The 112,174-nt window shown below is 67.9% G+C and carries 109 protein-coding genes, 1 tRNA gene and 3 pseudogenes (2 of these 113 running past the window's edge); 50 read left to right on the top strand and 63 right to left on the bottom strand.

Annotated features, from left to right (window positions below):
• From EU805_RS05370 to EU805_RS05345, 7 genes and pseudogenes are all read right to left on the bottom strand, one after another.
• Window positions 1-683, bottom strand: the 5' portion of a protein-coding gene (locus EU805_RS05370) for a branched-chain amino acid ABC transporter permease (protein ID WP_129762931.1). The gene continues 328 nt to the left of window position 1, outside the view; 683 of the gene's 1,011 nt are visible here — the first part of the coding sequence; the start codon lies at window positions 681-683; its stop codon lies off the left edge, out of view.
• Window positions 684-1,040, bottom strand: coding sequence for a hypothetical protein (locus tag EU805_RS05365; protein WP_129762930.1), 357 nt, complete (start codon window positions 1,038-1,040; stop codon window positions 684-686).
• 8 nt (window positions 1,041-1,048) lie between these two features.
• Window positions 1,049-1,870: an ABC transporter ATP-binding protein gene (locus tag EU805_RS05360; protein WP_129762929.1), complete on the bottom strand. Its 822-nt coding sequence runs from the start codon at window positions 1,868-1,870 to the stop codon at window positions 1,049-1,051.
• Between the two features lie 139 nt (window positions 1,871-2,009).
• Window positions 2,010-2,126: a hypothetical protein gene (locus tag EU805_RS17925; protein ID WP_370318183.1), complete on the bottom strand. Its 117-nt coding sequence runs from the start codon at window positions 2,124-2,126 to the stop codon at window positions 2,010-2,012.
• A gap of 153 nt (window positions 2,127-2,279) precedes the next feature.
• Window positions 2,280-2,747: pseudogene (locus tag EU805_RS17920) on the bottom strand (ABC transporter ATP-binding protein); the annotation flags it as partial.
• 99 nt (window positions 2,748-2,846) lie between these two features.
• The gene (locus EU805_RS05350) at window positions 2,847-4,043 is read right to left on the bottom strand and encodes an ABC transporter substrate-binding protein (RefSeq protein ID WP_129762927.1); all 1,197 of its coding nucleotides are present in this window, start codon (window positions 4,041-4,043) and stop codon (window positions 2,847-2,849) included.
• 107 nt (window positions 4,044-4,150) lie between these two features.
• Window positions 4,151-5,164: a GlxA family transcriptional regulator gene (locus EU805_RS05345; protein WP_129762926.1), complete on the bottom strand. Its 1,014-nt coding sequence runs from the start codon at window positions 5,162-5,164 to the stop codon at window positions 4,151-4,153.
• A gap of 160 nt (window positions 5,165-5,324) precedes the next feature.
• On the opposite strand from EU805_RS05345, the gene EU805_RS05340 reads away from it, so the two are divergent.
• A complete protein-coding gene (locus EU805_RS05340) occupies window positions 5,325-6,695 on the top strand; it encodes a class II 3-deoxy-7-phosphoheptulonate synthase (protein ID WP_129762925.1) in 1,371 nt (456 codons plus the stop codon).
• Window positions 6,696-6,767: 72 nt separating this feature from the next.
• Here EU805_RS05340 and EU805_RS05335 read toward each other — a convergent pair whose 3' ends face one another.
• Window positions 6,768-7,403: a PAS domain-containing protein gene (locus EU805_RS05335; protein ID WP_129762924.1), complete on the bottom strand. Its 636-nt coding sequence runs from the start codon at window positions 7,401-7,403 to the stop codon at window positions 6,768-6,770.
• Window positions 7,404-7,563: 160 nt separating this feature from the next.
• Here EU805_RS05335 and EU805_RS05330 point away from each other — a divergent pair, with 160 nt between their 5' ends.
• From EU805_RS05330 to EU805_RS05275, 12 genes are all read left to right on the top strand, one after another.
• On the top strand, window positions 7,564-8,442 hold the full coding sequence (locus EU805_RS05330; protein ID WP_129762923.1) for a YicC family protein: 879 nt from the start codon (window positions 7,564-7,566) through the stop codon (window positions 8,440-8,442).
• A gap of 5 nt (window positions 8,443-8,447) precedes the next feature.
• Window positions 8,448-9,089, top strand: a complete 642-nt coding sequence (gene gmk / locus EU805_RS05325) for a guanylate kinase (protein WP_129763373.1) — start codon at window positions 8,448-8,450, stop codon at window positions 9,087-9,089.
• On the top strand, window positions 9,086-9,610 hold the full coding sequence (locus tag EU805_RS05320) for a gamma carbonic anhydrase family protein (protein ID WP_129762922.1): 525 nt from the start codon (window positions 9,086-9,088) through the stop codon (window positions 9,608-9,610). The genes gmk and EU805_RS05320 overlap by 4 nt, the downstream gene beginning before the upstream one ends.
• Window positions 9,607-10,791: a PLP-dependent aspartate aminotransferase family protein gene (locus tag EU805_RS05315; RefSeq protein WP_129762921.1), complete on the top strand. Its 1,185-nt coding sequence runs from the start codon at window positions 9,607-9,609 to the stop codon at window positions 10,789-10,791. Before EU805_RS05320 ends, EU805_RS05315 begins: the two co-directional genes overlap by 4 nt.
• On the top strand, window positions 10,788-11,810 hold the full coding sequence (locus EU805_RS05310; protein ID WP_129762920.1) for an ATP-binding protein: 1,023 nt from the start codon (window positions 10,788-10,790) through the stop codon (window positions 11,808-11,810). Before EU805_RS05315 ends, EU805_RS05310 begins: the two co-directional genes overlap by 4 nt.
• 125 nt (window positions 11,811-11,935) lie before the next feature.
• Entirely contained in the window at window positions 11,936-12,964 is a 1,029-nt protein-coding gene (locus EU805_RS05305) for a substrate-binding domain-containing protein (protein WP_129762919.1), read from the top strand.
• Window positions 12,965-13,094: 130 nt separating this feature from the next.
• The gene (pstC, locus tag EU805_RS05300) at window positions 13,095-14,576 is read left to right on the top strand and encodes a phosphate ABC transporter permease subunit PstC (RefSeq protein WP_129762918.1); all 1,482 of its coding nucleotides are present in this window, start codon (window positions 13,095-13,097) and stop codon (window positions 14,574-14,576) included.
• Entirely contained in the window at window positions 14,573-15,922 is a 1,350-nt protein-coding gene (gene pstA / locus EU805_RS17630) for a phosphate ABC transporter permease PstA (protein ID WP_129762917.1), read from the top strand. The genes pstC and pstA overlap by 4 nt, the downstream gene beginning before the upstream one ends.
• A gap of 50 nt (window positions 15,923-15,972) precedes the next feature.
• A complete protein-coding gene (gene pstB / locus EU805_RS05290; protein ID WP_242494088.1) occupies window positions 15,973-16,734 on the top strand; it encodes a phosphate ABC transporter ATP-binding protein PstB in 762 nt (253 codons plus the stop codon).
• 11 nt (window positions 16,735-16,745) lie between these two features.
• The gene (phoU, locus tag EU805_RS05285) at window positions 16,746-17,459 is read left to right on the top strand and encodes a phosphate signaling complex protein PhoU (RefSeq protein ID WP_129762915.1); all 714 of its coding nucleotides are present in this window, start codon (window positions 16,746-16,748) and stop codon (window positions 17,457-17,459) included.
• Window positions 17,460-17,463: 4 nt separating this feature from the next.
• The gene (gene phoB, locus EU805_RS05280) at window positions 17,464-18,150 is read left to right on the top strand and encodes a phosphate regulon transcriptional regulator PhoB (protein WP_129762914.1); all 687 of its coding nucleotides are present in this window, start codon (window positions 17,464-17,466) and stop codon (window positions 18,148-18,150) included.
• A gap of 39 nt (window positions 18,151-18,189) precedes the next feature.
• Window positions 18,190-19,362: a M24 family metallopeptidase gene (locus tag EU805_RS05275; RefSeq protein ID WP_129762913.1), complete on the top strand. Its 1,173-nt coding sequence runs from the start codon at window positions 18,190-18,192 to the stop codon at window positions 19,360-19,362.
• On the opposite strand, the gene gndA is transcribed toward EU805_RS05275, so the two are convergent.
• From gndA to EU805_RS05235, 8 genes are read right to left on the bottom strand one after another with little or no spacing between them, the layout of a single operon-like run.
• Entirely contained in the window at window positions 19,359-20,759 is a 1,401-nt protein-coding gene (gndA, locus tag EU805_RS05270) for an NADP-dependent phosphogluconate dehydrogenase (RefSeq protein WP_129762912.1), read from the bottom strand. The two genes, EU805_RS05275 and gndA, sit on opposite strands and share 4 nt — an antisense overlap.
• A gap of 52 nt (window positions 20,760-20,811) precedes the next feature.
• Window positions 20,812-21,849 (bottom strand): 3-carboxy-cis,cis-muconate cycloisomerase, encoded by a 1,038-nt coding sequence (locus EU805_RS05265; protein ID WP_129762911.1) that lies wholly within the window; start codon window positions 21,847-21,849, stop codon window positions 20,812-20,814.
• Window positions 21,846-22,673 carry a 3-keto-5-aminohexanoate cleavage protein gene (locus EU805_RS05260; protein WP_129762910.1) on the bottom strand — a complete coding sequence of 276 codons (828 nt, stop codon included), beginning with the start codon at window positions 22,671-22,673 and terminating at the stop codon, window positions 21,846-21,848. The genes EU805_RS05265 and EU805_RS05260 overlap by 4 nt, the downstream gene beginning before the upstream one ends.
• Window positions 22,674-22,676: 3 nt before the next feature.
• Window positions 22,677-23,273: a protocatechuate 3,4-dioxygenase subunit alpha gene (gene pcaG / locus EU805_RS05255; protein WP_129762909.1), complete on the bottom strand. Its 597-nt coding sequence runs from the start codon at window positions 23,271-23,273 to the stop codon at window positions 22,677-22,679.
• A 1-nt stretch (window position 23,274) separates the two neighbouring features.
• Window positions 23,275-23,994 (bottom strand): protocatechuate 3,4-dioxygenase subunit beta, encoded by a 720-nt coding sequence (pcaH, locus tag EU805_RS05250; protein ID WP_129762908.1) that lies wholly within the window; start codon window positions 23,992-23,994, stop codon window positions 23,275-23,277.
• Window positions 23,991-24,368: a 4-carboxymuconolactone decarboxylase gene (gene pcaC / locus EU805_RS05245; protein WP_129762907.1), complete on the bottom strand. Its 378-nt coding sequence runs from the start codon at window positions 24,366-24,368 to the stop codon at window positions 23,991-23,993. The genes pcaH and pcaC overlap by 4 nt, the downstream gene beginning before the upstream one ends.
• Before the next feature lie 21 nt (window positions 24,369-24,389).
• Window positions 24,390-25,571: a 4-hydroxybenzoate 3-monooxygenase gene (gene pobA, locus EU805_RS05240; RefSeq protein ID WP_129762906.1), complete on the bottom strand. Its 1,182-nt coding sequence runs from the start codon at window positions 25,569-25,571 to the stop codon at window positions 24,390-24,392.
• 44 nt (window positions 25,572-25,615) lie between these two features.
• Window positions 25,616-26,407, bottom strand: a complete 792-nt coding sequence (locus tag EU805_RS05235) for a crotonase/enoyl-CoA hydratase family protein (protein WP_129762905.1) — start codon at window positions 26,405-26,407, stop codon at window positions 25,616-25,618.
• 209 nt (window positions 26,408-26,616) lie between these two features.
• Here EU805_RS05235 and EU805_RS05230 point away from each other — a divergent pair, with 209 nt between their 5' ends.
• Both EU805_RS05230 and EU805_RS05225 read left to right on the top strand, forming a co-directional pair.
• Window positions 26,617-27,279, top strand: a complete 663-nt coding sequence (locus EU805_RS05230; RefSeq protein WP_129762904.1) for a TrkA family potassium uptake protein — start codon at window positions 26,617-26,619, stop codon at window positions 27,277-27,279.
• Between the two features lie 7 nt (window positions 27,280-27,286).
• A complete protein-coding gene (locus tag EU805_RS05225) occupies window positions 27,287-28,645 on the top strand; it encodes a TrkH family potassium uptake protein (protein ID WP_370318167.1) in 1,359 nt (452 codons plus the stop codon).
• A gap of 141 nt (window positions 28,646-28,786) precedes the next feature.
• On the opposite strand, the gene tsf is transcribed toward EU805_RS05225, so the two are convergent.
• From tsf to EU805_RS05210, 3 genes are all read right to left on the bottom strand, one after another.
• The gene (gene tsf, locus EU805_RS05220) at window positions 28,787-29,659 is read right to left on the bottom strand and encodes a translation elongation factor Ts (protein ID WP_129762903.1); all 873 of its coding nucleotides are present in this window, start codon (window positions 29,657-29,659) and stop codon (window positions 28,787-28,789) included.
• A 113-nt stretch (window positions 29,660-29,772) separates the two neighbouring features.
• Window positions 29,773-30,567: a 30S ribosomal protein S2 gene (rpsB, locus tag EU805_RS05215; protein ID WP_129762902.1), complete on the bottom strand. Its 795-nt coding sequence runs from the start codon at window positions 30,565-30,567 to the stop codon at window positions 29,773-29,775.
• Window positions 30,568-30,807: 240 nt separating this feature from the next.
• Window positions 30,808-32,139: a HupE/UreJ family protein gene (locus EU805_RS05210; protein ID WP_129762901.1), complete on the bottom strand. Its 1,332-nt coding sequence runs from the start codon at window positions 32,137-32,139 to the stop codon at window positions 30,808-30,810.
• Here EU805_RS05210 and EU805_RS05205 point away from each other — a divergent pair.
• The 5 genes from EU805_RS05205 (at window position 32,138) to EU805_RS05185 (ending at window position 36,238) form a co-directional block, all read left to right on the top strand.
• Window positions 32,138-32,941, top strand: coding sequence for a DUF4198 domain-containing protein (locus EU805_RS05205; protein ID WP_129762900.1), 804 nt, complete (start codon window positions 32,138-32,140; stop codon window positions 32,939-32,941). The genes EU805_RS05210 and EU805_RS05205 overlap by 2 nt on opposite strands.
• Window positions 32,942-32,985: 44 nt before the next feature.
• Window positions 32,986-33,894, top strand: coding sequence for a PfkB family carbohydrate kinase (locus EU805_RS05200; RefSeq protein WP_129762899.1), 909 nt, complete (start codon window positions 32,986-32,988; stop codon window positions 33,892-33,894).
• A complete protein-coding gene (locus tag EU805_RS05195; RefSeq protein ID WP_129762898.1) occupies window positions 33,891-34,799 on the top strand; it encodes a pseudouridine-5'-phosphate glycosidase in 909 nt (302 codons plus the stop codon). The genes EU805_RS05200 and EU805_RS05195 overlap by 4 nt, the downstream gene beginning before the upstream one ends.
• Window positions 34,800-34,934: 135 nt before the next feature.
• The gene (locus tag EU805_RS05190) at window positions 34,935-35,639 is read left to right on the top strand and encodes a DUF502 domain-containing protein (RefSeq protein WP_129762897.1); all 705 of its coding nucleotides are present in this window, start codon (window positions 34,935-34,937) and stop codon (window positions 35,637-35,639) included.
• Window positions 35,636-36,238, top strand: coding sequence for a LysE/ArgO family amino acid transporter (locus EU805_RS05185; RefSeq protein WP_129762896.1), 603 nt, complete (start codon window positions 35,636-35,638; stop codon window positions 36,236-36,238). The genes EU805_RS05190 and EU805_RS05185 overlap by 4 nt, the downstream gene beginning before the upstream one ends.
• On the opposite strand, the gene EU805_RS05180 is transcribed toward EU805_RS05185, so the two are convergent.
• Window positions 36,231-37,262, bottom strand: coding sequence for a patatin-like phospholipase family protein (locus tag EU805_RS05180; RefSeq protein WP_129762895.1), 1,032 nt, complete (start codon window positions 37,260-37,262; stop codon window positions 36,231-36,233). The genes EU805_RS05185 and EU805_RS05180 overlap by 8 nt on opposite strands.
• Window positions 37,259-38,038, bottom strand: coding sequence for a 3-hydroxybutyrate dehydrogenase (locus tag EU805_RS05175; protein WP_129762894.1), 780 nt, complete (start codon window positions 38,036-38,038; stop codon window positions 37,259-37,261). Before EU805_RS05175 ends, EU805_RS05180 begins: the two co-directional genes overlap by 4 nt.
• Before the next feature lie 387 nt (window positions 38,039-38,425).
• Between EU805_RS05175 and EU805_RS05170 the strand changes: the two genes are divergently transcribed.
• The 5 genes from EU805_RS05170 (at window position 38,426) to EU805_RS05155 (ending at window position 42,598) form a co-directional block, all read left to right on the top strand.
• Window positions 38,426-40,228, top strand: coding sequence for an extracellular solute-binding protein (locus tag EU805_RS05170; protein WP_242494063.1), 1,803 nt, complete (start codon window positions 38,426-38,428; stop codon window positions 40,226-40,228).
• The gene (locus EU805_RS17820) at window positions 40,225-40,350 is read left to right on the top strand and encodes a hypothetical protein (protein WP_255465861.1); all 126 of its coding nucleotides are present in this window, start codon (window positions 40,225-40,227) and stop codon (window positions 40,348-40,350) included. Before EU805_RS05170 ends, EU805_RS17820 begins: the two co-directional genes overlap by 4 nt.
• Window positions 40,351-40,743: 393 nt before the next feature.
• Window positions 40,744-41,088 carry a hypothetical protein gene (locus EU805_RS05165; RefSeq protein ID WP_129762893.1) on the top strand — a complete coding sequence of 115 codons (345 nt, stop codon included), beginning with the start codon at window positions 40,744-40,746 and terminating at the stop codon, window positions 41,086-41,088.
• Window positions 41,089-41,496: 408 nt separating this feature from the next.
• Window positions 41,497-42,141 (top strand): DsbA family oxidoreductase, encoded by a 645-nt coding sequence (locus EU805_RS05160; RefSeq protein ID WP_129762892.1) that lies wholly within the window; start codon window positions 41,497-41,499, stop codon window positions 42,139-42,141.
• 61 nt (window positions 42,142-42,202) lie between these two features.
• A complete protein-coding gene (locus tag EU805_RS05155) occupies window positions 42,203-42,598 on the top strand; it encodes a plastocyanin/azurin family copper-binding protein (RefSeq protein ID WP_129762891.1) in 396 nt (131 codons plus the stop codon).
• A 152-nt stretch (window positions 42,599-42,750) separates the two neighbouring features.
• Here the strand turns inward: EU805_RS05155 and mfd are convergent, their stop codons facing one another.
• Window positions 42,751-46,185, bottom strand: coding sequence for a transcription-repair coupling factor (gene mfd, locus EU805_RS05150; protein ID WP_129762890.1), 3,435 nt, complete (start codon window positions 46,183-46,185; stop codon window positions 42,751-42,753).
• 37 nt (window positions 46,186-46,222) lie between these two features.
• Entirely contained in the window at window positions 46,223-46,747 is a 525-nt protein-coding gene (locus tag EU805_RS05145) for a component of SufBCD complex (protein ID WP_129762889.1), read from the bottom strand.
• Between the two features lie 123 nt (window positions 46,748-46,870).
• On the opposite strand from EU805_RS05145, the gene hemB reads away from it, so the two are divergent.
• Window positions 46,871-47,893, top strand: a complete 1,023-nt coding sequence (gene hemB, locus EU805_RS05140) for a porphobilinogen synthase (protein WP_129762888.1) — start codon at window positions 46,871-46,873, stop codon at window positions 47,891-47,893.
• Window positions 47,894-47,982: 89 nt separating this feature from the next.
• Complete coding sequence (locus EU805_RS05135; RefSeq protein ID WP_129762887.1) at window positions 47,983-48,537, top strand: YSC84-related protein; 555 nt, start codon at window positions 47,983-47,985, stop codon at window positions 48,535-48,537.
• A gap of 61 nt (window positions 48,538-48,598) precedes the next feature.
• On the opposite strand, the gene EU805_RS05130 is transcribed toward EU805_RS05135, so the two are convergent.
• From EU805_RS05130 to EU805_RS05115, 4 genes are all read right to left on the bottom strand, one after another.
• Window positions 48,599-50,068, bottom strand: coding sequence for a carboxypeptidase M32 (locus EU805_RS05130; RefSeq protein WP_129762886.1), 1,470 nt, complete (start codon window positions 50,066-50,068; stop codon window positions 48,599-48,601).
• Window positions 50,065-51,210: a heme A synthase gene (gene ctaA, locus EU805_RS05125; protein WP_129762885.1), complete on the bottom strand. Its 1,146-nt coding sequence runs from the start codon at window positions 51,208-51,210 to the stop codon at window positions 50,065-50,067. The genes EU805_RS05130 and ctaA overlap by 4 nt, the downstream gene beginning before the upstream one ends.
• 73 nt (window positions 51,211-51,283) lie before the next feature.
• On the bottom strand, window positions 51,284-51,991 hold the full coding sequence (locus EU805_RS05120; RefSeq protein ID WP_129762884.1) for an SGNH/GDSL hydrolase family protein: 708 nt from the start codon (window positions 51,989-51,991) through the stop codon (window positions 51,284-51,286).
• Between the two features lie 76 nt (window positions 51,992-52,067).
• Entirely contained in the window at window positions 52,068-52,793 is a 726-nt protein-coding gene (locus tag EU805_RS05115) for an RNA methyltransferase (RefSeq protein WP_129762883.1), read from the bottom strand.
• Window positions 52,794-52,949: 156 nt separating this feature from the next.
• On the opposite strand from EU805_RS05115, the gene EU805_RS05110 reads away from it, so the two are divergent.
• Window positions 52,950-53,594 (top strand): thiamine phosphate synthase, encoded by a 645-nt coding sequence (locus tag EU805_RS05110; protein ID WP_129762882.1) that lies wholly within the window; start codon window positions 52,950-52,952, stop codon window positions 53,592-53,594.
• Here the strand turns inward: EU805_RS05110 and EU805_RS05105 are convergent.
• From EU805_RS05105 to EU805_RS05095, 3 genes are all read right to left on the bottom strand, one after another.
• Window positions 53,568-54,392 (bottom strand): 1-acyl-sn-glycerol-3-phosphate acyltransferase, encoded by an 825-nt coding sequence (locus tag EU805_RS05105; RefSeq protein ID WP_242494062.1) that lies wholly within the window; start codon window positions 54,390-54,392, stop codon window positions 53,568-53,570. The two genes, EU805_RS05110 and EU805_RS05105, sit on opposite strands and share 27 nt — an antisense overlap.
• Window positions 54,389-55,135 carry a GNAT family N-acetyltransferase gene (locus tag EU805_RS05100; RefSeq protein ID WP_129762880.1) on the bottom strand — a complete coding sequence of 249 codons (747 nt, stop codon included), beginning with the start codon at window positions 55,133-55,135 and terminating at the stop codon, window positions 54,389-54,391. The genes EU805_RS05105 and EU805_RS05100 overlap by 4 nt, the downstream gene beginning before the upstream one ends.
• A 111-nt stretch (window positions 55,136-55,246) precedes the next feature.
• On the bottom strand, window positions 55,247-55,408 hold the full coding sequence (locus EU805_RS05095) for a DUF3553 domain-containing protein (RefSeq protein WP_129762879.1): 162 nt from the start codon (window positions 55,406-55,408) through the stop codon (window positions 55,247-55,249).
• A gap of 51 nt (window positions 55,409-55,459) precedes the next feature.
• Between EU805_RS05095 and EU805_RS05090 the strand changes: the two genes are divergently transcribed.
• Window positions 55,460-56,062, top strand: coding sequence for a histidine phosphotransferase family protein (locus EU805_RS05090; protein WP_129762878.1), 603 nt, complete (start codon window positions 55,460-55,462; stop codon window positions 56,060-56,062).
• 69 nt (window positions 56,063-56,131) lie between these two features.
• Here the strand turns inward: EU805_RS05090 and EU805_RS05085 are convergent, their stop codons facing one another.
• From EU805_RS05085 to EU805_RS05040, 9 genes and pseudogenes are all read right to left on the bottom strand, one after another.
• Window positions 56,132-57,388, bottom strand: a complete 1,257-nt coding sequence (locus EU805_RS05085; protein ID WP_129762877.1) for a glutamate-5-semialdehyde dehydrogenase — start codon at window positions 57,386-57,388, stop codon at window positions 56,132-56,134.
• Entirely contained in the window at window positions 57,385-58,509 is a 1,125-nt protein-coding gene (gene proB / locus EU805_RS05080) for a glutamate 5-kinase (protein WP_129762876.1), read from the bottom strand. Before proB ends, EU805_RS05085 begins: the two co-directional genes overlap by 4 nt.
• Entirely contained in the window at window positions 58,497-59,549 is a 1,053-nt protein-coding gene (obgE, locus tag EU805_RS05075; RefSeq protein WP_129762875.1) for a GTPase ObgE, read from the bottom strand. The genes proB and obgE overlap by 13 nt, the downstream gene beginning before the upstream one ends.
• Window positions 59,546-60,082, bottom strand: coding sequence for a GNAT family N-acetyltransferase (locus EU805_RS05070; protein WP_129762874.1), 537 nt, complete (start codon window positions 60,080-60,082; stop codon window positions 59,546-59,548). Before EU805_RS05070 ends, obgE begins: the two co-directional genes overlap by 4 nt.
• Window positions 60,075-60,593: pseudogene (locus EU805_RS17625) on the bottom strand (GNAT family N-acetyltransferase). Before EU805_RS17625 ends, EU805_RS05070 begins: the two are co-directional and overlap by 8 nt.
• Window positions 60,563-61,120, bottom strand: a complete 558-nt coding sequence (locus EU805_RS05055; protein WP_129762871.1) for a GNAT family N-acetyltransferase — start codon at window positions 61,118-61,120, stop codon at window positions 60,563-60,565. The pseudogene EU805_RS17625 and the gene EU805_RS05055 overlap by 31 nt, the downstream one beginning before the upstream one ends.
• Before the next feature lie 105 nt (window positions 61,121-61,225).
• Entirely contained in the window at window positions 61,226-61,495 is a 270-nt protein-coding gene (gene rpmA / locus EU805_RS05050) for a 50S ribosomal protein L27 (RefSeq protein ID WP_129762870.1), read from the bottom strand.
• Window positions 61,496-61,507: 12 nt separating this feature from the next.
• Entirely contained in the window at window positions 61,508-62,227 is a 720-nt protein-coding gene (locus EU805_RS05045; protein WP_129762869.1) for a 50S ribosomal protein L21, read from the bottom strand.
• A gap of 186 nt (window positions 62,228-62,413) precedes the next feature.
• Entirely contained in the window at window positions 62,414-63,220 is an 807-nt protein-coding gene (locus EU805_RS05040; RefSeq protein WP_129762868.1) for a DUF2059 domain-containing protein, read from the bottom strand.
• A gap of 129 nt (window positions 63,221-63,349) precedes the next feature.
• Between EU805_RS05040 and EU805_RS05035 the strand changes: the two genes are divergently transcribed.
• Both EU805_RS05035 and EU805_RS05030 read left to right on the top strand, forming a co-directional pair.
• A tRNA-Ser gene (locus tag EU805_RS05035) sits at window positions 63,350-63,439 on the top strand.
• Between the two features lie 98 nt (window positions 63,440-63,537).
• Window positions 63,538-64,974 carry an aldehyde dehydrogenase family protein gene (locus EU805_RS05030; RefSeq protein WP_129762867.1) on the top strand — a complete coding sequence of 479 codons (1,437 nt, stop codon included), beginning with the start codon at window positions 63,538-63,540 and terminating at the stop codon, window positions 64,972-64,974.
• A 250-nt stretch (window positions 64,975-65,224) separates the two neighbouring features.
• On the opposite strand, the gene EU805_RS05025 is transcribed toward EU805_RS05030, so the two are convergent.
• The 4 genes from EU805_RS05025 to EU805_RS05010 form a co-directional block, all read right to left on the bottom strand.
• Window positions 65,225-65,578, bottom strand: coding sequence for an MliC family protein (locus EU805_RS05025; protein WP_207208079.1), 354 nt, complete (start codon window positions 65,576-65,578; stop codon window positions 65,225-65,227).
• A 77-nt stretch (window positions 65,579-65,655) separates the two neighbouring features.
• A complete protein-coding gene (locus EU805_RS05020; protein ID WP_370318166.1) occupies window positions 65,656-66,030 on the bottom strand; it encodes an NADH-quinone oxidoreductase subunit A in 375 nt (124 codons plus the stop codon).
• Window positions 66,031-66,075: 45 nt separating this feature from the next.
• Window positions 66,076-66,735 carry a glutathione S-transferase family protein gene (locus EU805_RS05015; RefSeq protein ID WP_129762865.1) on the bottom strand — a complete coding sequence of 220 codons (660 nt, stop codon included), beginning with the start codon at window positions 66,733-66,735 and terminating at the stop codon, window positions 66,076-66,078.
• 47 nt (window positions 66,736-66,782) lie between these two features.
• Window positions 66,783-67,082, bottom strand: coding sequence for a hypothetical protein (locus EU805_RS05010; RefSeq protein ID WP_129762864.1), 300 nt, complete (start codon window positions 67,080-67,082; stop codon window positions 66,783-66,785).
• Window positions 67,083-67,165: 83 nt separating this feature from the next.
• Here EU805_RS05010 and EU805_RS05005 point away from each other — a divergent pair.
• A pseudogene (locus EU805_RS05005) lies at window positions 67,166-67,640 on the top strand (CreA family protein).
• Between the two features lie 137 nt (window positions 67,641-67,777).
• Here the strand turns inward: EU805_RS05005 and EU805_RS05000 are convergent.
• The 3 genes from EU805_RS05000 to EU805_RS04990 are packed head-to-tail and all read right to left on the bottom strand — an operon-like array spanning window position 67,778 to window position 70,171.
• Window positions 67,778-68,296, bottom strand: a complete 519-nt coding sequence (locus EU805_RS05000; RefSeq protein ID WP_129762863.1) for a hypothetical protein — start codon at window positions 68,294-68,296, stop codon at window positions 67,778-67,780.
• The gene (locus EU805_RS04995; RefSeq protein WP_129762862.1) at window positions 68,293-69,468 is read right to left on the bottom strand and encodes a DegT/DnrJ/EryC1/StrS aminotransferase family protein; all 1,176 of its coding nucleotides are present in this window, start codon (window positions 69,466-69,468) and stop codon (window positions 68,293-68,295) included. The genes EU805_RS05000 and EU805_RS04995 overlap by 4 nt, the downstream gene beginning before the upstream one ends.
• A 31-nt stretch (window positions 69,469-69,499) precedes the next feature.
• Complete coding sequence (locus tag EU805_RS04990; RefSeq protein ID WP_129762861.1) at window positions 69,500-70,171, bottom strand: HAD-IA family hydrolase; 672 nt, start codon at window positions 70,169-70,171, stop codon at window positions 69,500-69,502.
• Window positions 70,172-70,285: 114 nt separating this feature from the next.
• On the opposite strand from EU805_RS04990, the gene glmU reads away from it, so the two are divergent.
• Both glmU and glmS read left to right on the top strand, forming a co-directional pair.
• Window positions 70,286-71,632, top strand: coding sequence for a bifunctional UDP-N-acetylglucosamine diphosphorylase/glucosamine-1-phosphate N-acetyltransferase GlmU (gene glmU / locus EU805_RS04985; protein ID WP_129762860.1), 1,347 nt, complete (start codon window positions 70,286-70,288; stop codon window positions 71,630-71,632).
• A 1-nt stretch (window position 71,633) separates the two neighbouring features.
• Complete coding sequence (glmS, locus tag EU805_RS04980) at window positions 71,634-73,457, top strand: glutamine--fructose-6-phosphate transaminase (isomerizing) (RefSeq protein ID WP_129762859.1); 1,824 nt, start codon at window positions 71,634-71,636, stop codon at window positions 73,455-73,457.
• Window positions 73,458-73,771: 314 nt separating this feature from the next.
• On the opposite strand, the gene EU805_RS04975 is transcribed toward glmS, so the two are convergent.
• Entirely contained in the window at window positions 73,772-74,254 is a 483-nt protein-coding gene (locus EU805_RS04975; protein WP_165351892.1) for a D-galactarate dehydratase, read from the bottom strand.
• Window positions 74,255-74,340: 86 nt separating this feature from the next.
• On the opposite strand from EU805_RS04975, the gene moaA reads away from it, so the two are divergent.
• From moaA to EU805_RS04960, 3 genes are read left to right on the top strand one after another with little or no spacing between them, the layout of a single operon-like run.
• Window positions 74,341-75,345, top strand: a complete 1,005-nt coding sequence (moaA, locus tag EU805_RS04970) for a GTP 3',8-cyclase MoaA (protein ID WP_129762858.1) — start codon at window positions 74,341-74,343, stop codon at window positions 75,343-75,345.
• A 1-nt stretch (window position 75,346) separates the two neighbouring features.
• A complete protein-coding gene (locus EU805_RS04965; protein ID WP_165351891.1) occupies window positions 75,347-76,615 on the top strand; it encodes a 3-deoxy-D-manno-octulosonic acid transferase in 1,269 nt (422 codons plus the stop codon).
• A complete protein-coding gene (locus EU805_RS04960) occupies window positions 76,612-77,670 on the top strand; it encodes a glycosyltransferase family 4 protein (protein WP_129762856.1) in 1,059 nt (352 codons plus the stop codon). Before EU805_RS04965 ends, EU805_RS04960 begins: the two co-directional genes overlap by 4 nt.
• 120 nt (window positions 77,671-77,790) lie before the next feature.
• Here the strand turns inward: EU805_RS04960 and EU805_RS04955 are convergent, their stop codons facing one another.
• From EU805_RS04955 to EU805_RS04940, 4 genes are all read right to left on the bottom strand, one after another.
• The gene (locus EU805_RS04955) at window positions 77,791-78,957 is read right to left on the bottom strand and encodes a M20 aminoacylase family protein (protein ID WP_129762855.1); all 1,167 of its coding nucleotides are present in this window, start codon (window positions 78,955-78,957) and stop codon (window positions 77,791-77,793) included.
• A 51-nt stretch (window positions 78,958-79,008) separates the two neighbouring features.
• A complete protein-coding gene (locus EU805_RS04950; RefSeq protein WP_129762854.1) occupies window positions 79,009-80,349 on the bottom strand; it encodes an FAD-binding oxidoreductase in 1,341 nt (446 codons plus the stop codon).
• 88 nt (window positions 80,350-80,437) lie between these two features.
• Window positions 80,438-81,604: an acetylornithine deacetylase gene (gene argE / locus EU805_RS04945; protein WP_129762853.1), complete on the bottom strand. Its 1,167-nt coding sequence runs from the start codon at window positions 81,602-81,604 to the stop codon at window positions 80,438-80,440.
• A 51-nt stretch (window positions 81,605-81,655) separates the two neighbouring features.
• The gene (locus EU805_RS04940; protein WP_129762852.1) at window positions 81,656-82,471 is read right to left on the bottom strand and encodes a glycosyl transferase; all 816 of its coding nucleotides are present in this window, start codon (window positions 82,469-82,471) and stop codon (window positions 81,656-81,658) included.
• A 192-nt stretch (window positions 82,472-82,663) separates the two neighbouring features.
• On the opposite strand from EU805_RS04940, the gene EU805_RS04935 reads away from it, so the two are divergent.
• From EU805_RS04935 to EU805_RS04910, 6 genes are all read left to right on the top strand, one after another.
• Window positions 82,664-83,662 carry an ABC transporter ATP-binding protein gene (locus EU805_RS04935; protein ID WP_129762851.1) on the top strand — a complete coding sequence of 333 codons (999 nt, stop codon included), beginning with the start codon at window positions 82,664-82,666 and terminating at the stop codon, window positions 83,660-83,662.
• Complete coding sequence (locus EU805_RS04930; RefSeq protein ID WP_129762850.1) at window positions 83,652-84,695, top strand: ABC transporter ATP-binding protein; 1,044 nt, start codon at window positions 83,652-83,654, stop codon at window positions 84,693-84,695. The genes EU805_RS04935 and EU805_RS04930 overlap by 11 nt, the downstream gene beginning before the upstream one ends.
• A complete protein-coding gene (locus EU805_RS04925; protein ID WP_129762849.1) occupies window positions 84,692-86,416 on the top strand; it encodes a peptide ABC transporter substrate-binding protein in 1,725 nt (574 codons plus the stop codon). Before EU805_RS04930 ends, EU805_RS04925 begins: the two co-directional genes overlap by 4 nt.
• A gap of 214 nt (window positions 86,417-86,630) precedes the next feature.
• Window positions 86,631-87,638, top strand: coding sequence for an ABC transporter permease (locus EU805_RS04920; RefSeq protein ID WP_129762848.1), 1,008 nt, complete (start codon window positions 86,631-86,633; stop codon window positions 87,636-87,638).
• The gene (locus EU805_RS04915) at window positions 87,631-88,599 is read left to right on the top strand and encodes an ABC transporter permease (RefSeq protein WP_129762847.1); all 969 of its coding nucleotides are present in this window, start codon (window positions 87,631-87,633) and stop codon (window positions 88,597-88,599) included. Before EU805_RS04920 ends, EU805_RS04915 begins: the two co-directional genes overlap by 8 nt.
• A 35-nt stretch (window positions 88,600-88,634) precedes the next feature.
• Entirely contained in the window at window positions 88,635-89,978 is a 1,344-nt protein-coding gene (locus EU805_RS04910) for an MATE family efflux transporter (protein WP_242494061.1), read from the top strand.
• An 11-nt stretch (window positions 89,979-89,989) separates the two neighbouring features.
• Here the strand turns inward: EU805_RS04910 and EU805_RS04905 are convergent, their stop codons facing one another.
• Both EU805_RS04905 and EU805_RS04900 read right to left on the bottom strand, forming a co-directional pair.
• Window positions 89,990-91,270 carry a DUF3422 family protein gene (locus EU805_RS04905; protein WP_129762846.1) on the bottom strand — a complete coding sequence of 427 codons (1,281 nt, stop codon included), beginning with the start codon at window positions 91,268-91,270 and terminating at the stop codon, window positions 89,990-89,992.
• A gap of 148 nt (window positions 91,271-91,418) precedes the next feature.
• Window positions 91,419-92,591: a type III PLP-dependent enzyme gene (locus EU805_RS04900; RefSeq protein WP_129762845.1), complete on the bottom strand. Its 1,173-nt coding sequence runs from the start codon at window positions 92,589-92,591 to the stop codon at window positions 91,419-91,421.
• Window positions 92,592-92,806: 215 nt separating this feature from the next.
• Here EU805_RS04900 and EU805_RS04895 point away from each other — a divergent pair, with 215 nt between their 5' ends.
• Window positions 92,807-93,349: a pseudouridine synthase gene (locus EU805_RS04895; protein WP_129762844.1), complete on the top strand. Its 543-nt coding sequence runs from the start codon at window positions 92,807-92,809 to the stop codon at window positions 93,347-93,349.
• A 14-nt stretch (window positions 93,350-93,363) separates the two neighbouring features.
• Here the strand turns inward: EU805_RS04895 and EU805_RS04890 are convergent, their stop codons facing one another.
• The 3 genes from EU805_RS04890 to EU805_RS04880 all read right to left on the bottom strand — a co-directional run bounded on the left by EU805_RS04890 (window position 93,364) and on the right by EU805_RS04880 (window position 97,241).
• Complete coding sequence (locus tag EU805_RS04890; RefSeq protein WP_129762843.1) at window positions 93,364-94,008, bottom strand: hypothetical protein; 645 nt, start codon at window positions 94,006-94,008, stop codon at window positions 93,364-93,366.
• A 211-nt stretch (window positions 94,009-94,219) separates the two neighbouring features.
• A complete protein-coding gene (locus EU805_RS04885; protein WP_129762842.1) occupies window positions 94,220-95,653 on the bottom strand; it encodes an NAD(P)(+) transhydrogenase (Re/Si-specific) subunit beta in 1,434 nt (477 codons plus the stop codon).
• Between the two features lie 13 nt (window positions 95,654-95,666).
• Window positions 95,667-97,241 carry a Re/Si-specific NAD(P)(+) transhydrogenase subunit alpha gene (locus EU805_RS04880; RefSeq protein ID WP_129762841.1) on the bottom strand — a complete coding sequence of 525 codons (1,575 nt, stop codon included), beginning with the start codon at window positions 97,239-97,241 and terminating at the stop codon, window positions 95,667-95,669.
• Window positions 97,242-97,413: 172 nt separating this feature from the next.
• On the opposite strand from EU805_RS04880, the gene EU805_RS04875 reads away from it, so the two are divergent.
• Both EU805_RS04875 and kynU read left to right on the top strand, forming a co-directional pair.
• Complete coding sequence (locus tag EU805_RS04875; protein ID WP_129762840.1) at window positions 97,414-98,175, top strand: SDR family NAD(P)-dependent oxidoreductase; 762 nt, start codon at window positions 97,414-97,416, stop codon at window positions 98,173-98,175.
• 52 nt (window positions 98,176-98,227) lie between these two features.
• Window positions 98,228-99,418 carry a kynureninase gene (gene kynU / locus EU805_RS04870; RefSeq protein WP_129762839.1) on the top strand — a complete coding sequence of 397 codons (1,191 nt, stop codon included), beginning with the start codon at window positions 98,228-98,230 and terminating at the stop codon, window positions 99,416-99,418.
• 111 nt (window positions 99,419-99,529) lie between these two features.
• Here the strand turns inward: kynU and EU805_RS04865 are convergent, their stop codons facing one another.
• The 6 genes from EU805_RS04865 to EU805_RS04840 form a co-directional block, all read right to left on the bottom strand.
• The gene (locus EU805_RS04865) at window positions 99,530-99,991 is read right to left on the bottom strand and encodes a hypothetical protein (protein ID WP_129762838.1); all 462 of its coding nucleotides are present in this window, start codon (window positions 99,989-99,991) and stop codon (window positions 99,530-99,532) included.
• A gap of 75 nt (window positions 99,992-100,066) precedes the next feature.
• A complete protein-coding gene (locus EU805_RS04860) occupies window positions 100,067-101,236 on the bottom strand; it encodes an HlyD family efflux transporter periplasmic adaptor subunit (protein ID WP_129762837.1) in 1,170 nt (389 codons plus the stop codon).
• Complete coding sequence (locus EU805_RS04855; protein ID WP_129762836.1) at window positions 101,236-103,452, bottom strand: ATP-binding cassette domain-containing protein; 2,217 nt, start codon at window positions 103,450-103,452, stop codon at window positions 101,236-101,238. The genes EU805_RS04860 and EU805_RS04855 overlap by 1 nt, the downstream gene beginning before the upstream one ends.
• Window positions 103,449-104,720 carry a TolC family protein gene (locus EU805_RS04850; RefSeq protein ID WP_165351890.1) on the bottom strand — a complete coding sequence of 424 codons (1,272 nt, stop codon included), beginning with the start codon at window positions 104,718-104,720 and terminating at the stop codon, window positions 103,449-103,451. Before EU805_RS04850 ends, EU805_RS04855 begins: the two co-directional genes overlap by 4 nt.
• A 175-nt stretch (window positions 104,721-104,895) precedes the next feature.
• Window positions 104,896-107,580: an Ig-like domain-containing protein gene (locus EU805_RS04845; RefSeq protein WP_129762834.1), complete on the bottom strand. Its 2,685-nt coding sequence runs from the start codon at window positions 107,578-107,580 to the stop codon at window positions 104,896-104,898.
• A gap of 166 nt (window positions 107,581-107,746) precedes the next feature.
• Entirely contained in the window at window positions 107,747-108,616 is an 870-nt protein-coding gene (locus EU805_RS04840; protein ID WP_242494060.1) for a YihY/virulence factor BrkB family protein, read from the bottom strand.
• Window positions 108,617-108,764: 148 nt separating this feature from the next.
• On the opposite strand from EU805_RS04840, the gene EU805_RS04835 reads away from it, so the two are divergent.
• A complete protein-coding gene (locus EU805_RS04835; RefSeq protein WP_129762833.1) occupies window positions 108,765-109,403 on the top strand; it encodes a sugar transporter in 639 nt (212 codons plus the stop codon).
• Window positions 109,404-109,517: 114 nt separating this feature from the next.
• Here EU805_RS04835 and EU805_RS04830 read toward each other — a convergent pair whose 3' ends face one another.
• Window positions 109,518-110,204 carry a fumarylacetoacetate hydrolase family protein gene (locus tag EU805_RS04830; protein WP_129762832.1) on the bottom strand — a complete coding sequence of 229 codons (687 nt, stop codon included), beginning with the start codon at window positions 110,202-110,204 and terminating at the stop codon, window positions 109,518-109,520.
• 39 nt (window positions 110,205-110,243) lie between these two features.
• Between EU805_RS04830 and EU805_RS04825 the strand changes: the two genes are divergently transcribed.
• The 3 genes in view from EU805_RS04825 to EU805_RS04815 are tightly spaced (at most 50 nt apart) and all read left to right on the top strand, a layout consistent with a single transcriptional unit that may run on beyond the window.
• Window positions 110,244-110,930: a paraquat-inducible protein A gene (locus EU805_RS04825; RefSeq protein WP_242494059.1), complete on the top strand. Its 687-nt coding sequence runs from the start codon at window positions 110,244-110,246 to the stop codon at window positions 110,928-110,930.
• 50 nt (window positions 110,931-110,980) lie between these two features.
• Window positions 110,981-111,604, top strand: coding sequence for a paraquat-inducible protein A (locus EU805_RS04820; RefSeq protein WP_129763365.1), 624 nt, complete (start codon window positions 110,981-110,983; stop codon window positions 111,602-111,604).
• Window positions 111,597-112,174 carry the 5' portion of a PqiB family protein gene (locus EU805_RS04815; RefSeq protein ID WP_165351889.1) on the top strand. It continues 2,212 nt past the right edge of the window, so only the first 578 of its 2,790 coding nucleotides appear in the window; the start codon lies at window positions 111,597-111,599; the stop codon falls past the right edge of the window. Before EU805_RS04820 ends, EU805_RS04815 begins: the two co-directional genes overlap by 8 nt.

Below are 112,174 nucleotides of genomic sequence, written 5' to 3'. Positions count from 1 at the left end.
GTGGCGAGGCCCGCCACGATCAGCCAGGTCACGCGCACCACCCGGTCGGGGTCGATGCCCGACAGCAGCGCCAGATCCTCGTTGTCGGAAAAGGCGCGCATCGACTTGCCCGTGCGCGTGCGGTTGAGGAACCAGAACAGCACAACCATCACGATCACCGCGGTCACCAGCGTGATCGCCTGCGTGGTGCGAATGGCCAGGCCCTCGTCCAGACCGGTCGCATCGCGGAACTGGCGTACGGTGACCAGGAACCGCGCGCCGTCGGCGAACTGGATGTCCCGCACGCCGATGAAGACCCGCGTCAGCCCGTTGAGGACGAACATCACCCCCAGCGAGACGATTACGAGGATCACCGGCTTGGCCTTCTGTTCACGGTAGAACTTGTAGATCAGCCAGTCGGTGCCCAGCAGCAAGAGCCCTGTCACGACGATCCCAATGGGCAGCGCCAGCAGCGCGGTGGGCAGGGGGCCCAGCGTGATCCCAAGCGCCACCAACCCGGCGGTCACCTTGATCGCGACCGCCGTTCCGAACGCCATCGTGTCGCCATGCGCGAAGTTCGAGAATCGCAGGATCGCGTAGACCAGCGTGATCCCCAGCGCGCCCAGCGCCAGTTGCGCGCCGTAGGCGGTCGCGGGAATGACGACGAAATTGGTGAAGAACACCAGTCCGTTCAGGAAATCCATTCAGTCTACCTCGCAAGGGCCGGTCAGTGCCGCCCTGGTGGTCATGTCCGTCAGACGGCCCGAACCGTCCTGCAGCAGGAACATCCGTCCCGCGCCATGAAATCCAAGCGTGGTGCCCATCACGATGGGCTCGGCCTCGAAGTCCTCGTCCCCCAGCCGCACGCGCGAGACCTTGCGGCGCGGCGGATCGCCCGCATAGCCGTCCACGAACTGCGCGCGGTCCACTGCAAACCCAAGCGCCACTCCGCCCAGGTCGCAGCGCACCTCTTCGGCCAACAGCGGCTGACCGAGAAACAGGGCGCAGAGGATCCCCTTCTTCTGGCCAAAAATATCCCCCCCGGAGGGCCGCTTTCCCACCAGGCACGTCATCCGCCCAAAAAGCTCCGGCGGACCTCGGCATCGGCCAGCAATTCCTTGCCGGTCCCGGTATGCGCATTGGCCCCCTGGACAAGCACGTAGGCCTTGTCCGCGATTTCGAGCGCTTGCCGCGCGTTCTGCTCGACCATCAGGATCGGGATGCCGGTGCGGGCGACCTCGATGATCCGGTCGAAAAGCTCGTCCATCACGATGGGAGAGACGCCCGCCGTCGGCTCGTCCAGCATGAGCACCTTGGGCTGGGTCATCAACGCGCGGCCCACGGCGACCTGCTGGCGCTGCCCGCCAGAAAGCTCTCCCGCCGCCTGGTTGCGTTTGTCCTTGAGGATCGGGAACAGGTCGTAGACCTGGGCCATCGTGTTCCGGAAATCGTCGCGCCGGATGAAGGCGCCCATTTCGAGGTTCTCCTCCACCGTCATCGTGGTGAAGATGTTCTGCGTCTGGGGCACGAAGCCCATGCCGCGCACCACGCGGTCCTGCGGGGTGAGGGCGGTGATATCCTCGCCATCCAGCAGCACGCGGCCCTGCCGCACGTCGAGCATGCCGAACATCGCCTTCATCGCGGTCGATTTTCCGGCCCCGTTGGGACCTACGATGACGGCGATCTCGCCAGGGTCCACGGCGATGGTGCAGTCGTGCAGGATGTCGGGCCCCTTGCCGTAGCCGCCGGTCATCGCCTCGCCGACCAGGAAGGCGCTCGCCTCCGCGGGCGAGGCATGCCCTCCCTTGGCCACGGGACGCGCCGAACCGCCGCCGGGCCGCGTGATCGAGCGGTCCTTGTTGCCGCGGTCGTCCTGGTAGGCATCGCTCATCGCAGGAGGCTCCCGTCCCGGGCCGGTTTCGGGACCGCGCTACCCGACGCATGAGAATGGCGGGATGGCCGCGACAGGGCCGGTGTCTTGCATGGGACGAAGAGGCCCCGGGTCAGGCCCGGGGCGGTGTGTGCACGGGTCATGCGGGGATCTGGTCCTTGTTCTTCAGGCCGGTGCCCAGGTAGGCCTCGATCACCTGCTCGTTGGCCTTGATCTCGTCCAGCGTGCCTGTGGCGAGGACCTTGCCCTCGGCCATGCAGATGACCGGATCGCACAGGCGTCCGATGAAATCCATGTCGTGCTCGATCACGACGAAGGTGTAGCCGCGCTCGGCGTTCAGGCGCTGGATCGCATCGCCGATGGTGTTCAAAAGCGTGCGGTTCACGCCCGCGCCGACCTCGTCGAGGAAGACGATACGCGCGTCGACCATCATCGTGCGCCCCAGCTCGAGCAGCTTCTTCTGCCCGCCGGAGACCTGGCCCGCCTTGTGATCGGCCAGATGCGTGATGGTCAGGAACTCCAGCACCTCGTCGGCCTTGGCCCGCAGCGCACGTTCCTCGTCCGCGATGCGCTTGCGGCCGAACCAGGTGTTCCACAGGCTCTCGCCCGCCTGGTTGCCGGGGACCATCATCAGGTTCTCGCGGCAGGTCATCGAAGAGAATTCATGCGCGATCTGGAAAGTGCGCAGCAGGCCCTTGTGGAACAGATCGTGTGGCGGCAGGCCGGTGATGTCGTCGCCGCCCATGCGCACGGTGCCGCCCGAAGGTTGAAGAACGCCCGCAATCACGTTGAAAAGGGTCGTCTTTCCGGCCCCGTTGGGGCCAATCAGCCCGGTGATCGAGCCTTCGCGGATGGTCAGCGATGCGCCATCGACGGCGTGAAAGCCGCCGAACGACTTTCGCAGGTTTTGCACTTCGATCATGGGGAAATATCCGATGGGGTGGCCCGGCGTGCAGGACGCCGGGCCAATACGTGCTTAGCGGAAGTTGACCGTGACGATCTCGCCGTCCTGGATCTCGATCTCGCGGAAGTTGCCGGCGGATTCACCTTCGCCGATCAGCTCCACTGCGGTCGCGCCGACGTAGTCGATCTCCTCGCCGTTGGCGAGCAGCTCTAGAGCCTTGTCCAGTTCACCGGGGAAGATCTCCTCGCCCGGCGCGTTGGCCACGTCCATGACGGACCCCATGAAATCGGCCGATTGACTGGACCCCGCCGCCTGCATGGCCAGCATGATCAGGGCCGCGGCGTCGTAGCTTTCCGGCGCGAAGGTGCCGGTGCCGTTGAAGCCCGCTTCCTCGGCCTGGGTCTGGAACATCTCGGCGCCTTCGCTGTCGGTGCCGGGGAACTGGCCGAAGGACCCGGTCAGGCCGTCGCCGATGTCATCGACCAGCTGCTGGCCGACCATGCCGTCGGGCAGCACGAAGGTGTCGAAGGCCCCGGTGTCGAGCGCGTTCTGGATGATCCCCTTGCCGCCCTGGTCGGTGTAGCCCGCGACGACCAGCACCTCACCGCCGGCTGCGGCCAGCGCGGCCACCTCGGAGGAATAGTCACCCTTGCCGTCCTCGTGCGCGGCCGAGATCGTCACCGATCCGCCGGCCTCCTCGAAGGCGCTCTGGAACGAATCCGCCAGGCCCTTGCCGTAGTCGTTGTTGGTATAGGTCAGGGCAACGGATTCGATGCCGCGGTCCATCAGGATCTCGGTCATGACGACACCCTGGCGGGCATCCGACGGTGCGGTGCGGAAGAACAGGCCATCGTCTTCCGCCGTGGACAGGCCCGGCGAGGTGGCGGAGGGCGAGACCATCACGACGCCGTTCGGGCGCGCGACGTTCTGCAGGATGGCACCGGTTACGCCGGAGCAGTCGGCGCCCATGATCGCGTTCACGTTCTCGCCGGTGATCAGGCCTTCGGCGGCGGAGGTGGCGGCACCGGCGTCGATGCAGGTGGAATCGGCGCGCACCGAGGTGACGTTCGCCCCGTCGAGCAGCATGCCCGAGGCGTTCACTTCCTCGATCGCCATCTCGGCCCCGGCGGCCATGTCGGGCGTGATCGATTCCAGCGGGCCGGTGAAACCCAGCACGATCCCGATCTTCACGTCGCCGGACTGTTCCTGGGCCATGACCTGGCCCGTCATCAGTGCCGTGGCGGCGGTTGCAAGCATCAGCTTGTTCATTCGTAGTCTCCCTGTGTGTTTTGTTCTGGCCGGCAGACTAGCAATGCTGCGCGGATTGTGAAGCCGTTATTCCCGGGCCGGTTGTCCGCGATGCGACGGACCCTGCGTCATTCCTCCTGCGGCAGGTCCGCCCGCGAGGCATGGGCCCCGCGTTCGCGGTAGGGGGTCGTCTCGTAATGCGCGCGGTAGCACTTGGAGAAATGCGATGGCGAGGCGAAACCGCAGGCCAGTGCCACGTTGATGACCGTCATGTCGGTCTGCATCAGCAGGTTGCGCGCCTTAGACAGGCGCAACTCCATGTAGTAACGCTTGGGACTGCGCGAGAGATACCGCCTGAACAGCCGTTCGAGCTGGCGGGTCGACATGCCGACCTCCTTTGCCAGCAGGGAGGGGCTGATGGGGTCCTCGATGTTGGCTTCCATCATCTGGATGACACGGCTCAGCTTGGGGTGGCGGACGCCGATCCGCGCCGGGATCGACAACCTCTGGGTGTCCTGGTCGGTCCGGATCGCGGAATAGATCAAGGTGTCGGCGACGGCGTTGGCAAGCTCTTCGCCATGGTCGTCGGCCACGATCTTGAGCATCAGGTCGATGGAGGCGGTGCCGCCCGCCGTGGTGATCCGGTTGCCGTCCACGATGAAGACGGACCGCGTCAGTTGCACATCCTCGAACGCTTCGCTGAAGCTGTCCTGGTTCTCCCAATGGATCGTGGCACGCTTGTTCTGCAAAAGGCCCGCGGTCGCCATGGTATAGGCCGCCGTGCACAGCCCCGCCACGGTCGAGCCGCGCCGCGCTTCGCGTCGCAGCCAGTTCAGCACGCGCTTGGTCGATGCCGCCTTGATGCCCACGCCGCCGCAGATGAGGATCGTGTCGTCGCGGTCCAGCTCGATCAGGTCGTCGTCGACCTTGAAGACGCAACCGTTCGAACAGGTCGCCGTCTCGCCCCCCTCGGCCAGGATGGTCCAGCTGTAAAGCTCGCGCCCCGCGGTGCGGTTGGCGATGCGCAACGCCTCGATGGCCGATGCGAAGCAAAGCATGGTGAACTGGTCTAGCAAAACGAAGACGAACCGGCGGGGCCGGTGAGCGAGATCCTCCCGCCGATGTCTTGTAACTGGTGTCATCGCCCCTCCAGCCGCCGATGACACTTACTAGAACGCGATTTTCGCCGTCTTCACAAGGGCCGACGGGGCCCGGGGGAATTTGTCGTTGGACGCGCGCGGCCCGCGGGGTATAAGCCGCCTCCGACGCAAGTGACCGTTCACGCGGACGAGGGGACAATTGATGAGCACCTGGACCAAATCCGACTGGCGCGCCAAGCCGCGCGTGCAGATGCCAGATTACACCGACGCGGCCGCGCTGAACGCGGTCGAGGCGAAACTGGCCAGCTATCCGCCGCTCGTCTTTGCCGGCGAGGCGCGGCGCCTGCGCAGCCACCTCGCAAAGGTCAGCCGTGGGGAGGCCTTCCTTCTGCAGGGCGGCGATTGCGCCGAGAGCTTCGCCGAGTTCAGCGCTGATACGATCCGCGACACCTTCAAGGTGATGCTGCAGATGGCCATGGTCCTGACCTACGGCGCCAAGGTGCCCGTGGTGAAGGTGGGACGCATGGCGGGCCAGATGGCCAAGCCGCGCTCTGCCCCCACCGAGACCGTGAACGGCACCGAACTGCCCAGCTACCGCGGCGACATCATCAACGGCTTCGACTTCACGCCCGAGGATCGCACGCCCGATCCCGCGCGAATGGAACAGGCCTACCTGCAGGCCGCCGCCTCGCTGAACCTGCTGCGCGCCTTCTCCACCGGCGGCTACGCGGACGTGCACAAGGTGCACCAGTGGACGCTGGGCTTCACCGAGGCGCCAGAGGCCGAAAAGTACCGCGACATCGCCAACCGGATCAGCGACACGCTCGATTTCATGCAAGCCGCGGGTCTTACGACCGAACGCAACCACGAGCTTCAGACGGTGGAGTTCTACACCAGCCACGAGGCGCTGCTGCTGGAGTATGAAGAGGCGCTGACCCGCGTCGACAGCCTGACCGGCCAGACGCTCGCGGGCTCGGGTCACATGATCTGGATCGGCGACCGGACCCGCCAGCCCGACGGCGCGCACGTCGAATACTGCAAGGGCGTCGTGAATCCCATCGGGCTCAAGTGCGGACCGTCGATGACCTCCGGTCATCTCAAGGCGCTGATGAACACGCTCAACCCGAACAACGAGGCCGGTCGCCTGACGCTGATCGCGCGCTTCGGCGCAGGATCGGTGGGCGAGCATCTGCCACGGCTTGTGAAGGCCGTTCAGGAAGAGGGTGCCAACGTCGTCTGGACCTGCGATCCGATGCACGGCAACACGATCAAGTCGTCGACCGGCTACAAGACGCGGCCCTTCGATTCGGTTCTGCGCGAGGTGAAGGAGTTCTTCCAGATCCACAACGCCGAGGGCACGATCCCCGGCGGCGTCCATTTCGAGATGACCGGCAAGGACGTCACCGAATGCACCGGCGGCGTGCGCGCGGTCACCGACGAGGACCTCTCGGACCGGTACCACACCGCCTGCGATCCGCGCCTGAACGCCAGCCAATCGCTGGAACTGGCCTTCCTCGTGGCCGAAGAGCTGCGCGATCGCCGCTCCCACATGGCCGACGCCCAGGCGGTCTGAGATGCGCGACCGATCTGTCGAAGAGGGCGTCCCCGGCAGGGGGCGCCCTTTTTCATGCGCGGCCGCCGGGTCTTAGCCGTTGTTCACCACCAGCCGCAGGGCAGGGCGGGGGGGAACCGGCGCGCCGCGGCCGTTTCGGCGGCGCTCCACCAGCCCGTGCTTGAGAGGCTCGTGCCGGATCGTCCGGTCGGTCGCGAGGTCGAACCGCACGGCGGACCCGCCCGCCAGCGGCTCCGACGGCACGATGGCGCCCATGATCTTGCTGATCTCGCCATCCGCATCGCGCAGCGGCAGGGCCAGAAGGGCGGCGGAAATCGACCGGCGGGCCAGGCCGCGATGCACCACAAGCGGCAGTTCCATGATCGCCGGGGTGTCGAGCACCGTGTCCATCAGCCCCAGGATCGTCTCGCGGCCCGGATCGGCGAAGAGCGTGCCGAAGGACGCCCCGCGCGGGTCATGGCGCAGCGCGTCGTGCAGCTTCTGCCCCGCGACACGCACGCGCAGGATGCCCGCCGCGTTGCGTCCCAGCACGAAGCAATGCGGCAGCGCCTCTTGCAATTCGGCGGAGCCTGTCTTCGCCGGGTCCTGGTCGAGCCCCGTGACCGCCCGCCAGTCCCGCTCGACCTCCGACAGAAGAAGGCGCGCCCGGTCGCTCAGGCGTGGCGTCCGGCGGTGGCTTGCGGGGGTGACGGGGTAGGGGGTGAACATAGCGAACCTCGTGGCGACGCGGTAAAGGTGTTACCAAATTCCTAACAGATCCCGGGCCCGTCTTCCTCAATTTAAGTGTTAAAGCGTTAACGGCGGCGGTGGCTCTTGTTCCCGCCGCCCCATCGCAGCAGAATGGCGCGGTGCGCAAACGAGGACTTTCATGCTGAATTCGATGACCGCGATCGCCAGCCGCCGGGGGCAGGGGGCGGGCACCGCCTGGACCTGGCATATCCGGTCCCACAATGCGCGCGGTCTGGACCTGCGCCTGTCGCTGCCCACGGGGTTCGAGCGGTTGGAGACGACCTTGCGCCGGGCGCTTGGCAAGGCGCTGACACGCGGAACGGTGCAGGTCACGCTGACGGTGGAGACGGCGAAGGGCGACGCGGGCCCGCCCGATCCGGACCGTCTGGATGCTGTCCTGCAGGCGATGGACGCGGTGCAGGACCGCGCGGTGTCGTTGGGGGTGACGCTGGGCCAGCCGACCGCGGCGGACGTCCTCGACCGTGTCGCGGAGGGACCCTGCGGACGCGCCGATGCGGACCTGATCGCCGCGATGACGACCGACCTCGGCCCGCTGCTGTCGGACCTCACCTCCATGCGCGCGGACGAGGGCCGGGCCCTGCAGCAGGCGATCGCCACCCACGTGGAAACCGCGCAGGATCTGCTGCGCCAGATGCGCGAGAACGCGCCCGCCCGGACCAAGGCCGCCCGCGCCGGCCTGCGGGAGGGCTACGCCCGCCTGATGTCCGAGGTGACGGAAGCCGACGACGCCCGGATCATGCAGGAACTGGCCGTCCTGGCCCTGCGCCGCGACGTCACCGAGGAGATCGACCGCCTGGCCGCACATCTCGCGGCCATCTGGGATGCGATGGACCTCGACGCGCCCTCGGGTCGGCGGTTGGAATTCCTGGCCGAAGAGGCGATGCGCGAGGCCAACACCCTGTGTGCCAAGGCCGCCGACCCCGATCTGAGCGCGCTCGGCATCGAACTCAAGCTCAGCCTCGACCGGCTGCGCGAACAGGCGCGGAACGTGGAATGACCGACATGACGCGCCGCGGGCTTCTGATCATCGTCTCCTCCCCCTCGGGGGCCGGCAAATCCACCCTGACGCGGCGGCTGATGGCCTGGGACGACACGCTGACCTTCTCGGTCTCGGCCACCACGCGTCCCCCCCGCGCGGGCGAGGTCGACGGCCAGCACTACCATTTCGTCACCGAATCCGAATTTCGCCGCCTCGTCGATACCCGCGGCATGCTGGAGCACGCGCGCGTCTTCGGGAACTACTACGGCAGCCCCAAGGCCCCGGTCGAGGCCGCCATCGACCAGGGCCGCGACGTGCTCTTCGACATCGACTGGCAGGGCGCGCAGCAGGTCGCGAACTCGGATTTGAAGGATTCGGTGCTGTCGATCTTCATCCTGCCACCCTCGATCACGGAGTTGCATCGCAGGCTGGTCAGCCGCGGGCAGGACGGGCCCGAGATCATCGCCAAGCGGATGCAGAAAAGCTGGGACGAGATCAGCCACTGGGACGGCTACGACTACGTGCTGGTCAACGATGATCTCGACGCGACGGAAGCCCGGCTGAAGACCATCATCGAGGCCGAGCGCCTGCGCCGCGCCCAGCAACCGGGCCTTCTGGACATCGTCCGCCGCCTGCAATCGGAATTCGAGGAGCGCGCGCCATGACCCTTTATGCCCTGGGCGACCACCGTCCTGAAATTGCCGAGGATGCCTGGATCGCGCCGGGCTGCCACCTGATCGGGCGCGTCACGTTGCACGCCCGCGCCAACGTCTGGTTCGGCACCACCATGCGCGGCGACAACGAGCCCATCGTGATCGGCGAGGGGTCCAACGTGCAGGAAAACTGCGTACTTCACACCGACATGGGCTTTCCGCTGACCGTCGGCGAGGGCTGCACCATAGGTCACAAGGCAATGCTTCACGGGTGTGCCATCGGCGACAATTCCCTGATCGGCATGGGTGCCACCGTCCTGAACGGCGCTCGGATCGGTCGGAACTGCCTGATCGGGGCAGGCGCGCTGATTACGGAGGGCAAGGAGATTCCGGACGGCAGCCTCGTGATGGGCGCGCCCGGGAAGGTGGTCCGCCAACTTGACGCAGGCGCGATCGAGGCCTTGCGCGCCTCGGCCCTTCACTACGTCGACAACGCCGCGCGGTTCGCGCAGGAATTGAAAGTGATCGAATGACCTCCTCCATCGTCCGCCGCACCGCCTGGCCCACGTCCGTCTCCGCCCCGGTCGTGACACCGCTGCAACCGTCCGTTGTCTATAGCTCACCCGATCCGGACGCGCTGGATGCGCAATACGCCGATGCCACGGGCTACACCTACGCGCGCGAAGGGCATCCCAACGCGCAGGTGCTGGCGCAGAAGATCGACCTTCTGGAACAGGTGGACCCCGGTTCGGGCGGCGGCATCGTCACCGGATCGGGCATGTCGGCCATCGGCGCGGTGTTCCTGGGCCTGCTGAAGGCGGGCGATCACGTGCTGGGCGGCGACCAGCTTTACGGCCGGTCGCTGCGCCTGATGAGCCAGGACCTGCCACGCATGGGGATCGAGACCTCGCTGGCCGATCCCACCGACGCCGCGGCGATGGAGGCTGCACTGCGCCCCAACACCCGGATGATCCTGGTCGAGGTCGTCTCGAACCCCACGATCCGCGTAGCGGACATGGAAGGCATCACGGCTCTGGCGAAGGCGCGCGGCATCCTACTGGTCGTCGACAACACCTTTACCACGCCGGCGGCCTACAACCCGCTGGTCGCGGGGGCGGATATCGTCGTGCATTCGGTCACCAAGCTGCTCGCGGGGCATTCCGACGCGACGCTGGGCTACGTGGCCACGCAGGATCCCGACCTGCGTCGTGCGATCAACGATGCCAACGTCACCTGGGGGCTGACGCCGAGCCCCTTCGACTGCTGGCTGGCCGAACGCGGTCTGCATTCCTTCCACCTGCGCTACCGCGCCGCACAGGAGGGGGCGACGAAACTGGCCGACGCGCTGGCGCAGATGCCCGGCGTCGCGCGCGTCCTCTACCCGACGCGCCCCGATCATCCCGATCACAACCGCGCCGTTTCGCTTCTGGGCGGGCAGGGCGGTCACATGCTGTCCTTCATGCTCCACGGAGGACGCGCGCAGGCCAACGCACTGACACGGGCCGCGCCGAATATCGCCTTCGCGCCCACCTTGGGCGACATCGGCACCACGCTGTCGCATCCGCCCAGTTCCTCGCACCGGGGCCTCACGCCGGAGGCCCGCGCCGCGCTGGGAATCACCGAAGGGTTTTTCCGCGCCTCCGTCGGGGTGGAGGATCCGGCGCTTCTGATCGAGGAGCTGGGCACGGCGATCCGGGTCGCCTCCAGCGCATGACGCAAGAGGTTCCGATCGACGCCCTGCCGGTTCCGGTGGCCGTCATCGGGCCGGACCAGACCGTCACCGCCATGAGCCCGGCGATGCAGGCGATCCTGTCGCCCAAGCTGGTGGGGCGGCACTACATCACCGTGCTGCGTCAGCCCGTCCTGCTGGACGCGATCGAGGCGACCCGCGCCGACCGCCAACCGCGCAACGCGACCTACCTGGGCCGCGACGGCGGGCGCGACGTGACCTGGGAGGTCGCGATTCGCGCTTCGGACAGGCGCCTTCTGCTGGTCTTCGAGGACCAGACCGCAGCGCAGGCCGTGGGTCAGCTGCGCCGGGATTTCGTGGCCAACGTCAGCCACGAATTGCGGACGCCGCTCACCGCCTTGCAGGGATTCATCGAGACGCTGGGCGGGGCCGCGCGCGACGATGCCGCCGCACGTGACCGCTTCCTCGGCATCATGGCGCGCGAGACGACGCGGATGACGCAACTCGTCGACGACCTTCTCTCGCTCAGCCGGGTCGAGGACAGCGAACGCCAGCGTCCGCGCGATCCGGTCGCACTCGGCGCGCTGGTGGCCGGCACGTTGGAGGACCTCGGCCCGGTGATCGCGGATACCGGCCTTGGCGTCACCTTCGCGGACGACAGCGGCGGCGCGCAGGTGCCCGGGGACGCAAACCAGCTGCGGCAGGTGGTGGTCAACCTGGTGCAGAACGCCTTGAAATACGGGGCAGGGGGCGGATCGGTCGATCTGGTGCTCGAAGCCCCCGCGCCGATCCGCAAGTTGCGGGGACAGGGTCTTGCGCTGCAGGTGCGCGATCACGGACAGGGAATCGCCGCGCATCACCTGCCACGTCTGACCGAGCGATTCTACCGCATCGACACCCACCGCGACCGGTCGCTGGGCGGAACCGGACTGGGCCTCGCCATCGTCAAACACATTCTTAATCGTCACCGGGGCAGATTGCTCATCGAAAGCACGCTGGGCGAAGGCACTGTCTTCACGGTCCTCCTCCCGCTCGAGACCTGAGGCCCGGGCGCGCGCTGTCATATTACTTTTACATTCCTGTCACAAAAGCTTTGAGCAGGCGGACTACTCCCCGCCGGGAAGGCAGTGCAGCCGTGCTGCCCCACACGACAGACAGGAGATCTTCAATGTCGTTCCCCAAGCTGGCCACCTCGGCCGTCGCGATCCTCGCCGCTTCCGCTGCCACGGCGCAAAGCCGTGACAACGTTCAGGTCGCCGGGTCCTCGACCGTGCTGCCCTACGCCTCGATCGTCGCCGAAGCCTTCGGCGAGAACTTCGACTATCCCACGCCGGTCGTCGAATCGGGCGGCTCCTCCGCCGGTCTGGCACGCTTCTGCGAAGGCGTGGGTGAGAACACCATCGACATCGCCAACGCCTCCCGCGCGATCCGCGAAGGTGAAGTCGAAGAATGCGCCGCCAACGGCGTCTCCGACATCATCGAAGTGCGCATCGGCTACGACGGCATCGTCTTCGCCAGCCAGATCGACGGCCCCGAGTTCACCAGCTTCGAGCCGTCCGACTGGTTCAACGCGCTGGCCCCGCAGGTGATGGTCGACGGCGAACTGGTCGACAACCCGCACACCAACTGGTCCGACTTCAACGAAGAGCTGCCCGACGCGGAAATCCTGGCCTTCATCCCCGGCACCCGTCACGGCACCCGTGAAGTCTTCGAAGAGAAGGTCCTGGCGGCCGGCTGCGAAGAGACCGGCGCCATGCAGGCGATGATGGACAACGGCATGTCCGAGGACGACGCCGAGGACGCCTGCCTCGCGGTCCGCTCCGACGGTCTGTCCGTGGACATCGACGGCGACTACTCCGAGACGCTGGCCCGCATCAGCTCGAACACCAACGGCGTGGGTGTCTTCGGTCTCGCCTTCTACGAGAACAACACCGACAGCCTGAAAGTGGCGACGATGTCCGGTGTGGAGCCCACCACCGACACGATCTCGACCGGCGAATACCCGGTGTCGCGTCCGCTCTACTTCTACATCAAGGCAGCGCACCTGGGCGTGATCCCCGGCCTGAAGGACTACGCGCAGTTCTTCGTCTCCGACGAGATCGCCGGCCCCTCCGGTCCGCTGGCGAACTACGGCCTCGTCTCCGACCCCGAGCTGGCCGAGACCCAGGCCAAGATCGAGAACGAAGAGACCATGTAATCGCTCTTCGGGCGGTCCCACGCGCGGGGCCGCCCACCGAAGGGGGCGCGATAAGCGGCCCCTTCTTGTCTTTCGGATGCGCAGCGGGTTCGATAGCCGCACCGCAGACCACGCCCCACGGGATCCTTGCATGACCACCACGACACTTCTGGCCCTGATCCTGATCCTCGCCGCCGCGGGATGGATCCTGGGACGCCGCCGCGCCTTGGCAATGGTCGAAGGGGACCAGCGCCAGCTCCACTCTTTGCCGAACTACTACGGCTGGCAGGTCGCGATCTTCGTGATGGTGCCGGCCTTCGCTCTGCTCGCGCTTTGGCTGGCGATCCAACCTTTCGCGGTGAACATGGGCATCTCGGACATGATCCCCGAAGAGCGCGTGGCCCAAGCCGGATCCCGCGCCCTGGTCATGGCGGACGTCCGGCGCCTGGCAGGCGGTCTCGACACCGCGCAGGCCGCAGGGGTGCTCACCGCCGAGGAAGCGCGCGGGCTGAGCGTCGAGGCCAACGACATCCGCGACCGCCTGGCGCAAGCCGGCGTCGCACTGGGGTCCGCCGTCGACGCCGTCACGCTGCGCGCGGCGCAACGCTATCGCCAACTGGCAGGCTGGGGTGATCTGGCCCGCAACATCGCCGTCATCGTGGTTGCGGTGGCAGGCTTCGCTCTGGCCTTCCGGGCCATCGCGCCCGCGTTCCGCGCCCGCAACACGGTCGAACGCGCGGTGCGCTACCTTCTGATCTTCGCCGCCTTCATCGCCGTGCTGACCACCGTGGGCATCTTCCTGTCGCTGATCTTCAACACGGTGAAATTCCTCGGCCTCTACCCGGCGGAGGACTTCTTCCTGGGGCTGAACTGGAACCCCAGCTTCTCGGGCCGGGGCGGCGGATCTGAATTGGGGATCCTGCCGCTGCTCTGGGGGACGCTCTATATCTCCTTCGTGGCGCTCGTCGTCGCGGTGCCGATCGGCCTGATGGCCGCGATCTATCTGGCCGAATACGCCAGCAAGAAGGTGCGCACCTACGCCAAACCCGCGCTGGAGATCCTCGCCGGCATCCCCACGATCGTCTACGGGCTTTTCGCGCTGGTGACCGTGGGACCGCTTCTGGTCGATGTCTTCGGCAGAGGCGGTCTGCTGGGCGTTAACTGGATGCAGGGCGGAACCGCCGTGATGACCGCCGGCCTCGTGATGGGGATCATGCTCATCCCCTTCGTCTCCTCGCTGTCGGACGACATCATCAACTCGGTCCCGCAATCCATGCGCGACGGATCGCTTGGCATCGGTGCCACCCATTCCGAGACGGTCCGCCAGGTGGTGATGCCCGCGGCCCTTCCGGGTATCGTCGGCGCCGTTCTGCTGGCCGCCTCCCGCGCCATCGGCGAGACGATGATCGTGGTCCTGGGCGCCGGCGCCGCCGCACGCCTGTCGCTGAACCCCTTCGACGCCATGACCACCGTGACCGCCAAGATCGTCAGCCAGCTGACCGGGGACAGTGACTTCTCCTCGCCGGAGGCGCTGGTCGCCTTCGCCCTGGGCATCACGCTCTTCGTCATCACGCTGGGCCTGAACGTCTTCGCCCTCTACATCGTGCGCCGCTACCGGGAGCAATACGAATGACCGACGCAACCCAAGGCGCGCCCTTTCCCGCATCGCGCCCCACCAGATCCATCCTGTCGGAGGACGCCAGGACCCGGAAACGCAACGCCGCGGAGCGCCGTTTCAAGATGTACGGCATGGCCGCCCTGGGCGTCGGCATCGTGTTCCTGGTGCTCTTGCTCACGACGATCGTGCGCAACGGCATCCCGGCCTTCACGCAGACCTTCATCGTCCTTGAGGTTCCGCTGCCCGAGGCGACGCTCGACCCCAACGGCGAGCGGTTGGAGGCGGATCTGAAGAAGGTCTCGACCTTCGGCTACAACCCCCTGATCGAACAGGCACTGATCGAGGCCACCGCCGACATCCCGACCGAGATCGAGGATGGGGATCTGGACAAGATCCTCTCGGCCTCTGCCGGTGCGATTCTGCGCAATACGGTCATCGCGGATCCTTCGGTGATCGGCACGTTGCAGGAATTCGAACTGCTCGCTTCCTCGCGCGTCGATGGCTACCTGAAGGGCCGGGTCGAACGGGCGGACCTCGCACGGGACAACAACCTCGACGCCGCCCACCTCGACCTGATCGACGTCATGGTCGAACGCGGCGACGTGGAGCGGCGCTTCAACTGGCAGTTCGTGCTGGGCTCCGACGCCTCGGAAAGCCGGCCGGAGCAAGCGGGCATCGGCGTGTCGATGATCGGCTCGTTCTTCATGATGCTCGTGGTGCTGGGCCTGTCGCTGCCGATCGGCGTCGCGGCGTCCATCTACCTCGAGGAGTTCGCGCCGCAGAACCGTCTGACCGACATCATCGAGGTCAACATCTCGAACCTTGCCGCGGTGCCCTCCATCGTCTTCGGTATCCTCGGCCTCGCGGCCTTCATCCAGTTCGCGCATCTGCCGCAGTCCGCGCCGCTCGTGGGGGGGCTGACGCTCACTCTGATGACGTTGCCGACCATCGTGATCTCGACCCGGGCGGCACTGAAATCCGTGCCGCCGTCGATCCGCGACGCCGCATTGGGGGTCGGGGCCTCCAAGATGCAGTCGGTGTTCCACCACGTGCTGCCGCTCGCCATGCCGGGCATCCTGACGGGCACGATCATCGGCCTGGCACAGGCCCTGGGCGAGACGGCCCCCTTGCTTCTGATCGGCATGGTGGGCTTCATCGCCTCGAACTATCCCGACGGGGTGGCCGAAGGCTTCCTGTCGCCGAACTCGGCCATGCCCGCACAGATCTACGAATGGGCCAAGCGCGCCGATCCGGCCTATTACGAACGCGCCTGGGGGGGCATCATCGTGCTGTTGCTGTTCCTGCTGACCATGAACCTGATCGCGGTGCTGCTGCGCCGCCGTTTCGAACGCCGCTGGTAGGGGAGCACACCGTGGACGATTTCTTCCAAGCCGAAAGGGCCTTGAGCACCATGCAGGACACCAAGATCAGCGCGCGCAATGTCGATGTCCGCTACGGCGACACCCACGCCATCAAGGACGTCAGCGTCGAGATCGCGGACAAGACCGTAACCGCCTTCATCGGCCCCTCGGGCTGCGGGAAGTCGACCTTCCTGCGCTGCATCAACCGGATGAACGATACGATCTCGATCGCGAAGGTCACCGGCCACATCGACATCGACGGAGAGGACATCTACGATTCCCGCGTCGACCCGGTGCAGTTGCGCGCCAAGGTCGGCATGGTCTTCCAGAAGCCCAACCCGTTCCCGAAATCGATCTACGACAACGTGGCCTACGGTCCCAAGATTCACGGCCTGGCCAAGAACAAGGCCGAACTCGACGACATCGTCGAAAAGGCGCTGCGCCGCGGGGCGATCTGGGACGAGGTCAAGGATCGCCTGCAAGCGCCCGGCACCGGGCTTTCCGGCGGTCAGCAGCAGCGCCTGTGCATCGCCCGCGCGGTGGCCACCGAACCCGAAGTGCTGCTGATGGACGAGCCTTGTTCGGCACTCGATCCCATCGCCACGGCGCAGGTCGAGGAACTGATCGACGAGCTGCGGCAGAACTATTCGGTCGTCATCGTGACGCACTCGATGCAGCAGGCCGCGCGGGTCAGCCAGAAGACCGCGTTCTTCCACCTCGGGCACATGGTCGAATTCGACGAGACCGACAAGATTTTCACCAATCCCCAGGATTCGCGCACGGAAAGCTACATTTCCGGCCGGATCGGCTGAAGGAGACACCCATGGTCCACGAACAGCACATCTCCTCGGCCTACGACCGCGACCTGGAGGCGATCACCACGCTCATCGTCAAGATGGGCGGGCTGGTGGAGCAGGCGATCCTGCAGACCGCAGAGGCGCTCGTCACCCGCGACACCGAACTGGCCGAGCGCGTGCGCAAGAACGACAAGGCGATCGACGCGCTGGAAATCCAGATCAACGAGGAAGCCGCGCGCACCATCGCCTTGCGCGCGCCTGTCTCCAAGGATCTGCGCGTGATCCTGACCGTGCTGCGGCTGACCGCCTCGCTCGAACGGATCGGGGATTATGCCAAGAACATCGCCAAGCGCACCTCCGCCCTGGTGGAGATGCCGGTCGTCGACGGATCCGACCAGGCGCTGCGCCGCATGGCGCGCGAGGTGCAGGGCATGCTGAACGACACGCTGGACGCCTACATCCGCGGCGACGCCGACCTGGCGGAGGACGTGCGCCAGCACGACCAGGACGTCGACCAGATGTACAATGCACTGTTCCGCGAATTCCTGACCTTCATGATGGAGGATCCGCGCCAGATCACGGCCTGCATGCACCTGCATTTCATGGCCAAGAACATCGAGCGGATGGGCGATCTCACGACCAACATGGCCGAGCAGATCATCTACCTGGTCACCGGCGAGATGCCCGACGAGGATCGCCCGAAATCCGACCGCACCTCCTACACGACGCAACCGGAGTGAGACGATGCCGACCCATCCCCACGTTTTGGTGGTCGAGGACGAACTCGCAATCCGCGAGGTCCTGAGCTACAACCTGGAGGCCGAGGGCTGCCGCGTCAGCACCGCCCCCGACGGCGAGGAAGCCTTGCTCGTCGTGGCGGAAGACCGGCCGGACGTGGTGGTGCTGGACTGGATGATCCCGCGGCTCACCGGGATCGAGGTGTGCCGACGGCTCAAGCAGGACCCCGCGACGCGCGACATCGCGATCATCATGCTTTCGGCCCGCAGCGAGGAGGTGGACCGCGTCCGCGGGCTGGAGACGGGGGCCGACGACTACGTCGTCAAACCCTACTCCATGACCGAGATGATGGCCCGTGTCCGATCGCAGCTGCGGCGGGTGCGCCCGACGACCGTGGGGCAGGTGCTGGCCTACGACGACATCCTGCTGGATGCCGAAACCCACCGCGTGACCCGCGACGGCGACATGCTGAAGCTGGGTCCGACGGAGTTCCGGCTGCTCTCGACCTTCATGGAGAAACCCGGCCGCGTCTGGTCGCGCGACCAGTTGCTCGATCGGGTGTGGGGGCGTGACATCTACGTCGACACCCGGACCGTCGACGTGCACGTGGGCCGGCTCCGCAAGATCCTGACCGCGCACGGCGGCGCCGATCCCCTGCGCACCGTGCGCGGCGCCGGATACGCGCTGGGATAGCCCTTGCGCGGGGATCGCATGCCGTGCTGATCTTACGGCATGCCGAACCCCCATCCCGCCTTCACCGCAGAGGATTACGCCCACCGCCTCCTGCGCGTGCGCGGCGCGATGGAGGCGGCGGGACTCGACGTCCTGCTGATCACCGATCCGTCGAACATGGGATGGCTCACCGGTTACGACGGCTGGTCCTTCTACGTCCACCAGGGTGTGATCGTGGGTCCGGACGGACCGCCGCGCTGGTGGGGCCGGGGCATGGATGCCGCGGGTGCCGTGCGCACCGTCTACATGCCCGACGATTGCATTCACGGCTACGACGACCGGCTCGTCCAGAATCCACAGGCGCACCCGATGGGGGATCTCGCGTTTTTGCTCGATGCGCTCGGTTGGACCGGCCGTCTCGGCGTCGAGATGGAGAATTACTATTTCAGCGCCGCCGCTTACCGGGAACTTCTAAAGCATCGCCCGAAGTTGGAGGATGCGACGGGTCTCGTGAACTGGTGCCGCGCGATCAAGTCCCAGACCGAGCTCGAGTTCATGCGCCGCGCCGGGGCCATCGTGACGCGGATGCATGCCCATATCGCCGAGACGGCGGAGGCGGGGATGCGCAAGAACGACCTGATCGCCCAGATCATGCGCGTGGGCATCGAAGGCGCGGACGGACATTGGGGCGACTACCCCGCGATCGTGCCGATGGCACCTTCAGGCCTCGACGCGACGGCGCCGCACCTCACCTGGGACGACCGGCCTCTGGAGGGAGGTGTCGCGACATTCTTCGAGATCGCAGGCGCCTACAGGCGCTACCAATGCCCGCAATCCCGCACCCTTTTTTTGGGAGAGGTCCCATCCACCTATCGCCGCGCGGAGGAGGCGGTGCAGGCCGCCACCGACGCCGTGATGGCAACGGCCGCGCCCGGGGCCACCTGCGCCGACGTGGCACGGACCTTCAACGGCACCCTTGCGCGCTACGGATTTCAAAAGGACAGCCGCTGCGGCTACTCCATCGGCATGTCCTACCCGCCGGACTGGGGCGAGCGCACCATGTCCCTGCGCCGCTCCGACACCACGGAGTTGCAGCCTGGCATGGTCTTCCACTTCATGCCGGCACTCTGGCTCGACGACGGCGGGATAGAGATCACGGAGCCGATCGTCATCACCCCAAGCGGGGCGGAGCGGATCACGAACACCCCGCAAGGTCTCGTGGTCAAACCCTAATCGGCCCAAGGCCCGTGGAAATCCGTCCCGTCGCGGTCCATTCGCTCGAATCCGTGGCGCCCGAAGTAGTCGCGTTGCCCTTGGATCATGTCCGCCGTACCGCGCGCCGTGCGCATCGCGTCGAAATAAGCCAGGCCGGACGACAGCGCCGGCACCGCAAGCCCGTGCAGCGCGGCTTGTGCCACCACCTGGCGCAGCGCCATGTGGTTGTCGGCCAGAAGTGTCGAGAAATGATCAGACATCATCAGGTTCTGATCCGGTGCCTCGGTCAGGGCGGTGGCCATGTCGTCGAGCATGACCGAGCGAATGATGCAGCCCGCCCGCCAGACGCGGGCGACCTCCGGCAAGGGCAGGGCCCAGCCGAAATCGTCGGAGGCCCGCGCGATCATGTGGAACCCCTGCGCGTAGCACAGCACTTTGCCCGCGATGAGCGCGCTTTCCAACTGATCAAGGTCGAGCGCACCGTCCAGCGCCTTGGGCGCCGCGCCGAAGCGCTTCTCTCCCTCCACCCGCAGATCCTTGCGGGCCGAGACGTTGCGCGCGCCTACCGCCGCCTCGATCGCCGGGACGGGCGCGGCCAGATGTTGCGCTTCGACCGCGGTCCAGCGCCCCGTGCCTTTCTGGCCCGCGGCATCCATGATCACCGACAGGAGCGGCTTGCCGGTCCCGGTGTCGGTGGCGGCCGCGACCTTCGCGGAGATCTCGATCAGGTAGGACGACAACGCGCCGTCGTTCCAGCGCGCGAAGACCTCCGAGATCTCGGGGTAGCTCATCGCCATGCCGTCGCGCATCAGCCCATAGACCTCGGCGATCATCTGCATGTCGGCGTATTCGATGCCGTTGTGCACCGCCTTGACGAAATGGCCGGCCCCTTCCGCGCCCATCCATGTGGCGCAGGGGGTGCCCTCGTGCTCGGCCGCGATCTTCGTGAGGATCGGGGCGACGCGGTCCCAGGCCTCCTTCGGTCCGCCGCCCATGATCGACGGGCCATGTCGGGCCCCGTCTTCTCCGCCCGAGACGCCGATGCCGAGGAACGGCTTGTCGCCCGCCTCCTTCGCGCGGCGATTGGTGTCGTGGAAGTTGGCGTTGCCCGCGTCGATGATCATGTCGTCGTCGTCCAGAAGCGGGCGCAGGGCCGCGATCTGCTTGTCCACGACGGCCCCCGCGGGCACCATCAGGATGATCGCGCGCGGTGTCTTCAGAGCGGCCACGAAGCTTTCCAGGTCCTCCGTCGGCGTGATCCGGACGGCCAGCGATCCGGCCTGTGCCGCAAAGTCGCGGGTCACCTGCGTCGTGCGGTTGAAGACCGCGATGTCGAACCCGTTGTCCGCGATGTTGAGCGCCAGTGCCGCCCCCATCGTGCCGAGGCCCAGCAGGCCGATGTCGCAGTTGCTCATGGGAATCTCCGTCGTCGGGGTCATGTGTGAGGGGAAGGCGCCCGCGCGCCGGTTACCCGATCCGCTCGATCCGGGCACACAGGTCGGTGGCGGCCGACAGGCTGCGCAACGTGGCTTGCGCAAGGCCCGGCAGGACCATCCATTCCAGCATCCAGGCGGCACCGGAGCGTTCCTGTTCGTGCACCAGGGCTTGATGCATCAGGGCGCTTTGCCCGGCCGCGTAGCGCGCCAGCGTGACCAGCAGTTCCGCGGTGACGGGGTTTTGCTTGTGCGGCATGGCGGAGGATCCGCCGCCGCCGGTCAGGGCGATCTCGTCCACGCCCTGCTGCGCCATAAGGGCGATGTCCTGGCCCATTTTCCCCAGGCTGCCCGCGATCCCCGCGCAAAGGGCCGCCCAGGCAGCCAGACTGTCGCGGCTGGTGTGCCAGCAGGGCGCGTCGGTCAGCTCTAGCCTGCGCGCCATCTCGGCCGCGATGCGGTCGCCGGCATCGCCGAAGGCGGCACGGTCGCCCACGGCGCCGCCAAGCTGAAGCGCCTCGACCTGTGGCCGCAGGGCGGACAACCTCGCGGCGTGTCGGGGCAGGGGGGCGGACCAGCTGTCCAGCCGTTGCCCCACGGTGGTCGGCACCGCCGCCTGCATCCGCGTGCGCGCCATCAGGGACTCGTTGCCGAAAGTGCGTCCCAGCGCGGCAAGCGCCGTCGACAGACCGTCCAACCGCCGCTCGATCAGCACGTTCGTCTCTTTCAGCGTCAACGCCAGCGCGGTGTCGAGGATGTCCTGAGAGGTCGCACCGGTATGAATCGCCTCGGGCGTCTGCGCGCCGGCGTGCAACTGGCGCACGAGTTCGGGGATCGGCAGGCCATCGCGGCGGGTCGCGGCGGACAGGGCATCGGTGTCGATCCCGGCCGTCTCGATCCCGGCGGCGGTGTCCTCGGCCGTCTCGACCGTTCCGGCGGCGCCCATGGCGCGGGTCAGCGCGGCCTCGATTCGCAAAAGGTGCTGCAACTGCCGGTCCGGTGACCAGATCGCGCGGCCTTCGGCATCCCCGAAGAGATCGCCGAGCCACGGGTGATCGAAGACATCGCTCAAGCGCGCAGCCCCAGGATCTCGCGCGCCTGCGCGACCGTGGCCACGGGACGGTCGTACTTCGCGCAAAGCTCCGCCGTGCGGGCGACCAGCGCCGCGTTGGAAGGGGCCAGCGTGTCGCGGTCGAGGCGGATGTTATCCTCGAGCCCGGTGCGGGTGTGCCCGCCCTTGGCGATCGACCATTCGTTCACGGTGGCCTGCGCGGCCCCGATCCCCGCGCCGCACCAGACCGCGTCGGGGGCCAGGCGCTTCAGCGTCTCGATGTAGAAGTCGAAGATCGGCTCGTCCGCGGGCATCGCGTTCTTCACACCCATGACGAACTGCACGTAAAGCGGGCCTTGCAGCCGTCCGTCCTGGGCCAGCCGCGTGGCCTGCACGATATGGGACAGATCGAAAGCCTCGACTTCGGGTTTGACGTCATGGGCGATCATCTCGGAGGCGAGCCAGTCCACGAGGTCGGGCGGGTTGTCGTAGACGCGGGTCGGGAAATTGTTCGACCCCACCGAAAGCGAGGCCATGTCCGGGCGCAGGGACAGCATGCCGCCGCGCGCGCGGCCCGCCCCGGACCGCCCCCCGGTGGAGAGCTGGACGATCATGCCGGGGCAATGCGTCTCGATCCCTTCCTTGAGCGCTGCAAAGCGCTCGGGATCGGAGGTGGGTTTGCCCTCGTCGTCGCGCACGTGGCAATGCGCGATGGAGGCACCGGCCTCGAACGCGGCTTGCGTGCTTTCGACCTGTTCGGCGATGGTGATCGGCACCGCCGGGTTGTCGGCCTTGGTGGGCACCGAGCCGGTGATGGCGACGCAGATGATGCAGGGGTTGGTCATGGCTCAGATATCCAGAAAGACGGTTTCACGCTCACCTTGCAGGTGAATGTCGAAACGGTAGACGTCGCCGTCGGGCTGCGCCAGCAGGCTGTCGCGGCGATGGGCCTGTTCGATCAGGTTCAGCACCGCGTCGTCCGCGTTGAGCGCCTCTTCATCGGCGAAATACATGCGGGTGTTCAGCCCGACGTTGATCCCGCGCGCCACCAGCCACAGGTTCAGATGCGGCGCCATGACGGTGTCGTGGCGGCCCGGGGCGGCGCCCGGTTTCACGGTCTTGATCGTGAAGACGCCCTCGGCGTCGGGCACGACCCGGCCCCAGCCGCGAAAGCCGTCCTCGACCGCGCCACGACCGGGGTAGATGCCGTCGGCGTTGGCCTGCCAGGTCTCGATCAGGACGTCGCGCACCGGGGCACCGGTCCCGTCGAGCACACGGCCCTGAATCGTGATCCGCTCTCCCTTGGCGTCGGGGCCCGCGATATCCTCGCCCAACTGGTTGTCGTAGATGTCGAAGCCCGCGTCGCGCGGCGACAGGCCGATATGGACGTAAGGCCCTGCCGTCTGCGATGGTGTTTCGCGCAGGTAGTCGAGTTTCTGGACCATGTCAGTTCCCCTCCGGGCGGTTCTCGAACCAGGTCGCGCGATGCCCGCGCAGCACGATGTCGAACTTGTAGGCGATGGTGTCGAGCGGGATCGTCGCGTTCAGATCCAGCGCCGCCGTAAGTTGCGTAACCGCGGCCGGATCCTTCAGCGTCGCCACGATCGGGCACTTCGGGATCAGCGGATCGCCTTCGAAATACATCTGCGTGATCAGCCGCTGCGCGAAGGCCGTCCCGAAGACCGAGACGTGGATATGCGCGGGCCGCCAGGAGTTCGTCCAGTTCCGCCAGGGGTAGGCGCCGGGCTTCACCGTGCGAAAGGCGTAGCGGCCCTCCGCGTCGGTGATCGTGCGCCCGCAGCCGCCGAAATTGGGATCGACCGGGGCGAAATAGGTGTCCTTCACATGCCGGTAGCGCCCGCCCGCGTTTGCCTGCCAGACTTCGACCAGCGTGTTGGGCACGGGACGCGCATTCTCGTCCAGCACCCGGCCATGAACGATGATGCGCTCACCGATGGGATCGCCCGTCTGCGCGTAGTTCGACAGAAGATCCGCATCGCCCGCCGCGATGTCGCCGTGGCCGAAGGTCGGGCCGGTCAGCTCGCTGTCGGAGTTCTGCAGCGACAGCAGCGGCAGCCGCGGAGAGCGCGCCACGCTGGTCTTGTAATCGGGGGTCAGGGCAGGGGGGTGCCATGTCCTGTCGCGTTGGTAGAGTTCCCCGGTCATGCGCCCTGCTCCATCTCTGCAAAGGTCTCTTTCGCCAGCTTGATCGCGTGGTTGGCCTTGGGCACGCCCGCGTAGATCGCGACGTGCTGGAAGGCCTCCAGCACGTCCGCCTGGCTCGCACCGGTGTTGGCGGTGGCGCGCACGTGCATCGGGATCTCGGCGAAGTTGCCGGTCGCGGCCAGAAGCGCCAGCGTCAGCATCGACCGCTCGCGGCGGCTGATCGCGTCGGAGGCCCAGACGGTCCCCCAGGCGCTTTCGGTGATCAACCCCTGGAAGGCCTGGTCGAAGTCGGTCTTCGCGGCTTCGGCGCGGTCGACATGCGCATCCCCCAGAACCTCGCGGCGGACCCGCATTCCGGTTTCGTATCGTGTCATCTGGCTCCTCCCCGGGGCGCCTCAGTAAGGCAGGCCCACGTAATTTTCGGCCATGGCCTGTTGGGCCGCGTCGTTCTCGCGCAGGAAGGCCATCTCGGCCATCTGCATCCGCGCATCGAAGTCCGAGCGGTCCGGAAAACGGTGGATCAAGGTCGAGAACCACCAGCTGAACCGCTCCGCCTTCCAGACCCGGGCCAGCGCACGCTCGGAATAGCTGTCGATGCCCGTGCTGTCACCCTTGTTGTAAAAGTCGCGCAAGCCGTTGAAAAGGTAATGAACATCCGACGCCGCGGTGTTCAACCCCTTGGCCCCGGTGGGCGGCACGATATGGGCCGCGTCGCCGCACAGGAACAGCCGTCCCCAGCGCATCGGCTCGGTCACGAAGGACCGGAGCGGCGCGATGGATTTCTCGATGCTGGGACCGGTGACCAGCGCTTCGGCGAACCGCGAGGGGATCCGGCGCTTGAGTTCGTCCCAGAAGGCGTTGTCCGACCAATCCTCGACCCGGTCCGACAGGTCGCACTGCACGTAGTAGCGGCTGAGCGCATCGTTGCGCATCGAGCACAGGGCAAAACCGCGCTCGGAGGTGGCGTAGATCAGCTCGTCGTGGACCGGCGGCGTCTCCGACAGGATGCCGAGCCAACCGAAGGGATAGACCTTCTCGAACTCCTGCCGGACGTCGTCGGGGATCGTCTTGCGGCTGACCCCGTGGAACCCGTCGCAGCCCGCGACGAAATCGCAGTCGATCCGGTGGGTCGTGCCGCCCGCGGAATAGGTGACGTAAGGCGCGTCGCTCTTGGCGTCATGGATTACCACGTCCTCGACCTCGAACCGCAGGTCGGCGCCCGCGGCTTCCCGCGCGGCGTAGAGATCGCGTGTCACCTCGGTCTGGCCGTAGACCATGACGGGACGGCCGGTCCGTTCCCGGAAGGACAGGCGGAATTCGTCCTCTCCGCTGGCGATGATCGTGCCGTCGTGCGGGTGGCCTTCCTTGTCCATCCGGTCGGAGACGCCCGCCTGTCGCAGAAGATCCACCATACCGCTTTCCAGAACGCCCGCGCGGATGCGGCCCAGAACGTAGTCCTTGGTCTTGCGTTCGAGCACGACGCTGTCGACGCCGACGGTCGACAAAAGCTGGGACAGCAACAGGCCCGAAGGCCCGCCGCCGATGATGACGACCTGCGTCCGCGTTCCGTCAGTCACGTCTTTTCCTAACCTTGGCAAACACTTGAAAGAGCTTCCTCACGTCACGACTTGGGCCGGAAATCCGGCGCGCGCTTCTCCAGGAAGGCGGCAAGGCCTTCGCGCGCGGCGTCCGTCGTCTGCGACATGGCCGCGGCCAGGCTTTCGGTGAAAAGCCCGTCCTGGCGGGACATGTCGTTGATCCGGCTGAGCGCCTGGATCATGAGGTAGTTCGAAAACGGCGCGTTGTCCGCAATTTTCCGCGCCAGGTCCAACGCCAGCGGCAAGGCCTCGTCGCTGGCCACGCTGTAATGCGCAAGTCCCAGCCGCAAACCGTCCTCGGCGCCGTAGCTGCGGCCGGTGAGCATCATCTCGCGCATCCGGTCGGGACCCAGGATCTTGCCCACGCGCACCGTGGCGCCGCCACCGACGAAGATGCCGCGGCGGCCTTCGGGCAATTGGAACCGGACCGACGGTTCGGCGATGCGCACGTGGCAGGCCGCCGCGATTTCGAGCCCGCCACCGATCACGGCACCGGTCATGGCGGCGATGACGGGCAGGCCACCGAACTCGATCGCATCCGCGACACGGTGCCAGTTGCGCGAATGAAAGACGGTTTCCTCGGGCGAGCGGCTCTTGTGTTCGGACAGATCGAGGCCGGAGCAGAAATGGCCGCCTTCGCCGTAGAGCACCACGGCACGCACGCCTTCGGGCGGCGCGCTGAAGAACGCATCGAGGTCGGCAATCAGCCGGTCGTTCATCGCGTTGCGCTTGTCGGGGCGGATGAAATGGATCGTCGCGATATCGCCATCGATCTCGGTCCGGGTCACGGCATCTTCGGCCAGAGGAGGTGTCATGAAAGGTCCTGGGCTAGCTACGGTGATCGTTATAGTGGTAAACGGTTTTTCTGTATAGTCGGATGTTTTGGGGGAAGGCCTCCTAGCACCGGTTAAAAGCCCGTTAATCGGTATTATGTAACTTAAGCATGAGGCCGAATACCGATATGGGATTGGCCTTTCGTTCGGCGTGCCCCACATTGCGCGGCGACACGGCAACGGAATCTCTCATGGCACGCCACGCCCGCACCTTCGGTATCATCGGTCTGGGGATCTTCGGCCGCGCGGTCGGCAACGAGCTCATGCGCTTCGGCAATCACGTGATCGGGATCGACAAGGAAAATGCCCCGGTGGCCGAGATGGTCGAGACGCTGTCCCAGGCGATGATCGTCGATGCGCGCGACGATGCCGCCCTTCGGGAAGCCGGGTTCGCGGATTGCGACATGGTGCTGGTGGCCATGGGATCCGACCTCGAGGCGTCGATCGTGTCGGTCATGAACCTCAAGCTGATCGGCGTGCCCACGGTCTGGGCCAAGGCGCGCACGAAGACCCACCACCGGATCCTGTCGAAGCTGGGCGTCGACCGCGTCATCCACCCCGAACACGAGGTCGGCCTGCAGATCGCGCAGGTCATGCACAATCCGCTGGTGCGCGACTACATCAGCCTGGGCAATGGCTACCACGTGGTGAACTTCCGCATTCCCGAAAGCCTCGAAGGCCGCAAGCTTACGGATCTGCCGCATCAGAAGGACCACAGGCTGCGCTGCGTGGGCGTCATGCGCGGAACCGAATTCATCGGCCAGGACGGGTCAAGCTGCACGCTGGAGCGTGACGATCTCTTGCTGCTTTTGGGACAACGCTCGGACCTGAGGGCCTTCGCGGCCACGCTGTGAGGGTCATGTGAAAGCGCGTTCGCATATCCAGCGGCGTGGCCGGTTCGGTCTGCGCAGCTTCCGGGCCCCGCCGCCGCTGATGCTTTGCGTCATCTACCTGTGCTCGATCCTCGCGGGCGCCATCCTGCTGCGTCTGCCGATCGCAACCGAGACGCCGATCGGCTTTCTCACGGCGGTCTTCATCTCGACCTCCGCGGTGACGGTCACGGGTCTTTCGACGGTGGACGTCGGCACCACCTTCAGCCTGTTCGGAGAAATCGTGATCGCAACGCTCATCCAGTTGGGCGGTCTGGGACTGATGACCTTCGCCGTCATGGTGTTGTCGGCGCTCGGCATCCCCGTGGGCATGCCACAACGGCTGATCCTGCGCGAGGACCTCAACCAGACCGCGTTCAACAACCTCACCGTGCTGGTGCGCATCATCCTGCTGCTCGCGGTCAGCTGCGAACTCGTCGCCACCGCGGTGCTTGCCGTCGTCTTCGTGCCGGAGTTCGGGCTTGTACACGGGCTCTGGCAGGCGCTGTTTCACGCGATCTCGGCGTTCAACAACGCAGGCTTCTCGCTGCTGCCGACGGGGCTCGTCCCTTACGTCGACGATCCGGTCGTGAACATCGCGATCCCTGCGCTTTTCATCCTGGGCGGTCTCGGGTTCGTGGTGATCGGAGACATCCTGCAACAGCGCAACTGGGCGCGTCTCACGCTGCATTCCAAGATCATGCTGACGGGAACGGCGGCGCTGATCCTCTGGGGGTTCGCCACCTTCGCGGCGCTCGAATGGACCAATCCCGGCACCCTGGGCGCCCTGCCCTCGACCGGCGATCGGCTCTGGGCCGCGTGGTTTCAGGCCGTGACCCCGCGCACCGCGGGGTTCAACACGATCGACACCAGCGCGATGCACGATTCGACCACGCTTCTGACGATGCTGCTGATGGTGGTCGGCGGCGGCAGCACCTCGACCGCGGGCGGGATCAAGGTGACCACGCTGGTCGTCCTGCTGATCGCCACGGTGGCCTTCTTTCGCCGCAGTGCCAGCCCCTCGATCTTCGGCCGGTCGCTGCGTTTGGAAGAGATCATCAAGGTGCTCGCCCTGACCACCGTCAGCATGCTGCTGGTGTTCACCGGGCTTTTCATCACGACGATCTCCCACGACGGTGACTTCCTCGACCTCGCCTTCGAGATCACCTCCGCCTTCGGCACCGTCGGCCTGTCGCGTGGGACGACGGCGACACTCGACCCGCTGGGCCTGACCGTCGTGATGGTGACGATGTTCGCGGGCCGTGTGGGACCGCTGGCATTGGGCTTCTTCCTCGCGACCCGCGTGGCGCCGCGGGTGAAATATGCGCCCGGCCAGATCTACCTGGGCTGAGCCGCGAGACCGCCCTGCCCCGGAACGGTCCTCCGAGCGAATCGAGGGCGCAATCCGAGCGATGACCGCTTGCCGGGCAACAAAAAACCGGCCCCGCGCGAAACACGGGGCCGGCTTGAATTCGCGGGTGATCCGGAAGGATCAGCCGTTCATCTTGGCGACTTCGGCGGCGAAGTCCTCTTTCTCGATCTCGATACCTTCGCCCACTTCCAGGCGCTGGAAGGCGGTGATCGTGACACCGGCTTCCTGCGCGGCCTGGGCCACGGTCAGGTCGGGGTTCACGACGAAGGCCTGGCCCATCAGGGTGCTTTCGGCCATGAACTTGCGCATACGGCCTTCGATCATCTTCTCGATGACCTGCTCGGGCTTGCCGCTTTCGCGCGCGATGTCCATCTGGACCTGCTTTTCCTTCTCGACCATCGCGGGGTCGAGGTCGGCCTCGCCCAGGGCCGCCGGGTTCGCGGCGGCGATGTGCATCGCGACCTGGCGCCCGAAGGCCTCGTTCTCGCCGTCCATGGCGACCAGAACCCCGATGGAGCCCATGCCGGGTGCGACAGAGTTGTGGACGTAGGACACGACGTTCCCGCCGGTGACCTTCGCCATGCGGCGCACGGACATGTTCTCGCCGATCACGGCGACGGCGTCGGTGACGGTCTGATCCACGGACTTGCCGTCGACCTCGGCGGACTTCAGCGCGTCGACGTCATCGACCACGATGGCGGCGGTGGCGATCTTACCGACCATCTTCTGGAAATCGGCGTTCTTGGCGACGAAGTCGGTCTCGGAGTTCACCTCGACGGCGACGCCCTTGCCACCTTCGGTCGCGACGGCCACGAGGCCTTCGGCGGCGGTGCGGCCGGACTTCTTGGCGGCCTTGGCCAGACCCTTGGTGCGCAGCCAATCGACGGCGGCTTCCATGTCGCCATCGGTTTCGGTCAGCGCCTTCTTGGCGTCCATCATGCCCGCGCCGGTCGTGTCGCGAAGCTCTTTCACCTGTGCTGCGGTAACAGCCATGATCTCTCTCCTGATGTGTTCGGGCCCCGGTCGGGGCGCACGTCTGCCGCCGCCCTGCCCCGGGTCTGTAACATGGTGTGGCACCCGGGTGCGACACCCGGGTAACGCGAGGCTCAGGCCTCGGCGGGCTGCTCTTCGCCGGCTTCGGCGGCGGCGGCGGCCGCGTCTTCCTCGGCCATCAGCTCTTCCATGGCGCCCATGTCGACGCCTGCGGCACCCAGCTGCGCCTGCATGCCGTCGAGGGCAGCGCGGGCGGCGAGGTCACAGTAAAGACCGATCGCGCGGGCCGCGTCGTCGTTGCCGGGGATGACGTAGTCCACGCCCTTGGGCGAGCAGTTGGTGTCGACCACGGCCACGACCGGGATGCCCAGCTTCTGCGCCTCGAGGATGGCGAGGTCTTCCTTGTTGACGTCGATGACGAACAACAGGTCCGGCACGCCGCCCATCTCGCGGATGCCGCCCAGCGAGGCTTGCAGTTTGCCCTGCTCGCGCTCCATGCCCAGACGCTCTTTCTTGGTCAGGCCGGCAAAGCCGTTCTCGGAGGCCTCGTCGATCGCCTTCAGGCGGTTGATCGACTGGGACACGGTCTGCCAGTTGGTCAGCGTGCCGCCCAGCCAGCGGTGGTTCATGTAGAACTGCGCGGATTTCTCGGCGGCGTCCTTGATCGGGGCCTGCGCCTGGCGCTTGGTGCCGACGAAGAGCACGCGGCCGCCCTTGGCGACGGTGTCGCGCACGACCTGCAGCGCCTGGTCCAGCATCGGGACGGTCTGCGTCAGGTCCATGATGTGGATGCCGTTGCGCGCGCCGTAGATGTACTCGGACATGCGCGGGTTCCAGCGCGCGGTCTGGTGGCCGAAGTGAACGCCAGCTTCCAAGAGCTGACGCATGGAGAACTCGGGAAGAGCCATGGTCTTGTCCTTTTCCGGTTTAGCCTCGGCGGGGGTATCAGGCCTGTCGGCCCAACCGGTGGATCGTCCGGGATGTCTCCCCGGATCGACCCGCCCCCGCCTGCGGGATTGAGTGAGGGCGCTTTAGTCGAAGCGGAACCGGGATACAAGGGGCTCTACGCTGACAGGCTCGGCCCAAGGCCACAGGCCGCCGGGCCATCGCCGACCCGCCCCCCGGATCGGCGATGGCCCTGCGTCGCTCTACAGAAACACCCGCTCGATCACCCAGTAGATCGCAACGATGGCGATCAGGACCGAGGCGGGCTGCGCCACGACATCGTTGTAGCTGTCGTAGCGCCCGAGGTTCACCGAAACGGCGCAAAGCCCCAGAAGCACCGCGACCGTCGCCATCACGGGGATCAAGTCGCCGGTCCAGCCCGGTGCGAAGGCCGCAAGCGGGATCAGCAGCGCCAGCACCGCGACCACGCCCACGAGGTAGGCCGCGGCCAGCCCCACGTGCCGCGTGGCCGAGGCGCTCATCTCGCGCGCCTTCCAGACGATGGCGAAGGCCACGGCGATGACGGCAAGCTGGCCGATCTCGACCCCGATGTTGAAGCCGATGAGCGCGGGCACGAACTGCCCCTGCGGCAGGCCGAACTCGGCCAGAACGGAAGCGAATCCCAAGCCGTGCAACAGGCCGAAGCCGAAGATGACGATGGGCCGCCAGGGCGACAACCCGCGGGTGAAGAGGTTCTCGATCGCGACATAGGCGATCGACAGCGCGATCAGCGGCTCCACGATACTGCCGGGTACGTTGACGATGCCCAGCGCCGCCAGCGCCAGCGTGATGGTATGGGCGAGCGTGAAGGCCGTGACCTGCCACAGGAGCGGCTTGAGGTGCGTCGACAGGAAGAACAGCCCCAGCACGAAGAGGATATGATCCAGCCCAAGCGGCACGATGTGATCGAACCCGGTGGGAATGTAGCTGAAGAAAGTGACGAGCGCGCCCCGCGCGTTGCCACCCTCAAGGGCGATCTGGTCGGAGGTCTGGCCGCCGGTCAGGTAGGCGTCAAAGGGCTGCTCTACCCCTTGCTGGCGGAGCACCAGCGCGCCGAGGCTTCGGTCCCAGCCCACGTTCACGTCCTCCGCCCCGGAGAGTGCCGCGCTGAAGACGAAGGTCGAGGTGCGCGGCAATTCCACGTCGCCCGTCTCGCCCGCCGTGACACTGTCCAGCGTCAGCGGCAGGCGGTTGCCGTTGGCCACCACGTCGATCCGGTCGGCCATCTGCGGCCAGTAGTCGCGAAACGCCTCTTCCAGCGCGGCGGGGTCGAGCGCGCGCAGATCGTCGTAGGCTTCCGCCTGCGGGGCCTCGTTGGTGTCGGTGACGGCGCTTTGGTCGATGCCCGCGATGAAGGTTTCGAGGTTCGCCTCGACCTCGAAGCGCAATACATCGCCGTCCCGCGTCATGTCGGCCACCGATGGCAGCACCTCGTGCGCCCGGGCGCCTGACGGCAGCGTGACGAGCGCAAGGGCCAGGCTTGACACGAGCGTCAGAACCCAGACCCTGAGGAAGGCTTGAAAGGAATTGGACATGCGGTCTCTCGCTTTGATTATCGCTTTGGCGGCCGGACCTGCATCCGCCCATGAATTCTGGCTGGAGGCCGAGGATTATACCCTGGCCACCGGCGACGCGATGACAGTGTCCATCGTCAACGGCGACGAGTTCAAGGGTCAAAAGATCCCCTATCTGCCTCAAAAATTCATAACCTTCTTGAATATCTCCGGGGCGGGATCGCAGCCGGTCCCCGGTCGCGTCGGTGATCGGCCCGCCGTGCAGATCGACGCGCCGCCCGAAGGTCTGAACGTCCTGGCCTACGAATCCACCGACAGCCTCGTCGAATACGACGGCTGGGATGTCGTCACCCGTTTCGTGGCTCACAAGGGTCTCGACGACTTCTATGCCGACCACGCCGCCCGCGGCCTGCCGGAGGAGCCCTTCCGGGAGGTCTATTCGCGCTATTCCAAGGCCCTGATCGCCGTGGGCAACGGCGTGGGCGCCGACCGCCGCACCGGCCTCGAGACAGAGATCGTGGCGCTCACCAATCCCTACACCGACGATCTGTCGGACGGCATGGCGTTCCAGCTCTGGTATGGTGACGCGCCGCGCGCCGACGCCCGGTTCGAGGTCTGGGACCGCAGCCCCGCGGGCGAGGTCCGCCAGACATTCTACCGCACCGACGCCGAAGGCCGCGTCACGGTCCCGGTCGAGGCGGGCCACGCCTACATGGCCGATGCGGTTCTCTACCGCGAACCCTCCGCCGCGACGGTGGAGGCCTCCGGCGGGGCGGTCTGGGAAACCCTCTGGGCCAACATGACCTGGGCGGTGCCGGAGTAACGGCACGTCTTGCGCCGCGCGCCCTGCCGGGGCATGAGCGGCCCATGAGCCAGACGCCCGACACCCAGACACCCGACATCCTGTGCATCGGTTCGGTCCTTTGGGACGTGATCGGGCGCACCGCCAGCCACATGCGCGCGGGCTCCGACGTGCCGGGGCGGATCACCCGCCTGCCCGGCGGCGTCGCCATGAACATCGCCATGACGCTGGGCCGGTTCGGTTTCACGCCGGCGCTTCTGTCGGTCGTGGGCCGCGACGCGCAAGGCAATGCCCTGATCGCCGAAGCAAGCGGCATGGGGTTGATCTGCGACCACGTCTACCGCTCCGACGATCTGCCGACGGACGTCTACATGGCGATCGAGGCATCGAACGGCCTGATCGCCGCCATCGCCGACGCCCATTCGCTGGAAGCCGCGGGCGACAAGATCCTGCGCCCGCTCTCGGACGGCCGGTTGGGATCAAAGGAGGCCCCCTACCCCGGCCCCATCGCGCTCGACGGAAACCTGACCGAGGATCTTCTGCGCACCATCGCGACCTCGCCGCTGTTCACCCGCGCCGATCTGCGCGTGGCCCCCGCCTCGCCCGGCAAGGCGGAGCGCCTGCTGGCCCTGCTGGGCCACCCCTCCGCCACGCTCTACGTCAACCTCGAAGAGGCCGGCCTGCTCTGCCAGACCACCTTCGAGAGCAGCGCCGAGGCCGCCCGGGGCCTGCTGGCGCGCGGCGCGAAACGCGTTCTGGTGACGGATGGCGGCCAGCAGGCCTCCGAAGGCACCGACGGCGACGTCATCACCGCCACCCCGCCGCAGGTGCTCGTCTCGCGCGTGACGGGCGCGGGGGATACCTTCATGGCGGCGCATATCGCCTCCGAACGGCAGGGGCTCGACCGTCCCGCCGCCCTCGCCCGCGCCTTGCAGGCCGCCGCATCCTACGTCTCAGGAGACACCCCATTATGACCGATTTTCCCATGACCCACTCCGCCGAAGTCGCGAAGGCGCTCGAGGCGGGCACACCGCTGGTGGCGCTGGAAAGCACGATCATCACCCACGGCATGCCCTACCCGCAGAACGTCGAGACTGCCCGCGCGGTGGAACAGGACATCCGCGATGGCGGGGCCACGCCCGCCACCATGGCGGTGATCGACGGCACGCTGCACATCGGCCTCGAAGCGGACGAACTGGATGAGCTGGGCCAGGCCGAAAACGTCGCCAAGCTCTCGCGCGCGGATCTCGCCGCCTGCATCGCGCTGGGCGGCACGGGCGCCACCACCGTGGCGGCCACGATGATCGCGGCCCATATCGCGGGGATCCACGTCTTCGCCACCGGCGGGATCGGCGGCGTGCATCGCGGCTGGGAGCGGAGCCTCGATATCTCCGCCGACCTGCAGGAACTATCCCAGACCCCCGTCACCGTGGTGGCCGCGGGCGCCAAGGCGATCCTCGATCTCTCCGCCACCTTCGAGGTGCTCGAAACCCTCGGCGTGCCGGTCATCGCCTACGGCCAGGACAACCTGCCGGCCTTCTGGTCCGCCACCTCCGACATGACGGCGCCCTTGCGGATGGACAGCGCGCAGGAAATCGCGACCGCCCAGATCGTGCGCAACCGCATGGGGCTGCCCGGCGGGCAACTGGTCTGCAACCCGATCCCCGCCGCCGACCAGATCCCGGCCGAGGAACTGGCCCCGGTCATAGCCCAGGCCCTCGAAGAGGCCGAGGCGCAGGGCATCTCGGCCAAGGGGGTCACACCCTTCCTGCTGGGCCGGATCTTCGATCTGACGGAAGGGCGCTCGCTCACCGCCAATATCGCGCTGGTGCGCAACAACGCGCGGCTCGCCGCACAGATCGCGACGCATCTGGTCTGACTCTGCCGCAATCTTGGGCAGGCAGACGGCGCCCCCCCCGTTTCCCGAATGGCGATCGGGGGAGGATGCGCGCCGTCGCTTGTGAAGCCGGGCCCGCCCTTCTATCTGTGAGCGCGTCACACCGAAAGTCCCGCGATGCCGCCCGAGATCGATCCCATCATCCAACCGCCGAGACGGCCGGGTCTCGTCGCCCGGCTGCGCGGCAACTTCCTGGCGGGGATCATCATCATCGCGCCCATCGCGCTGACGTTCTGGCTGATCTACGCGGTCGTCGGGATGATCGACAGCTGGGTCTGGCCCTTCGTGCCGGACCGCTACCTGCCCAACGCGCTGCTGAACCGCTGGTTCGGCGACCCCGCGGACCCGATCACGATCGACGTGCGGGGTCTTGGCGTCATCATCTTCCTGGTCTTCACCGTCCTGATCGGCTGGCTGGGCAAGGGCTATATCGGACGCAGCCTGCTGCGCCTGGCCGAGCGTCTGGTCGACCGGATGCCCGTCATCCGCTCGGTCTACAACGGCGCCAAGCAGATCGCCGAGACGGTCTTCTCCCAGCGCGACACCTCCTTCGACCAGGCCTGCCTGGTCGAGTATCCGCGCAAGGGCATCTGGGCCATCGCTTTCATCAGTACCTCCGCCAAGGGCGAGGTGCGCGCGAAGCTGCCGGGCGACGACATCCTGACCGTTTTCCTGCCCACCACGCCCAACCCGACCTCGGGGTTCCTGCTGTTCCTCAAGCGCGAGGACGTGATGATCTTGGACATGGGCGTCGAGGAGGCGGCGAAACTGGTGATCTCCGCCGGTCTCGTCTACCCGCCGGAACGGCCGCCCGAGGCATGATCGGACCCGCGCTGACGGGATTCGCGACGGGCTTTTCGCTCATTCTCGCGATCGGGGCGCAGAATGCCTTCGTGCTGCGGCAGGGGCTGGCGCGCGCGCATGTGTTCTGGCTTTGCCTGCTCTGCGCCACCTCGGATGCGGTGCTGATCAGCGCGGGCGTGCTGGGGTTTGATGCGATCACGCAGGCCTTTCCCGCCCTGCCGCGGATCATGGCCTTGGCAGGGGCCGCGTTCCTCTTCGTCTACGGCGCCACCCGGTTCGTGGCCGCCTGGCGCGGCGATTACCAGATGCAACTGGCCGGAAAGACGCTGGCGCTTGGCCCGACGCTTGCGACGGCAGCGGCCTTCACCTGGCTGAACCCGCATGTCTACCTCGACACGCTGGGACTGGTCGGCGCCTATTCGACGAACTACCCCGACAGCGCCGACAAGACCGCCTTCGGTGCCGGCGCGGTGCTCGCCTCCTTCGTGTTCTTCTTCGGGCTGGGCTACGGTGCGCGCTTTCTCGCCCCGGTCATGCAGTCGGCCCGCGCCTGGCGCATCCTCGACGCGGCGATCGGCGTGGTCATGTGGGCGCTGGCGCTCAAGCTTCTCAGCTGAACATCGCCTTCAGATCGACGCTCGACCGCGTGCCGAGGTCGGCCCTGTGGTCCTGCAGGAACCGCTCCGCCGCCTGCTCTCCCGCCTCCTTCAGCCGGGCGAGGATGACCGGGTTGGGGATCGTCTTCGTCGCGACGTTCAACTCGTTCATCAGCGCATCGTCCTCGATCAGGTGGATCCGCACCGCCTTCATGGTACCGGACTGGATCGCCCCGGTCTCCAGCAGGCGCTGGACGAAATGGATCGAGCGCAACTCGCCCAGAAGCGATGTGTTGAACCCGATCTCGTTGATCCGGTTGGTGATCGCCTCCGCACTCTTGGGGACCTCGTCGCGGACCAGGGGGTTGATGTTGACGATGACAACATCGTTCGGCAAGTCGTTGCGATACAACGGAAAGAGCGGCGGGTTCCCGGTATAGCCACCGTCCCAGTACGCCTCCGTCCGGCCGGTGTCCGGATCCTCGATCTCGATCGCCTCGAACAGCGTGGGCAGGCAGGCCGAGGCCATGATCGCCTCCGGCGTGATCTGCTGGCCGGAAAAGACGCGGATCTTGCCAGTGCGCACGTTCGTGGCCCCGATGTAGAGCGCGGGTCCGCTGTCGGCGCAGATCTCCTCGAACCGCATGTCCCGCAGGATCCGCTCCAGCGGATTGCGGAAGACGGACCCGTAGACGTAAGGCGAGGTCGTCCGGGCCATGACGTCGAAGGCCATGAACGCGGGCGACACCGACGTCATCGCAGCGAGCCACCCCGCCGAGGGGGCGGCGGCGGCCAGCCAGTCCTGCGCCCAGGGGGTCGTGACCGCCCCCACCTGTTCCCAGACCCACCGCAGGTTCGCGCGCGCCCCCTCTCGCCCCCCGGTTGCAAGACCCGCTTTCAGGGCGGCGCCGTTCAAGGCCCCGGCTGAGGTGCCGGAGATGCCCGCGATCTCGAGTCCGTCGTCCTGCAAGAGCCGGTCGAGCACCCCCCAGGTGAAGGCGCCATGCGCCCCGCCGCCCTGCAGCGCGAGGTTCAGACGGATCACAGGGCCGTCCAGCCGCCGTCGACGCTGATCGTGGTACCGGTGATCTGGGCCGCATGATCCGAGCACAGGAAGACCGCCGTTCCGCCGATCTGCTCGGTCGTGGCGAACTCCTTGGACGGCTGGCGTTCGAGGATCACCTTCTCCTTCGCCTCGTCCTCGGTCATGTCGTATTTCTTGGCCGTGTCGGGGATCTGGCTTTCCACCAGCGGGGTCAGCACGTAGCCCGGGCAGATCGCATTGGCGGTGATCGGCTCCTTCGCGGTCTCGAGTGCCGTGACCTTGGTCAGGCCCACGATCCCGTGCTTGGCGGCGACATAGGCGCTCTTGTAGGGAGAGGCCGTCAGCCCGTGGGCGCTTGCGATGTTGATCACGCGGCCCCAACCGGCCTTGCGCATCATCGGCAGGGCGGCGGCGGTCGTGTGAAAGGCCGAGGACAGGTTGATCGCCAGGATGGCATCCCATTTCTCGGGCGCGAAATCCTCGATCGGGGCCACGTGCTGGATGCCCGCATTGTTCACCAGGACATCGCAGGCCCCCGCCTGTTCGACCAGCGCGCGGCATTGCTCGGGCTTGCTCATATCGGCCTGGATGTAGATCACCTCCGTCCCGAACTCCTCGCCGATCTCGCGGGCCAGGTCGTGATCGGCCGCATCGTCGGTGTAGGAGTTCAGGACAACGCGCATCTTCGCCTCGGCGAAACTCCGCGCAACGCCCAAACCGATCCCGGAATTGGAACCGGTCACGATTGCGGTCTTGCCTTCAAGGGTATGGGACATGGTGATTCTCCTGGTTTGCGGCGCGCGCATGATGCAGATGCAGCATGACATAAACCGCATCGTCCCATTCTCAAACCGAAGCGGCGCAGGGCAACGACGCCGCGACAGCTCGCCACCGCAATCCTTTTTTACAAGGGCGAATCGGGGGGTTGCCGGGTGATTCGCAGATCGCTATGAGGAAGCACCGACCCACCGCAGGACCAAAAAAAACCCCGGCCGAAGCCGGGGTGTAGTCATTGAGGCAGGTTTCATACAGGCAAGAAACCTATCGAGCAGTGAGTTACTTATAGGCCGAACTTAGCCCGGGTGAAAGGTAAAAGTTTGTGTCGGCGAGAAACCCTCTTTAGCGTGGCAGGCAACAATCAGAGCAACAGGACAGATCTTGCCATGACGCGACATCTCTTAACTTCCGCGGCCACCGCCTTGGCATTGCTGGCAAACGGGGCCTGGGCGGAAAGCCACGGCATCTCGATGTACGGCGAACCAGCCCTGCCCGCCGACTTCGATCACCTTCCCTACGCCAACCCCGACGCGCCGACCGGCGGCCAGATCGTCACGGCGGAGGTCGGCACCTTCGACAGTCTCAACCCCTACATCCAGAAAGGCTCCGTTCCCTGGCAGCTGCGCTACCTGATCGGCGAAAGCCTGATGGCCCGCTCGCTGGACGAGCCCTTCACGCTCTACGGCCTGCTCGCCGAAAGCGTCGAGACGGCGGAGGACCGGTCCTGGGTCGAATTCACCCTCCACCCGCAGGCGGAGTTTTCCGACGGCAGCCCGGTCACGGCCGAGGACGTGATCTGGTCGTTCGAGACGCTCGGCACCGAAGGCCACGGGCGCTATCGCGGCTTCTGGGAAAAGGTCGAGAGCATCGAGGAAACCTCTCCCGGCACGGTGCGCCTGACGTTCAACGTCGACGACCGCGAACTGGCGCTCTTGGCCGGCATGCGCCCGATTCTGAAGAAGGCCCAGTGGGACGGCGTCGATTTCGCCGATTCCAGCGCGGATGTCGCCCCGATCACCTCCGGTCCCTACGTTATCGAGGATGTCGACCTCGGGCGGTCCATCACGCTCACCCGCAACCCCGATTACTGGGGCCGCGGCGTGGTCCCGTTCGAGACCGGCCTGCACAACCTCGACGAGATCCGGCTCGAATTCTTCGGTGACGAAACCGCCGCCTTCGAGGCCTTCAAGACCGGCTCCGTAAATTCGAACCGCGAATTCAACGTGGCCCGCTGGGAAAGCCAGTACGACTTCCCGGCCGTCCAGAACGGCGACGTGGTCAAGTCCGTCCTGCCCCATGCCCGCCCCTCGGGCATGACCGGTTTCGTGATGAACACCCGTCGGCCGCAGTTCGACGACTGGCAGGTGCGCGAGGCGATGCTCCAGGCCTTCAACTTCGAGTTCATCAACGAGGCGATGACCGGCTCCGAGCAGCCGCGCATCACCTCCTACTGGTCGAACTCGCCCCTGGGCATGGACGAGGGCCCCGCCACGGGCCGCGTGGCCGAGATGCTGGAGCCTTTCGCGGACGACCTGCCGCCCGGTGCGATCGACGGCTATGCCCTGCCCGTCTCCGACGGCACCGAGCGCAACCGCGCCGGCACCGCCCGCGCGCTCGAACTGATGCGCGAGGCCGGCTACACGGTCGAGAACGGCGTCATGACCGGCCCCGACGGCGCGCCCTTCACCTTCGACATCCTGCTCGAACAGGGCGGGTCCGAGAACCAGGCCATCATCGACATGTACACCCAGAGCCTCTCGCGCCTCGGCATCACGCCGACGGTCAGCGTGGTGGACGATGCCGCCTACAAGGAACGCACCGACGCGCTCGATTTCGACATGACCTATTACCGCGTGGGCCTGTCGCTCAGCCCCGGCAACGAGCAGTACTTCTACTTCGGGGAAGAGACGGCGGACGCGCCCGGCTCGCGTAACCTGATGGGCGTGAAGTCCCCGGCGGTGGACGCCATGATCGACACGATGCTGACCTCCGAAAGCCAGGAGAACTTCGCGGCCAGCGTGAAGGCGCTCGACCGGATCCTGACCGCGGGGCGCTACGTGATCCCGATCTATCAGTGGAACATCAGCCGGCTCGCGCATGCCAAGGAACTCACCTATCCCGAGGTGCTCCCGGTGATGGGCGACTGGCCCGGTTGGCAGCCCGACCTGTGGTGGTGGGAAGAAGAGTGACGCGCCTTCTCCTCGTGCTGGCGGTCCTTTCCGCCAGCGCCTGCACCCCGGCCCGGATCATCGGCAACACCGCCATCGGCGCCGGGCAATTGACCCTCGGGGCCGCCGACGCGGTCATCTGACAAGGGCGGCCTTCTCTGTTCCGGAAATATCCTCGGGGGGGCTGGCCACCGGCCAGCGGGGGGCAGACAGCCCCCCTCCCCGCCCCGATCCTGCGCACCGAACCCCTCCGCGTGGCCCGGCCCCGGTGCTTCGGTGATCATAGGTTGCCTTCCGCGCTTGCGGGGCATAAGGATGCCGCTCATCGACCGGCGACGCTGTCTCGGCTGCATCCCGTTCCCGATCCGCCCGACCGAACCGTCGTGACGAGCAGGTCTCGCCAGGCGTTCCGCCGCCACCGCGGCGCGCGGGTCACGGGCCGCCAGGTCCCGTCCCATCAGGGGGCGGACCGACCGACCGGAACGAAACATGCAGCGCACCGTTGGTCCGCAACACGGAATTCAAAGGAGTTTCCCATGCAGTGGAAAGATGTCTCTCAGAACTGGAATGCCTATATCCCGCGCATCCTGACCCAGTGGCCCACCCTGAACGAGGCCGACGTCCAGTCGCTCGACGGTGACCAGGACGCCTTCATCGACTATCTGTCGAAGTCCAAGGGCGAGGACCGCGTCGCGGCCCAGATGGAACTGGCCGACTGGCTGATGGGCTCCGAGCCGATCGACGTCACCATGGACGAACAGAACGACAACGCCCAGATCATGGACAGCGCCAAGAACGTCGGCACCGGCGAAGACGCGTTGGCCGACGATGCGAAGTTCGGCACCGACCCCGCCCCGGCCACGCCCGTCGGTCGCAGCTGATACCGCATCCCCGACGCGCGCGACCAAGCCCGCGTCGGATGTCTTGGGCGGGACCTCGTCTCGCCCCCGCTCGAAGCCCGGATCCGCCATTGCGCGACCGGGCTTTTGCATGACACAGGCCTTGGATGCACGGTCCGTCTTCGCCAGGATATGCCCTTTCCGAAGGCACCGCCGAACCGACCCCCTCAATCCACGAGCGGCCGTCACGTCCGGCGTGTCGCCGACCGAAAACGCAGCCTGCCCTTCGTTTTCGGGCGTCCCGATGTTCCACCTCGGGGCCGACGTGCTAGATGTCCGCTGAAAACCGCCATCGCAGGCAGACAAAAGATCCCGCGGACGCGGCCGTGCCGGTCGGGGCGAACCACCTGAAGCCGCGCCGCCGCCTGCGCCAAGACTGGGAGACCGCACATGGTCAAGCTCGACATCCTCTCCGACCCGATCTGCCCCTGGTGCTACATCGGCAAGGCGCAGCTCTTCCGCGCGCTCGAACAGGTGGGCGATCACCCCTTTACCATCGAATGGCACCCGTTCCAGCTGAACCCCGACATGCCCGAAGGCGGCCTTGACCGTCGAAGCTACCTCGAGGCGAAGTTCGGCAGCAAGGAGGCCGCCGCACGCGCCTACGCCACGGTCGAGGAGCACGCCAGGTCCGCGGGTCTCACGATCAACTTCGAAGCCATGGACCGCACGCCCAACACGCTCGACGCGCATCGCCTGATTCACTGGGCCGGGATCGAGCAACGGCAGACCTTCGTCGTGGACCTGCTGTTCCGTGCCTACTTCGAGCAGGGCCGCGACATCGGCGGCCACGAGGTGCTCTGCGATATCGCCGACACCGCCGAGATGGACGCGGCCGTCGTGGGCAAGCTCCTCGCCTCCGACGCGGATGCCGACGACATCCGCAAGCGCGATGCCCACAGCCGCGAGATGGGGGTCACCGCCGTCCCGACCTTCATCGTCGCGGGCCAGCATGCCGTTCCCGGTGCGCAACCGCCCGAAACCTGGGTCCAGGTCATCACCGAGATCAAGGAAAAGCTCGCCGACGACGCCTGAGGTCGGAACGAAAGAGGGACGGGTGGCGTTCGGTCGTAAATAAACCCCAAGGAGTAATTCCATGCGCGCCCTGATCGCCCTCGCCCCCTTCGCCATCCTCGCCGCCTGCGAGACGACTGGTTCCGTAGCGCAGACCACCGCCCCCGCCGGGGTCGACGCCACGGTCCAGATGACCAGCGCCCAGACGTTCTCTCCCAACGCCGTCACCATCCGGTCGGGCGAAACGGTAGCCTTCCAGAACATCTCGACCTTCGGTCATTCCGTCTCGACCGAAGCCTCCACCCCCGCCGAGCAGCAGGTGACGCGTCTGCCGAGCGGTGCGGCCGCCTTCGATTCCGGCGTGATCGCCCCGGGTGAGACCTATACCTACACCTTCACGACCCCAGGCACCTACCGTTACTTCAGCGAATCGCAGGTCGCCAACGGCATGGTCGGCACGGTGATCGTGAACCCCTGAGCCGTCCACGCCCGGGAAAACGGCAAGAGGCCGCGCCCAATCGGCGCGGCCTCTTTGCATCCAGGATCTCGCATGGCGCGCCAATTTTTCTCAGGGCGACGTGAGGACATCACCTCTTCATCGGGCTTGCCGCAAAGGCAAGGCGTGGAAGCTCAACCTTGCTTGCCCAAGGCCGCGAGATCGCGGGCGATGTTGAACGCGCCCTGCACCTTGTCCTTGGGCTTGGCCCAGTCCTGCAGCACGACGATCTTGTTGTCCTTGACCTTCGCCTGCCCCTTGTAGGCCGCGATGAAGTCCACGAGGCCCGCCGGGTTGGCGAACTTGTCGTTGTGGAACCGCACCGTGGCCCCCTTGGGCCCCGCATCGAGGGCCGCGATCCCGGCCTTCTTGCACTCGGCCTTGATGCGCACCACCGTCAACAGCGTGTTGACCTCGCGCGGCAGCTTGCCGAAACGATCGATCAGCTCCGCCGCGAAGCCTTCCAACTCCACCTTCGTGGTCAGATCCGACAGGCGCCGATACAGGCCCAACCGCACGTCGAGGTCGGGGATGTAGTCCTCGGGGATCAGCACCGGCAACCCGAGGTTGAGTTGCGGCGACCATTCGCCTTCGTCCTGCAGCCCTTCGGCAGAGCCCGAACGGATCGCGTCGATCTGGTCCTCCAGCATCTGCTGATACAGCTCGTAGCCCACCTCGCGCATCTGGCCCGATTGCTCCTCGCCCAGCAGGTTGCCCGCCCCCCGGATATCGAGGTCCTGGCTCGCAAGCGTGAAGCCCGCCCCGAGGGAATCGAGGCTTGCCAGAACGCGCAGCCGCTTTTGCGCGGTGTCCGTCAGCGGCTGACGCGGCTTGGTGGTGAGATAGGCATAGGCGCGGGTCTTCGACCGGCCCACGCGGCCCCGGATCTGGTAGAGCTGGCTCAACCCGAACATATCGGCACGCCAAACGATCATGGTGTTGGCCGTGGGAATATCCAGACCCGATTCCACGATCGTCGTGGCCATCAGCACGTCGTATTTGCCGTCGTAGAAGGCGTTCATCCGATCGTCGAGCTCGCCCGCCGCCATCTGGCCGGTCGCGGTGATGTAGCTGACCTCGGGGACCTCGCGCTTCAGCCAGTCTTCCATCTCCGCCATGTCCGAAATCCGCGGCACTACGAAGAACGACTGCCCGCCGCGGTAATGCTCGCGCAGCAGCGCCTCCCGGATGGTGATCGTGTCGAACTCTGAGACGTAGGTGCGGATCGCCAGCCGGTCGATTGGCGGCGTTCCGATGATTGACAGGTCCCGCACGCCCGACAGCGACAGTTGCAGCGTGCGCGGGATCGGCGTGGCGGTCAGCGTCAGGACGTGGACGTCCGTGCGTAGCGCCTTCAGCCGTTCCTTGTGCTGGACGCCGAACTTCTGTTCCTCGTCGATGATCAGAAGGCCGAGGTCGCGGAACTTCACCGTCTTGGCCAGAAGCGCGTGCGTGCCCACCACGATATCCACCGTACCGTCGGCCAGCCCCTTGCGGGTCTTCGCGGCCTCGCCCGCGCTCACGAAGCGCGACAGGGGGCGGACGTTGACGGGGAAGCCGCGGAAGCGTTCGGCGAAGCTTTGGTAGTGCTGGCGCGCGAGCAGCGTGGTGGGCGCGATGATCGCCACCTGCACGCCGGACAGGGCCGCGACGAAGGCCGCGCGGATCGCGACCTCCGTCTTGCCGAAGCCCACGTCGCCGCAGATCAGCCGGTCCATGGGCGAGCCCGCGTCGAGGTCGTTCAGCACGTCCTCGATCGCGGCCAGCTGGTCGTCCGTCTCGGCGTAAGGGAAGCGCGCGAGGAACTGGTCCCACAACCCCTCCGGCGGTTCCAGCACGGGGGCCTTGCGCAACGCGCGCTCGGCCGCCACGCGGATCAGCCGTTCGGCGATCTGGCGGATACGCTCCTTCAGGCGTGCCTTCTTGGCCTGCCAGGCCCCGCCGCCCAGCTTGTCGAGAAGACCTTCCTCGTGGCCGTATTTCGACAGAAGCTCGATGTTCTCGACCGGCAGGTAAAGCTTGCTGCTCTCGGCGTATTCCAGCGCCAGGCATTCGTGCGCGGCCCCCAGTGCCGTGACGACCTCCAGCCCCAGGAAGCGGCCGACGCCGTGATCGACGTGCACCACCAGATCGCCGGGCGACAGCGCGTTGGCTTCCGTCAGGAAATTGTCGGCGCGCCGCTTGCGGGAGGGCCTGCGGATCAGCCGGTCCCCCAGCACGTCCTGTTCCGAGATGACCGTCAGCCCCGGCGCCTCGAACCCGGCCTCCAGTGCCCAGACGGCGAGGTGGATGCCGGATTTGCCCACGCGGGTATAATTGGCGACCTCGATCACCTCGCCCACGCCCTCGTCCTCGATCAGCCCCGTCAGGCGTTCGCGCGCACCTTCCGAGTAGCTGGCCACGATGACCGGCCCGGCCTTGGCCTTGGCCCTGATGTGATCGGCCAATGCTCCGAACAGGCTCAGGCTTTCGGATTGGCGTTCGGGTGCAAAGTTGCGGCCCGGGCGCGCGCCGGCGTCCGTGACGCCGGCCCCCGTCGCCTGCGGCAGAGGCGCGAACTGCAAGACGCGGTGATCGTTCACCGCCGCATCCCAGGCACTGTCGTCGAGGTAGAGCCCCCCCGGCGGCGCGGGCTTGTAGACGCTGTCCATCCGCCCCTTCTCGCGCAGGGCGTGCATCCGCGTCTCGTACTGATCGACGATGCTCTCCCACCGGGCGATGCGCTGCGGCGTGGTCTGGTCGTCCAGCGTGACCGTGACATCCGGCATGTAGTCGAAAAGCGTCTCCAGGTCGTCCTGGAACAGGCTCAGCCAGTGCTCCACCCCCTGGTGCTTGCGGCCCGCGCTGACCGCCTCGTAAAGCGGATCGTCCGTGCCCGCGGCGCCGAACTCGATCCGGTAGGACTGGCGGAACCGCGTGATCGCCGCCTCGTCGAGGATCACCTCCGACACGGGGGCAAGCTCGATCTCGGTCAGCTTTTCGACCGTGCGCTGGCTCACGGGATCGAAGCGCCGCGCCCCGTCGAGCACGTCGCCGAACAGATCCAGCCGGATCGGCCCGTCCTGTCCGGGGGGATAGATGTCGATGATCCCGCCGCGCACGGCGTAATCGCCCGCCTCCATCACCGTGGGGCTCTGGCTGAAGCCCATGCGGGCCAGGAAATCGCGCAAGGCGCCCTCGTCGATCCGGTCGCCCACGCGGGCCCGGAAGGCCGCCTGCCGCAACGTCGCTCGCGCCGGCACCCGCTGGGTCGCGGCGTTGAGCGTCGTCAGCATGACGTAGGCCCTAGGCATCCCATGCACGAGCGCCGCCAGTGCCGCCATCCGCGCGGCAGAGATGTCGGGGTTCGGCGACACCCGGTCGTAGGGCAGGCAATCCCAGGCGGGAAACACGAAAACCGGCACGTCCGGCGCGAAGAAGGCGAGTGCGGCCTGCATCGCGGCCAGCCGCTTGTCGTCGCGCGCGACGTGCAGCACCGGCCCGCCGCTCTTGTCCAGTTCCTTCAGGATCAACCGCGCGTCGAAGCCTTCCGGCGCGGCGCTGACGGTGATGTGGTTGGGTTGTGACATGGCCGCCGACTTGGCCCCGGCCCCGCGTGGTGTCAAGTCACAGACCGCGCACCGCGATCAGGTTCTGCGCCATCCCGAACATGGCGGTGACGAAGATCGCCGTCATGCCCAGGATCTGCGTCCAGAGCCTGTGTCGCATGAGCACGCGCAACAGCGCCTCGCCACTCGGTTCCTCGGCCTGGATGCGCGCGGCGGTCGTGATGCTGATCGCGCCCGCGATCGACAGCGGAAAGAGCAGCAGGAAGGCCGCCTGCGCGAACTGGATCCAGTAGACGAAGCCCAGCACCGCAAGCGAGCTCAGCACGAAACACATGACACCGGTCATCACCAGCCCCGCGGTGCCCGCAAGGGTCAGCAGCCGGTTCACGTTCAGCCGGGTGAGGTCCGCCAGATCGGCCTGCGCCTGCCCGCCGTGACGCTTGGCGCGGGTGATGACGTCGTAGGGTATGCCCAGGACGTAATAGGACATCGAGGACCAAAGCGCCGCCAGCACCAGCCAGAACCAGATCGAGCTGAACGAGCGAAAATCGATAACCTGCAAAATGGTCGGGGTCAGATCCACGGGCGGGGGGCGTCTCTTGCTGGCAGCATGACCGCCTCTTTAGGCCGCCGCGGCCCGGATGCCCAGACTTGTGAGGCTTGCCCGGGTGTGCGACCCCTTCGGTGTGACAAGAAAGGCCCGCCCATGAAACCCACCGTCGCCCCGTTCCCCGCCACGCGCCTGCGCCGCCTGCGCAGTTCCGAGGCGCTCCGCCGCCTGTCCCGCCAGCACCGGTTGAGCGCCGACGACCTGATCTGGCCGATCTTCGTGATGGACGGCCGCGATGCGGAAGAGCCCATAGCCTCGATGCCCGGCGTCACCCGCAAGACCGTTGACCGCGCCGTCACCGCCGCGCGCGAGGCCTACGGCCTGGGCATTCCCGCGATCTGCATCTTTCCCTACACCGCGATGGAGGCGCGGACCGAGGATTGCGCCCTGGCCTGGTCGCCCGACAACATCTCCAACCAGGCGATCCGCGCGATCAAGGACGCCGTGCCCGAGATGGCGATCATGACCGACATTGCGCTCGATCCCTACAACATCAACGGTCACGACGGCTTCGTCGAGGACGGGCGGATCGTGAACGACCGCACGGTCGAGGCGCTGGTGAAAATGGCGCTGGCCCAGGCCGAGGCGGGGGCAGATATCCTCGGTCCCTCCGACATGATGGACGGGCGGATCGGGGCCATCCGCGGCGCGCTGGAATCCCACGGCCACGAGAACGTCACCATCCTCAGCTACACCGCGAAATTCGCCTCCGCCTTCTACGGACCCTTCCGCGACGCGGTGGGCGCCACCGCCGCGCTCACCGGCGACAAGACCACCTACCAGATGGACCCCGGCAATGCCGACGAGGCGATGCGCCTGGTCGAACGCGATTTGCAGGAAGGGGCCGACATGATCATGGTCAAGCCCGGCATGCCCTACCTCGATATCTGCCGTGCGGCGAAACAGACCTTCAGCGTGCCGGTCTTCGCCTACCAGGTCTCCGGCGAATACGCGATGCTGCAGGCCGCGGCGCAGAACGGCTGGCTCGACGGGCCCAAGGTCATGCTGGAAAGCCTGCTCGCCTTCAAGCGCGCGGGCTGCGACGGGATCCTCACCTATTTCGCCCCCGAGGCCGCCCGCGCGCTGCGCGATGCCGCCGGTGCACGCAATAGGCGGTGACTTATCGGAAATTGCGGCCTATGCTTTCGCCCCAGAAGGCGGGAAACGCCTCGGATGGGCAATCGGACAGGCAATCGAAGGCAGAGCAGATGACAGTGATGACAAGACGATCCGTGCTTTGGGGCGCGGCGGCAACGGGCCTTGCGGCCTGCGGCAACGGTGTGGGCAACAACAACGCGACGCTGATCGACGCACGCGTCTCCAGCACCGTGGCCTTCATGCACGACACCTATCCCGGCACGCGGGACCTGTCCGAGCGGTCCGCGGGCCGCCTGGTCATGCCGCTGGTGACCGAGGCGGGGCTGGGCCTCGGCGGGGCCTACGGGCGCGGTGCGCTGCAGATCAACGGCTCGACGGTGGATTACTATTCCGTCGCCTCCGCCTCGGCGGGTCTTCAGATCGGCGCGCAACAATACAGCCACGTCTTGTTCTTCACCACGGCCAACGCGCTGGCGGAATTCCGGGCCTCCCCGGGATGGGTCGCGGGCGCCGACCTTGAATACGCGACGCCCGAACAGGGCGAGGTTCTGCGCGCCGAGACGCTGACCAGCCTCTCCCCGGTGATCGCGATCCTCTTCGCGCAATCGGGCCTGCGGGTGGGCGCCACGCTGAAGGGCTCGAAGTACACGCGGATCATTCCCTGATCGGACCGAGCTGACCGGACCGCCCTGACGCGGCCCCGGGCGCACCCCAATCCGCGTCGCGTCAGATCCCGTAGATCGCGCCGAACTTGGTTTCCAGGTAGGACAGCAGCGGGCCTTCGTCCGGCGTGCGCCCCGCCGCGCGCCCGATCAGCTCGACCGGCTGGTAAAGCCCGCCGAACCGCTGCACGTTCTCGCGCAGCCATCCCGTGGCCCCCGAGGTATCGCCGCGCGCAAGCTGCGCATCCAGGTCCGGCACCGCCCCGCGCAGGGCCTCGTGCAGGCAGCCCGCGTAGACGTTGCCCAGCGAATAGGTCGGGAAGTAGCCGAACAGCCCCTCCGACCAGTGCACGTCCTGCAGAACGCCGTGCGACGGCTTGTCCACGGCGAACCCGAAGTCCGCCGCGAAACGGTCATTCCAGGCGGCCTCCAGGTCCGTCACGGCCAGATCGCCCGCGACCAGCGCCCGCTCCAGATCGAAGCGCAGCAGGACGTGCAGGTTGTATTGCACCTCGTCCGCTTCCGTGCGAATGAAGCCGGAGCTTACCCGGTTCACGCAGGCGAAGAAGTCCCGCTCGTTCGCGATGCCAATGTCGCCGAACCGGTCGCGCATCCGCCCGTAGAGCCATCCGGTAAAGGCCTCCGACCGGCCCAGCTGGTTCTCGTAGATGCGGCTCTGGCTTTCGTGCACCCCCATCGAGACACCGGCCCCCACCGGGGTCAGCAGGTGCGCGCGGTCGATGCCCTGTTCGTAGGCGGCGTGGCCCACCTCGTGAATCGTCGAGTAAAAGCAGTTGAACGGATCGGCGGGCACCGTCCGCGTGGTGATCCGCACATCCAGCCCCGAGCCGGAGGAGAACGGATGCACCGCCTTGTCGATCCGCCCCATGTTCAAGTCGTAGCCGAAGGCCAGCGCCAGTTCCTGGCTCAGCGCCAGCTGCGCCGCCTCGGGGAAGTCCCCCGCCAGCCCGGGCGGTGCGGGTCGGTCGAGGATGCGCGCGCGCAACTCCGACAGGCGGGGCCGCAAGGCGCCGAACATCGTCGAAAGCTGCGCCGCCGTGGCACCCGGTTCGTAGTCGTCCAGCAGCGCGTCGTAGGGATCGGCGTCGCCCGCGACGCAGGCCGCCTCCTCCCGCCGCAGGTCCAGCACGCGGGACAGGGCGGGCAGGAAGGCGGCCACGTCCTCCTCGGCCCGGGCTTGCGCCCAGATCCGGTGCGCGCGAGAGGTTTCCTGCGCCAGCGCCGTAGCCAGCCGCGCGGGGACCTTGGCCGTCCGCTCGAAGTCGCGGCGGATGAGGGCCAGGTTCGCGGCCGAAACCTCGTCCGCAGGCTCCGCCCGCGCCAGCCAATCGCCGATCCGCGGGTCGATCCGGCGGGCGTGCAGCACGCCGGCCATGGCGCCGTGTTCCTCGGCGCGCTGGTCCACCGCCCCGTCGGGCATCATCGTCTCCTGGTCCCAGCCCAGCCGTCCGGCGACCTGCGACAGCGCCTCCGTTTCGCGCTGGAAGGCCATCAGCTCGTCAAGGGCGGTCATGCGCGGGCCTCTCTCACGGATTGGGTCAGGGGGTAGCGGGTCAGGAAGCGCGCGCGCATCACCAGCACCCAGAGGATCACCGCGCCGAACTGGTGCAGGATCGCGATATGCGCCGGCGCCATGGTCATCACGGTCCAGATGCCCAAAGCCATCTGCACGACCATCATCCCCATCATCATGGCGAAGGCCTGCCGCGTGCGCCGGTTCGCAAGCCGCCGGCTGCGCCACCAGACGATCCCCGCGAAGACGAAGAGGACATAGCCGCTCATCCGGTGCATGAACTGCACCGTGCCGTTGTTCTCGAACAGGTTGCGCCACCAGGGCTGCAGCTCCCACATCTGCGGCGGCAGAAACCCGCCCGCCATGAGCGGCCAGTCGGGATAGGCGCGGCCCGCGTCGATGCCCGCGACCAGCGCCCCCAGCAGGATCTGCAGGAACGCCAGCCCCATCAGCACCGTCGCAAGCGTCCACAACCCCGCGTCCCCGGCCCGTCGCGCGGTGAGCAGGTCCGCGCTGCGCCGCCCGATCCGCAGGATGTACCAGGTGATGAAACCGAAGATCACGAAGGCCAGGCCAAGGTGCGTCGCCAGCCGGTAGGAGGCCACGCTGAGCATCCCCTCTTCCAGCCCGCTCGCGACCATCCACCAGCCGATCGCCCCCTGCAGTCCGCCCAGGGCGCCGATGAACAGCAGCCGCCCCGTCCAGCCGGCGGGGATCTTGCGCGCCACGAGGAACCCGAAAAACCCGATCGCCCAGACCAGGCCGATCACGCGGCCCAACTGGCGGTGGCCCCATTCCCACCAGTAGATCGACTGGAACTCGGCCAGGCTCATCCCGACGTTCTGCAACTGGTACTGGGGGATCTGCTGGTAGGCCTCGAACTCGGCCTGCCAGTCGGCCTCGTTCAGCGGCGGCACCGCACCCGAGAGCGGTGCCCATTCGGTGATCGACAGGCCCGAATCCGTTAGCCGGGTCAGCCCACCCACCGCGATCATCACCGCCAGCAGCGCAAAAAGCACCATGAGCCAGATCCGGATCGCGCCGCGTGCGCCCTGCCCGCGCGCGTCGATGCCGCCCGGCGTCGCCACCTGCTTCTGGGTGGTGCCGACCTCTTCGAAGATGGGGCGGGATCTGGTTGCCATGGGGGCCTCCGGCTGCGGTTTGGCGCACCCTATTTCCGCGCGCGCACGGGGGCAAGGTGCACCCCTGTCGCAGTCAGTGCAGCGCGGCCCGGTCGCGCTGGATCGCCGCCGCCGCAAGGCCGGCCCACTCGGCATAGAGTTTCGGCCCCGGATGGAACCGGTCGGAGGCCATCAGCGACGGATCGCGCGTCACGTCGAACGGCAGGTGCACCGCGCCCGGACGCGCCGCGGCGATCTGGCGGATCAGCCCGTCGAACCAGGTCAACCGCGCGATCAGCATGTCTCGCAGGGGATTGGGCAGGGCCGGCACCAGCTCCGCCGGCGGCATGCCGGCAAGATAGACCCGCTCCACCGCGTAATCGTCCCGCAACCGGTCCAGGACCCGGGCGTAGCGCGCCTGGAAGGCCCGGCCACGCACGCCGTTCTTGGCATCGTTGATCCCCAGGCACACCAGGCTCACGTCGAAGGGGCGCTTCGGTGCCAGTCGCAAGCGCCGCAGGGTAGAGGCCGTCGTCGCCCCCGATTTCGCATGCAGGAACCAATCCACCCGGTGGCGCCGCGACAGCCGCGCGGTCAGCTGCCCCGCCAGCGCCTCGGCCTGGGTCCGCACGCCGACCCCCGCCGCAGAGCTGTCGCCCAGGATCAGGATGCGCAAGGCGGCCCCCTGCCCGATCTCGCCCAATCGTGGCCCCGCGGCTTCCGGCATCACCTCGGCGCGGGCCTTCACGGCGATGGCCTGCATGGCGACGAGCGGGGCAAGGGCGAGGTCGTAGGGCGTCATGGCACTTTACCTGGATCAGGGTCGTGGACGATCTAACGTCCCTTGTGCCCAACCAGATGACAGGGGCGTAACGAATTCATGACCCGTCCGACCGGCGGATCAATTGGCGCAACATCCCGTGCAGCATCCGCACGTCGTGCGGTGTCAGCGGCATCCGGCTCCACATGTTGCGCAGGTTCAGCTTCATGCTCTCGGCCTTGTGATCGGGGTAGAAGAAGCCGCTGTCCTCCAACCGATCCTCGTAGTGCCGGGCCAACGCCTCGACCTCCTGCCCCGTGGCCTGCTCGGGCTGGGCGAAGGCCTCCCGCAGGGTGCCGCCTTGCGCGCGTTGCCATTCGTAGGCGGTCAGCAGCACGCATTGCGCGAGGTTGAGCGACGCGAAGGCCGGGTTCACGGGCACCGAGACGATGGCGTTGGCCTGCGCCACGTCGGCGTTCTCGAGCCCCGCGCGTTCGGGACCGAAGATCATCGCCACCCGCTCTCCGGCGGCGATGCGCGCGGCGGCGTCGGCCATCGCGGCCTCCGGCGTCAGTACGGGTTTGGTCAGCTCGCGCGGGCGGGCGGTGGTGGCATAGGTGTAGTGGCAATCCTCCAGCGCAGCCGCCGTCGTCTCGAAGACCTGTGCCGCATCCAGAAGCCGTCCCGCGCCGGAGGCCATCGCGTTCGCCGCCGGGTTCGGCCAGCCGTCGCGCGGGGCGGTCAGGCGCATCCGGTCCAGCCCGAAGTTCCACATCGCGCGCGCCGCGGCCCCGATGTTCTCGCCCATCTGGGGCCGGATCAGGACGAAGACGGGTTGCGACATGGGACGGGCCTTTCACGGGATCGGACCCTGCCTTAGGCCAAGGCGCGCATCGGAACAAGGCGTGCGGCCTCACCCTCGACGGCGCGCCACCGCCGAAATAGCTTTGCGTCGCGGCGCTGCCCGTTCTAAGGGTCGGCCAACCACAGGAAGACCCCGATGACCGACCAGACCGACCTTGCCCAAGACACCGGCGACACGCCCCAGATCTACCTGATCACCCCGACCGAGATCGATCTCGCGACCTTCCCCGACCGGCTGGCCGCCTGCCTCGATACGTCGCCCGTCGCCTGCCTGCGCATGGCGCTCGCCACGCGTGACGAGGATCGCCTGGGCCGCGCCGCCGACGCCCTGCGCGCGGTGACGGAGGTGCGCGACGTGGCCCTCGTGGTCGAGCGGCACAGCGGGCTGGTCACGCGCCACGGGCTCGACGGGGTGCACCTCACCGACGGCTCGCGCGGGGTGGCTGCGGCGCGCAAGGCCCTGGGCGAGGATGCCATCGTCGGCACCCATGCCGCGCAATCGCGCCACGACGGGATGACCGCCGCCGAACTGGGCGCCGATTACGTCAGCTTCGGCCCCGCGGGCGTCACCGCGCTCGACGACGGCGCGCAGGCACCGCGCGACCTCTTCGAATGGTGGAGCCAGATGATCGAGGTGCCCATCGTCGCCGAAGGCGCGCTGGACGACGACCTGATCCGCAGTCTCGCCCCGCACGTCGACTTCTTCGGCCTGGGCGACGAGATCTGGTCCCACCCCGATCCCGCGGCGCGCCTGTCAGAGCTTCACGCGCTCTTCGCCTGAAGGCGCAAGGCCCGCGCGGACCTGCGCCTCAAGCGCCCGGGCGACGGTCTTGCGATCGGGGCTGTCCTGCATCGCCACTGCCGGGTGGAAGATCGTCGTGACCCGCCCGTGCCGCTTGAGCGCGAGCGTGCGCAGAAGGTGCGGCCCGAAGGCCATGTCGCCCCACCAGCCGTAGACCCGGTCGGAGGCGCCCCCCGGCACCTCGTAACGCAGGGTCACCGGCTGCACGGTCAGCGCCTGCCCCGCGAATGGGGCGAAGAGCGTCGGCTTGAACGCCAGCACCTGCGCCCCGTCGGTGGAGGTTCCCTCGGGGAAGAAGACCAGCGTCTGCCCCAGCGCGATCCGGTCCCGCACGGCGGCCACGTCCTGCGCCGCGCGGCGCGGATCGCGGGTGACGAAAAGCGTGCCGGTCGCCCGTGCAAGCAGACCGATGCCGGGCCAGCGCGCGACCTCCGCCTTCGACAGGAACGTCACGCAACCGTTTGCGTTCAGGGCGAAAATATCCAGCCAGCTTACGTGATTGCTGACCCAGGCGGCCGCGTCCCGCGAAGGCTTGCCCGCGACCTCTCGGCCGAGCCCCATCAGCCGAAGCGCCCCGCGGCAGACGGCGCGGGTCACATGGGGCGTCCAGGGCCTGCGCGCCCCGTGGACCGCGCGTTCGACCGGGCGCAGCGCAAGTGTAAGGGCAAGCCCCCCGGCCACCAGAACCGCCATCGGCACCGCCCGCCGCGCGGCGCGCAGCCAGTCCCGCGCGCCCAGCTCGGCGGGTGCGGGAGCTGGCACCTCCGACCAGGTCACGCGGCGCCCCCGAAGCGGGCCGCGCGCTCTGGCGGGATGCGGGCGACGTTCAGCACCATGCAGACATCCGTCGTGCGAAAGGCCGGGTCCGGGCATGCGCCGATCCCCACGCCGCCACCCAGCCGCAGGTAGGCCTTGATGAGCGAGGGCACCTGCCGCAGCGCCGCCTTCGTGTCACCCTCGTAAGGGCCCGGCACCCAATGCCCCGGCCCATGGGCCTTCGGGCGCAGATCGCGCGGCCCGGGATGACGCGCCTGCAAGAGCGCCACCGGCGCCTCGAGCCGCGTCCGGTCCGTGCCGCGGAACGAGGCGGCACCGAAAAGCACCCGGGCCCCGCGCGCCCTGACGCAAGTCCCCACCCCTTCCCAAAGGCGATGCAGCGCGATACCGCCGCGCCAGTCCGGATGCAGGCAGGTGCGGCTCAACTCCAGCAGTTCCAGACCGCTGTCCGTCAGGGGCGCAAGGTCGAACTCCGCCGCCGAGGAAAATCCCCCCGCAGCCGCGGCCTGGCGCGCATCCATGATCCGGCTCGTCCCGATCAAGGTGCCCATGCCGTCCAGCAGCATCAGGTGATCGGCGCGATCGTCGAAGGCATCCCGCTCGCGCCCGCCCGGATGATCGACCAGCGGGCCGTCGGCCTGCAACTCGCGCACGAAGACGTCGTAGCGCAACCGCTGCACGCGGTCGAGGTCGGCGGCAGAGCGCGCAAGCCTGTGGCTGAGCTGGACGGTCGATGCGGACATGCAGGCTCCGGTCGGGACGGCGAGGCTATAGCGCGGGGGTTAAGGTTTGTGAAACCATTTACCCGGAAGCTGGCATTGATCGGCCACGGGACCTTGCTACCGTGGGTTGCGCTATTCGACGACGGGAATCAACATGACACGACCGCCATCCAGGACGACCTTGCCCGCTTCGCGGAAGTTGACGGTGATGCGGCCGTTGATGTTCGACTGCACCTGCCCCGTGCCCCAGTCGGGCGCATCGGGGTTCGTGACCAGCATTCCCGGTTCCAGCATGGCGTTCAGATCTTCGGATATGGGCCGGTCCTTTCGGCAGGGGGATGCGTGATGCGCGACGACCTGGCCACCCTCGTGGGATCGCGGATCTGTCACGACCTTATCAGCCCGATCGGCGCGATCGGCAATGGGGTCGAACTGATGGGCCTCGCCGGCGCCGGCACCATGTCGGAGGAGATGGCCCTCATCAGCAGTTCGGTGGAAGACGCCGCCGCCCGGATCCGGTACTTCCGCATCGCCTTCGGCTCCGCCCGATCCCAGGGCCACGTCGCCCCCCAAGAGGTGCGGTCGATCCTCGACGCGGTCGGTGCCGCGAACCGGACCGCGGTCGACTGGCAGATCCCGCGGGAGGCGCCCCGCGACCGGGTGCAGGTGGCGTTCCTCGTGCTGCAATGCCTGGAAAGTGCCATGCCGCTCGGCGGCCAGGTCACCGTGTCGGAGGAAGGCGATCGCTGGATCCTGGCCGCGACGGGGCCGCGCCTTGCACCGGAGGAAGAGTTCTGGAAAGGCCTGCACAACCCGGCCACCCTTCCGCAGGTCAGCGCGTCCAAGGTGCAATTCGCCCTCCTGCCGGAGGTGCTGAGCGCCGCGGATCTGGCGATCACCACCGACCTGTCGACGGCGCAGATCACCGTCGAGATCCATCCTGCCTGACCGCCAATCCCGCCTGACCGCCCATCCTGCCTGACCGCCAATCCCGCCTGATCGACTGACGAGCAACCTCTAGCCGCGGATCGTGCCGTCTCCGGTCACGAGGTACTTGAAGCTTGTCAGCTGCATCGCACCGACCGGCCCGCGCGCGTGCAGTTTGCCGGTGGCGATGCCGATCTCGGCGCCCATGCCAAACTCCCCGCCGTCCGCGAATTGCGTCGAAGCATTGCGCATCAGGATGGCCGAATCGAGCCCCGTGAAGAACCGCTCGGCGACAACGTCGTCTTCCGCCAGGATCGCCTCCGTATGGCCGGAACCGTAGTGACGGATATGCTCCATCGCGGCATCGACCCCGTCGACCAGCCGCACCGCGATGATCATGTCGAGGAACTCGCGCCCGAAATCATCGGCGGCCGCCGGTGTCGTGCCCGAGATCGCGGCATCGCCTTCGGCGCGAACCTCCACACCGGCATCGAGCAGCGCTTGCACCAACCCCGGCCCCTGCGCGTCCCAATAGGCGCGGTCGATCAGCAGGCACTCGACGGCGCCGCAGATCCCCGTCCGCCGGGTCTTGGCGTTCACGACGACCGTGCGGGCCTTGTCGGGATCGGCGCTCGCGTCGACGTAGATATGGCAGATCCCTTCGAGGTGGGCGAAGACCGGCACCCGCGCCTCGCGCTGGACCAGCCCCACCAGCCCCTTGCCGCCGCGCGGAACAATGACGTCGATATGCTCCACCGCCGACAGCATCGCCGACACGGCCGCCCGGTCCCGCGTCGGGACAAGCTGGATCGCGTGTTCCGGCAGGTCCGCCGCCCGCAAGCCGTCGACGAGGCAGGCGTGGATCGCACCCGAGGAATGGAAACTCTCCGATCCCCCCCGCAGGATCACCGCATTGCCCGACTTCAGGCACAGCGCGCCCGCGTCGGCGGTCACGTTCGGACGGCTTTCGTAGATCACGCCGATCACCCCTATGGGCGTGCGTACGCGTCGGATGGTCAGCCCCGTGGGCTGCGTCCATTCCGTCATCACCTCGCCCACCGGATCGTCCTGGGCGGCCACCGCGCGCAGCCCGGCCACGATCCCGCCGATCCGGTCCTCGTCCAGCGCCAGCCGGTCGAGCATCGCGTCGGTCAGCCCCTTGTCGCGGCCGAACGCCATGTCGCGGGCATTGGCCGCGATGATCTCGGCCCGCCGTTCCCACACGCGGTCGGCGGCGACGCTCAGCGCGCGGGTCTTGGCCTCCGCCGGGGCCATCGCCAGCTCGCGCGCCGCGGCCCGCGCCTGCAGGCCGATCTGTTGCATCATCTGGTCTGTCTCTTCGGTCATGCGGACCCCCTGTCGGTCAAAACCATGTCGTCGCGGTGGATGAGCGCCGGTCGCCCCTTGTAACCCAGGATCTGCGCGATGTCGCGGCTGTGGCGCCCCTGGATCAGGCGCGCGTCCTGCCCTGGATAATTCGACAGACCGATGCCCAGGTGGGCGCCCGATTGCGCGACGATCTGCAAGGGATCGCCCCGGTCAAAATCGCCGTCGATCGCGCGGACACCGGCCGGCAGAAGGCTCTTGCCCCCGCGCAGCGCATCCTCGGCGCCAGCATCGACCGTCAACACACCACGCGGCTTCATGGCCGAGATCCAGCGCTTGCGCGCCACCTGCGGGCTGATCTGCGCGGTGAACCAGGTGGCCCGGGCGCCGTTCTCCAGCGCGGAGAGGGGATTCAGGGTCGAGCCCAGCGTGATGCCCAGCGTGCAACCCGCCTCCATCGCGACGCGCGCGGCCAGCACCTTGGTCTTCATGCCGCCCTTCGACAGGCCAGAGACCGGGTCGCCCGCCATCGCCAGCACCTCGGGCGTCAACTGCGGGACGACGGGAACATGGCGCGCCTCGGGGTCGGTGTTGGGGTTGGCCGTGTACAGCCCATCGACGTCCGACAGCAGCACCAGCCGATCCGCCCCCACGGTCACCGCAACCTGCGCCGCCAACCGGTCGTTGTCACCGTAGCGGATCTCGTCGGTGGCGATGGTGTCGTTCTCGTTCACGATGGGCACCGTGCCCAGGGACAAGAGCGTGGCCAAGGTCGCGCGCGAGTTCAGATACCGCCGCCGATCCGCGCTGTCGTCGAGCGTGACCAGCACCTGCGCCGTGACGATGCCAAGGGGCTCCAGCGCCTCCTGGTAGGCCCGCGCGAGCCGGATCTGCCCCACGGCGGCGGCGGCCTGCGATTGCTCCAGCGGCAGTTCCCCCGCGGCCAGCCCCAGCACCCCGCGCCCCAGCGCGATCGACCCCGATGACACCAGCACCACGTCGACGCCGCGACGGCGCAGGTCCGCCACGTCCGCCGCGAGCGAGGCCAGCCAGTCCGAGCGCAGAGCGCCCGTCTCCCGGTCGACCAGCAGCGCCGAGCCGATCTTGACGACCAGGCGGCGCGTGTCGCTCAGGGCTCCCACGACCGGGTCTCCTCGCCGCTTTCGGCGGCCGCGTCCTGGCGGTGGCGCAAGCGGCCCTCGTCGATCTCTCGGCGCAGCGCACGCAGCACCTCCGTCACCCCCTCGCCCGAGACGCCGGACATAGGCATCACCTCGACCCCCAGCCCTTCGCTGACCTCGTCGAGCAGGAACTGCCGCTCTTCCGCGTCCATCGCATCGATCTTGTTCAAAACCGTGACCCGAGGCTTCTCGGCCAGATCCCCGCCGTAGGCTTCGAGCTCCCCGATGATGGTGCGCGCATCCCAAACCGGATCGCCGGAGGTGCCATCGATCAGGTGCAAGAGCACGTTGCACCGCTCGACATGGCCCAGGAACAGATCCCCCAGCCCCCGTCCTTCGGAGGCACCCTCGATCAGACCCGGAATGTCGGCCACCACGAATTCGACCCCGTCCACGCCCACGACGCCCAGGTTCGGCACCAGCGTGGTAAACGGATAATCCGCCACCTTCGGCCGTGCGTTGGAGGTCGCGGCGAGAAAGGTCGATTTGCCCGCGTTGGGCAGCCCCAGAAGACCTGCGTCCGCGATCAGCTTCAGCCGCAGCCACAGCGTGCGCTCCACGCCCTCCTGGCCGGGGTTGGCGCGGCGCGGGGCCTGGTGGGTGGCGGATTTGAAGTGCAGGTTGCCCCAGCCGCCGTTGCCGCCCTGGGCCAGAAGCACGCGCTGGCCCACTTCCGTGAGGTCGGCGATCACCGTCTCCTGGTCCTCGTCGAGGATCTCCGTGCCGACGGGCACGCGCAAGGTCACATCCTCGCCGGTCTTGCCCGTGCGCTGGCTGCCCATCCCATGCTGGCCGGACTTGGCGAACCAGTGCTGCTGGTAGCGAAAGTCGATGAGCGTGTTCAGCCCGTCCACCGCCTCGGCCCAGACCGACCCGCCGTTGCCGCCGTCGCCGCCGTCCGGCCCGCCGTATTCGATGAACTTCTCGCGGCGGAACGAAATGCAGCCCGCCCCCCCACCGCCGGAGCGGATGTAGACTTTGCACAGGTCGAGGAATTTCATGGGCCGGGCCTTTCGGGGTTGATCTTCGCCCTAGTCGATTGCGCGGGCGCGCTCAAGGTCCGCCACCTGTCGCGCGACAGCCGGAACCAGAAGCTCCGCGTCGGATAGCGGACGGCCCCGCGCACGTAGGCCGTCTGCCAATGGACGAACCCCAGCTTCGACAGTACCCGGTAGGAGGCCGGGTTGTCCTCCCAGACCGAGGCGACGAGCCGCCGTCGGCCCATCTGCCGGAACGCGTGGTCGATGGCCGCCCCGGCGATCCGGCTGACGATCCCCTGCCCCGCGGCGTCGGGATGCAGCATGTAGCCCAGCTCTTCGCCCGTGATCGCGACGCTGCCGATCACCCGGCCCGCCTGCTCCAGCGCCCAGACGAAACCGTCGCCGTCGTAAGGTCGGCTGCGCGACCGCGTGAAGGCTTCCTGCGGCGGCCAGGGCCAGGACCCCATCTGCCGCACCGTGGGCCAGTGCGAAGCGATGGCGTGCAAGTCGCGCCAGTCGCCCGCGCGCGGCGGACGGGTCAGGACGTCATCCACGAAACGCCTCCGCCGTCAGCACCATCCGTTGCACGTCGACATCCCGCCCCGTCGACACCTGGGCTTGCGTCTCGACGTGGGTGTCGGTGAAGCCGAGTTTCAGCAGCACCGCGCGGGAGGCGGCGTTGCCGGGATAATGGCCGGACACCAGCGGCGCCTGCGTCACGCGGAAATGCTCGGCCACGACGGCGCGGGCGGCCTCGGTCATGTAGCCCTTGCCGTGCTCTGACCGGGCCAGCCAGTAGCCCATGTCGGGCTTGATCGAAATCGCGCTGACAGCGCCCTGCCCCGCGTCGAGCACCTAGTAACCCGATTGATCCGCCCGGCCGATCCAGCCGTCCGCATCGGCGCGGGTGTAGGGAAACGGCACCAGGGTCAGCCAGCGCGTGACCTCCCAATCGCTCAAGGCCGCGACGATTGCGGGCGCATCCGCGGGCACGACCGGCCGCAGCGTCAGGCGGGCGGTCGACAGCCGGGGGGCTAGCGCCCCGTCTTCATCATGTAGGTCCATGTCGGCACCACCGCGTTGCGGGCGAGAGAGAAGGCCTCGGCATCGCCCAGGTAGTCGAAGCCGCAGTTGGTCAGCACGCGGGCGGAGCCGGGATTGTCCTGGAAGCTTTCCGCGAAATACTGGCGCGCCCCGTGCGGGTTGGCGGTCAGGAGCGTGCGCAGGGCCTCGGTCGCGAAACCCACGTTCCAGAACGCCGAGGCGACCCAGAAGAAGACCTCGGACTGCGCGCGGTCCATCCGCACCAGGCTGACGAGGCCCAGCACCTCCGCGTGGCCCGCGCAGGAGCCGTCCATCGCCCAGACGTCCTCGATCCGGTCGGGTCGTTGCGCACGGTCGATCATCGCCTCGATCACGCCGGGCGGCAATGGGTGCGGGATCGACCGCGTGCCCCGCGCCAGCACCGGATCGGCGGCATACATCGAGATCAGCCCCGTGTCCGAGGTCCGCAGGGGGCGCAGCACGAATCGGTCCGACGGATAGGTCGCCTGGTCGGTCTGCGGGCCGGTCTGGGACGGTAGGTAGGACATCGACAGTACCTCTTCGCAAAGGGGCCGCGTGAAATGTGCACGACAAACGAAAAACGGGGACCGGCTGGATGCCGATCCCCGTCAAGATTGGTCAGGGTCCCGGCGTTACTCGGCGGCCTCGGCCACCGGGAGGACGGAAATGAAGGTGCGACCCTTCAGGCCCTTGTGGAACTGGACGGCGCCCTCGACGGTGGCGAAGATCGTGTGATCCTTGCCCATGCCGACGCCTTCGCCCGGCCACATCTTGGTGCCGCGCTGACGCATGATGATGTTGCCCGGGATGACGGCTTCGCCACCGAACTTCTTGACGCCGAGACGGCGTCCGGCGGAGTCGCGACCGTTGCGGGAGGAACCGCCTGCCTTTTTGTGTGCCATGGGTGGTGCTCCTTACTTGCTCAGTTCTTTGGCCTGCTCGACCCAGCCTTCACGCTCGATCCGGCCCTTGAAGTTCAGCTCCTCGCCGAACTTTTCGACGTCCTCGTCGGTCCAGCCCGCGATCTGCTCGAAGGTGGTGATACCGGCGGCGTGCAGCTTCTTCTCAAGCGCGGGGCCGACGCCCGACAGCTTCTTGAGATCGTCCGCACCGCCCGTGACCGACGCTTCCTTGGCGGTCTTGGGGGTCGGCGCCTCCTTCTCGGTGGCCGAGGGCTTGTCCTTGGCGGCGGGCGCCTTGGCGCTGTCGTCGTCACCGCGGGTCGCGGCATAGGCGGCGGCGGCCCCGGCTGCGACGGCGGCCAGGCCACCGGCGGCGAAGGCCATGCCGCGGCCCGAGACGGCGGCGCGCAGGCCCGACTTGTCGGCACCAGATTCCATGATGTCGCCGATCCGCACCAGCGTCAGCTGCTGACGGTGGCCCTTCTTGCGCTGGCTGCCGTGCTTGCGGCGACGCTTGACGAAGTTGATCGTCTTCTCGCCCTTGATCTGGTCGATGACCGTGGCCTTCACGCCCGCACCCTTCACCAGGGGGGCGCCGACCGTGTCGCCGACCATCAGGATATCGTTGAACTGGACTTCGTCACCCGCCTGGGCGTCCAGCTTTTCCACGCGCAGCACGTCGCCCGACTGGACGCGGTATTGCTTGCCACCGGTCTTGAGAACCGCAAACATCGTATCTTCCTTTGTCTTTCGCGTCGGTCAGGTCCCCCGGGTCCGGGGCGTTCGCGGCACAAGGCCACCCGTCAACAGCGCGCCCGTGGGCGAATGTTCGAATCTGTCCACACGGCCAACCCGCGCGGATGGCGGCTTATCGGGTCATGCGGGCGTCAAGTCAACCCCGGCGCGCCCGGCGCCGGATCACAAGTCCGAACCGCGCATCTGGCTGGCCGCCACCAGCCCCAGCTGGCGCGACGCGCGAATGTAGACCGTGTCGAAGGCCTCGAAGAACGCGGCCCGCAACGCCTGGCCCTCGGCGCCGCCCAGGTAGTCGATGTACTCCGCCACCCGGTCGTCCTCCAGCGGGCGATACGCAAGCCAGAAGTAGGCGTAGATCCGTTCCGTCACCTCGCGGCGGATCTCGGGCTGGCGGTCGTAAAGGTCGCGCAGCAAGGTCGCCTCGTCCACCCCCTCGAGCGCACCGCCGTCGCGCAGCCCGTTGGTGAACGCGAGGCTCAGCGTCATGGCAGAGGCGACCTCCTCCTCGATCATGCCGAAGCGGGCGACGTAATCCGTCAGGCGCACCGCCTGCCGCTCGCCGTCGCGCAACGCGTCGCCCACGTCGCGAACGGTGGTCTCTTCCACCGTCTCGTCGAGCAGCGCCTCGCGCGCCGAAAGCTCGAGCCGCGCGATCTCGGCCCCCGGAGCAGAGGCATAGAACGCCGTCGCCGCGGCGATCTGCGCGTCGGTCATCTCGGCCTCGAGGGTATCTAGAAGACTGTCCAGCAGGATCGCCTCGTCGAAGATCGCGTCCACCGCCTCGCGCCAGACGGCACTGGGCGCGCCGGCGAAGAGGTCCTCCGCCAGCTCGTCGGTATAGGCCAGCCCTTCCGCGCGCATGACCTCCACCGTCTGCGGCAGAAGCAGCGCCGCGCTCAGATCGTCGATCTGCTGGGCCACGGCGGGCTGCATCCACAGGGCGGCGGCGGGAAGTAGGGCACGGAACATGGCATCAACCTTTGTCGGACGTGACCCGAAAGCTAACACCCCCGCCCGCCCCGGCAAGCCATCGCGCAAGGAAGGGGCTTGCACCCGCCGATCCCTGCCATTACACGCCCCCCCGTTGACCCTTGGTGCGGAGAGGTGCCGGAGTGGTCGAACGGGGCGGTCTCGAAAACCGTTGACCCTTCACGGGGTCCCAGGGTTCGAATCCCTGTCTCTCCGCCATCCCCCACCCGGCCGCCGCACGTCCCCCGCGGATCCTGTTGGACAATTCCCCGGCGCGGGCGCAAGGTGCGGTCAAACGCACCAACGGGGGGTTCATCATGGACAACGCACGCAAATTCTACATCGACGGCGCCTGGGTCGACCCGCAGGACGGGCGCGACTTCGACGTCATCGACCCCTCCACCGAGGAGGTCGTGGGCCAGATCGCCCTGGGCGGCGAGGCCGATACCAACGCCGCCGTCGCCGCCGCCAAGCGCGCCTTCGCCACCTGGTCGCGCAGCACCAAGGCCGAACGGCTGGAGCTGATGGAGAGCATCCTCGACATCTACACCCGCCGCAGCGACGACATGGCGGAGGCGATCAGCCGCGAGATGGGCGCGCCCATCGACATGGCGAAATCCCAGCAGTCGGGCGCGGGCTCGGGCCACATGAAGGCCTTCATCGCCGCCCTGCGCGATTTCGAGTTCGAGCATCCCCTCCGCGCCGGTGCCGAGGACACCCATATCATCAAGGAACCGATCGGCGTCTGCGCGCTCATCACGCCGTGGAACTGGCCGATGAACCAGATCGCGCTGAAGGTCATGCCGGCGCTCGCCACCGGCTGCACGATGGTCCTCAAACCGTCGGAACAATCCCCCCTCTCCGGCCTCGTCTTCACCGAGATCCTGCACGAGGCGGGCGTGCCCGCGGGCGTCTACAACATGCTCAACGGCGACGGCCCGGGCGTGGGCAGCCAGCTGTCGGCGCATCGGGACGTGGACATGGTCAGCTTCACCGGCTCGACCCGCGCGGGCCGCGCGATCACCGTGGCGGCGGCCGAGACGATCAAGCGCGTCAGCCTGGAGCTTGGCGGCAAGGGCGCCAACATCGTCTTCGCCGACGCAGACCCCAAGGCGGTCAAGCGCGGCGTCATGAGCTGCTTCAACAACACCGGCCAGTCGTGCAATGCGCCCACCCGGATGCTGGTCGAACGCCCCCGCTACGACGAGGCGGTTGAGCAGGCCCGGGAAGCGGCCGAGGCGACCTTCGTCAACGCGGGTTCCGAATCCGGGCGCCACATCGGGCCGCTCGTCTCAGAGGTGCAGTTCGACAAGGTGCAGGACCTGATCCAGCGCGGCATCGACGAAGGGGCCAGGCTCGTGGCGGGCGGCACCGGACGTCCCGAGGGGCTGAACCGCGGCTACTACGTGCGGCCCACGGTCTTCGCCGATTGCACCAACGACATGGACATCATGCGCGAGGAGATCTTCGGCCCGGTCCTGTCGATGATGCCCTTCGACACGGAAGACGAGGCCATCGAGATCGCCAACGACACGGTCTACGGCCTCACCAACTACATCCAGACCTCCGACCCCGAGCGCGCGAAACGCGTCGCCCGCGCCGTGCGCACCGGCATGGTCGACATCAACGGCCAAAGCCGCGGCTCCGGCGCCCCCTTCGGCGGCATGCGCCAGTCCGGCAACGGCCGCGAAGGCGGCCCCTGGGGGATGGAGGAATTCCTCGAAGTCAAGGCCATCGGCGGCTGGCCCGTCTGAGCCGCGGCGCAAAGCGACAAGCCCTCGCGGTGTGATCCGCGGGGGCTTTTTCGGCCCATCCGAACAGCCACGAACTGTCGCCTCCAACGCCCTGCGAAGGTCAAGCCTCTGATCGCCGCTCAAGCGGAGCGGACACCGGAACGGGGTGCCGCGCATCAGGCGCGTTCGGGCCCGGGCGCGTCTGCGATTCCATCTCGCTCTCGCGACGCGCCAAAGGCCGACTTGCACGCGACATCCCGCCTATGCCGCTCTAGCGGTCCACCGCCGTGCACTCGACCGCCGCCTCGTCCTTCGTCAGATCGGTCAGAGTGGCGCCGTCACCCTTCGACCACCACTCGTAGGGACCGGATACGTATCTCGCACCTGAGCCGGAAAGCACGTTGACGAAGACACGCGGCACCCCATCCACAGGCATCAGCGCCAGCATGTTCGTGTCGAAATTGACATACTCCACCGCGATGCGTTCATCTTCACCGCAAGCGTAATCCACCGTGCTGACCGTCACATCCCGGGCATCGAGATCAAGCAAGAACGAAGGGTCTGCCGATACTGCCGTTCCGAAGGCAGTGGTTACCGCAACGATAAGTGAAAAGCGCATCGTCATTTCCTGATTCCTACCTTGACCGAAACACGAAAAAGCCCCGCGCGGGCGGGGCTTCGGGGTCGCGTGGCGCGGCGGGATCACTGCCAGTCGAGCGCGCCCTTCTTCCATTCGTAGGCAAACCCGGCGGTCAGCACCAGAAGGAAGACCATCATCGACCAGAACGCCGTCATCGAGATGTGCTGGAACGCGACCGCCCAGGGGAACAGGAACGCCACTTCCAGGTCGAAGATGATGAACAGGATCGACACCAGGTAGAAGCGCACGTCGAACTTCATGCGCGCGTCGTCGAAGGCGTTGAACCCGCATTCGTAGGCCGAGACCTTCTCGGGGTCGGGGTTGCGCACCGCGAGCACCGCGGCGGCGAGGATCAGCACCGCGCCCAGCACGATGGCCAGGCCCAGGAAGATCATGATCGGCAGGTATTCGGAAAGCAGGAATTCCACGAAGCGCATCCTCTGGCGGGTCTGCCTCGGGTGTAGAACGCCACCCCGGCGGGGTCAACTGCCCGCCGGGTCCTCCAGCGGGGGATAGAAGTCGCGCGCGTAGAACCCGCCCGCCCCCTCGAGCGCGCGGGCAAAGGCGGGCCGCGCCAACAGCCGGTCGAACCAGCGCCCGAGCGCCGGGTAGTCGGCAAGCCGGACGAAATGCCGCCCCATCTCCACCGCCTGGCCTGCGCCGATATCCGCGGCCGAGAACTCGGACAGCAGGTAGTCGGAGCCCTGCACCGCCGCCTCGATCACGCCGAAGGTCTTGCCCAGCCGCCGCGCTTCGAGCTGCGTGAGGATCGGGCTGCGCATGTGATCCTCGCGCAGCATCAGGTGCTGCTGGGTCAGGTTCGCGCAATGCTGGCTGACGGTCTCTGCGAAATGCACCCATTGCAGCCAGGCGGCACGCTCGGGGTGCCCTACGGGTCGGCCCAGCCCCGCGGGAGAGAACCGCTCGCACAGCACCTCCGCGATGGCCCCCGATTCGAAGAGCGCCGTGCCACCGAGTTCCAGCGCGGGCACGCGCCCGGCGGGGTTCAGCGCCAGGTGCGCGGGCTGGCGCAGGGTCTTGTCGAAGGGCAGCGTGACCAGTTCGAAGTCCACGCCCAACTCGTAGAGCAGCCACAGCGACCGCACGGACCGCGTGCCGGGACAATGGTGCAACCGGATCATATGGGCCTCCCCCTTTGCGGACAGGATGCCACCCGCGCGAGCGCCTGTCACGTCCGCGGTGCGGCGCGCTTCTCGACCAGCCGCCCGCGCCGATCCGCGGCATAGACAAAGACCGTGCCGGCGGGATGCGTGCAGATCACCCGCAACCAGACCCGCCCCCGGCCCGGCCGTCCCAGGCAATCGGTGCGCGCCGCCCCGTCGGGCGCCTCTTGCACGTAAAAGGCGGCGACCCGCGCGATGACCTCCCCCTCGCTCACCGGCTGACCCAGCCGCCAGCCCAGGTAGCCCGCGCTCAGCGTCAGGGCGGCGATCGGCAGCAACCAGATCAGGGGCAGTCGCGGGATCATGCGGACCTTTCGTGCGGGCGATGCCTTTGGGGCACCTTGCTTCCCACTTGGCGCGGCGCGGCCCGCGGGCTAGGGTCGGTTTCATGAAATATATCCTGACCGCCGCAGCCCTCGCCCTCTCCCCCCCCGCCCTTGCCGAGGAAGTCGGCCAGGTCGGCGTCGACTGGGTCGGCAACGACATCATCATCGAAGCGCTCCGCGATCCGGAGGTGCAGGGCGTCACCTGCCATCTCGCCTATTTCGAACGGTCGATCATCGACAGGCTGGCTGTCCAACGGCAACTGGTTAGAGGATCCCTCCAACGCCTCCATCGCCTGCCGCCAGACCGGTCCCATCGTGATCGGCGACATCGACCGCAGCGACGATGGAGAGAACGTCTTTCGCGAACGCCAGTCGGTCCTGCTGAAATCCCTGCGGGTCAAGCGGATCTTCGACGAGGCCAACCAGACACTGATCTACCTCGCCCATGCGACGGAACTGACGCAGGGCTCGGCCAAGATGTCGATCTCCACCGTGCCGCTCTACGATCCGGCCGCCGGAACCCCGACCGCCGAGTGACCCGGCGCCTCGGGGTTCGACACCCGGCAGGATAACCGGCAGCACAGCGGACAGGACCGGCGCCCGTGGCGCGCCTCGCATGAGGGCGATGGACACGATCCGCCGCCCCGAACCGCCGCCACGCGCGGCCACCCCTGTCAGGACCCCGCCCCGTAGGCGCTCAGATCCAGCCGCCGCGTGAAGCCCCGCTCCGTTGGGGTCAGCGGGTAGCGCCGCAAGGTGCGGTCGTGCTCGCTTTGGACCCGCGCGCCCCAGTCGCCGCGCAGGTGGTCCATCAGCCGCACGTGGGCGTCGATCCAGGTCCCGCGCGAATAATCATGCGCCCCGAAGAGCGCCCAGAGCCCTTTCGGCATCGCCTGCCCCACCGGCCCAAGCCATGCCGGAGAGAAGACCTGCCGCGTGCGCTTCTCCTCTGCTTGCGCGATCAGGCGGGTGCGGCGGCGCAGGATCAGGTAGACCAGCTCATGCCCGTCCACCGCCTCGCGCGATTGCTCGGTCCCGTCGGCGTCCACGACTAGGTCATAGATCGGCCCCTCGCCTTCCACGTGCGGCGTGCCGTCCCCGCGCGGGCGGCGGTCGAGTGTCGCCTGGCCCGGGTCCAGGTTCAGCCGCGCGAGGTGGGCGCCGATCTCTGTCTCGATCTCTGTCAGGGTCATCGGGCGGCTTCCTGTCGAATGATCCGCGCGATCGTGGCGCAATCGTCCGTATCGAACCGCAGCGGCAGCCGCATGTCCAGAAGGCAGGCCAGCGTGGCATCGGTGGCGGGCATCGGCTCCGCCCGGGCGTAGCGCCAGTGATCGTAGCGCGCGGTATAGCCCGCGGGATCGCCCCCGAACCACTTCAGCGCCACGCCCCGCGCGGCACAGCGGGCGACGACATCCGCGATCCGCGCAGGCCCGTGATCCGGCAGCAGGAACTGGATCGAGGAGGCGACGTATCCCTCCCGCGCGGGCCGCCGCGGCAGGTAAAGCCCCGGCACCTCCGCCAGTCCCGCCGCCACCGCGTCGTGCAGCGCGTTCCAGCGCCGCGCCGCGACGTCGAGGTCCGCCAGTTGCGGCCGCAGGATCGCGGCGCGCAGATTGTCCATCCGGCCGGAGACGTTGGGCACCTCGAACCGCAGGTCGGCGAAGGCTTCTGCCGGCGGCGCGGCCGTGTGCCGGTCGTAGAGCATGTAACTCCCCGACAGCAGGATCGCCCGCGCGGCGAGGTCTGCGTCGTCGGTGATCAAAAGGCCCCCTTCGCCAGAGTTCACGTGCTTGTAGGTCTGGGTCGAGAAACACCCCGCAGCTCCCCAGCGGCCCGTGGGCACGCCGTCCCAATCGGCGCCCATGGTATGCGCGCAATCCTCGATCACCCGCACCCCCGCCGCGTCGCAAAGCGCCATCAGCCGCGTCATGTCGCAGATATGCCCGCGCATGTGGCTGAGCAACAGCACCGAGGCGCGGTCCAGCTTGGCCTCCAGATCGTCGAGGTCGATCACCAGATCCCGCGTCACGCCTACGTAGACGGGCACGGCCCCCAGCGCCGCGATGGCCCCCGGCACCGGGGCCAGCGTGAAGGCATTGGTCAGCACCCGCTCGCCCGGCCCCACGCCGCAGGCCCTGAGCGCCGCGCCGATGGCATAGCCGCCAGAGGCCACGGCCAGGCAATACCGCGCGCCCACCCGCGCCGCGAAGTCCTCTTCCAGCAGGACCGTCTCGGCGCGTTCGCCCTGAACGGTGGTGTAGCGATGCAACCGCCCGCGGCCCAGCACCGCCATCGCCGCCTCTCGCGCGGCCTCCGGCAGGGGTTCGGGTTCGGTGAAACTGCCCTCGAAGATGTCGTCCATGGACCGAGTGTCGGGGAGGCCCCCCGCCGCGTCAATCGGTTAGGAGACGCCGGGCCAATTCCCCAAGATCGGTGTAGCGGTCCAGGACGTGATCGTGGTCCAGCTCCAGAACCTGCCGCCCGGCGGGTCCGAAGCTGACCAGAACGATCGGCACCCCCGCCGCCCGCGCGGTCGAGACATCCGTCTGCGTGTCCCCCACCAGGAACGCCCGCGCCGGATCGCCGCCCGCGCGCGTCACCGCCTCGACGAAGGGCGCCGGATCGGGTTTCGAGACGGGCAGAGTATCGGCGCAGACCACGGCGTCGAAAGCGTCCGCGGCCCCCATCTCGGCCAGCATGATGTCGGTCAGCCAGCCGGGCTTGTTGGTGCAGATCGAGCAAGCCAGGCCTGCGTCGCGCAAGCCCGCCACTGCGTCCAGGGCGCCCTCGTAGAAGTAGGAATGCGTCGCGATATCGGCGGCATAGAAGTCCAGCAGGGGGGCGTAATGCGCCTCCACGTCCCGCGAATGATCGCCCGGCCCCCGCAACCGCTCGAACCCCAGCCGCAGCATCGCCCGCGCGCCCTGCACCGCCGTGCCGCCATCCTCGCCCATGACGAGCGGCGGCGCGTGGCCCAGCCCGGTGAAACAGCGGTTCGCCGCGACCAGCAGATCGCCGCTGGTATCCGCCAACGTCCCGTCGAGATCGAAAACCACGGTGCGCATCCCGCCCCCCTTCGCCGTTACGGCCCTGTAACCTTGTGTGACGGGCAACGCGCTTGCGCCCTGCAACAGGTCAACTAAAAGCGACCCGACCGCAGATGGAGCATGTTTTACCCCATGGCAACCGCATTGATCGTCCTTGCCGCGGGCAAGGGGAGCCGGATGAACTCGGATCTGCCGAAGGTGCTGCATCCCATCGGGGCGGCGCCCTTGCTGGTCCATGCCCTCGACGCGGGCGGCACGCTCGACCCTGACCGGACCGTGGTTGTCACCGGCCACGGGGCGGAGGCGGTGGAACGCACAGCCGCCCGTTTCGACGATCGCATCGTCACCGTCCGCCAGGACGCGCAGCTGGGCACCGCCCATGCCGTGGCCCAGGCCCGCCCCGCGCTGGACGGGTTCGACGGCGACGCCGTGGTGCTCTACGGCGACACGCCCTTCATCGAACCCGCCACGCTCGAGGCCATGAAGGCGGCCCGTGCTGACCACGACATCGTCGTGCTGGGCTTCGAGGCCGCCGATCCGGGCCGCTACGGGCGGCTGGTCATGGAAGGCGACAGCCTGCAGGCGATCGTCGAGTACAAGGACGCGGACGCGGCCACCCGCGCGCTGACCCTGTGCAACTCCGGCGTGATCTGCGCCGATGCGAAGACGCTCTTTTCCCTGATCGAGGCGGTGGGCAACGACAACGCCAGCGGCGAATACTACCTCACCGACATCGTGGGCCTCGCGCGCGCGCGCGGCCTCTCGGCGGGCGTCGTCACCTGCGCCGAGGCCGAGACGCTGGGCATCAACACCCGTGCCGAGCTCGCTGCGGCCGAGGCCGCCTTCCAGGCCCGCAAGCGCGCGCGCGCGATCGAGGACGGCGTGATCCTGCCCGCGCCCGAGACGGTGATCTTCGCCCAGGACACCCATGTCGGCGCCGACACGCTGGTCGAACCCTACGTCGTCTTCGCCCCCGGCGTGACGGTCGAAAGCGGCGCCACGATCCGCGCGTTCTCCCACCTCGAAGGCTGCCACGTCAGCCGCGACGCCGTGGTCGGTCCCTACGCCCGCCTGCGCCCCGGTGCTACGCTGTCCGAAGGGGCGAAGGTCGGCAACTTCGTCGAGGTCAAGAACGCCACCTTGGGCGCCGGTGCCAAGGTCAACCACCTGTCCTACGTGGGCGACGCCGAGGTGGGCGCGGCCGCGAACCTGGGCGCGGGCACCGTGACCTGCAACTACGACGGCTACTTCAAGCACAAGACCACCATCGGCGCGGGCGCCTTCATCGGGTCGAGCACCATGCTCGTGGCCCCGGTCAGCGTGGGCGACGGGGCGGTCACCGCCTCGGGCTCGGTGGTGACGATGGACGTGCCGCCGGGCGATCTGGCCATGGGCCGGGCCCGGCAGACCAACAAGACGGGCCTCGGCGCGCGGCTGATGGGCCGGCTCAAGGCGCTCAAATCCAAGGGAATCAACTGACATGTGCGGTATCATCGGCGTCCTCTCCAACCACGAGGCAGCCCCCCTGCTGGTCGAAAGCCTCAAGCGGCTGGAATACCGCGGCTACGACAGCGCGGGCATCGCCACGGTCGACGGCGGTCGTCTCGACCGCAGGCGCGCCGTGGGCAAGCTGGTGAACCTGCAGGACCGGCTGGTGCACGCGCCGCTGGCGGGCAAGTCCGGCATCGGCCACACCCGTTGGGCCACCCATGGCGCCCCGAACGAGGCCAACGCCCACCCGCACCGCGCGGCCGGCGTCGCGGTCGTCCATAACGGCATCATCGAGAACTTCCGCGCCCTGCGGGACTTCCTGGCCCGACAGGGCATCGGATACGAGACCGACACCGACACCGAAACCGTCGCCCTGCTCGCCCAGTATCACCTCGACCAGGGCCTGTCCCCCCGCGAGGCCGCGCGCGAGACCATCGCCCGCCTCGAAGGCGCCTACGCGCTGTGCTTCCTCTTCGACGGCGAAGGCGATCTGCTGATCGCCGCCCGCAAGGGCAGCCCGCTTGCGGTGGGCTATGGCGAGGGGGAGACCTTCGTGGGCTCCGACGCCATCGCCCTGGCCCCCATCACCGACCGGATCGCCTACCTCGAGGAAGGCGACTGGGCCGTCCTGACCCGCGCGAGCGTCGAGATCCGCGACGCCGACGGCCAGCAGGTCAGCCGCGAGATCCGCCGGATCGAGGGCGGGTCGGCCGCCACCGACAAGGGCGGCTACAAGCACTTCATGGCCAAGGAGATCGCCGAGCAGCCCACCGTGCTGCAAGGCGCGCTGGCCCATTACATCGCCCAGGACGCCGACGCGGTCACCCTGCCCGACCCCGGTATCGACTTCGCGTCCGTGGAACGGCTGACCATGGTCGCCTGCGGCACCGCCTATTACGCCTGCATGGTGGCGAAATACTGGTTCGAGCAGGTGGCCCGCCTGCCGGTCGAGATCGACGTGGCCTCCGAGTTCCGCTACCGCGAGCCGCCCGTGACGGAAGGCACCGTTGCCCTCTTCGTCAGCCAGTCGGGAGAGACGGCGGACACGCTCGCCGCCCTGCGCTACATGGCCGGCAAGGCCGCGCGGATCGTCTCGGTGGTGAACGTGCCCGAAAGCTCGATCGCGCGCGAAAGCGACCTCGCCCTGCCGATCCTCGCGGGCGCCGAGATCGGGGTGGCCTCCACCAAGGCCTTCACCTGCCAGCTCACGACGCTTGCATTGCTGGCGCTCAAGGCGGCCCGCGACCGCGGCGAGATCGACGCGGCCACCCTCGCCGATCATTTGCGCGAGCTGCGCCAGCTGCCCGGCACGATGAACGCCGCCCTCGCCATCGAGGAGACGACCCGCGCCCTCGCGACCGACCTCGCGGAGGCGCGCGACATCCTCTTCCTGGGCCGCGGCGCGATGTATCCGCTCGCCCATGAAGGCGCGCTGAAACTCAAGGAAATCAGCTACATCCACGCCGAAGCCTATGCGTCGGGCGAACTCAAGCACGGCCCCATCGCCCTGGTCGACGCCCATGTGCCCGTCATCGTCATGGCCCCCACCGATCCGCTCTTCGACAAGACCGTCTCCAACATGCAGGAGGTCATGGCCCGCGGCGGAAAGGTGCTGCTCGTCACCGACGAGGAGGGTGCGAGAACCGCCGCGGACGGCACCTGGAAGGTCCTGACCCTGCCCAAGGTCTCGCCCTTCCTCGCCCCCATCCTCTACGCGATCCCCGCGCAGCTGCTGGCCTACCACACCGCGATCGCCAAGGGCACCGACGTCGACCAACCCCGCAACCTCGCGAAATCCGTCACGGTCGAGTAACCCCCGCGCGCGCATCATTTTAGAAAATATGAACAAAATCAGCGTTTTGAGGTAAATCCCTCACGTAAAACGTTAAATCCCCCGATTGCCAATTGGCAATCCACGCGGCGCGCGCCCCTGTCGCAGGTCGCCCCCGAAAGCGGCATCCCCTGCTTCTTCTGGCGAAAAGTATCCCGGGGGAGTCGCGCAAGCGACGGGGGCAGAGCCCCCGCCTCGATCGCCCCCCGCGCAGACGGCTGCCCGTGACAGGCCGACGAAGGGCAAGCACCTGTCCGAAAAATCGCCCGACCGGGCAAGGCCCGGCGCGCGCTGCTTTACCGCTCGAAGACGGTGACCTCGGCGATCTCCGTCAGGGGGATCTCCAGCAGCCCCATGGCGGGCAAGGACATCTCGCTGCCCGACCCCGCGGCCCCGCCGGAGGGGCGCAGCTCCATGTTCGCCTCGTTGTCGCGGTAGGTCACGCGCCCGGGCGTCAGCGACGACACCAGCGGCGTCTTCAGCCAGATGCCGGGATCCGCGGGCGACCCCAGGGTCACCAGCGTGGTCCCCAGTTCCGCCGACGCGGGCGTATCGATCTGCAAGGCCTCGGCCTTGTCCTCTTCCGTCGTGGTGTCGAACTCGTCCACGGTGGTCGCCGCGGCCGGAGGCGGCGGTGGCGGCGTGGGATCAAGCGTCTGTATGGGCTGCGCGCCGGGTGCGCTGGCGGGCGTGGCCCCCGGCGCCGGGGTGGTTGCGGGGGCCATCATCGCCTCGCAGGCGGACAGGGCGAACACGGGGATCAGGAACAGGATTTTCATATCCCCCAAGCTAGCGGCGCCCGGCCCCGTGACAAGTCGGCGTGAGCCGGTTGCGCAGCCCTCCGCCGCGCCCTAGGTTCAGCCCCATGACCGCACCGCTCATCGATCCTTTCGCCCGCGCCATTCGCTACCTTCGGGTGTCGGTCACCGACCGCTGCGATTTCCGCTGCGTCTACTGCATGTCCGAGAACATGACCTTCCTGCCCAAGAAGGACCTCCTCAGCCTCGAGGAGCTCGACCGGTTGTGCAGCGCCTTCGTCCGGCTGGGCGTCGAGAAGCTGCGCATCACCGGCGGCGAGCCCCTGGTGCGCCGCGACATCATGACGTTCTTCCGCGCCATGTCGCGGCACCTCGACAGCGGCGCGTTGCGCGAACTCACGCTCACCACCAACGGCAGCCAGCTGGAGCGGTTCGCGACCGATCTTCACGCCGCGGGCGTGCGGCGCGTGAACGTCAGCCTCGACACGCTGGACGAGGCGAAGTTCGCCCGCGTGACCCGCTGGGGCCGCCTGCCGCAGGTCCTGCGCGGCATCGACGCGGCGCAGGCGGCGGGCCTGCGGGTCAAGATCAATGCCGTGGCCCTCAAGGACTTCAACGAGGAAGAGCTGCACCGCATGACCGCCTGGTGCGCCAGCCGCGACATCGACCTCACCTGGATCGAGGTCATGCCCATGGGCGACATCGGCAACGAGGACCGGATCGGCCAGTACTGGTCGCTCAAGGATTTGCGCGCGCAACTGGCCCGGCACTACACGGTGATCGATCTGCCCGACGACACCGGCGGCCCCGCCCGCTACGTCCGGCTGGAGGAAACCGGCCAGCGCATCGGCTTCATCACCCCGCTCAGCCACAACTTCTGCGAATCCTGCAACCGCGTCCGCGTGACCTGCACCGGAGAGATCTACACCTGCCTCGGCCAGGAAGGTCATTCCGACCTGCGCGCGCCCCTGCGCGCCTCGGGCGACGATGCGGTGCTCGCCGACGCGATCCGCGCGGCCATCGCGCTCAAGCCGAAAGGTCACGATTTCGACTACTCGCGTCAGGCGGTCGACGGGCAGGTCTCGCGGCACATGAGCCATACCGGCGGTTGACGTGACGCCACCGCCGGCCTTGCGCGCCTACGGCTGGGCGGCGGATGCGATCGCGCCGCTGCTGTTTCGCAAGATCCGCCGCAAGCTGGCCTCCGAAGGCGTTCCCCCCGACCGCATCCGCGAACGGCTGGGCCATCCGACGAAGGACCGCCCGCCGGGTCCGCTGGTCTGGTTTCACGGCGCCTCCGTGGGAGAGACGCTCTCGATCCTTCCGCTCATCGCGCCCCTGCGCAGGGCCCGGCCCGACCTGACGGTGCTGGTGACCTCCGGCACCGCCGCCTCGGCCACGGTGCTGGCCCAGCGCCTGCCCGAGGGCGCGCTGCACCAGTTCGCGCCGATCGACAGTTCCGCGGCCCTCGCGCGGTTCCACGCCCACTGGCGCCCGGATCTGCTGGTGCTCGTGGAATCCGAGATTTGGCCGCAGCTCTTGGCCTCCTGCACGCGGCGCCGCGTACCCGTGGCCTTGCTGAACGCGCGCCTCTCGGCCCGGTCGCTGCGGCGCTGGCAACGGTTCGGCCGCCCCGCGCGCTGGCTCTTGCAGCGCTTCTCGGTCATCGTGACCCAGACGCCGGACACCACCGAGGCGCTGCGCGACCTTGGCGCCCCATACGTCCGTCCCGGTCCCAATCTCAAGGCCGCGGCCCCCCCGGCCCCCGACGCGCCCGCCCTGCGGCACGAACTGGCGGCGGCGATCGGCAGCCGCCCGGTCTGGCTCGCCGCCTCGACCCACGCCGGCGAAGAGGAGATCGTGCTCGACGCCCACACCCGCCTGCGGCAGGACCACCCAGAGGCCCTTCTGCTCCTCGCGCCGCGCCACCTCGACCGGACGCAGGCCATCGAGGCGCTCTGCCGCGCGCGTGACCTGGACCTTACGCGGCAGTCCGAGGGGCAGGCCCCCGCCGCGGCGGTGCATCTCGTCGACACGATGGGCCAGCTCGGCACCTTCTACCGGCTCGTGCCGGTCACCCTGATCGCCGGCAGCTTCATCCCCGTCGGCGGCCACAACCCCTGGGAGGCGACCTGCGGCACCGCCCTGCTGCACGGGCCGCTGGTCGCGAATTGCGCCACCGACTACGCGCGCCTCGATACCGCGGGTGGCAGCGTCGAGGTCACGCCGGAAACCCTTGCCCCCGAAATCGCGGCGCTCTGGTCCGATCCGGGGCGCGCGCGGCGCATCGGCGAGGCCGCCATGCGCGCCAAGGCCGCCCAGTCCGATGGAACCGAAGGTCTCGCACGGGATTTGTTGACGTTGATGGAGTCTCCCGCATGAACATCCGCGTCATCGCCCCGAACCTCAAGCGGCGCCTGTCCGGCGTCACCTCGACCGTGATCCGGCTGGTGCCCCTGCAGGCGCGACAGATCGAGATTCGCGCCACCGGTCCGGCCCTTCCGGCCCACGTGCCGCAGATCTCTCTCGCAGCCCTGCCCATTCTGCCCCGCGCGCCGCGCCGCGTCTGGCACGCCCGCCGCAACGTCGAGATGATCGCGGGCCTCGCGCTCAAACACGTGGCACGCAAGAACCTCGCGCTGATGTTCACCTCTGCCTCGCAGCGGCCGCACACCTGGCTCACCCGCTGGCTGATCGCGCGCATGGACGCGGTGGTCGCGACCTCGGAGAAGTCGCGCGCCTTCCTCAAGGTCCCCGCCACCGTGATCCACCACGGCATCGACACCGGCGTCTTCCGTCCCGCCCCCGACCGCGCCGCCTTGCGCGCGCGGCTGGGCTTGCCGCAGGGCGCGCGGCTGATCGGCTGTTTCGGCCGCATCCGGGCCTCCAAGGGGACCGACCGTTTTGTCGAGGCGATGATCCGCTGCCTGCCGGACCACCCGGACGCCATCGCCCTCGTCATGGGCCGCGCGGTCGACAAGGACCGCGACTTCCTCGCCGACCTGAGGGACCGGATCTGTGTCGCGGACCTCACCGACCGGATCCGCTTCCTGCCCGAAGTCCCGGTCGAGGCGACGCCCGACTGGTACGCCGCCCTCGACCTCTACGTGGCCCCGCAGCGCTCCGAAGGATTCGGCCTCACCCCGCTCGAGGCCGCGGCCTGCGGGGTGCCCACCATCGCCACGGACGTGGGCGCGTTCTCCGACATCATCGCCGAGGGGAAGACCGGCACCCTTCTGCCAGACGGCGATCCCGAGACCATCGCGCGCGCCGTCGATGCGCTCCTGCGCGATCACGCGCGGCTCGCGCGCTGGTCCGCCGCCTGTCGTCCGCGGGTGGAACGGGGCTTTCGCCTCGCGGACGAGGCGCAGGCCCTCGTCGCCCTCTACCGCGACCTTCTGGGGGAAGACGCCCCCGCGCGGGCACGGGACGCCTGAAGCGCGGATCCGCGCAGCAAGGCGCCGCGCCCGCCCGCCACAGCCCTGCGCCCAACTCTGTTCTTCAAATATCCTCGCCGAAGGCAAGCCTCGCGTCCGCGAGGCTCCCCTTCACGCGGATCACCCCGCCGCCGGCATCCGCCGTTCGACCACCTCGGCCCACCAGGAACATCCCGCAGGGATCGCCTCGTCGTTGAAATTGTATTCCGGGTGGTGGACCGAGGCGGTATCGCCGTTGCCCACGAGGATGTAGGCGCCGGGCCGTTCCTCCAGCATGTAGGCGAAATCCTCGCCCCCCATGACCAGCGGCGCCTCGGCGCAGTCGCCCGCGATCTCGCGCGCGACATCGGCGGCGAAGGCGGTTTGCTCGTCGTGGTTGATCATCACCGGGTAGCCCTTGTGGTAGCGCACCGTTGCCGTGGCGCCGTAGGCCTGCGCCGTGGTCTCGGCGATGGCGGTCAGCCGCTTTTCGGCAAGGCTGCGCACGGAGGCCGACAGCGTGCGCACCGTGCCGCGCAGCTCGACCCGCTGGGCGATGACGTTGAAGGCCTTGGACGAACTCTCGACCGAGGTGACGGAGACCACGACCTGCTCGACGGGATCGACGTTGCGCGCGGCAATGGATTGCAGCGCCAGCACAACGTGGGCGGCGACAAGCGTCGAATCGACGGTTTCATGCGGCTTGGCCGCATGGCCGCCCTTGCCTTCGACGGTGATCTCGAAGGTGTCGGTCGCGGCGAAGAAGGCGCCGGGCCGGATCGCGAAGGAGCCCACCGGGCGGCCGGGCCAGTTGTGCATGCCGTAGACCTCCTGGATGTTCCAGCGGTCCATCAGGCCGTCGCGACACATCTCGTCGCCGCCGCCGCCGCCTTCCTCGGCGGGCTGGAAGATGACCACGGCGGTGCCGTCGAAGTTGCGCGTCTCGCACAAATAGCGCGCGGCACCCAGCAGCATCGCGGTATGGCCGTCGTGGCCGCAGGCGTGCATGGCCCCCGGCGTGGTGCTGGCATAATCCAGCCCGGTCGCTTCCGTGATCGGCAGCGCGTCCATGTCGGCGCGCAGCCCGATCACCTTTCCAGATGCATCCGTCCGGCCCTTGATGACCCCCACGACGCCGGTGCGGCCGATCCCCTCCACGACCTCGTCGCAGCCCATGGCGCGCAACTGCTCGGCCACCAGGGCCGAGGTGCGGTGAGTGTCGAAGAGGATCTCGGGGTGCGCGTGCAGGTCGCGGCGAATCTCGGTGATGTCGGCGTGCAGGTCGGCGAAACGGTTCTTGATGGGCATGGGACTCTCCTTTGCCCGCATGCTGTCACCGCGCCGCGCGGCCCGCAAGGGTCACAGGTTCGGGCCGAGCGTCAGCCGCGATCCGTCGCTGAACCGCCCCAGCCGGAACCGGGAAAGGTCGTGGCCCGGATCCGCGCCCTGGCTGAGCTTCGCCGCGATCCGTCCCATGGCGGGCCCGATGCCGAAGCCGTGGCCGCACATGCCGGTGCAGACCGTGAGACCCGGCAGCGTCTCTACCCTGTCGACCACCGGAACCACGTCGGGCATCACGTCGATCATCCCCGCCCAGGCGCTAGCGAGCTTCACCTCGCCCAGGTGCGGGAAGCGGGCCGCGAAGTCGCGGATCAGCCGGCGCACCTTGCGGGCGTTGGGCGCGGGGTCGAGCACGCGCATCCGCTCGAAGGGAGAGGTCTCCTCCCCCGACCAGCGGCGCGGCGTGCCCCAGGCGTCGGGGTAGCCGCGCGGGGCGGTCGGGCGATAGGCGGTCCCCAGGGGCGAGGCCATGAGTTGCCGCGCGAAACGCCCCGCGGCGCGAAAGGCGTCGGGGCCGACGAAGAGCTCGTGAAAGCCCGCCGGGGCCAGGCTGAAGCCGCCGTCGGCGCGCTTGCGCCAGGCCAGATGGTCGTCCACCGCCCCGCCCGGGTTCACGTCGCCCAGCGGCGCCGTGGCCGCCACCGTCGCCCGGACCGAAAGCTGCGGGATCTTGACCCCGTGGTTGCGCAAGAAGAGCGAGGACCACGCCCCGCTTGCCAGCACGACCGACCTGCAGGCGATGGTCCCCCGTTCGGTCACGACCCCCGTCACCTGCCCGGCGGAGATGTCGAGACTGCGCACGGCACACTCTTCCGCGATCACCGCCCCCGCAGCCTGCGCGGCCCGCGCGAAGGCGGGCACGGCGAGCCAGGGTTCGGCCTTGTGATCGTTCGGCGTGTAGAGCGCGCCGTGGTAGGTCCGGGCGACGCCGGGCAGCTGCTCGGCCACCTCCCCCGCGCTCAGCAGGCGGGTGGAGACCTGGTAGGCCTTCGCCTGCTCCAGCCAGTCCGCGTAACCGGCCATCTGCTTTTCCGACGAGGCGAGGTAGAGCGTGCCGGTCCGGCGCAGGCCGACATCGCCCGCCTCTTCCTCCAGCCCGGGCCACATCGACTGGGCCTCCAGCATGATCGGCAGTTCGGCCATGTCGCGCCCCTGCGCGCGGACCCAGCCCCAGTTGCGGCTGGATTGCTCGCCCGCGACGCGGCCCTTCTCCAGCAGGACCACGGGGATGCCCTGTCTGGCCAACTCCCAGGCGGTCATGACGCCGACGATGCCCGCGCCGATGACGACGACCTCGGTCCGGGACGGCAGGTCCGGCGCGAAGGCGATGGGGGTCGCCGCGGTGATGGGTCCGGTCATTCTGGATACCTCGAAGGTCGGGATGAAGGAAGGACGGGGGTCGCGAAGATCAGGTCCACGGGTCGCGGCCGAGGCGCGGCCCGGCGCGTCACGCGGACAGATCGTCCAGCAGGCGCGACATGAAGGCCCGGCCTTCGTCGAACTGCGCCACCGTGATGAACTCGTTGGGCTGGTGCGCCTGGGCGATGTCGCCGGGCCCCACGACGCAGGCGGAATAGCCGCGCTCCTGGAACTGGCCAGCCTCGGTGCCGTAGCTCACGACATGGGTGCCGTTGTCGCCGGTCAGGCGGCGGGCGAGCTCTTCGGCCCGGCCCGCGGTTTCGGGCGCGAGGGCGGGCAGGACGAAGTACTCTCCGACCTCGATCCGGGTGTCGGGGTGGATCGCCTGCATCTGCGCCTCGATCCGCGCCACCTCGGCCCGGAAGAGGTCGGTCCAGGTGGCGATATCCTCGCCCGGGACGACGCGGAAGGACAGATCGAAGCGGCAGTCCTTGGCGATGATGTTGTGCGCGGTGCCGCCCTCGATCCGGCCCACGTGGGCCGAGGTATAGGGCGGGTCGAAGGCGGCGGCGAGGGCGCTGGGCGTGGCCGCCGCGCGCTCGGCGTTCACGCCGTTGGCCCAGTCGATCAGACGGGCCGCCTGCATCACCGCCGAGACGCCTTCGTGGATGCGAGAGGAATGCGCCTCGAACCCGTGGACGTGGACGGTGAACCCCTTGCCGCCCTTGTGGGCGGTGACGACCTGCATCATCGAGGGCTCTCCCACCAGGACGGTATCGGCGCGCGGCAACCCGTGGCCGACCATGTGGTCGATCATCGGCGGCGCGCCGAGGCAGCCGATTTCCTCGTCGTAGGACAAGGCGATCTGCAGGGGCCGCTTGAGGTCCCGCCCCGCCGCCTGCCCCATGGCCCAGAGCGCCAGCGCATCGAACCCCTTCATGTCGCAGGTCCCGCGGCCGTAAAGCTTGCCGTCCGCCTCCCGCACGGTGAAGGGATCGGTGTCCCAGGCCTGCCCGTCCACCGGGACCACGTCCGTGTGGCCCGACAGCACCACGCCCCCATCGACCTGCGGGCCGACGTGCGCATAGAGTGCGGCCTTCGTGCCGTCCGCGTTGGGCACCCGGGTGGAGGCGATGCCGAAGCCCGCCAGGTAATCCTCGGCGAAGGCGATGAGATCGAGGTTGCCGTCCCGGCTGACCGTGGGAAAGCCCACGAGACGGTCGAGAAGGTCGCGGGGGCTCAGCGCGTCGGGCATCGGGGTCTCCGGTTCAGGGGCACGGGCAGACTGCGCCTTTGGGGGGGCGCGTCAAGCCTGCCAGTGCTCGGCCACCCAGGGGGCCGGTTTCATGTAGTGCCGCAGGTAGCGGATCGGGCGGCCCTTGTCGGGGCGGTCCGGATCGGTGAGGCCGCGAATGTGCTCCAGCGCCGATCCGGTCTTGTAGGTGTTGCCGTAGCGCCCCTCGATCGCGTGTTGCGGATGGATGCCGCCGGGAAAGATCACGATGCGCGCGTCCCTGGGCAGGCGCGGCGTCAGCGCGTAGTTCAGCGGAAAGGGCCAGCGGCAGTTCAGACGGTAGTGCCGGACCCAGGTCCGCGGGAAGAAATCGACGCCGCCCGGCGCGTTGCGGGTGACGAAGCGCTGCTCGTAGCGGTATTCCTCGGCGATGCCGCGGGGGTCTTGTTTGAACTTCTCCTGCAAGGGCTGGAGCGCGCCCACCTCGAAGCGGAAGACGCTGGTCTGACCCAGCTTTTCCAGCGGGGTCGACTGGTTGCGCGCGAGGATCGTGTCAGAGGGTTTGCCCACCTCGAAGAAGGCATCGAGCGATCCGGTTACCACGAGGTCGAGGTCCAGAAACAGCACCGGCCCCGACAGGCTGCCGAGTTTCGGCCCCCAGAGACGCGATTTCGGCCAGATGCCGCTTTTGACCTTCGGGATCTCGTAGTCGATCGGCGGAAGATCCTCGCACAGGACCTCGGGCCGGACGCCGTCGCGGGTGTCGGTGAAACAGGTGAAGGTGAAGGGCGGCGTGACGTGGCGCGCGACCATCCCGTAGAGCCGGTTGATGAAGGGCGCGCCGTACTTGGTGCCCCAGTTGATACAGATGATCTGCTTGGTCTGCATGTCGCGCCTCCGGTGGGTATGGCCTTCCTAGCAGGTCGCGGGGCCGTGGCCACCCTGCCACGCGTGGGTCGCGCCTGCCGCAGGGTTCCGCACGCGGCCTCTTGCGGCGTCGGGAAACTTCGTTAGCGTAAACCCCGACGGACCCGCGTCAATGACGGGCCGCATAACATCCGAACCGGGGAGGTTCGCCATATGCCCGATGGGGCCCAGGCCGTGCTGGACGTGCGCGGCCTTCAGACCGTATTCAAGGTGCGCGGCGGCGAAGTCCACGCGGTCAACGATGTCAGCTTCGATCTGAAGGCGGGCGAACTGCTGGGCGTCGTGGGCGAAAGCGGCTCCGGCAAGTCGGTGACGATGATGTCGCTGCTGGGCCTTCTGCCCTCGCCCCCCGCCGACATCCGGCAGGGCCGCGTGACCTTCGAGGGCAAGGATCTGTTGCAGGTCGATCCCGCCACCTTGCGTGACGTGCGCGGCGGGCGGATCGGCTTCGTGTTCCAGGACCCGATGACCTCTCTCAACCCGGTGTTCACCGTGGGCTACCAGATCATGGAGCCGCTTCGGTCGCACATGAACCTGTCGAAATCCGCCGCCCGCGACCGCGCGCAGGAGCTCTTGGAGCTGGTGGGGATCCCTTCGGCCCGGGCGCGGCTGGACGACTACCCGCACCAGTTCTCCGGCGGGATGCGCCAGCGGGTGATGATCGCCATCGCCCTGGCCTGCGATCCCAAGGTGCTGATCGCGGACGAGCCGACGACGGCACTGGACGTGACGATCCAGGCGCAGATCATCGAGCTGATGAAGGACCTGCGCGACAAGCTTGGCATGGCGGTGATCTGGATCACCCACGATCTGGGCGTGATCGCGGGCATCGCGGACCGGGTGATGGTGATGTACGGCGGCCAGGTGGTCGAACAGGCCCCGGTGAAGGAGCTGTTCGGCAACCCCAAGCATCCCTACACGCAGGCTTTGCTTACCACGATCCCCAAGCTCAGCGAGGAGCGCGCCCGGCGCCTGACGGTCATCGAAGGCCAGCCCCCCATCCTGGGCGAGGCGCCGAGCGCCTGTTCGTTCCGCGACCGCTGCCCCAGGGCGATACCCATCTGCGCGCGGCGCAACCCGCCCCGGTTCGAGTTCGGCGACCGCCACGACGCCGCCTGTTTCGTCGCCGCGGAGGTCAGCGATGCTGGATGAGACCACGCCCCTGGTGCGCATCCGCGACCTCAAGATGCACTTCCCGATCTACTCGGGCCTGTTCCGCCGCCAGACCGGCGCCGTGAAGGCCGTCGACGGCGTGAGCTTCGACATCCAGCGCGGCGAGACGCTGGGCCTCGTCGGTGAATCGGGCTGCGGCAAATCCACCTGCGGGCGGGCGGTGCTGCGGCTTTACGACATCACCGGCGGCGCGATCGAGATCGACGGGGTCGAGATCGGCGAGAGCTCTCAATCCGACCTTCGCCGGATGCGGCCCACCATGCAGATGGTGTTCCAGGATCCGCAGGCCTCGCTCAATCCGCGCATGACGGTGGAGGCGATCATCCGCGAGCCGCTGGACGAGCATACCACGCTGTCCAAGGCGGAAAAGTCGAAGAAGGTTCTTGAGCTGATGGACGCGGTGGGGCTGAACCGCCGTTTCGCAAAGCGCTACCCGCATGCCTTCTCCGGCGGGCAGCGTCAGCGCGTGGGGATCGCGCGGGCCTTGGCGCTCAACCCGAAGTTCATCGTCTGCGACGAGCCGATCGCGGCGCTCGACGTGTCGATCCAGGCACAGGTGGTCAACCTGCTGGAGGACCTGCAGGAGGAGTTCGGCCTCACCTACCTGTTCATCAGCCACGATCTGTCGATGGTCCGCCATATCGCGACCCGGATCGCGGTGATGTACCTGGGCAAGGTGGTGGAGCTTGCCCCGCGCGCGCCGCTCTACGACGCGCCCTTGCATCCTTATACCCGGGCGCTGCTGTCGGCCGTGCCGGAACCCGATCCCGCCAAGGCCGAGGCCCGCGAGCGGATCGTGCTGCAAGGCGACGTGCCCTCGCCCGCGAACCCGCCGGAAGGCTGCAACTTCTGCACCCGGTGCCCGGCCGTCATGGACGTCTGCCGGCGCATCGACCCGACCTTTCAGGAGGTGGAACCGGGGCGCTTCGTCGCCTGCCACCTTTATGAAGACCACGCCTCAAGAGCCGAAAAGGCCGAGGCACATGCAAACCAGCAAGGGAGCAACGCATGAAACTCAAGACAATCCTGATGGGTGCGGTGGCGCTCGGGGCGCCCGCCTCGACGGCCTTCGCCCAGGCCGAGGACGGCGAACGCGGCCGCGACGGCCAGGTGAACATCATCTACTGGCAGGCGCCCTCGATCATGAACCCCTTCCTGTCGGGCGGGACCAAGGACGTGGAAGCGGCCAGCCTCGTGCTGGAGCCGCTGATGCGCTTCGACGAAACCGGCGAGCTGGTGCCCTGGCTGGTCGACGAGGTGCCCACGGTCGAGAACGGCGGCGTCTCGGAAGACCTGACCTCGATCACCTACAACATCACCGAGGGGCTGACCTGGTCCGACGGCACGCCCTTCACCTCTGCGGACGTGAAGTTCACCTATGACTACTGCACCGCCGAAGGCGGCGGCTGCGCGCAGGCCAGCAAGTTCGACGGCATCGAAAGCGTCGAGACGCCCGACGATCTGACCGTGGTCGTCAACTTCACCGCACCGCAGCCCTACCCCTACTCGGCCTTCAACGGCGCCGAGAGCCCGATCATTCAGGCCGCGCAATTCGCCGACTGCCTGGGCCCGCGCGCGCCCGAGTGCACCGACCAGAACTTCATGCCGATCGGCACCGGACCTTTCGTCGTGACGGATTTCCGCACCAACGACGTGATCCAGCTGGAAGCCAACGAGAACTACCGCGACGCGAGCAAGCCCGCCTTCGCGACCGTGACGCTGAAAGGCGGCGGCGACGCGACGGCGGCAGGCCGTGCGGTGATGGAGACGGGCGAGTTCGACTATGCTTGGAACCTGCAGCTGGCCCCCGACGTGATCGCGCAGATGGAAGCGGGCGGCCAGGGCGTTCCGATCGCGGGTTTTGGCACGCTGGTCGAGCGCATCATGATCAACAACACCAACCCCGATCCCAGCCTGCCCGACGACGAACGCTCGGTCATCCGCCCGCACCCGTTCCTGGGCGATCCGGCGGTGTTCAACGCCATGTCCATGGCCATCGACCGCCCGCTGCTGGTGGAAGTGGGCTACGGCCAGGCCGGTCGCGTGACCTGCAACTGGGTGCCCGCGCCCGAGAACTACGCCTCGACCTCGATGAGCTGCGACACGCAGGACATCGAAGGCGCGAACGCCATGCTGGAAGAGGCCGGTTACACCGACACCAACGGTGACGGCATCCGCGAGACGCCGGACGGTGTGCCCATGCAGATCCTCTTCCAGTCGTCCACCAACGCCGTCCGTCAGGACTTCCAGGCGCTGATCAAGGACTGGTGGGAGCAGATCGGCATCGGCGTGGAACTGCGCAACGTCGACAGCTCTGTCTTCTTCGGCGGTGACCCGGGTTCGCCCGACACCTTCCAGAAGTTCTACGCGGACGTCGAGATGTACGCCAACAACTTCCCCGGAACCGACCCGCAGGCCTACCTGGGCAACGGGCTGTGCAAGGCGGCCCCGACCCCCGACACCCAGTGGCAGGGCGAGAACATCAGCCGCTTCTGCATGGAGGAATACGACGCCCTTCACACCGAGCTGAGCCAGACCGCGGACCTCGCCGAACGGGGCCGGATCGCCAAGGAACTCAACGACATGGCGGTGCAGAACGGGATGATGATCCCGCTGGTCGACCGCGGTCGCCTGTCGGCCCGGTCGAACACGCTGGGCGGGGTGATCCTGAACACCTGGGATTCCGAGCTGTGGAACGCGGCCGACTGGTACCGCGAAGGCGAGGACGGCTGACCGACAGCCCGCACGCGCGCCCCGGACCTGATCCGGGGCCGCACGGGGCGGCGGTTTGATCTTCGCCGCCCCGACCCCTCACCGCAACGGGCGCCCCGCGCCGCTGACATTCGCCTCTCAAAGGGCCTGCGGGTCCTTCGACAGCCGAACGGGAACGACAGATGAGTGAAACCTCGCACAGCGCGCGCCGCGCCGGACTTCAGGAGCCGTCGCAATGCTGACCTACATCATCCGCAGGCTCCTGATCTCGATCCCGGCGCTTTTGCTGATCGCCTTCGTGATCTTCATGCTGCTGGAGCTGGCCCCAGGCGATCCGATGGCCTCGATGCCGCTGACGATCCCGGCGGAGGTCAAGCAGCAGATGCGCGAGGCGCTGGGCCTTGGGGAGCCGTGGTGGGTGCGTTTCCCGCTGTGGCTCAAGCAGTTCTTCATCGTCGAGCCCGCCTACTGGATCGACAGCGCCTTCGGCACCGATCTTGCGGGCGGCCAGCAGCGCATCATCAGCTTCCAGTCGCGCAGCCCCGTCTTCGACACGATCGCCGAGCGGATGCCGCAGACGCTCTGGGTCGTGGGCATGTCCTACGTGGTGGGCGTCGCAATCGCCCTGCCCGTGGGCATCATCAGTGCCTATCGTCAGTATTCGGTCTTCGACCAGGCGGGCACCTTCGTGTCGATGATCGGCTTCTCGGTGCCGCCGTTCTTCTCGGGCGTGCTCCTGATCGTGATCTTCTCTGTCTCGCTGGGCTGGCTGCCGTCGATCTACGACACCACCCACAGCGTGACCGACTGGGACAGCTTCGTCTTCCAGCTGCGCCAGATGGTGATGCCGGTCATGGTGCTGGCGTTGCAGACCACGGCCCAGATCAGCCGCTACATGCGCGCCGCGATGCTCGACAACCTGGGTCAGGACTATGTGCGCACCGCCCGCGCCAAGGGCATGTCCGAGCGGATCGTGGTGCTCAAACACGTGCTGCGCAACTCGATGATCCCGGTCATCACGGTGATCGCGCTGGGCATTCCCTCGATCTTCGGGGGGGCGATCATCACCGAGCAGATCTTCAAGGTGAACGGGCTGGGGCAACTTCTGATCATCGCCCTGCAGGGCAACGACATCCCGATGGTGATGACGCTGACGTTCCTCTTCGCGGTGCTGATCGTGATGTTCAACCTCATTGCCGACGTCCTTTACGGCGTTTTCGACCCCAGGATCCGCTATGACTGAGAACACCGCCAACCCGCCCCTGCCCGCGGGCGATCCCACGGCCCCGGTGGTGGACCGCAACCAGTGGTGGGACGTCTGGGCGCAGTTCCGCAGCCACAAGGGGGCGATGGCGGGGCTGATCTTCCTCGTGGGCATCACGCTGTTCTGCCTCGTGGGACCGTGGCTCTGGGGGATCGATCCCACCACGCTCGACATCCGCAACAAGGATCTGCGGCCCATCGTGAACGCGCTCTGGGGGGTGGAGAACGTGTCCTGGGCGCATCCTTTCGGGACCGACAACCTTGGTCGGGACATCATGGCGCAGACCATGCAGGGCGGTCGGATCAGCCTGGCGGTGGGCTGGACGGCGATGATCCTGGCGATCGTGATCGGCACCTTCATCGGGGTCGTGGCGGGCTATTTCCCGCGGCTCGACGGGCTGCTGATGCGCCTGACGGACCTTTTCCTCGCCTTGCCCCTGCTGCCGCTTCTGCTGGTGATGATGTTGCTGTTCCGCGATCCGCTGCGCGCGGCCTTCGGGCCGGAGGAAGGGATCTTCATCCTGATCGTCATCGGCATCGGCATCACCTCCTGGATGCAGACCGCGCGGATCGTGCGCGGCGACGTGCTGGCTTTGAAGGAGCGCGAATACGTGCTCGCCGCCCGGTCCATCGGGACGCCCAGCCGGCGTGTCATCACGCGGCACCTGCTGCCCAACGTGCTGTCGCCGATCATGGTCTCGGCCACGCTGGGGCTGGCCACCGCGATCATTACCGAAAGCGCCGTGTCCTTCCTGGGCCTGGGCTTCCCGCCCGATTACCCGACCTGGGGCAAGCTGCTGGCGGACGCCGTGCCGCGCATGGTCAGCTTCCCCGAGCGGGTGATCTGGCCGGGGCTTGCGATCTCTCTCACGGTGCTGGCGGTTAACTACATCGGGGATGGACTACGTGACGCACTGGACCCGCGTATCCGCGGCCAGTAAGGGATGCCTTCGCGCCTTAAGGTGAAGGATTCCCGATGCCGGAGACGACCCAAGACCTGACGACGGGGCCTGTCTGGCGTGCGCTGGCGCGCCTGACGGGGCCGATGGTGATCGGGATCCTGTCGGTGCTGTCGGTCGGCCTGGCGGATGCGTATTTCCTGGGGCAACTGGGAAGCGCGCCGCTGGCGGCGGTAGGCTTCATCTACCCCGTGACCGCCGCCGTCACGTCGCTGTCCATCGGGCTCAGTGCCGGGGCCAACGCCACCGTGTCGCAGGCCATCGGCGCGGAGCGGGATCCGAACCGGATCGGGCTGCACGCGGTGGGCCTTGGATTGGCGCTGAGCCTGATCGTCGCCGGGGCGATGTTCGCGGGGTATCCGTGGCTTTTCGGCCTTCTCGGCGCGCAGGAGGACGCGGCGGCCGAGATCGCGCTCTTCATGCCGTGGTGGTGTGCCTCCTTCCCGTTCCTCGTCGTGCAGATGCAGGCAAGCGCGCTCTTTCGCGCGCATGGCAGCTCGGTCGCCCCGGCGGTGTTGATGACGCTCTCGGCGGTGGTGAACATCGGGTTCGACCCGCTGCTGATCTTCACCGCCGGCATGGGCACCGAAGGCGCGGCGCTGGCCACCTTCATCGCGCGCGCAAGTGCGACGGTGCTGGCGATCGGCTACGCGCTGCACAAGGGCATCCTCGTCTGGTGCGGTCAGGTGACGAAGAACCTGTGGTGGTCGACGAAGGAGCTTTTCGCCGTGGGCGGACCGGCGGCCTTTTCCAACGCGATCAATCCCGCGGGCATGGCCGCCGTCACCGCAGCCGTCGCGACCCTGGGGACCGAGGCGGTGGGCGGCTTCGGCGCCGCGACCCGGGTGCAGCAGATCGCGCTGGTGCCGATGCTGGCGCTGTCCTCGGGGATCGGGCCGGTCGTGGGCCAGAACTGGGGGGCAGACCGGCGCGACCGGGCCGCGCAGGGGCTGCAGGCGGCGCTGGCCTTCTGCCTGGCCTACGGGGCCGCCGTGGGACTGGCGCTGTTCGTCTTCGCGCAGCCCTTCGCGCAGGTGCTGACCTCCGGCGGGGCACCGGCGGAGTATGCAGCACTCTACATGCGGATCGTGGGCTGGTCGCTTTTCGGTTACGGCTTCGTCGTGGTCACCAACGCGGCGATGAACGCCCGGTCCAAGGCCGCCTGGTCGATGGTGCTGTCGGTGTCGCGGACCTTCGCGCTTTACCTGCCGCTCGCCTGGATCGGGGTCAGCGCCTTCGACTTCACCGGGATCACGCTGGCGGCGGTGACGGCCAACGTCGCGGCCGGGGCCGTGGGGCTGTTGTTCGCCTACAAGACCGGCCTGTTGCGTCCCCGCCGCTTGGGCGAGACCTTCGCCTGAGCGGGTACGCCCTAGTCCAGGTGCCTGCGCAACCGCTGGATCATCAGCCAGACGCAGAGCAGGACCACCGGGGTCGCGAGGGCGGCCATGACGGTCTTGCTCACCCCGGTTTCGTATTCCAGCGGCCCGACGAGGTAGAGGACCAGGTTCACGGCGTAGTAGCTGATCGCCACGGTGGAAAGCCCCTCCACCGTGCGCTGCAGCCGCAACTGCTGGTCCGACCGGCGGTCCATGCTTTTCAGCAGATCCCGGTTCTGGGCGGAGCGGTCCACGTCGACCCGCGTGCGCAGAAGATCGCCCGCGCGCAAGGCCCGGTCCGACATCGCCTTGAGGCGCGCTTCGGTGGATTTCACCGTCCGCATGGCCGGATCGAAGCGGCGCATCATGAACTCTCCGAAGGTCTGGCGACCTTCGAAGCGCGCCTCGCGCAGGACCTCGATGCGCTGGTTGACGATTGTTTCGTAAGCGCCGGTCGCGCCGAAGCGGAAGGCCGATTGCGCGACGATGTTCTCGAGCTCGGATGAGACGTGCAGAAGGTCGTGCAGCAGATCGGCGGGGTCGGTCACCGTGCCGCACATCTCTTCCAGGAGGGAGGTCAGGCGCGCGTCGATCGCCGCCATCGGCGCTGACAGGTCGCGCGCCTGGGCCAAGCCTAGCATAGACATCGCCTTGTAGGTCTCGATCTCGCACAGGCGCTGGACCACGCGTCCCGTGCGGCGCTGCCCCGCCTCCGGCCGCGCGAAGACGGCGAGACGCATGTGCCCGTGGGGATCGATGCGAAAGTCGGAGGCGACAATGAGCTCGCCGTCCAGCACGCGGCTGATCGCAAGGCTTTCTGGCACGAACCAGTCGTCCACCTTGGCGGCCAGGCCAGCGTCGTCCTGGGCCAGCTCCACCCGGATCAGCGCCGAGGTGATCCGCACGCCCGGCGCCTTTGCCAGCCAATCCGGCGGGAAGAGATCGAAGGTCTGCCCGTCGAAGGGCCGGGCTGCGGTGCCGGGGCCGAAGATGGTGTAGGTCACGAATTCCGTATGGCTTTCCCACTTCAGCAGGTGCTTGCCGAGCTGGCCCGAGTAATGCGTGGCGCCCGGTTGCGGATGGGCGGCTCCGTAGCGGTCGAGAAGTGCGATCAGGTGAGTGCGGTCGGCCTCCCGGTCGCGCCCGGCGGCGTTCTGCGCGGGGGCAAGGGCCAGAAAGGCCGCCCGCGCCGGGGCCTGGACGGCGGGAAAGGGACGCGCGTGCAGCTCGTTGGCCATCACGTATCGCAGCGGGTGATCCTCGATTGGCGGCATGGGGCGTCTCTAGACTGCGTCGTTCGGCACCCATGCTAACGCGGGATCGGCATGGGTAAAGCGAAAATCTATGCGTCTTGAACGACTTAGCGGCGCACGATGGTATACCGTGCGCCGCCTGTCAGGACGTCCGGGCGGGACATGCGCCCTAGATCACGACCACGTCGAGCGGCGGGAAGCCGTTGAAGGACACGCTCGAATAGGTCGAGGTATAGGCGCCCGTGTTGCGGATCAGCACCCGGTCGCCGCTTTGCAGCGTGAGCGGCAGTTGCATGGGCCGCTTTTCGTACAGGACATCGGCGCTGTCGCAGGACGGCCCCGCCACGATGCAGGGGCCGGTGGCGTCGCCGTCGCGGTCGGTTTCGAACTGGTAGCGGATCGCCTCGCCTTCGGTTTCCGCAAGGCCGGAGAAACGTCCGATCGACAAATAGACCCAGCGGTGCACGTCGCGGTCGGACTTGCGGCTGACCAGCATCACCTCGGAGACGATGACCCCAGCCTCGGCGACCATGCCGCGGCCCGGTTCGGCCATGATGCGGGGCACGTCGCCGAAATAGTCGCGCACCAAGGCCACGACGCGGGCGGCGTAATCGGTGGGGGCCTGGATCTCCTCGCCGTAGAAGGCGGGAAAGCCGCCGCCGATGTTGAGCAGGGTCAGGTCATGGCCCGCCTCGCGCGCGCGCGACCAGATGCCGGAAAGCTGCTCCAGCGTCGGCACCCACATTTCCGCGCGGCGGGTCTGGGAGCCCACGTGGAACGACAGGCCGACGGGGTCGAGGCCGACGGACTTGGCGTAATCCAGCATCTCCAGCGCCATGTCCTTGTCGCAGCCGAACTTGCGGGTGAGCGGCCAGTCGGCCTCCGACGTCTCGACGATGAGGCGGATGTAGACGGACGCGCCGGGGGCGTGTTCGGCGATCTTGTCGAGCTCTTCCGGCGCGTCGGCGGCGAAGAGCGTGATACCTTTCGCATGCGCCCAGGCGATGTCGGTGGCGCGCTTGATCGTGTTGCCGAAGCTGATGATGTCGGGCGTCGCACCGGCGTCGAGGCACATCTGCACTTCGCCGCGGGAGGCCGCGTCGAAATGCGAGCCGAGCTTGGCCAGGCGCTCGAGGATCTCGGGCGCGGGATTGGCCTTCACCGCGTAGTGGATCGACGCCTTTCCCAGCCCTTCGGACAGGGCGCGGTACTGCGCCTCGACCCGGTCCACGTCGATGACGAGCGTGGGCCGCTCGAAGGTCTGGGAGGCGACCCAGTCATCGAGTTTCGGGGTGGGGACGCGGACGGGCGCGGAGGCGCCAGCAGGTGCAATCATGGTCATCTCCAGTAGACCCGGCCATTGCGGGACCAACCCGCCGAAGACCGCTCAGTTCCAAGGGAGACGTTACCGTCGCTGCTTGATCGGGGGTCCCGGCAAGCGCGTGCGTTGGCGTCTGTAGAGGCGCATCTGGGCCATGCGCCGCCTTCGATCAAGCGTTTTCTGGCCCCCCTCGCGATTAATTTTGCGCACGGGCCGGACCCGCGGTAGGAGGCGCCATGAGCCGCGTGATCCTGCTGAACAAACCCTTCGACGTGCTGTCGCAATTCACCGATGCGAAAAGCCCCACCGCCCGCCGGACGCTGTCGGAGTTCGGCCTGCCGCCGGGGGTCTATCCCGCCGGGCGACTGGATCGCGACAGCGAGGGGCTGCTGGTGCTGACCGACGACGGCGCGTTGCAGGCGCGCATCGCCTCTCCGCGGTTCAAGGCGCCCAAGACCTACCTGGTGCAGGTCGAAGGGGCGCCCGAGGACGCGGATCTTGCCCCGCTCAGGACGGGTGTCACGCTGAAGGACGGTCCGACGCGGCCCGCGGAGGTGGAGCGCGTGGACCCGCCCGCCCTGTGGGACCGCGACCCGCCGGTGCGCTTTCGCAAGACGGTCCCCGATCGCTGGCTGAGGATCACCCTGACCGAAGGCCGCAACCGGCAGGTGCGCCGCATGACGGCCCACGTCGGCTTCCCCACTCTGCGGCTGGTGCGCTGGCGGATCGGGGCGTGGTCGGTCGAGGGGTTGTCCCCCGGCGACTGGCGAGAGGCCTGACGCCGGGGCCGCGATCAGTTCTCGCCGAAGACGTCGAACGTGCCGGTCAGGATCCGGTCGTCGCCGCGGCGCCGCGCCGTCAGGTCGTCGTCCTGCAGGCGAAGGCCGCGGGGCGCGCGCGCCGTGCCGGCCTCGCTTGCGCGGGTGCCCAGGAACTTGCCGTTCGCCGTGCCGCGCACGTCGAAGGTGCCGCGGTCTTCGGTCGCCAGGCGCGCGGTGTAGGTCGCACGCGCGTCGTTGGGCGCCCCGGCCCCGATCCGCGAGCCGCGGTCGCCTATCTCGATCGTGCCGTCCACGTCGAAGCGTTCCCCGGTGGCGGGGTTCAGGCCCTGGACGCCCACGAGGTTGTCGACCCGCCCGGTTATGGTGCCACGCCGGAAATCCGCATCCAGCCTCGCGTCGCCGAAGATGGAAAGATCGTCCGAATCGCGGGCGATCACCGGGTCGATGAAGACCCCGCCCAACCCCTCGAAGGTCGCCCGCCCGGAGGTCGGCATCGCGTCGAAGGCGGTGCCCGGCAGATCGCCCAGACGCTCTGACGTGCGTTCCGCGTCGCGCAGGAGGGCGATCACGTCGCGGCTGTCGTCATCGACGAGGCCGCCGTCGCCGCAGGCGCAGAGCAGGGTAAGAAGTAAAGCACATACGGAAAAACTGCGCATATCGTGAACGTCCTGCAGGCTTGGCCGCGAGAATCGGCGGACCGGTTTCATGGTCGACCTTCTTGCTATTAGCCCCGTTTCGGCCACCGCGCTACGGTTAGCGTCGCGAGACGCGAGATGGTCGAAAGCCTTCCCGGGATGCGCGTCGACATACGAAGGCCCGGTGCATCACACCGGGCCTTCGCGCGCATCTCTTCTTACAGATCGCCCGTCAGTCGATCTTGGGCAGCAAGGCCTCGACCGATTGCTTGGCGTCGCCGTAGAACATGCGCGTGTTCTCCTTGTAGAACAGCGGGTTCTCGATGCCCGAGTACCCGGTCCCCTGCCCGCGCTTCGAGACGAACACCTGCTTGGCGCGCCAGACCTCGAGCACCGGCATTCCGGCGATGGGCGAGTTCGGGTCGTCCTGGGCTGCGGGGTTCACGATATCGTTGGAGCCGATGACGATGACCACGTCGGTGGAAGGGAAGTCCTCGTTGATCTCGTCCATCTCAAGCACGATGTCGTAGGGCACCTTGGCCTCTGCCAGGAGCACGTTCATGTGGCCGGGCAGACGGCCCGCGACGGGATGGATCGCGAAGCGGACCTCCTTGCCGGCGACACGCAGCTTGGTAACGAGCTGGCTGACCGCCTGTTGGGCCTGGGCCACCGCCATGCCGTAGCCGGGGACGATGATGATGGAATCGGCCTCGTTCAGCGCGGTGGCGACACCGTCGGCGTCGATGGCCACCTGCTCGCCCTCGACCGCCGCCTGCGCGCCTGCCGGGCCGCCGAAACCGCCCAGGATCACGCTGACGAAGCTGCGGTTCATCGCCTTGCACATGATGTAGGACAGGATTGCCCCCGAGGAGCCCACGAGCGCGCCCACGACGATCAGCAGATCGTTGCCCAGGCTGAAACCGATCGCCGCCGCGGCCCAGCCGGAGTAGCTGTTGAGCATGGACACCACGACCGGCATGTCGGCCCCGCCGATCCCCATGATCAGGTGGTAGCCCACGAAGAGGGCTGCCAGCGTCATGATGAAGAGCGGCAAGAAGCCGCCCGAGTTGAAATACCAGATCAGGCAGAGCACCGAAATGACGGCGGCGGCGATGTTGAGCATGTGCCCGCCCGGCAGCTTCTCGGCGGCGGTGTTCACCCGGCCCGCCAGCTTGCCGTAGGCGATGACGGAGCCGGTGAAGGTCACGGCGCCGATGAAGACGCCGAGGAAGAGCTCCACCCGCAGGATGTTGACCTCGACCGTGGTCTTGTGCGCCAGCAGGCCCGCGAAACCTTGCAGAAGTTCGCGCTCGACCGGGTCCATGCCGAGGACGCGGTTCAGCTCGAAATGGGCAATGTATCCGACCAGGACGGCCGCCAGACCGACAAGGCTGTGCATCGCCGCGACAAGCTCGGGCATCTGCGTCATCTGCACGCGGGTTGCCAGCTGATAGCCGATGATGCCGCCACCGATGATCATCAGAAGCGACAGCAGCCAGTAGCCCGCACCCGGACCGACCAGTGTGGCGGCAACGGCCAGCGCCATGCCCACGATACCGTACCAGACCGCGCGCTTGGCGCTTTCCTGCCCCGACAGGCCGCCGAGAGAGAGAATGAACAGGACTGCCGCGACGACGTAGGCGGCCGTTGTGAAACCGAATTCCATGATGCGTTCTCCCTCAGGACTTCTGGAACATGGCGAGCATGCGCCGCGTGACGAGAAAGCCCCCGAAGATGTTGATGCCGGTCATGAAGACCGCGAGCGCCGCAAGCAGAACGACGAGGAACGAGCCCGAACCGATCTGCACCAGCGCGCCCAGGATGATGATCGAGGAGATCGCGTTGGTCACCGCCATGAGCGGCGTGTGCAGGCTGTGCGCGACGCCCCAGATCACCTGGAAGCCCACGAAAACCGCCAGCACGAAGACGATGAAATGCTGCATGAAGCTTGCCGGTGCGACGAGGCCCACGAGCAAAAGCAGCGCGCCGCCGATCGCCAGCAGGCCGACCTGCGTCTTCGTCTCCTGCTGGAAGGCCGCGACCTCTGCCGCGCGGCGTTCCTCTGGCGTCAGCTCCTTCGGTTTTTCCTTGCGGGGCTGGGCCGCGATGGCCGCGACCTTGGGCTTGGGCGGCGGATAGGTGATCTCTCCTTCGTGGGTCGCGGTGGCCCCGCGGATCACGTCGTCGTCCATGTCGTGGTCGATCCGGCCGTCCTTGTCGGGGGTCAGGTCGGAGAGCATATGCCGGACGTTGGTGGAATAGAGGAGCGAGGATTGGGTGGCCATGCGGCTGGGGAAGTCGGTGTAGCCGATGATCGTCACGCCGTTCTCGGTCACGATCTTGTCGTCCTTGACCGTCAGCTTGCAGTTGCCGCCCCGCTCGGCCGCGAGGTCCACGACGACGGAGCCGGGCTTCATCGCCTTGACCATGTCCTCGGTCCACAGCTCCGGCGCCTCGCGGCCCGGGATCAGCGCGGTGGTGATGACGATGTCCATGTCGCCCGCGATCTCGCGGAACTTCCTGAGCTGCGCTTCCGCGAACTCGGGCGAGGAGACGGCGGCGTAACCGCCGGTCGCGGATCCGTCCTGCTGTTCGCCCTCGAAGTCGAGGAAGACGAATTCCGCCCCCATGGATTCGACCTGTTCGGCCACCTCGGGTCGCACGTCGAAGGCGTAGGTGATCGCCCCCAGAGAGACGGAGGTGCCGATCGCGGCCAGCCCGGCCACGCCCGCGCCCACCACCAGCACCTTGGCCGGCGGCACCTTGCCCGCCGCGGTGACCTGGCCGGTGAAGAAGCGACCGAAGTTGTTGCCCGCCTCGATCACCGCGCGGTAGCCCGCGATATTGGCCATCGACGACAGCGCGTCCATCTTCTGCGCGCGGCTGATGCGCGGAACCATGTCCATGGCGATCAGCGTGGCCCCCCGGTCCTTTACGCGGGCCAGCAGATCCTCGTTCTGGCCGGGGTAGAAGAAGCTGATGAGGGTCTGGTCCTCGCGCAGCAGGGCCACCTCCTCCTCCGACGGGGGGCGGACCTTGACCACGACGTCGGCCTGCGCGAAGAGCGCCGCGGCATCCTCCACCACCGTGACGTCGGCGGCGCGGTAGGCGTCGTCGGTGAAGCCCGCCTTCATCCCGGCCCCGGACTGGATCAGGCAGTCGTGCCCCAGCTTCGCCAGATCCTTGGCGGAGGCGGGTGTCAAGGCGACCCGCGCCTCCCCCGCGTAGGTTTCCGTCGGTGCGCCGATCTTCATAGCGGGGGCCTCCTCATCGCTGCGGTGGGTCGAGTCCTAGCCCGCGCAATTATGTTTCACAAGATGCTGCATCCGCGAACGCCCCGGTCGATTTCGGACCGTTGTGACGCGGCGGCAATTCTTTGCAAAGCCCCCGGCGCGGGACTAGCATGGCGGCATCAGGGGGAAAGACATGGAACACGAGGGCAAACACGCGCTGGTCACCGGCGGCGGCAGCGGGATAGGGCTGGCCATCGCGCGGGCGCTGGCGGAGGCCGGCGCGCAGGTGACGATCACCGGGCGCGGGCTGGAACGACTGCGCGCCGCGGCGGAAGAGACGCCGGGCCTGCATCCCCTGGCCATGGACGTGAGCGACGAGACTTCCGTCCGCGACGGGATCGCAGAGGCCGTCGCGGCGCGGGGGCCCGTGGGGATCTGCATCGCCAACGCGGGCATCGCCGAAGGCGGCCCCTTCGCCAAGACCAGCCTGGACGCCTGGCGGCGGACCATGGCTACGAACCTCGACGGGGTGTTCCTGACATTCCGCGAGGTGCTGGCCCATCTGCCGCCCGAGGCGGAGGGGCGGATAATCGTGGTCAGCTCCATCGCGGGCAAGCGGGGGCTGAAGAACGCAGTGCCCTACACCGCCTCCAAGCACGCGGTGATCGGACTGATGCGGGGCCTGTCGGAGGAACACCTGGGCAAGCGGCCCGTCACCTTCAACGCGCTCTGCCCGGGCTACGTCGACACCGATATCGTGAAGAACCAGTTGCCGGGGCTCATGCGCCGGTTCGAGGTCGACGAAGCGGGAGCCCAAGCGATCATCGCCAAGGGCAACCGTCACCGCCGCCTGCTGGAGGTGGACGAGACGACGGGCGCGCTGATGTGGCTGTGTTCCGACGCGGCGCGCAGCGTGAACGGTCAGACGATCCAGCTTTCAGGCGGGCAGGTTTGACTGCGATCGCCGCTTCAAGACGCGCATATTTCTTTCAACCGACAGGACGACCATGACCGATTTCGCCGCGACCAAGGCGCTGTTTCACCTGCCCGAGGGGATGATCTACCTCGACGGCAATTCGCTGGGCCCCCTGCCCCGCGCGACGCCCGAACGGGTGGCCCGCACACTACAACAGGAATGGGGAGAGATGGTGATCACCGGCTGGAACCGGGCCGGCTGGATGGCGCAGCCGATGGCGCTGGGCGATCGCATCGGGCGCCTGATCGGGGCGGAGCCGGGGCATGTCACGCTGGGCGACACGTTGTCGGTGAAGGTGTTCCAGGCGCTGGCGGCCGCGCTTGCGATGACCGACCGGCGGGTGATCCTGTCGGACAGCGGGAACTTCCCCTCGGACCTTTACATGGCCGAAGGTCTGGTCGAGGCGCTGGGCGGCGGCAGGTCCCTGCGCGTCGTGGCGCCGGAGGATGTGGCGGATCACCTGACCGAGGAGATCGCGGTGCTGATGCTGACGCAGGTCGACTATCGCACGGGGCGCCTGCACGACATGGCGGCGCTGACCGCGAAGGCCCAGGCGCTGGGAATCGTGACGGTCTGGGATCTGGCGCATTCGGCGGGCGCACTGGCGGTCGACGTCGCAGGCGCGGGGGCCGATTTCGCGGTGGGCTGCACCTACAAGTATCTCAACGGCGGACCCGGTGCGCCGGCCTTCATCTACGTGGCCCCGCGGCACGCGCAGGTGGCCAAGCCGATCCTCGCCGGTTGGCTGGGCCACGACACGCCCTTCGCATTCGAGCAATCCTACCGGCCCGGAGAGGGCGTGGCGCGGATGCGGGTGGGCACGCCGCCGGTGATCCAGATGGCGGCGCTGGAGGCTTCGATGGACATCTGGGACGGGATCGACATGACGGCGCTGCGCGACGCCTCCGTCGCGCTGACCGAGCGCTTCATCACGGGGGTGGAGGCCACCTGCCCCGACCTGGACCTCGCCTCTCCACGCGACGCGCAGGCGCGCGGCAGCCAGGTGTCGTTCCGGCACCCGGAGGGCTATGCCGCGATGCAGGCCTGCATCGCGCACGGCGTGGTGGGCGATTTCCGCGCGCCCGACATCATGCGCTTCGGGTTCACGCCGCTTTTCATCGACGAAGGTGACGTCGACCGCGCGGTGGAGGTCATTGCCCGCGTGATGCGTGACCGCCTGTGGGACGACCCCGCGATGCAGGCCCGCGGCGCCGTCACCTGAGAGAACGGCGTAGCGGCCTGTCCACGCAGATCGGACCGACCGATGTGCTCATCCCGCCACGCCCGTCCCGAAGGCGACGCGCGCTTCGATGCCAGAGAGGTCGCGCGCGCTTCAGTCCAGGGTCCGGACCGGAACCGCGGGCGGCAATCCGAAGCGGATGCGCCGTCCGTCGCCCAGCGTCAGCGTCCAGCAGGCCGCGATGAAGTGGTAACTGCGGTGCAGGATGCCGTGACGATCCTCCGAGACGAGGCGCCGCCAGGTGCCTTCGACCTCCAGCGGGAGGAGCGCGCCGCGTCGGGCGAAGACATCCACAGACCGGGTCGCGGGCAGCGCGCCGCGCAAGGCCTCCAGCCGGGACATGACCTGTTCGGCATAGCGCCTGCGCCGCCCGGCGAAGAGGATCGGCGCGACGTGCTCGCCCCGGAAGAGCGCCGTAACGATCAGGTCCTTGCGGCTGTTGCTTTGCACGATCGGGACGAGGTCGAACCGTTGCGCGCAATAGTCGGAGCGGAACAATCCGCGGTCTTCGTAGGTCGGCGTGATCTGGTGGGCCGGTCGGCGGAATTGGGGCATGACGTTGTCCTGGCTGAAAACGGTCCTGTCGGGGCGGTGCGACGCCACCCTAGGACCGCGCCCCTTACCGTGCGGTTAACGCTCGTGCAGCGCCTCCTGGCTGCGGTAGAGCGGCTTGGTCAGGTAGCTCAGGATGGTCTTCTCGCCGGTGTGCAACTCGACGCTGGCCTGCAGGCCGGGGCGCAGCTCGATCCGGGACTGGCGCACGCCCAGATCCTCGGTCTGGACGCGCAGCATGACGCGGTAGTGCGGGTCGATGTCGGGGCGGCGTTCGTCCTTGAAGGTGTCGGCGCTGATCGTGTGCACCTCGCCCTTGAGGGACCCGTAGATCGTGTAGTCGTAGGCCGTCAGCTTCACCGTCGCGGGCTGGCCGGTGGTGACGCCGGAGATGTCCTGCGGGCTGACCCGTGCCTCGACCCAGAGCGCGTCGTCGGAGGGGATGATCTGCACGATCTGCTCGCCCGCGCGCACGACGCCGCCGATGGTGGTGACGGCCAGGTCGTTGACGACGCCGCGCATCGGCGCGCGGATCACCGTCCGGTCAAGCTGGTCGCGCGCGATGGCGAGGTTCTGTTCCAGCGTGGCGAGGACCTGCAGGACCTCGGAATATTCGGTGGCGCGGGTCAGTTCGGCGCCGGTGACGACCTCGTTGTAGCGGATCTCGGCGTCGGCGAAGGCCTTGCGCGCGCCGGAGGCCTCGATCTGCGAGACGATCTCTCGGGCGAACATGTCCTCCATCAGGTCAAGCTCGATGCGGGTCTCCTCCATCACGCGGGCGGCCCCATCGACCTTGGCCGCATAATCGGCCTGCCGCGCGGCCAGCAGCGCGCGTTCGGAGGCCACGGTATCGGCGGCGGCCTCGTCGATCTCGGCGGGGACCTCGAAGTCGAAGAGGCCCGCGATCTCGGCCTCCAGCCGCAGCCGACGGATGGTGGCAGCGTTGACCTGTTCGGTCAGGTCGCGGACCTGGGAGGCGAACTGCGTGCCTTCCAGCCGCATCAGGACGTCGCCTTCCTCCACCGTGTCGCCTTCGGCGACCAGCACCTCGGCCAGGATGCCGCCCTCGAAGTTCTGAACGATCTGCGGGCGCGAGGCGCTGACGACCTCGCCGGGGGCACGCACCAGCTCGTCCACCCAGGCGAACTTCGCCCAGACGATGAAGATCAGCACGGTGGCCGCGACCAGCCAGACGACGAGGCTGGGACCGCGGGCCGCACGGGTGAAATCGGTATCGGCAAGCGCCATCAGGAGGCCTCCTTCGAGAGATGCGCCAGGACCTGGTCGCGCGGCCCGTCGACGGCGAGCCGTCCGTTGTGCAGCACCATGGTGCGATCGGCGAGCTGCAGCAGCGCCATGCGATGCGTGGCGACGACCGCGGTGCGGTCCTTGAGCCAGTCGCCCAGGCGGCTGACGAGCGTGTTCTCCAGCGTCTGGTCGAGCGCCGAGGTCGGCTCGTCGAGGATGCAGACCGACGGGTCCTGCAGCCAGAGCCGCGCCCAGCCGATGGACTGGCGCTGGCCGACCGACAGGCCCGCCCCGCCGTCGCGGATGTCCAGATCCAGCCCCTTGGGATGGGCCCGCACGAACTGGCCCAGGCCCGCGAAGTCGAGCGCGTCCAGCATCCGGTCGTCGTCGCGTTCGAGCTGCGTGAGGTTGAGGTTGTCGCGCAGGCTGCCCGCGAAGAGCTTCACTTCCTGACCGAGGTAGCCGATGGACCGGCGCAAATCGCGGGTCGCCACCTGGGCCATGTCCGCGCCGTCGATCATCACCCGGCCCGTGGTGGGATCCGCAAGCCCTGCCATCAGCTTCAGAAGTGTCGACTTGCCGGACCCGTTGGCGCCCAGCACGGCGATGGTCTGGCCGGCCGGAATCTCCAGCCCCGCGATGTCGAGCGCGCGCGCGCCGTCGGGATCGTAGCTGTAGGACAGGTCGCGCAGCTCGAACTGGCCGCGCAGGGTCTCGCGGCGCAGGTAGGTGCGGGCGGTGTCGTCGTCCTGCTCGGCCTCGACGATCTTGTCCAGCGCCTCGAGTGCGGCCTTGGTGTTGGACCAGCGCGCGATCAGGCTGGCGAGGCCCGTGAGCGGCCCCAGCGTGCGCGAGGTCAGGATGCCCACGGCGATGATCGTGCCGACGGTGAATTCCCCGGCGAAGACGAGGAAGGTGCCGAGGACCACGGCGGAGACGTAGGTGGCCTGCTGCACGCCCTGCGCCCAGGAGGTCAGCGTGCTCGACAGGCGCCGTTGTTCGGAGTTGGAGAAGGCGGACAGCGTAGTCAGCTCCGCCCATTGCCGGGCGAAGCGGCCTTCGGCGCGTTGCGACTTGATGGTGTCGGCCTCGAAGACGGTTTCCTGCAGCAGGCGGCTCGACTTGGTGGAGGCGCCCTGCGTGGCCAGCGTCAGCGCCATCATCCGCTTTTGCAGGAAGAGTGACGGCAGCACCATGAGGACGCCGCCCGCGACCAGCACCCAGACGACGGGGCCGCCGATGGACCAGACGAGGGCGAGGAACAGGAAGACGAAGGGAATGTCCGTGAGCGAGCCGATGGTCGAGGCGGTGAAGAACTCGCGGATCGAGGAGAATTCGCGCATCGCGGCGAAGGTCTGGCTGGGCGAGGCGTCGGGTTTCGACTTCATGCCCAGAAGCTTGCCCATCAGCATCTCCTGCAGGCGCAGCTCCACCCGGCGGCCCGCGTTGTCCATCAGGCGTGCGCGGGCGATGCGCAAGGAGGCCTCCAGCAGCAGGGCGAGGCCCGCGCCGATCGTCAGCACCCAGAGCGTCGCGGTGGACTGGTTCGGGATGACCCGGTCGTAGACCTGCAGCGAGAAGAGCGCCACGGCCACGGCCAGCAGGTTCGCCACCAGCGATCCGAGTGCCACCTCGCCGATGATGCGGCGGAAGGACAGGATCTCGGACCAGAACCAGTGGCCCTGTCCCACCTTGGTGCCGTGACGCTCGGTCAGCACGGCGGCGGGCACGGTGGCGCGGATGACGCGGCCGGTGAAATGCTCGGTGAACTCGCGCAGCGGCACCTCCTCGCGGTTGTCGCGGGCGGTGGGGTCGTGGATGACGACGGTGTCGCGGGTCTGCTCCAGCACCACCACGAGCTTGTCGGAGGTCAGCCGCGCGATGGCGGGCCATGTCTTGGGCTTGGGTGGCAGGACGACCGTAGCCTCGGCCGCCAGGCCCGCGTCGTTCAACGCGGCCACGATCGCCTCTGGCGTGAGCGCGCCGGTCTCGTCGGGGCCTTGCGTTTCGAGGATGTCGCTGGCCTTGAGCGGTTGCCCCAGCAGCCCCGCGAAACAGGCCGCCACCTCGGCCCGCTGGCGCGCCACGGCGTCGAAGGCGGGCGGCGCGGACGGGGCTGGCTTCGCCTCGCTGGCGGGCACCTTCCGGGGCTCGATACGGGCGAGCTTCGCGCCGCGCGTGGCACCGGCGTCGAAGGCGATCACGGGTCCGGTCATAGCGTTTCTCCATCGACGAGGGTGCCGCGCAGGGCGGCGAGGTCAATTTCCGTGCGGATCACGTCGAACCGCAGGCCCGCCGCCCGGCGCGCCGCATCGACCTGCGCTTCGAGAAGGGTGACGACCTCGCGCACGGTGCGCTGGCCTTCGCGGTGGGCGGTGACGTAGGTGTTGAAGGTCTCTGTCGCGTTGGCGGCGAGGCTGCGGGCCTGTTCGAGCTGGCGCAGCTTCGAGGCGCGCTCGACCTCCAGCGCGGCGATCCGGCGGGCGGTGTCTTCCTGTGTCTGCGCGACGGCGGCGCGCGCGGCTGTGGCCTCCGCCTCGATCGCGCGCATGGCGTCGCGGGTGCCGAAGCCGATGTTCTGGTTCATCTGGGCGGTCAGCCCCGCGTCCGATTCACTGCCAAGGCTCGCCACGGCGGACAGGCCCGGGAAGAAGCCCGCCTTGCCCGCATCGGCCTCGGCGTCGGCCAGCGCGGCCTTGGCGCGGGCCTGCAGGATCGGCAGCGGTTCCACGGCGGGGTCCGCCGGCAGGTCCGCAAGGTCGGGAAGCGCCACCGCCTGTCCGCCCGTCATCGTGGCAAGCTCGGCCCGGGCGGCGGCGGCTCCTTCGAGATCGAGATCACGCTGGGAAGTCATCTCGGCCAGCTTGTCGCGCACGATGCGCGCGTCGACCGGGCTTGAGATGCCGCCCCGGACCCGTTCGTCCATGATATAGGCATAGCGGTCGAGCTTGGGCAGCGCCGCATCGTTGATGGAGGCGCGCGCCTCCGCGGCCTGGGCGGTCAGCGTCAGCCCGAGCGCCTCGGCCACCCGGTCGTTGGCGGCCTGCACCAGCGTGACGGAAGCCTGCTCCACTTCCGCGTTGGCATAGGCGCGCTCGGCCTTCTTGCGGCCGTTGTCGAGCACGGTCTGCTCGAGAAAGAGCGTCGTCACGAGGCTGCCCACGGAGGTCAGGTTCACCTGCGGACCTGCCGACGGCAGCCAGTTCTTCGACGCCGACTGGGCGCGGAACCGGGCCGCGCGCAACTCCTGCTCGGCCGGCAGGGTGCGGCTTGCGAGCACGTCGGTGGCCAGTTGCGTGTAAGGTCCCTGCGGCAGGACCGAGCGACGGGCGCGCAGATCCGCGATCAGGGAAGACGTTTGCTCGCCGGGCAGTCCGGGATCGAGCGCGGGGGACGATTGCAGGGCGATGTCGGCGGGGTTGGCGTCACTGCGCGAGACCTCCTCGCCCCCCGCGCAGGCGGAAAGGGCAAGTGCAAGACACATTGCGCCCGTCGTCTTCGTGAAGGTCCTGCCCGTCACCCGATATCCGCCCGTATTCATTATCGTTTGGGTGCGATCCCCCCGGGCCTTAGGACAGCCCGGGGAAATCGCGGCGCATCGGTCGTTGCCGATGACGCCTATGGTGCGCCGCTTGCGGGGGACGCGCCCCGTAGCCAGGTCAGCTGACGCCGCTGTTGCCGATGACGATCTCGGGGTCGAGCAGCACCGTGGAGCCGTCGAGGTCCCAGACGTCGTAGGTCTCTCCGTCGACGTTTTGCGTGCCGGTGTTCTGGGCGGGCCCTTCGAAGGTGACCTTGTCGTCGAAGGCCCCCTTCACCACCAGGACGTTGTCGTTCTGCGACAGTGCGTCCACCGAGGCCTTGCTGAGCGTCAGCGTCGACTTGTCGGCCAGCGACATGTCGATGGTGCCGATGTTGAAGCCCTTCAGCGCTGCGGCAGTCGGATCGACCACATTGGTGCCGTTCTCGTCCAGCACGAGGTAGGTCGCGTTGGTGTTGCCCGCCTCGTCCTCGCTGGCGACAATGATGTGGCGCCCGTCGCTGACGGGGTTGGCGAACCCGAACCACATGCCGCCTTTCGGACTGGCGGTCGCGTATTCCGAGGACGAGATCTCCATCAAATCGCCGCCGCCGCTTTCGAAGGAATAGACGTCGATATCGTCGTCGGTCGATGCGACCGTGATATCGGTCGTCCCGGCGAACGACTTGACGTAGTGACCCGTCACGTCGGGGGCTTCGGGCGGCAGGGTGTCCACCTCGAAGGTGTCGGTGATCGTGGCGGTGTTGCCCGCCCGGTCCGTCGCCTGGATCGAGACGTTGGCCGTGTATTCGCCGTCCGGGATCTCTCCCGCCGCGAAGTCGACCGACCAGTTGCCCGAGGCGGTCACGGTGGCGGTCCGGGTCACGGTGCCGCCGCCCACGCCGCTGTCGGTGGTGTCGAAGGTCACGCGCACGGTGGAGCCCGCCTCGACCTGGCCCTTCAGCGTGATGCCGTCGGAGGCCTCGGCCCGGTTGACCACGTCGTCGCCTTCGACCGGCTGGTTCTGGGTCAGCTTGTTGACGAAGGTGTCGATCCGGACGGTGTCGGAGGTCGTAGCCACGTTTCCGGCCGTGTCGGTCGCGGTCACCGTGACGAGCGAGGTCTCCTCGATGTTGCCGGTGCCGATCTCGGCGGCCGAGAAATCGGCGCTCCAGATGCCGTCGGCATCGGCGATCACGGTGTGCGCGCCGCCCCGGAACTGGACCCGCACCTCGGAGCCCGCGTCGGCGGTGCCTTCCAGCGTCACGCCGTCGGCGCGTTCGACCATGTTGATCGTGCCGTCAGTCTCGACCGTGGAGCCGTCGAAGGTGACGTTGAGCTCGGTGTCGATGATCACCGTGCCGCTTGCCGTGGCGCTGTTGCCGGCGGCGTCCGTCGAACTTGCGGTGACGGTCAGATCGTATTCGCCGGTCTTCACCAACGAGGATTCGAAGGTGTAGGACCAATTGCCGTTGGCATCCGCCGTCGTGGTGCGGGTGACTTCGCCGATGGTGACGGCGACCGCGATGCCTGCCTCGGCGGTGCCGGTCACGGTCAGGCCGGACACGGTGCGTTCGACCGCGTTGAGCGTGCCGTCGCCGCCGGACTTCGAGGTGTCGATCGTGATGTCGTTGATCGTGTCGACGTCAATGAAATCACTGTCGGTGGCCGTCCCGGTAGAGGTCGTGACCGTCGCGGTGACCGCACTTTCGTATTCGCCCTCGGGCAGAATCGACGTGGGCACGTCGACCGACCAGGTGCCGTCGCCGCCGATGGTGAAGTCGATGGTCTGCTCGTTGATCACGAGCGTCGCGGCGGCACCGGGGGTTCCGGTTCCGGTGATCGTCACGCCGTTGGTCCAGGTGTCGTTGTTCACGCTGTCGCCGGTGCTGCGCACGCCGTCGGTGATGGTGATCGTGGCCGTATCGCCGGCGCCGCCGTCATCGTCGCCGCCATCGCCACCGCCGGTGTCGCCGTCGCCGTCCCCGTCGTCTTCGTTGTCGCCGTCGCCAGTGTTGTCGCCGCCGTCATCGGTGTCACCGTCGCCGCCGTCGTCGTCATCGGCGCCGCCGTCGCCGCCGTCGCCGTCATCGGCGCCGCCGTCCCCGTTGCCACCATCACCGTTGTCGCCGCCGCCGTTGTCGCCGTCGCCGCCCTCGCCATCGCCGTCGCCGCCACCGCTGCCGTCGCCGCCGCCGCTTCCATCGCCGCCGCCGTCGGTCGGGACATCCTCGTCGGTCGACGAATCGTCGCCGTCGCCACCGCCCGGTGCCGCGCCCTCGTCCGTCTCGTCGTCGGAATCACCGCCGCCGGTCAGCAGAAGACCGCCGCCCAGCGCCGCAGCCCCCAGTGCCGCAGTGCCGCCGCCCAGGCCGCCGAAGCCCGCCAGCAGCGGAGCGGCCAGCATGCCGGCCTCGGAATCGCTGCTGGCGTCGAGCGATGCGACCTGGATGAAGTAGAGGTCGTCGTCCGGGGACCATTTGCCGAAGCCGTCCTCGTCGACGTATTCCGCGACCATCAGGTTGCCGTCGCCCTGGTAGAGGTTGACCTGGCTCAGCTGGCCGCCGGAGGAGAGGAACAGCTCGTTCTGAACGCTGCCGTCGGCGCCGAAGAAGCCCTCGATGGTGATGGTCTCGCCATCCACCAGCATGATCTGAAGCGCCTGGCCCTGGCGCGCGTAGCTCAGGACGTGGCCGCGCTGCAGGTTGAGCGACACGTCGTCGCCCGACCCCACCACGATGTTCTGCGCGCCGGCGCCCGGTGCGACCGTGCCACGCTGCAATCCGCCCGCACTATTGCGGACGACGAATTCAATCGTCGACATAATAACTGCTCCGCCTCATGTGCATGTCCATCAAGGGACATGTCGGTTTTGATTGCCCTGAAGCTATCGAGGCGCCAGGGCCGAATCCAGAGGCATTCCGCAGGGCGTCGCCCCATCTTCGCCCAAGGGGTGACACATTTGTCGCAACCGAACGGCGCGCTCCGCGTTAGTGTTCGCCGTCGACGGATCCGTGCACATGCAAATTAAGGGCGGCGCCCAGCAAAATCAGGAACGCGGTCAGGTACAGCCATAGCAGCATGCCGATGACGGCCCCGATCGAGCCGTAGACCTCGTTGTAGCGGGTGAAGTTCCCCAGGTAGTAGGACAGCCCGGCCGAGGCGCCGATCCACAGCACCACGGCGGTGGCCGCCCCCACCGTCATCCAGCGCAGACGCGCGTCGCGCTGGTTCGGTCCGAATCGGTAAAGCAGGCTGAGGGCGGCATAGAGCACGAAGAGCGCCACCGCCCAGCGAATCCCCTCGAGCACCCAGGCGGTGTCGTCGGGCAGCTGCGCGAAGGCGATGACGATGGGCGCCACCACGACCGCGATCAGCGCGACAAGCGACAGGGCCACCAGAAGCACAGTCAGCGTGAGCGCCACGACGATCTGCTTGAAGCCGTTGCGCGCGCGCCGCCCCGCAATGGCGTTGAGACCATCCATCAGCCCCGCCACCCCCAGGCGCGCCGCCCAGACGGCCAGCGCCAGCGACACGATCGAGGTCCAGCCCAGCGTCTCGGTCTGGGCGGCGAGCAGGCGGCCCATCTGGCCCACGAGCAGAAGATAGGTCTCCCGCGGGATGATCTCTTCCATCAGGTCGAGTTGCTGGACCACCACCGCGGGGTCGGCCATCAGTCCGAAGAGCGAGATGACCGCGGCGATGCCGGGAAAGATCGCGAAGATCCCGAAGAAGGCGACGCCGCCCGCGATCAGGGTGATGTGCCGTTCGGCGGCCGTGGTCCAGACGTCCATCGCCAGCCGCCAGCCACGCTGCAGCAATCCGGGAGTGTCGTCAGAGGTGCGCGAGACATCGGCCATAGACTAGTCGTAGGGCGTTTGCGGGCGCAGCCCAAGCAAAGATGCGTAAATTCCGGGCGATGTGGCCTGCCCGTCATCCCACGCGCTTGCGCGTGACTGCCGTTTGTCGCTAATCGGCCCTGACCCTCCCTGCGAAAAGGCACTGCCCGTGATCGACGTGAACGACCAGGTCAACCTTCTGCTTGACCAGATCGACGCCAGGCGGGCGGACAAGGACAGAATGCTGGTCGCGGTCTGCGGGGCGCCGGCGTCGGGAAAGACCACGCTCGCCAGGGAGTTGTGCCGCCGCCTGAACCTGCGCAAGATCCCCGCCCTCGTCGTGCCGATGGACGGGTTTCACCTGGACAACGCGGTTCTGGAAGCGCGCGACCTGCAGCACCGCAAGGGCGCGCCGGAGACCTTCGACGCGGACGGGTTCCTGCACCTCGTGCGGCGCCTGTCCGACCCGGCGGAGGTGATCGCCCCTATGTTCGACCGTACCCGGGACCTGTCCGTCGCGGGGGCCATCGCGGTGCCGGCGAGCTGCCCCATCGTCATCGTCGAGGGCAATTACCTGATGTTCGAGGAACCGCCCTGGGAGTACCTGGCCCCGCTGTGGGACCTCACCGTCCGGATCGAGGTGCCGATGCCCCAGTTGCGCGCGCGGCTCATTCATCGGTGGCTGGCCCTCAACCACAGCCGCGCCGCCGCGACCCGACGGGCCGAGAGCAACGACATCCTGAACGCGCAGCGCGTGATCGACCACGCCCTGCCCTGCGAGATCACGTTGTCGTCACCCGAGACCTGAGCGGCGCCCGTCGCGCGCGTGTCCTTGCCGCGGGGCCCGCACCCAGGCGCCTTGCCCTGCCCCGCGAAAGGTCGAGGTCGCGCGTCAGGAAATCGAAGCGCCGCGCAGAAGTGCTCAAACAATGCGCGTCGTCACGGGCTCCAGCCGGTCGACCTTGCCCACGAGCCGGTCGCCCACGTTCACCGGTCCCACGCCCGCGGGGGTGCCGGTCATGATCAGATCGCCCGGCCGCAGCGTGTAGAGGGTCGAAAGGTTCGCCACGATCTCGGGGACCGACCAGATCATGGCGGCGAGCGGGCTGTCCTGTCGCGTCTCGTCGTTGACCGAAAGGTGGATCTTCTCCTCCGTCAGCTGGAACCGCTCGGCCGGGGTGAGCGCGCCGATGATGGCGGAGCCGTCGAAATCCTTGGCCGTATCCCATGGCTGGCCGCCTTTCTTGGCCACGCCTTGCAGATCGCGCCGCGTCATGTCGAGGCCGACCCCGTAGCCCCAGACCGCCTGCAGTGCGGCGGTCCGGTCGATGGCGCGGGCCTCGGCCCCGATGGCCACGACGAGCTCGATCTCGTGGTGCAGGTCCTGCGTGCCCGGCGGATAGGGCATGTCCTCGCCCGATTGCAGCAGCCCGTGCGGAGACTTGGTGAAATAGATCGGGGCGTCGCGCTCGGTCGAGCCGCCCATCTCGGCCACGTGGTCGGCGTAGTTGCGGCCCACGCAGAAGATCCGCCGCACCGGGTAACGGAGCTCTGACCCCGCCACGGGCAGGAACGGTTGCGTCGGGGCGTCAAAGGTATAATTTGGCATGGATATCGTTCGTGTTTAGGGTCGGTGTCGCTTCGGGATATGAAGCACCGCCCCGCCAGTGCCACCTTTTTCGTCGACAGACGTCCACTCATCGGGATCATGCCGCTGCCGCCCCTGGAAGATCTCATCGCCTGTCCGCACTGCGACACGCTGCACATCGACGCCCCGGTGCCGCCCGGCAGCATCGCGCGGTGCAAGCGCTGCGGCGTCGTCCTGTTCGCCCCGCGCAAGCAGGCGCTGACGCAGCTTCTCAGCCTGTCGATCGCGGGGGTGATCCTGCTGGTGGCGGCGATCAGCTTTCCGTTCATCGACATCGACGCGATGGGGTTCGAGAACCAGACCTCGGTGCTGAACGCGGTGACGGCCTTCTCAGAAGGGCGCGGGGTGCCGCTGGCCGTGGCGGTCGCGCTTTTCATCATCGTGCTGCCCATGGTCCGCCTGCTGGCGCTGATCTACGCCATCGGTCCGCTGGTCACGGGTCACCGCCCCCGGCGCGGCGCCCACGTGGCCTTCGCGATGACCGAGCAGCTGCGTCCCTGGGCCATGGCGGAGATCTTCATGGTCGGCGTCTCGGTCGCGCTGGTCAAGATCGTGGGTCTGGCCACGGTCACCATCGGTCCGGCGTTCTGGGCCTTCGTGGTGCTGGTGATCATTACGCTCTTCAACGACCGCGTCATGAGCCGCTTGAGCATCTGGAAGGCGCTGGAGCGGGAGGGCGCGGTGTGAGCACCACCCCCGACACGCCCGTCACCGCCCCGATCGCGGATCCCGTCGGCATCCCACCGGGGGTGACCACCGCGCGGGCGGCGGGGCTCGTCGCCTGCCGTCGCTGCGGGCGGGTCAACGCGGGACGCGCGGTGCGCTGCCAACGCTGCCACGGCCCGATCCGATCGCGCGATACGCAGAGCCTGCAGAAGGTCTGGGCCTGGCTGATCGCGGGGCTGATCGCCTACATACCCGCCAACGTCTACCCGATGCTGATCACCGCAAGCCTGTTCCAATACGACGAGCAGACCATCGTCGGCGGCGTGATCGAACTGATCCACTACGGCAACTACGGGATCGCGGGGATCGTCTTCGCGGCCTCCGTCATGATCCCGGTCGGCAAGTTCATCGCCATCGCCTACCTCGCGATCAGCGTGCAGCGCGGTCGCCCGGCGAACGCGCACCGGCGTCACAAGCTATACGACGTGGTCGAATTCATCGGCCGCTGGTCGATGATCGACGTCTTCGTCGTTGCCATACTCTCGGCCCTGGTGCAGTTGAAGGCCGTTGCCACCATCAATCCCGGCATCGCGGCGCTGAGCTTCGCGCTGTCGGTCATTTTCACGATGCTTTCGGCCATGGCGTTCGATCCGCGGCTGATCTGGGATGCAGAAGGACCGACCGCGCATGAGTGAGACGAACCAAGCCTCGGACCTGGACGTGCGCCAATCGAAACCCAGCATCTGGCGGCGGCTGTCCTTCGTCTGGCTCGTGCCGATCCTGGCGCTCGTGGTCTCGCTCGGCGTGGCGTGGCAGTCCTTTCAGGACCTGGGCGTCGAGATCGAGATCACCTTCGAGAACGCCTCCGGCATCGTCGCGGGAGAGACCGAGATCCGCTACCGCGACGTGGTCGTGGGCCGGGTCGAGCGGGTCGAATTCACGCGCGACCTGCAGGACGTGCTGGTCTACGCCCGCGTCGATCAGCCGGTCCATGCCTACATGGACGAGGATGCGCGGTTCTGGGTGGTGCGCCCCGACGTGAGCGTGCGCGGGATCTCTGGTCTCGATACGGTGCTGTCGGGGGTCTACATCCAGGGCAACTGGAACGAGGTTTCGGGCGATCCGCAGGACCGGTTCCAGGGGCTCGAGACGCCGCCGGTGGTCCCGCCCGGACAGCGCGGCACCGAGCTGGTGCTGCGCACCGACGAAGGCACCGCCCTGTCGGCAGGGGCGCCGATCCTGCACCAGGGGATCGAGGTGGGCGT

Origin of the sequence: Salipiger sp. IMCC34102 (assembly GCF_004145405.1) — a bacterium.
GTDB lineage: Bacteria > Pseudomonadota > Alphaproteobacteria > Rhodobacterales > Rhodobacteraceae > Loktanella.
Note: the sequence above shows the minus strand (reverse complement) of the source record. Positions and strands in the feature narration are given on the sequence as shown.

Coding starts and splice junctions, on each gene's coding strand:
- EU805_RS05360 (WP_129762929.1), bottom strand. CDS start 1,870: ATGAGCGATGCCTACCAGGACGACCGCGGCAACAAGGACCGCTCGATC.
- EU805_RS17925 (WP_370318183.1), bottom strand. CDS start 2,126: ATGGCCGAGGGCAAGGTCCTCGCCACAGGCACGCTGGACGAGATCAAG.
- EU805_RS05350 (WP_129762927.1), bottom strand. CDS start 4,043: ATGAACAAGCTGATGCTTGCAACCGCCGCCACGGCACTGATGACGGGC.
- EU805_RS05345 (WP_129762926.1), bottom strand. CDS start 5,164: ATGACACCAGTTACAAGACATCGGCGGGAGGATCTCGCTCACCGGCCC.
- EU805_RS05340 (WP_129762925.1), top strand. CDS start 5,325: ATGAGCACCTGGACCAAATCCGACTGGCGCGCCAAGCCGCGCGTGCAG.
- EU805_RS05335 (WP_129762924.1), bottom strand. CDS start 7,403: ATGTTCACCCCCTACCCCGTCACCCCCGCAAGCCACCGCCGGACGCCA.
- EU805_RS05330 (WP_129762923.1), top strand. CDS start 7,564: ATGCTGAATTCGATGACCGCGATCGCCAGCCGCCGGGGGCAGGGGGCG.
- gmk (WP_129763373.1), top strand. CDS start 8,448: ATGACGCGCCGCGGGCTTCTGATCATCGTCTCCTCCCCCTCGGGGGCC.
- EU805_RS05320 (WP_129762922.1), top strand. CDS start 9,086: ATGACCCTTTATGCCCTGGGCGACCACCGTCCTGAAATTGCCGAGGAT.
- EU805_RS05315 (WP_129762921.1), top strand. CDS start 9,607: ATGACCTCCTCCATCGTCCGCCGCACCGCCTGGCCCACGTCCGTCTCC.
- EU805_RS05310 (WP_129762920.1), top strand. CDS start 10,788: ATGACGCAAGAGGTTCCGATCGACGCCCTGCCGGTTCCGGTGGCCGTC.
- EU805_RS05305 (WP_129762919.1), top strand. CDS start 11,936: ATGTCGTTCCCCAAGCTGGCCACCTCGGCCGTCGCGATCCTCGCCGCT.
- pstC (WP_129762918.1), top strand. CDS start 13,095: ATGACCACCACGACACTTCTGGCCCTGATCCTGATCCTCGCCGCCGCG.
- pstA (WP_129762917.1), top strand. CDS start 14,573: ATGACCGACGCAACCCAAGGCGCGCCCTTTCCCGCATCGCGCCCCACC.
- pstB (WP_242494088.1), top strand. CDS start 15,973: ATGCAGGACACCAAGATCAGCGCGCGCAATGTCGATGTCCGCTACGGC.
- phoU (WP_129762915.1), top strand. CDS start 16,746: ATGGTCCACGAACAGCACATCTCCTCGGCCTACGACCGCGACCTGGAG.
- phoB (WP_129762914.1), top strand. CDS start 17,464: ATGCCGACCCATCCCCACGTTTTGGTGGTCGAGGACGAACTCGCAATC.
- EU805_RS05275 (WP_129762913.1), top strand. CDS start 18,190: ATGCCGAACCCCCATCCCGCCTTCACCGCAGAGGATTACGCCCACCGC.
- gndA (WP_129762912.1), bottom strand. CDS start 20,759: ATGAGCAACTGCGACATCGGCCTGCTGGGCCTCGGCACGATGGGGGCG.
- EU805_RS05260 (WP_129762910.1), bottom strand. CDS start 22,673: ATGACCAACCCCTGCATCATCTGCGTCGCCATCACCGGCTCGGTGCCC.
- pcaG (WP_129762909.1), bottom strand. CDS start 23,273: ATGGTCCAGAAACTCGACTACCTGCGCGAAACACCATCGCAGACGGCA.
- pcaH (WP_129762908.1), bottom strand. CDS start 23,994: ATGACCGGGGAACTCTACCAACGCGACAGGACATGGCACCCCCCTGCC.
- pcaC (WP_129762907.1), bottom strand. CDS start 24,368: ATGACACGATACGAAACCGGAATGCGGGTCCGCCGCGAGGTTCTGGGG.
- EU805_RS05235 (WP_129762905.1), bottom strand. CDS start 26,407: ATGACACCTCCTCTGGCCGAAGATGCCGTGACCCGGACCGAGATCGAT.
- EU805_RS05230 (WP_129762904.1), top strand. CDS start 26,617: ATGGCACGCCACGCCCGCACCTTCGGTATCATCGGTCTGGGGATCTTC.
- tsf (WP_129762903.1), bottom strand. CDS start 29,659: ATGGCTGTTACCGCAGCACAGGTGAAAGAGCTTCGCGACACGACCGGC.
- rpsB (WP_129762902.1), bottom strand. CDS start 30,567: ATGGCTCTTCCCGAGTTCTCCATGCGTCAGCTCTTGGAAGCTGGCGTT.
- EU805_RS05205 (WP_129762900.1), top strand. CDS start 32,138: ATGCGGTCTCTCGCTTTGATTATCGCTTTGGCGGCCGGACCTGCATCC.
- EU805_RS05210 (WP_129762901.1), bottom strand. CDS start 32,139: ATGTCCAATTCCTTTCAAGCCTTCCTCAGGGTCTGGGTTCTGACGCTC.
- EU805_RS05200 (WP_129762899.1), top strand. CDS start 32,986: ATGAGCCAGACGCCCGACACCCAGACACCCGACATCCTGTGCATCGGT.
- EU805_RS05195 (WP_129762898.1), top strand. CDS start 33,891: ATGACCGATTTTCCCATGACCCACTCCGCCGAAGTCGCGAAGGCGCTC.
- EU805_RS05190 (WP_129762897.1), top strand. CDS start 34,935: ATGCCGCCCGAGATCGATCCCATCATCCAACCGCCGAGACGGCCGGGT.
- EU805_RS05185 (WP_129762896.1), top strand. CDS start 35,636: ATGATCGGACCCGCGCTGACGGGATTCGCGACGGGCTTTTCGCTCATT.
- EU805_RS05175 (WP_129762894.1), bottom strand. CDS start 38,038: ATGTCCCATACCCTTGAAGGCAAGACCGCAATCGTGACCGGTTCCAAT.
- EU805_RS05170 (WP_242494063.1), top strand. CDS start 38,426: ATGACGCGACATCTCTTAACTTCCGCGGCCACCGCCTTGGCATTGCTG.
- EU805_RS05165 (WP_129762893.1), top strand. CDS start 40,744: ATGCAGTGGAAAGATGTCTCTCAGAACTGGAATGCCTATATCCCGCGC.
- EU805_RS05160 (WP_129762892.1), top strand. CDS start 41,497: ATGGTCAAGCTCGACATCCTCTCCGACCCGATCTGCCCCTGGTGCTAC.
- EU805_RS05155 (WP_129762891.1), top strand. CDS start 42,203: ATGCGCGCCCTGATCGCCCTCGCCCCCTTCGCCATCCTCGCCGCCTGC.
- mfd (WP_129762890.1), bottom strand. CDS start 46,185: ATGTCACAACCCAACCACATCACCGTCAGCGCCGCGCCGGAAGGCTTC.
- hemB (WP_129762888.1), top strand. CDS start 46,871: ATGAAACCCACCGTCGCCCCGTTCCCCGCCACGCGCCTGCGCCGCCTG.
- EU805_RS05135 (WP_129762887.1), top strand. CDS start 47,983: ATGACAGTGATGACAAGACGATCCGTGCTTTGGGGCGCGGCGGCAACG.
- EU805_RS05130 (WP_129762886.1), bottom strand. CDS start 50,068: ATGACCGCCCTTGACGAGCTGATGGCCTTCCAGCGCGAAACGGAGGCG.
- ctaA (WP_129762885.1), bottom strand. CDS start 51,210: ATGGCAACCAGATCCCGCCCCATCTTCGAAGAGGTCGGCACCACCCAG.
- EU805_RS05120 (WP_129762884.1), bottom strand. CDS start 51,991: ATGACGCCCTACGACCTCGCCCTTGCCCCGCTCGTCGCCATGCAGGCC.
- EU805_RS05115 (WP_129762883.1), bottom strand. CDS start 52,793: ATGTCGCAACCCGTCTTCGTCCTGATCCGGCCCCAGATGGGCGAGAAC.
- EU805_RS05110 (WP_129762882.1), top strand. CDS start 52,950: ATGACCGACCAGACCGACCTTGCCCAAGACACCGGCGACACGCCCCAG.
- EU805_RS05100 (WP_129762880.1), bottom strand. CDS start 55,135: ATGTCCGCATCGACCGTCCAGCTCAGCCACAGGCTTGCGCGCTCTGCC.
- EU805_RS05095 (WP_129762879.1), bottom strand. CDS start 55,408: ATGCTGGAACCGGGAATGCTGGTCACGAACCCCGATGCGCCCGACTGG.
- EU805_RS05090 (WP_129762878.1), top strand. CDS start 55,460: ATGCGCGACGACCTGGCCACCCTCGTGGGATCGCGGATCTGTCACGAC.
- EU805_RS05085 (WP_129762877.1), bottom strand. CDS start 57,388: ATGACCGAAGAGACAGACCAGATGATGCAACAGATCGGCCTGCAGGCG.
- obgE (WP_129762875.1), bottom strand. CDS start 59,549: ATGAAATTCCTCGACCTGTGCAAAGTCTACATCCGCTCCGGCGGTGGG.
- EU805_RS05055 (WP_129762871.1), bottom strand. CDS start 61,120: ATGTCCTACCTACCGTCCCAGACCGGCCCGCAGACCGACCAGGCGACC.
- rpmA (WP_129762870.1), bottom strand. CDS start 61,495: ATGGCACACAAAAAGGCAGGCGGTTCCTCCCGCAACGGTCGCGACTCC.
- EU805_RS05045 (WP_129762869.1), bottom strand. CDS start 62,227: ATGTTTGCGGTTCTCAAGACCGGTGGCAAGCAATACCGCGTCCAGTCG.
- EU805_RS05040 (WP_129762868.1), bottom strand. CDS start 63,220: ATGTTCCGTGCCCTACTTCCCGCCGCCGCCCTGTGGATGCAGCCCGCC.
- EU805_RS05030 (WP_129762867.1), top strand. CDS start 63,538: ATGGACAACGCACGCAAATTCTACATCGACGGCGCCTGGGTCGACCCG.
- EU805_RS05025 (WP_207208079.1), bottom strand. CDS start 65,578: ATGACGATGCGCTTTTCACTTATCGTTGCGGTAACCACTGCCTTCGGA.
- EU805_RS05020 (WP_370318166.1), bottom strand. CDS start 66,030: ATGCGCTTCGTGGAATTCCTGCTTTCCGAATACCTGCCGATCATGATC.
- EU805_RS05015 (WP_129762865.1), bottom strand. CDS start 66,735: ATGATCCGGTTGCACCATTGTCCCGGCACGCGGTCCGTGCGGTCGCTG.
- EU805_RS05010 (WP_129762864.1), bottom strand. CDS start 67,082: ATGATCCCGCGACTGCCCCTGATCTGGTTGCTGCCGATCGCCGCCCTG.
- EU805_RS05000 (WP_129762863.1), bottom strand. CDS start 68,296: ATGACCCTGACAGAGATCGAGACAGAGATCGGCGCCCACCTCGCGCGG.
- EU805_RS04995 (WP_129762862.1), bottom strand. CDS start 69,468: ATGGACGACATCTTCGAGGGCAGTTTCACCGAACCCGAACCCCTGCCG.
- EU805_RS04990 (WP_129762861.1), bottom strand. CDS start 70,171: ATGCGCACCGTGGTTTTCGATCTCGACGGGACGTTGGCGGATACCAGC.
- glmU (WP_129762860.1), top strand. CDS start 70,286: ATGGCAACCGCATTGATCGTCCTTGCCGCGGGCAAGGGGAGCCGGATG.
- glmS (WP_129762859.1), top strand. CDS start 71,634: ATGTGCGGTATCATCGGCGTCCTCTCCAACCACGAGGCAGCCCCCCTG.
- EU805_RS04975 (WP_165351892.1), bottom strand. CDS start 74,254: ATGAAAATCCTGTTCCTGATCCCCGTGTTCGCCCTGTCCGCCTGCGAG.
- moaA (WP_129762858.1), top strand. CDS start 74,341: ATGACCGCACCGCTCATCGATCCTTTCGCCCGCGCCATTCGCTACCTT.
- EU805_RS04960 (WP_129762856.1), top strand. CDS start 76,612: ATGAACATCCGCGTCATCGCCCCGAACCTCAAGCGGCGCCTGTCCGGC.
- EU805_RS04955 (WP_129762855.1), bottom strand. CDS start 78,957: ATGCCCATCAAGAACCGTTTCGCCGACCTGCACGCCGACATCACCGAG.
- EU805_RS04950 (WP_129762854.1), bottom strand. CDS start 80,349: ATGACCGGACCCATCACCGCGGCGACCCCCATCGCCTTCGCGCCGGAC.
- argE (WP_129762853.1), bottom strand. CDS start 81,604: ATGCCCGACGCGCTGAGCCCCCGCGACCTTCTCGACCGTCTCGTGGGC.
- EU805_RS04940 (WP_129762852.1), bottom strand. CDS start 82,471: ATGCAGACCAAGCAGATCATCTGTATCAACTGGGGCACCAAGTACGGC.
- EU805_RS04935 (WP_129762851.1), top strand. CDS start 82,664: ATGCCCGATGGGGCCCAGGCCGTGCTGGACGTGCGCGGCCTTCAGACC.
- EU805_RS04930 (WP_129762850.1), top strand. CDS start 83,652: ATGCTGGATGAGACCACGCCCCTGGTGCGCATCCGCGACCTCAAGATG.
- EU805_RS04925 (WP_129762849.1), top strand. CDS start 84,692: ATGAAACTCAAGACAATCCTGATGGGTGCGGTGGCGCTCGGGGCGCCC.
- EU805_RS04920 (WP_129762848.1), top strand. CDS start 86,631: ATGCTGACCTACATCATCCGCAGGCTCCTGATCTCGATCCCGGCGCTT.
- EU805_RS04915 (WP_129762847.1), top strand. CDS start 87,631: ATGACTGAGAACACCGCCAACCCGCCCCTGCCCGCGGGCGATCCCACG.
- EU805_RS04910 (WP_242494061.1), top strand. CDS start 88,635: ATGCCGGAGACGACCCAAGACCTGACGACGGGGCCTGTCTGGCGTGCG.
- EU805_RS04905 (WP_129762846.1), bottom strand. CDS start 91,270: ATGCCGCCAATCGAGGATCACCCGCTGCGATACGTGATGGCCAACGAG.
- EU805_RS04900 (WP_129762845.1), bottom strand. CDS start 92,591: ATGACCATGATTGCACCTGCTGGCGCCTCCGCGCCCGTCCGCGTCCCC.
- EU805_RS04895 (WP_129762844.1), top strand. CDS start 92,807: ATGAGCCGCGTGATCCTGCTGAACAAACCCTTCGACGTGCTGTCGCAA.
- EU805_RS04890 (WP_129762843.1), bottom strand. CDS start 94,008: ATGCGCAGTTTTTCCGTATGTGCTTTACTTCTTACCCTGCTCTGCGCC.
- EU805_RS04885 (WP_129762842.1), bottom strand. CDS start 95,653: ATGGAATTCGGTTTCACAACGGCCGCCTACGTCGTCGCGGCAGTCCTG.
- EU805_RS04880 (WP_129762841.1), bottom strand. CDS start 97,241: ATGAAGATCGGCGCACCGACGGAAACCTACGCGGGGGAGGCGCGGGTC.
- EU805_RS04875 (WP_129762840.1), top strand. CDS start 97,414: ATGGAACACGAGGGCAAACACGCGCTGGTCACCGGCGGCGGCAGCGGG.
- kynU (WP_129762839.1), top strand. CDS start 98,228: ATGACCGATTTCGCCGCGACCAAGGCGCTGTTTCACCTGCCCGAGGGG.
- EU805_RS04865 (WP_129762838.1), bottom strand. CDS start 99,991: ATGCCCCAATTCCGCCGACCGGCCCACCAGATCACGCCGACCTACGAA.
- EU805_RS04860 (WP_129762837.1), bottom strand. CDS start 101,236: ATGGCGCTTGCCGATACCGATTTCACCCGTGCGGCCCGCGGTCCCAGC.
- EU805_RS04855 (WP_129762836.1), bottom strand. CDS start 103,452: ATGACCGGACCCGTGATCGCCTTCGACGCCGGTGCCACGCGCGGCGCG.
- EU805_RS04850 (WP_165351890.1), bottom strand. CDS start 104,720: ATGTGTCTTGCACTTGCCCTTTCCGCCTGCGCGGGGGGCGAGGAGGTC.
- EU805_RS04845 (WP_129762834.1), bottom strand. CDS start 107,580: ATGTCGACGATTGAATTCGTCGTCCGCAATAGTGCGGGCGGATTGCAG.
- EU805_RS04840 (WP_242494060.1), bottom strand. CDS start 108,616: ATGGCCGATGTCTCGCGCACCTCTGACGACACTCCCGGATTGCTGCAG.
- EU805_RS04830 (WP_129762832.1), bottom strand. CDS start 110,204: ATGCCAAATTATACCTTTGACGCCCCGACGCAACCGTTCCTGCCCGTG.
- EU805_RS04825 (WP_242494059.1), top strand. CDS start 110,244: ATGAAGCACCGCCCCGCCAGTGCCACCTTTTTCGTCGACAGACGTCCA.